The sequence below is a fragment of the Hahella sp. NBU794 genome (assembly GCF_050749805.1).
Classification (GTDB): domain Bacteria; phylum Pseudomonadota; class Gammaproteobacteria; order Pseudomonadales; family Oleiphilaceae; genus Hahella.
On record NZ_CP192738.1, the window covers coordinates 6271131 to 6386473 of the forward strand.

109 protein-coding genes, 1 tRNA gene and 1 pseudogene (2 of these 111 cut by a window edge) are annotated in these 115343 nt (G+C 54.1%); 58 read left to right on the plus strand and 53 right to left on the minus strand.

The window, feature by feature from the left end; all coding sequences use genetic code 11:
- The 4 genes from ACQYWX_RS27505 to ACQYWX_RS27520 form a co-directional block, all read left to right on the plus strand.
- Positions 1-173: the end of an AAA family ATPase gene (locus ACQYWX_RS27505; protein WP_431687035.1), read on the plus strand. The gene continues 1402 nt to the left of window position 1, outside the view; 173 of the gene's 1575 nt are visible here — the last part of the coding sequence; its start codon lies beyond the left edge, outside the window; its stop codon occupies positions 171-173.
- Between the two features lie 198 nt (positions 174-371).
- A complete protein-coding gene (locus tag ACQYWX_RS27510) occupies positions 372-713 on the plus strand; it encodes a pentapeptide repeat-containing protein (RefSeq protein ID WP_216740041.1) in 342 nt (113 codons plus the stop codon).
- 15 nt (positions 714-728) lie between these two features.
- Positions 729-1520, plus strand: a complete 792-nt coding sequence (locus ACQYWX_RS27515; protein ID WP_279501735.1) for a cyclic nucleotide-binding domain-containing protein — start codon at positions 729-731, stop codon at positions 1518-1520.
- Between the two features lie 8 nt (positions 1521-1528).
- Complete coding sequence (locus tag ACQYWX_RS27520; protein ID WP_431687036.1) at positions 1529-1876, plus strand: Rieske (2Fe-2S) protein; 348 nt, start codon at positions 1529-1531, stop codon at positions 1874-1876.
- Positions 1877-1883: 7 nt separating this feature from the next.
- Here the strand turns inward: ACQYWX_RS27520 and sfsA are convergent, their stop codons facing one another.
- Positions 1884-2609, minus strand: a complete 726-nt coding sequence (sfsA, locus tag ACQYWX_RS27525; protein WP_431687037.1) for a DNA/RNA nuclease SfsA — start codon at positions 2607-2609, stop codon at positions 1884-1886.
- Between the two features lie 216 nt (positions 2610-2825).
- Between sfsA and dksA the strand changes: the two genes are divergently transcribed.
- The 9 genes from dksA (at position 2826) to pgi (ending at position 15151) form a co-directional block, all read left to right on the plus strand.
- Positions 2826-3266 (plus strand): RNA polymerase-binding protein DksA, encoded by a 441-nt coding sequence (gene dksA, locus ACQYWX_RS27530; RefSeq protein WP_127973692.1) that lies wholly within the window; start codon positions 2826-2828, stop codon positions 3264-3266.
- Positions 3267-3287: 21 nt separating this feature from the next.
- Entirely contained in the window at positions 3288-4202 is a 915-nt protein-coding gene (gluQRS, locus tag ACQYWX_RS27535; RefSeq protein ID WP_431687038.1) for a tRNA glutamyl-Q(34) synthetase GluQRS, read from the plus strand.
- A gap of 312 nt (positions 4203-4514) precedes the next feature.
- Positions 4515-7481 (plus strand): ATP-binding protein, encoded by a 2967-nt coding sequence (locus ACQYWX_RS27540; RefSeq protein ID WP_431687039.1) that lies wholly within the window; start codon positions 4515-4517, stop codon positions 7479-7481.
- A gap of 3 nt (positions 7482-7484) precedes the next feature.
- On the plus strand, positions 7485-8873 hold the full coding sequence (locus ACQYWX_RS27545) for a sigma-54-dependent transcriptional regulator (protein WP_216740034.1): 1389 nt from the start codon (positions 7485-7487) through the stop codon (positions 8871-8873).
- 988 nt (positions 8874-9861) lie between these two features.
- Positions 9862-11235: a polynucleotide adenylyltransferase PcnB gene (pcnB, locus tag ACQYWX_RS27550; protein WP_279501728.1), complete on the plus strand. Its 1374-nt coding sequence runs from the start codon at positions 9862-9864 to the stop codon at positions 11233-11235.
- Positions 11232-11714 (plus strand): 2-amino-4-hydroxy-6-hydroxymethyldihydropteridine diphosphokinase, encoded by a 483-nt coding sequence (gene folK, locus ACQYWX_RS27555; protein ID WP_431687040.1) that lies wholly within the window; start codon positions 11232-11234, stop codon positions 11712-11714. The genes pcnB and folK (ACQYWX_RS27555) overlap by 4 nt, the downstream gene beginning before the upstream one ends.
- 87 nt (positions 11715-11801) lie before the next feature.
- Positions 11802-12596: a 3-methyl-2-oxobutanoate hydroxymethyltransferase gene (gene panB / locus ACQYWX_RS27560; protein ID WP_216740031.1), complete on the plus strand. Its 795-nt coding sequence runs from the start codon at positions 11802-11804 to the stop codon at positions 12594-12596.
- Positions 12593-13444 (plus strand): pantoate--beta-alanine ligase, encoded by an 852-nt coding sequence (gene panC / locus ACQYWX_RS27565; protein WP_431687041.1) that lies wholly within the window; start codon positions 12593-12595, stop codon positions 13442-13444. The genes panB and panC overlap by 4 nt, the downstream gene beginning before the upstream one ends.
- A 33-nt stretch (positions 13445-13477) precedes the next feature.
- Positions 13478-15151, plus strand: a complete 1674-nt coding sequence (gene pgi, locus ACQYWX_RS27570) for a glucose-6-phosphate isomerase (protein ID WP_431687042.1) — start codon at positions 13478-13480, stop codon at positions 15149-15151.
- A 15-nt stretch (positions 15152-15166) separates the two neighbouring features.
- Here pgi and folK (ACQYWX_RS27575) read toward each other — a convergent pair whose 3' ends face one another.
- Together folK (ACQYWX_RS27575) and folB are read right to left on the minus strand one after the other, a co-directional pair.
- Positions 15167-15667, minus strand: a complete 501-nt coding sequence (folK, locus tag ACQYWX_RS27575) for a 2-amino-4-hydroxy-6-hydroxymethyldihydropteridine diphosphokinase (RefSeq protein ID WP_431687043.1) — start codon at positions 15665-15667, stop codon at positions 15167-15169.
- A complete protein-coding gene (gene folB / locus ACQYWX_RS27580; RefSeq protein ID WP_164887393.1) occupies positions 15660-16022 on the minus strand; it encodes a dihydroneopterin aldolase in 363 nt (120 codons plus the stop codon). Before folB ends, folK (ACQYWX_RS27575) begins: the two co-directional genes overlap by 8 nt.
- Before the next feature lie 134 nt (positions 16023-16156).
- Here folB and plsY point away from each other — a divergent pair, with 134 nt between their 5' ends.
- Positions 16157-16741: a glycerol-3-phosphate 1-O-acyltransferase PlsY gene (gene plsY, locus ACQYWX_RS27585; RefSeq protein WP_431687044.1), complete on the plus strand. Its 585-nt coding sequence runs from the start codon at positions 16157-16159 to the stop codon at positions 16739-16741.
- A gap of 13 nt (positions 16742-16754) precedes the next feature.
- Here the strand turns inward: plsY and tsaD are convergent, their stop codons facing one another.
- Positions 16755-17786, minus strand: a complete 1032-nt coding sequence (gene tsaD / locus ACQYWX_RS27590; protein WP_431689539.1) for a tRNA (adenosine(37)-N6)-threonylcarbamoyltransferase complex transferase subunit TsaD — start codon at positions 17784-17786, stop codon at positions 16755-16757.
- A 348-nt stretch (positions 17787-18134) separates the two neighbouring features.
- Between tsaD and rpsU the strand changes: the two genes are divergently transcribed.
- From rpsU to ACQYWX_RS27615, 5 genes are all read left to right on the plus strand, one after another.
- Complete coding sequence (rpsU, locus tag ACQYWX_RS27595) at positions 18135-18350, plus strand: 30S ribosomal protein S21 (protein WP_011399974.1); 216 nt, start codon at positions 18135-18137, stop codon at positions 18348-18350.
- A gap of 136 nt (positions 18351-18486) precedes the next feature.
- Positions 18487-18930, plus strand: a complete 444-nt coding sequence (locus ACQYWX_RS27600; RefSeq protein WP_127973703.1) for a GatB/YqeY domain-containing protein — start codon at positions 18487-18489, stop codon at positions 18928-18930.
- Between the two features lie 132 nt (positions 18931-19062).
- A complete protein-coding gene (dnaG, locus tag ACQYWX_RS27605; RefSeq protein WP_431687045.1) occupies positions 19063-20865 on the plus strand; it encodes a DNA primase in 1803 nt (600 codons plus the stop codon).
- A gap of 123 nt (positions 20866-20988) precedes the next feature.
- A complete protein-coding gene (gene rpoD, locus ACQYWX_RS27610; protein WP_431687046.1) occupies positions 20989-22908 on the plus strand; it encodes an RNA polymerase sigma factor RpoD in 1920 nt (639 codons plus the stop codon).
- Positions 22909-23018: 110 nt separating this feature from the next.
- Positions 23019-23095 (plus strand) — tRNA-Ile (locus ACQYWX_RS27615).
- Positions 23096-24122: 1027 nt separating this feature from the next.
- Here the strand turns inward: ACQYWX_RS27615 and ACQYWX_RS27620 are convergent.
- The 8 genes from ACQYWX_RS27620 to ACQYWX_RS27655 form a co-directional block, all read right to left on the minus strand.
- Positions 24123-25052, minus strand: coding sequence for a hypothetical protein (locus ACQYWX_RS27620; protein WP_431687047.1), 930 nt, complete (start codon positions 25050-25052; stop codon positions 24123-24125).
- Positions 25053-25070: 18 nt separating this feature from the next.
- Positions 25071-25943 (minus strand): hypothetical protein, encoded by an 873-nt coding sequence (locus tag ACQYWX_RS27625; RefSeq protein ID WP_431687048.1) that lies wholly within the window; start codon positions 25941-25943, stop codon positions 25071-25073.
- Between the two features lie 763 nt (positions 25944-26706).
- Positions 26707-27468 (minus strand): DUF3800 domain-containing protein, encoded by a 762-nt coding sequence (locus ACQYWX_RS27630; RefSeq protein WP_431687049.1) that lies wholly within the window; start codon positions 27466-27468, stop codon positions 26707-26709.
- Between the two features lie 283 nt (positions 27469-27751).
- Positions 27752-28294: a hypothetical protein gene (locus tag ACQYWX_RS27635; protein WP_431687050.1), complete on the minus strand. Its 543-nt coding sequence runs from the start codon at positions 28292-28294 to the stop codon at positions 27752-27754.
- Positions 28263-28562, minus strand: a complete 300-nt coding sequence (locus tag ACQYWX_RS27640) for a DUF1778 domain-containing protein (protein WP_127973709.1) — start codon at positions 28560-28562, stop codon at positions 28263-28265. Before ACQYWX_RS27640 ends, ACQYWX_RS27635 begins: the two co-directional genes overlap by 32 nt.
- 241 nt (positions 28563-28803) lie before the next feature.
- Entirely contained in the window at positions 28804-29628 is an 825-nt protein-coding gene (locus tag ACQYWX_RS27645) for a hypothetical protein (RefSeq protein ID WP_431687051.1), read from the minus strand.
- Entirely contained in the window at positions 29604-30020 is a 417-nt protein-coding gene (locus ACQYWX_RS27650) for a hypothetical protein (RefSeq protein WP_431687052.1), read from the minus strand. Before ACQYWX_RS27650 ends, ACQYWX_RS27645 begins: the two co-directional genes overlap by 25 nt.
- A 34-nt stretch (positions 30021-30054) precedes the next feature.
- Positions 30055-30720 (minus strand): glutathione S-transferase family protein, encoded by a 666-nt coding sequence (locus tag ACQYWX_RS27655; protein WP_431687053.1) that lies wholly within the window; start codon positions 30718-30720, stop codon positions 30055-30057.
- A 165-nt stretch (positions 30721-30885) separates the two neighbouring features.
- Here ACQYWX_RS27655 and ACQYWX_RS27660 point away from each other — a divergent pair, with 165 nt between their 5' ends.
- Complete coding sequence (locus ACQYWX_RS27660; protein ID WP_431687054.1) at positions 30886-31731, plus strand: helix-turn-helix transcriptional regulator; 846 nt, start codon at positions 30886-30888, stop codon at positions 31729-31731.
- Positions 31732-31751: 20 nt separating this feature from the next.
- Here the strand turns inward: ACQYWX_RS27660 and ACQYWX_RS27665 are convergent, their stop codons facing one another.
- A complete protein-coding gene (locus ACQYWX_RS27665; protein ID WP_431687055.1) occupies positions 31752-33188 on the minus strand; it encodes a DUF1565 domain-containing protein in 1437 nt (478 codons plus the stop codon).
- Between the two features lie 211 nt (positions 33189-33399).
- On the opposite strand from ACQYWX_RS27665, the gene ACQYWX_RS27670 reads away from it, so the two are divergent.
- The 3 genes from ACQYWX_RS27670 to ACQYWX_RS27680 all read left to right on the plus strand — a co-directional run bounded on the left by ACQYWX_RS27670 (position 33400) and on the right by ACQYWX_RS27680 (position 37626).
- Complete coding sequence (locus tag ACQYWX_RS27670; RefSeq protein WP_431687056.1) at positions 33400-34674, plus strand: M24 family metallopeptidase; 1275 nt, start codon at positions 33400-33402, stop codon at positions 34672-34674.
- Between the two features lie 187 nt (positions 34675-34861).
- Complete coding sequence (locus tag ACQYWX_RS27675; RefSeq protein ID WP_431687057.1) at positions 34862-36289, plus strand: aldehyde dehydrogenase family protein; 1428 nt, start codon at positions 34862-34864, stop codon at positions 36287-36289.
- Between the two features lie 35 nt (positions 36290-36324).
- Positions 36325-37626: an amidohydrolase gene (locus ACQYWX_RS27680; protein ID WP_431687058.1), complete on the plus strand. Its 1302-nt coding sequence runs from the start codon at positions 36325-36327 to the stop codon at positions 37624-37626.
- A 26-nt stretch (positions 37627-37652) separates the two neighbouring features.
- Here the strand turns inward: ACQYWX_RS27680 and ACQYWX_RS27685 are convergent, their stop codons facing one another.
- Positions 37653-39626 carry a BCCT family transporter gene (locus ACQYWX_RS27685; RefSeq protein WP_431687059.1) on the minus strand — a complete coding sequence of 658 codons (1974 nt, stop codon included), beginning with the start codon at positions 39624-39626 and terminating at the stop codon, positions 37653-37655.
- Positions 39627-39833: 207 nt separating this feature from the next.
- Positions 39834-40733 (minus strand): LysR family transcriptional regulator, encoded by a 900-nt coding sequence (locus tag ACQYWX_RS27690; RefSeq protein ID WP_431687060.1) that lies wholly within the window; start codon positions 40731-40733, stop codon positions 39834-39836.
- 133 nt (positions 40734-40866) lie between these two features.
- Here ACQYWX_RS27690 and ACQYWX_RS27695 point away from each other — a divergent pair, with 133 nt between their 5' ends.
- The 6 genes from ACQYWX_RS27695 (at position 40867) to ACQYWX_RS27720 (ending at position 47951) form a co-directional block, all read left to right on the plus strand.
- The gene (locus ACQYWX_RS27695; protein ID WP_431687061.1) at positions 40867-41655 is read left to right on the plus strand and encodes an SDR family oxidoreductase; all 789 of its coding nucleotides are present in this window, start codon (positions 40867-40869) and stop codon (positions 41653-41655) included.
- A gap of 98 nt (positions 41656-41753) precedes the next feature.
- A complete protein-coding gene (locus ACQYWX_RS27700; RefSeq protein ID WP_431687062.1) occupies positions 41754-42011 on the plus strand; it encodes a hypothetical protein in 258 nt (85 codons plus the stop codon).
- Complete coding sequence (locus ACQYWX_RS27705; RefSeq protein ID WP_431687063.1) at positions 42004-42573, plus strand: DUF924 family protein; 570 nt, start codon at positions 42004-42006, stop codon at positions 42571-42573. The genes ACQYWX_RS27700 and ACQYWX_RS27705 overlap by 8 nt, the downstream gene beginning before the upstream one ends.
- A gap of 119 nt (positions 42574-42692) precedes the next feature.
- Positions 42693-43163, plus strand: coding sequence for a hypothetical protein (locus tag ACQYWX_RS27710; protein WP_431687064.1), 471 nt, complete (start codon positions 42693-42695; stop codon positions 43161-43163).
- Between the two features lie 327 nt (positions 43164-43490).
- Positions 43491-46163 (plus strand): response regulator, encoded by a 2673-nt coding sequence (locus ACQYWX_RS27715; protein WP_431687065.1) that lies wholly within the window; start codon positions 43491-43493, stop codon positions 46161-46163.
- A 162-nt stretch (positions 46164-46325) separates the two neighbouring features.
- On the plus strand, positions 46326-47951 hold the full coding sequence (locus ACQYWX_RS27720; protein ID WP_431687066.1) for a methyl-accepting chemotaxis protein: 1626 nt from the start codon (positions 46326-46328) through the stop codon (positions 47949-47951).
- A gap of 116 nt (positions 47952-48067) precedes the next feature.
- On the opposite strand, the gene ACQYWX_RS27725 is transcribed toward ACQYWX_RS27720, so the two are convergent.
- Positions 48068-48175: a PEP-CTERM sorting domain-containing protein gene (locus ACQYWX_RS27725; RefSeq protein WP_127973780.1), complete on the minus strand. Its 108-nt coding sequence runs from the start codon at positions 48173-48175 to the stop codon at positions 48068-48070.
- Positions 48176-48592: 417 nt separating this feature from the next.
- On the minus strand, positions 48593-49486 hold the full coding sequence (locus ACQYWX_RS27730; protein WP_279501653.1) for a M23 family metallopeptidase: 894 nt from the start codon (positions 49484-49486) through the stop codon (positions 48593-48595).
- 203 nt (positions 49487-49689) lie between these two features.
- Between ACQYWX_RS27730 and ACQYWX_RS27735 the strand changes: the two genes are divergently transcribed.
- Positions 49690-50481, plus strand: a complete 792-nt coding sequence (locus ACQYWX_RS27735) for an RMD1 family protein (RefSeq protein ID WP_164887397.1) — start codon at positions 49690-49692, stop codon at positions 50479-50481.
- 34 nt (positions 50482-50515) lie between these two features.
- Here ACQYWX_RS27735 and egtD read toward each other — a convergent pair whose 3' ends face one another.
- Both egtD and egtB read right to left on the minus strand, forming a co-directional pair.
- Entirely contained in the window at positions 50516-51496 is a 981-nt protein-coding gene (gene egtD, locus ACQYWX_RS27740; protein WP_431687067.1) for an L-histidine N(alpha)-methyltransferase, read from the minus strand.
- Positions 51489-52784, minus strand: a complete 1296-nt coding sequence (gene egtB / locus ACQYWX_RS27745) for an ergothioneine biosynthesis protein EgtB (RefSeq protein WP_431687068.1) — start codon at positions 52782-52784, stop codon at positions 51489-51491. Before egtB ends, egtD begins: the two co-directional genes overlap by 8 nt.
- A gap of 420 nt (positions 52785-53204) precedes the next feature.
- On the opposite strand from egtB, the gene ACQYWX_RS27750 reads away from it, so the two are divergent.
- Together ACQYWX_RS27750 and ACQYWX_RS27755 are read left to right on the plus strand one after the other, a co-directional pair.
- Positions 53205-53399: a DUF6316 family protein gene (locus ACQYWX_RS27750; RefSeq protein ID WP_216737502.1), complete on the plus strand. Its 195-nt coding sequence runs from the start codon at positions 53205-53207 to the stop codon at positions 53397-53399.
- Between the two features lie 181 nt (positions 53400-53580).
- Positions 53581-54036 carry a DUF2489 domain-containing protein gene (locus ACQYWX_RS27755; protein WP_279501649.1) on the plus strand — a complete coding sequence of 152 codons (456 nt, stop codon included), beginning with the start codon at positions 53581-53583 and terminating at the stop codon, positions 54034-54036.
- 74 nt (positions 54037-54110) lie between these two features.
- On the opposite strand, the gene ACQYWX_RS27760 is transcribed toward ACQYWX_RS27755, so the two are convergent.
- From ACQYWX_RS27760 to ACQYWX_RS27775, 4 genes are all read right to left on the minus strand, one after another.
- The gene (locus ACQYWX_RS27760) at positions 54111-54362 is read right to left on the minus strand and encodes a hypothetical protein (RefSeq protein ID WP_011400010.1); all 252 of its coding nucleotides are present in this window, start codon (positions 54360-54362) and stop codon (positions 54111-54113) included.
- A gap of 229 nt (positions 54363-54591) precedes the next feature.
- Entirely contained in the window at positions 54592-55998 is a 1407-nt protein-coding gene (locus ACQYWX_RS27765; protein WP_216737504.1) for an HDOD domain-containing protein, read from the minus strand.
- Between the two features lie 160 nt (positions 55999-56158).
- Positions 56159-58225, minus strand: coding sequence for an ATP-dependent DNA helicase RecG (recG, locus tag ACQYWX_RS27770; RefSeq protein ID WP_431687069.1), 2067 nt, complete (start codon positions 58223-58225; stop codon positions 56159-56161).
- A gap of 27 nt (positions 58226-58252) precedes the next feature.
- On the minus strand, positions 58253-59191 hold the full coding sequence (locus ACQYWX_RS27775; RefSeq protein ID WP_216737506.1) for a hydrogen peroxide-inducible genes activator: 939 nt from the start codon (positions 59189-59191) through the stop codon (positions 58253-58255).
- 314 nt (positions 59192-59505) lie between these two features.
- On the opposite strand from ACQYWX_RS27775, the gene ACQYWX_RS27780 reads away from it, so the two are divergent.
- The gene (locus tag ACQYWX_RS27780) at positions 59506-60387 is read left to right on the plus strand and encodes a sugar nucleotide-binding protein (RefSeq protein WP_431687070.1); all 882 of its coding nucleotides are present in this window, start codon (positions 59506-59508) and stop codon (positions 60385-60387) included.
- A gap of 65 nt (positions 60388-60452) precedes the next feature.
- Here the strand turns inward: ACQYWX_RS27780 and ACQYWX_RS27785 are convergent, their stop codons facing one another.
- From ACQYWX_RS27785 to gmk, 4 genes are all read right to left on the minus strand, one after another.
- The gene (locus ACQYWX_RS27785) at positions 60453-60839 is read right to left on the minus strand and encodes a RidA family protein (RefSeq protein ID WP_216737508.1); all 387 of its coding nucleotides are present in this window, start codon (positions 60837-60839) and stop codon (positions 60453-60455) included.
- A 184-nt stretch (positions 60840-61023) separates the two neighbouring features.
- Complete coding sequence (locus ACQYWX_RS27790) at positions 61024-63153, minus strand: RelA/SpoT family protein (protein WP_216737509.1); 2130 nt, start codon at positions 63151-63153, stop codon at positions 61024-61026.
- 161 nt (positions 63154-63314) lie between these two features.
- Positions 63315-63524 carry a DNA-directed RNA polymerase subunit omega gene (gene rpoZ / locus ACQYWX_RS27795; RefSeq protein WP_011400017.1) on the minus strand — a complete coding sequence of 70 codons (210 nt, stop codon included), beginning with the start codon at positions 63522-63524 and terminating at the stop codon, positions 63315-63317.
- A 49-nt stretch (positions 63525-63573) separates the two neighbouring features.
- Complete coding sequence (gene gmk, locus ACQYWX_RS27800) at positions 63574-64200, minus strand: guanylate kinase (protein WP_431687071.1); 627 nt, start codon at positions 64198-64200, stop codon at positions 63574-63576.
- A 228-nt stretch (positions 64201-64428) separates the two neighbouring features.
- Here gmk and ACQYWX_RS27805 point away from each other — a divergent pair, with 228 nt between their 5' ends.
- On the plus strand, positions 64429-65388 hold the full coding sequence (locus ACQYWX_RS27805) for a LysR family transcriptional regulator (protein ID WP_431687072.1): 960 nt from the start codon (positions 64429-64431) through the stop codon (positions 65386-65388).
- Positions 65389-65547: 159 nt separating this feature from the next.
- Here ACQYWX_RS27805 and ACQYWX_RS27810 read toward each other — a convergent pair whose 3' ends face one another.
- The 5 genes from ACQYWX_RS27810 to eat form a co-directional block, all read right to left on the minus strand.
- A complete protein-coding gene (locus ACQYWX_RS27810) occupies positions 65548-66264 on the minus strand; it encodes a glutamine amidotransferase-related protein (protein WP_431687073.1) in 717 nt (238 codons plus the stop codon).
- A gap of 16 nt (positions 66265-66280) precedes the next feature.
- Positions 66281-67444, minus strand: a complete 1164-nt coding sequence (locus tag ACQYWX_RS27815) for an iron-containing alcohol dehydrogenase (protein ID WP_216737513.1) — start codon at positions 67442-67444, stop codon at positions 66281-66283.
- A gap of 59 nt (positions 67445-67503) precedes the next feature.
- Positions 67504-68892 carry an aldehyde dehydrogenase family protein gene (locus tag ACQYWX_RS27820; protein WP_431687074.1) on the minus strand — a complete coding sequence of 463 codons (1389 nt, stop codon included), beginning with the start codon at positions 68890-68892 and terminating at the stop codon, positions 67504-67506.
- A gap of 64 nt (positions 68893-68956) precedes the next feature.
- A complete protein-coding gene (locus ACQYWX_RS27825) occupies positions 68957-70336 on the minus strand; it encodes a glutamine synthetase family protein (RefSeq protein WP_127973798.1) in 1380 nt (459 codons plus the stop codon).
- A 92-nt stretch (positions 70337-70428) separates the two neighbouring features.
- Complete coding sequence (eat, locus tag ACQYWX_RS27830; protein ID WP_253938396.1) at positions 70429-71907, minus strand: ethanolamine permease; 1479 nt, start codon at positions 71905-71907, stop codon at positions 70429-70431.
- A gap of 266 nt (positions 71908-72173) precedes the next feature.
- On the opposite strand from eat, the gene ACQYWX_RS27835 reads away from it, so the two are divergent.
- A complete protein-coding gene (locus ACQYWX_RS27835; RefSeq protein WP_431687075.1) occupies positions 72174-72647 on the plus strand; it encodes a hypothetical protein in 474 nt (157 codons plus the stop codon).
- 12 nt (positions 72648-72659) lie between these two features.
- On the opposite strand, the gene zapE is transcribed toward ACQYWX_RS27835, so the two are convergent.
- The 6 genes and pseudogenes from zapE to ACQYWX_RS27865 form a co-directional block, all read right to left on the minus strand.
- Positions 72660-73847, minus strand: a complete 1188-nt coding sequence (gene zapE / locus ACQYWX_RS27840) for a cell division protein ZapE (RefSeq protein WP_431687076.1) — start codon at positions 73845-73847, stop codon at positions 72660-72662.
- A gap of 71 nt (positions 73848-73918) precedes the next feature.
- Positions 73919-74023: a DUF4357 domain-containing protein gene (locus ACQYWX_RS27845; RefSeq protein WP_431689543.1), complete on the minus strand. Its 105-nt coding sequence runs from the start codon at positions 74021-74023 to the stop codon at positions 73919-73921.
- 3 nt (positions 74024-74026) lie between these two features.
- A pseudogene (locus tag ACQYWX_RS27850) lies at positions 74027-74119 on the minus strand (DUF4357 domain-containing protein); the annotation flags it as partial.
- A 174-nt stretch (positions 74120-74293) separates the two neighbouring features.
- On the minus strand, positions 74294-75034 hold the full coding sequence (locus ACQYWX_RS27855) for a GIY-YIG nuclease family protein (protein ID WP_431687077.1): 741 nt from the start codon (positions 75032-75034) through the stop codon (positions 74294-74296).
- A 154-nt stretch (positions 75035-75188) separates the two neighbouring features.
- Complete coding sequence (locus tag ACQYWX_RS27860; protein ID WP_431687078.1) at positions 75189-76055, minus strand: YicC/YloC family endoribonuclease; 867 nt, start codon at positions 76053-76055, stop codon at positions 75189-75191.
- A 260-nt stretch (positions 76056-76315) separates the two neighbouring features.
- A complete protein-coding gene (locus ACQYWX_RS27865; protein WP_216737520.1) occupies positions 76316-76696 on the minus strand; it encodes a hypothetical protein in 381 nt (126 codons plus the stop codon).
- Positions 76697-76977: 281 nt separating this feature from the next.
- On the opposite strand from ACQYWX_RS27865, the gene rph reads away from it, so the two are divergent.
- Positions 76978-77694: a ribonuclease PH gene (gene rph, locus ACQYWX_RS27870; RefSeq protein ID WP_279501620.1), complete on the plus strand. Its 717-nt coding sequence runs from the start codon at positions 76978-76980 to the stop codon at positions 77692-77694.
- A gap of 88 nt (positions 77695-77782) precedes the next feature.
- Here the strand turns inward: rph and ACQYWX_RS27875 are convergent, their stop codons facing one another.
- Positions 77783-78556, minus strand: a complete 774-nt coding sequence (locus ACQYWX_RS27875; RefSeq protein WP_216737522.1) for an exodeoxyribonuclease III — start codon at positions 78554-78556, stop codon at positions 77783-77785.
- An 81-nt stretch (positions 78557-78637) separates the two neighbouring features.
- Here ACQYWX_RS27875 and pyrE point away from each other — a divergent pair, with 81 nt between their 5' ends.
- Complete coding sequence (gene pyrE, locus ACQYWX_RS27880) at positions 78638-79285, plus strand: orotate phosphoribosyltransferase (RefSeq protein WP_011400040.1); 648 nt, start codon at positions 78638-78640, stop codon at positions 79283-79285.
- On the opposite strand, the gene ACQYWX_RS27885 is transcribed toward pyrE, so the two are convergent.
- Positions 79282-80061, minus strand: coding sequence for a sulfite exporter TauE/SafE family protein (locus tag ACQYWX_RS27885; protein ID WP_431687079.1), 780 nt, complete (start codon positions 80059-80061; stop codon positions 79282-79284). The genes pyrE and ACQYWX_RS27885 overlap by 4 nt on opposite strands.
- Positions 80062-80204: 143 nt before the next feature.
- Between ACQYWX_RS27885 and ACQYWX_RS27890 the strand changes: the two genes are divergently transcribed.
- Positions 80205-80789, plus strand: a complete 585-nt coding sequence (locus ACQYWX_RS27890; RefSeq protein WP_279501616.1) for an ABC transporter ATPase — start codon at positions 80205-80207, stop codon at positions 80787-80789.
- A gap of 67 nt (positions 80790-80856) precedes the next feature.
- Here the strand turns inward: ACQYWX_RS27890 and ACQYWX_RS27895 are convergent, their stop codons facing one another.
- Positions 80857-81231: a hypothetical protein gene (locus ACQYWX_RS27895; RefSeq protein WP_216737525.1), complete on the minus strand. Its 375-nt coding sequence runs from the start codon at positions 81229-81231 to the stop codon at positions 80857-80859.
- A 366-nt stretch (positions 81232-81597) separates the two neighbouring features.
- Here ACQYWX_RS27895 and ACQYWX_RS27900 point away from each other — a divergent pair, with 366 nt between their 5' ends.
- From ACQYWX_RS27900 to ACQYWX_RS27910, 3 genes are all read left to right on the plus strand, one after another.
- The gene (locus ACQYWX_RS27900) at positions 81598-82884 is read left to right on the plus strand and encodes an MgtC/SapB family protein (protein WP_431687080.1); all 1287 of its coding nucleotides are present in this window, start codon (positions 81598-81600) and stop codon (positions 82882-82884) included.
- Between the two features lie 31 nt (positions 82885-82915).
- Positions 82916-84256, plus strand: coding sequence for a tRNA 5-hydroxyuridine modification protein YegQ (gene yegQ / locus ACQYWX_RS27905; RefSeq protein WP_431687081.1), 1341 nt, complete (start codon positions 82916-82918; stop codon positions 84254-84256).
- A gap of 231 nt (positions 84257-84487) precedes the next feature.
- Positions 84488-84973: a fibronectin type III domain-containing protein gene (locus ACQYWX_RS27910; RefSeq protein ID WP_216737528.1), complete on the plus strand. Its 486-nt coding sequence runs from the start codon at positions 84488-84490 to the stop codon at positions 84971-84973.
- 42 nt (positions 84974-85015) lie between these two features.
- On the opposite strand, the gene ACQYWX_RS27915 is transcribed toward ACQYWX_RS27910, so the two are convergent.
- On the minus strand, positions 85016-85981 hold the full coding sequence (locus tag ACQYWX_RS27915) for a homoserine kinase (RefSeq protein ID WP_431687082.1): 966 nt from the start codon (positions 85979-85981) through the stop codon (positions 85016-85018).
- A gap of 84 nt (positions 85982-86065) precedes the next feature.
- On the minus strand, positions 86066-86344 hold the full coding sequence (locus tag ACQYWX_RS27920; RefSeq protein WP_216737530.1) for a DUF2782 domain-containing protein: 279 nt from the start codon (positions 86342-86344) through the stop codon (positions 86066-86068).
- Between the two features lie 186 nt (positions 86345-86530).
- Between ACQYWX_RS27920 and polA the strand changes: the two genes are divergently transcribed.
- Positions 86531-89266: a DNA polymerase I gene (gene polA, locus ACQYWX_RS27925; protein WP_431687083.1), complete on the plus strand. Its 2736-nt coding sequence runs from the start codon at positions 86531-86533 to the stop codon at positions 89264-89266.
- 80 nt (positions 89267-89346) lie between these two features.
- Here polA and ACQYWX_RS27930 read toward each other — a convergent pair whose 3' ends face one another.
- Positions 89347-90474 carry a PilT/PilU family type 4a pilus ATPase gene (locus ACQYWX_RS27930; protein WP_216737532.1) on the minus strand — a complete coding sequence of 376 codons (1128 nt, stop codon included), beginning with the start codon at positions 90472-90474 and terminating at the stop codon, positions 89347-89349.
- A 62-nt stretch (positions 90475-90536) separates the two neighbouring features.
- Positions 90537-91571, minus strand: coding sequence for a type IV pilus twitching motility protein PilT (locus ACQYWX_RS27935; protein ID WP_011400052.1), 1035 nt, complete (start codon positions 91569-91571; stop codon positions 90537-90539).
- Between the two features lie 157 nt (positions 91572-91728).
- Here ACQYWX_RS27935 and ACQYWX_RS27940 point away from each other — a divergent pair, with 157 nt between their 5' ends.
- The 11 genes from ACQYWX_RS27940 (at position 91729) to ACQYWX_RS27990 (ending at position 101185) form a co-directional block, all read left to right on the plus strand.
- Entirely contained in the window at positions 91729-92415 is a 687-nt protein-coding gene (locus ACQYWX_RS27940; RefSeq protein WP_216737533.1) for a YggS family pyridoxal phosphate-dependent enzyme, read from the plus strand.
- 102 nt (positions 92416-92517) lie between these two features.
- Complete coding sequence (gene proC / locus ACQYWX_RS27945) at positions 92518-93348, plus strand: pyrroline-5-carboxylate reductase (RefSeq protein WP_431687084.1); 831 nt, start codon at positions 92518-92520, stop codon at positions 93346-93348.
- A 74-nt stretch (positions 93349-93422) separates the two neighbouring features.
- Complete coding sequence (locus ACQYWX_RS27950; RefSeq protein WP_216737535.1) at positions 93423-93962, plus strand: YggT family protein; 540 nt, start codon at positions 93423-93425, stop codon at positions 93960-93962.
- Positions 93955-94263 carry a DUF167 domain-containing protein gene (locus ACQYWX_RS27955; RefSeq protein ID WP_279501598.1) on the plus strand — a complete coding sequence of 103 codons (309 nt, stop codon included), beginning with the start codon at positions 93955-93957 and terminating at the stop codon, positions 94261-94263. The genes ACQYWX_RS27950 and ACQYWX_RS27955 overlap by 8 nt, the downstream gene beginning before the upstream one ends.
- 185 nt (positions 94264-94448) lie before the next feature.
- Positions 94449-96407: a dynamin family protein gene (locus ACQYWX_RS27960; protein WP_216737537.1), complete on the plus strand. Its 1959-nt coding sequence runs from the start codon at positions 94449-94451 to the stop codon at positions 96405-96407.
- A 172-nt stretch (positions 96408-96579) separates the two neighbouring features.
- Positions 96580-97737, plus strand: coding sequence for a homoserine O-succinyltransferase MetX (gene metX / locus ACQYWX_RS27965; protein WP_216737538.1), 1158 nt, complete (start codon positions 96580-96582; stop codon positions 97735-97737).
- Positions 97727-98320 carry a methionine biosynthesis protein MetW gene (metW, locus tag ACQYWX_RS27970; RefSeq protein ID WP_216737539.1) on the plus strand — a complete coding sequence of 198 codons (594 nt, stop codon included), beginning with the start codon at positions 97727-97729 and terminating at the stop codon, positions 98318-98320. Before metX ends, metW begins: the two co-directional genes overlap by 11 nt.
- A gap of 7 nt (positions 98321-98327) precedes the next feature.
- A complete protein-coding gene (locus ACQYWX_RS27975; protein WP_216737540.1) occupies positions 98328-98795 on the plus strand; it encodes a DUF4426 domain-containing protein in 468 nt (155 codons plus the stop codon).
- Between the two features lie 44 nt (positions 98796-98839).
- The gene (locus ACQYWX_RS27980) at positions 98840-99439 is read left to right on the plus strand and encodes an XTP/dITP diphosphatase (RefSeq protein ID WP_216737541.1); all 600 of its coding nucleotides are present in this window, start codon (positions 98840-98842) and stop codon (positions 99437-99439) included.
- A complete protein-coding gene (gene hemW, locus ACQYWX_RS27985) occupies positions 99432-100598 on the plus strand; it encodes a radical SAM family heme chaperone HemW (protein WP_216737542.1) in 1167 nt (388 codons plus the stop codon). Before ACQYWX_RS27980 ends, hemW begins: the two co-directional genes overlap by 8 nt.
- Before the next feature lie 59 nt (positions 100599-100657).
- On the plus strand, positions 100658-101185 hold the full coding sequence (locus ACQYWX_RS27990) for a hypothetical protein (protein WP_431687085.1): 528 nt from the start codon (positions 100658-100660) through the stop codon (positions 101183-101185).
- Between the two features lie 34 nt (positions 101186-101219).
- On the opposite strand, the gene trmB is transcribed toward ACQYWX_RS27990, so the two are convergent.
- Positions 101220-101906 carry a tRNA (guanosine(46)-N7)-methyltransferase TrmB gene (gene trmB, locus ACQYWX_RS27995; protein ID WP_431687086.1) on the minus strand — a complete coding sequence of 229 codons (687 nt, stop codon included), beginning with the start codon at positions 101904-101906 and terminating at the stop codon, positions 101220-101222.
- A 532-nt stretch (positions 101907-102438) separates the two neighbouring features.
- Between trmB and ACQYWX_RS28000 the strand changes: the two genes are divergently transcribed.
- A complete protein-coding gene (locus ACQYWX_RS28000; protein WP_431687087.1) occupies positions 102439-103290 on the plus strand; it encodes a hypothetical protein in 852 nt (283 codons plus the stop codon).
- A 309-nt stretch (positions 103291-103599) separates the two neighbouring features.
- Here the strand turns inward: ACQYWX_RS28000 and ACQYWX_RS28005 are convergent, their stop codons facing one another.
- Positions 103600-105132, minus strand: a complete 1533-nt coding sequence (locus tag ACQYWX_RS28005) for a YifB family Mg chelatase-like AAA ATPase (protein ID WP_431687088.1) — start codon at positions 105130-105132, stop codon at positions 103600-103602.
- A gap of 107 nt (positions 105133-105239) precedes the next feature.
- Positions 105240-105518, minus strand: a complete 279-nt coding sequence (locus tag ACQYWX_RS28010) for an accessory factor UbiK family protein (protein WP_216737547.1) — start codon at positions 105516-105518, stop codon at positions 105240-105242.
- 411 nt (positions 105519-105929) lie between these two features.
- Here ACQYWX_RS28010 and glnK point away from each other — a divergent pair, with 411 nt between their 5' ends.
- The 3 genes from glnK to ACQYWX_RS28025 all read left to right on the plus strand — a co-directional run bounded on the left by glnK (position 105930) and on the right by ACQYWX_RS28025 (position 108020).
- Positions 105930-106268, plus strand: a complete 339-nt coding sequence (gene glnK, locus ACQYWX_RS28015; RefSeq protein WP_011400096.1) for a P-II family nitrogen regulator — start codon at positions 105930-105932, stop codon at positions 106266-106268.
- A 51-nt stretch (positions 106269-106319) separates the two neighbouring features.
- Entirely contained in the window at positions 106320-107591 is a 1272-nt protein-coding gene (locus ACQYWX_RS28020; protein ID WP_216737548.1) for an ammonium transporter, read from the plus strand.
- Positions 107592-107768: 177 nt separating this feature from the next.
- Positions 107769-108020, plus strand: a complete 252-nt coding sequence (locus ACQYWX_RS28025) for a SemiSWEET transporter (protein ID WP_127973844.1) — start codon at positions 107769-107771, stop codon at positions 108018-108020.
- Positions 108021-108035: 15 nt separating this feature from the next.
- Here the strand turns inward: ACQYWX_RS28025 and ACQYWX_RS28030 are convergent, their stop codons facing one another.
- From ACQYWX_RS28030 to speE, 4 genes are all read right to left on the minus strand, one after another.
- Positions 108036-108572, minus strand: a complete 537-nt coding sequence (locus ACQYWX_RS28030) for a L,D-transpeptidase family protein (RefSeq protein ID WP_279501526.1) — start codon at positions 108570-108572, stop codon at positions 108036-108038.
- 278 nt (positions 108573-108850) lie between these two features.
- Positions 108851-110065 (minus strand): beta-ketoacyl-ACP synthase I, encoded by a 1215-nt coding sequence (fabB, locus tag ACQYWX_RS28035; RefSeq protein WP_127973846.1) that lies wholly within the window; start codon positions 110063-110065, stop codon positions 108851-108853.
- 31 nt (positions 110066-110096) lie between these two features.
- Positions 110097-110648, minus strand: coding sequence for a bifunctional 3-hydroxydecanoyl-ACP dehydratase/trans-2-decenoyl-ACP isomerase (gene fabA / locus ACQYWX_RS28040; RefSeq protein WP_011400101.1), 552 nt, complete (start codon positions 110646-110648; stop codon positions 110097-110099).
- Positions 110649-110869: 221 nt separating this feature from the next.
- Positions 110870-111733: a polyamine aminopropyltransferase gene (speE, locus tag ACQYWX_RS28045; protein WP_216737549.1), complete on the minus strand. Its 864-nt coding sequence runs from the start codon at positions 111731-111733 to the stop codon at positions 110870-110872.
- 255 nt (positions 111734-111988) lie between these two features.
- Between speE and speA the strand changes: the two genes are divergently transcribed.
- Positions 111989-113899 (plus strand): biosynthetic arginine decarboxylase, encoded by a 1911-nt coding sequence (gene speA, locus ACQYWX_RS28050; protein ID WP_431687089.1) that lies wholly within the window; start codon positions 111989-111991, stop codon positions 113897-113899.
- Between the two features lie 77 nt (positions 113900-113976).
- On the opposite strand, the gene ACQYWX_RS28055 is transcribed toward speA, so the two are convergent.
- Positions 113977-115343: the 3' portion of an alpha-amylase family glycosyl hydrolase gene (locus tag ACQYWX_RS28055; protein ID WP_431687090.1), read on the minus strand. 304 nt of this gene lie beyond the right edge of the window; 1367 of the gene's 1671 nt are visible here — the last part of the coding sequence; the start codon falls outside the window, past its right edge — the gene reads right to left on this strand; its stop codon occupies positions 113977-113979.

Genomic DNA, 115343 nt, shown 5'->3' on the forward strand with positions numbered 1-115343 from the left:
AAAAGAACGACGATCCTGCGGAAGCCGATGTGGAAGTTATGCACAAACAACTCACCCGGGATGAGCCATTCCAGGAGGACGAGCTGCCTCACGTGCTAGTGGTCTCCACGGATAGCTCAGAGGACATCCACACTCTGACTGAAAAGTTAGTACAACGTCTTGGCGCAGCATAAGCTGCGCCGCCTCCCTCCTTATCCATTGCAATTGCGCCGTTTTATCGTTCCGTTTTGTTACGGAACACTACATGACTTGACTTAAACCTCTGTCTATACTGCGATTATGCGTCGTTACAATAACGGCGTACCGAATAGCGTTTACTCAGGGCGGCGTTATCCGCCCAATCGCAGAATTGTTTCCGGAGGTGCAGCTCAATGGAACGGGTCAAGATAATAGATCACCCTCTTTATCAACTGCTTCGTTCTGAGAAGGTCGAGGAGTTCAATAAGCAGAAACAGTCATCCCCTGTTCCCAGCTTTGAGCTCTGTGATTTTCGTGGCCTGGATTTACGCGGGCTTGATGCATCGGGCCTGGATCTTAAAGGCGCGTACTTTCGTGGAGCGGATCTGCGTGGCATCGATTTCCGCAAAGCGGATCTGGAAGGCGCCAGTATCGCCAGCACCAAAATCTCAGGCTGTTATTTCCCTGAAGAGCTGTCTCCAGATGAGATTGTAATGTCAGTCACCCATGGCACGCGCCTACGCTACCGTCGTTGAACCGGAACCGGACCTATGTTTTTACTTGGTGAACACGTGGCCTCCGTCGAAGGCCTACTCGAATACGTAAACAGCTCCGCGCGCAGCCTGCAAAGATTGCTTCCTCCCAGCCCTAACAATCTAGAGCTGTACCCCGGCACAGACCTGTTCAGGCGTGTCCCCCGCGGCCATTTGTGCCTGGTGAGGCGAGGCATGCTCTCAGCCGTCATGGATAACCGCGTGGCTTATATTCTTCAACCTGGAGATGTCGCTGGCATTGAAGGCGGCATTAAAGCGGCGACTGTCAGCTATGTGTGTGAAGACCCGGTAGAGCTGGATTGCTTTTCTCCCGTCGCTTTTCAGGAGCTGATGAAAGAAAACCAGCAACTCTCCAACACATGGCAAAGCTATGTCGTTGGTCTGATGACCCTTTTCAGCCACTCCTACGGCGATATCAGCAAAGAACAACACCGCCCCCAGGCCGGTTTTACTCGCTACAAGCCGGGGGATGTCATCATTCGCCAGGGCGAAGAAGCAGACAACGTCTACACCATGATGATGGGCGACGCGAAAGTCTTTATCGATGATCAGGAAGTCGGAGAAGTGCACGAAGGGGAAATATTCGGCGCTATCGCCGCGCTGACCAATGCCCCTCGCAACGCCACTGTTGTAGCGGGGGACTCATGCACGGTCATGGCGGTGCCCAAATCCCAGTTCGTCAGTCTGATTCACGCCCATCCGGAAACCTGCTTCCATTTACTGGAAAATATGGCTCGGACCATCAACGACCTGAACCGCCGCCTGACTGGCGATTCCGCTGCGCTCTAGCCTTATTCATGGCGTCACGAAAACTGCTGGGCGCAGTGCCGGCGTGTGAGCTGGATCAATTAGACGACAGCGCCTGCCGAGGCCTTCAGTTAGCTGGACACAGCGTTTTTGTCGTCAAGCAACGAAACGCCCTTTTCGCCTACATAAATAGCTGCCCACATTTAGGCATAGAGCTTGAGTGGATGCCTGACCAGTTTCTTGACCGAGCCCGGCAATTTATTCACTGCGCTACACACGGCGCGCTGTTTCTGATCCATTCAGGAGAATGCATCAGCGGCCCATGCCAAGGGCAATCCCTTCAGCGGCTGGACATGGAGCGCAGTGATGATGAGTGGCGCTTTTACCTGCATAACTGACGCCGTATTAAAACGCCGCTGGATCGAACGGAATCACCTCTAGTTTCTGGAAAAGCCTTACTTCACCGGGCTTAATCTCTGACTTATACGCCAACACTTCCACGCCAGCCTCAATGGCTTCCGTCAGCAAAACCCCATAGCGGGCGTCGATGTGTGACGCGGGACTCACCACGGTAATACCGCTATGGTTGACGCAAAAGACCAACGCAGCGCGCTTTCCGCTTCTCACCACGGACATCAGCTCTTCCAGATGCTTTTGCCCCCGCGTGCTGACGGCATCGGGAAAGTAGCCGCGCCCATTTATGCAAAGGGTGACGTTTTTCACTTCTACATAGCAGTCGGGAAGCTCCGAAGAACCGGAAAGCATCCAATCAGCCCGGCTGTTTTGATCGCCGAATTTCACTTCCGCCTTCTTCAAAGGATATCCCTGCAACTCCTTGATCACTCCAGCGTCAATGGCCTCGCCCACAAGCTGATTTGGACGCGCCGTGTTCACGCATGCGAACTCTCCGGCTGGGGTCTCCACCAGCTCCCAAGTATGCCGATATTTACGGGCGGGATTGCCGGAATCGCTGTAGTACACAAGGCTTCCCGGCTCAGCGCACCCCGTCATCGCCCCCGTATTAGGGCAGTGGATGGTCAGCTCGCCGCCATCGTGAAGCTGGATATCCGCCAGAAATCGCTTGTATCGTTTTAGCAGCCGTCCAGGCGTTGAAACTGTATCTATTTTCAAAAAAATGACTCCTTATTCGCACTGATAAACACCGAAAATAGCAATCGCATTAAATTGGGCTACTTTGAAATAAATAAGGGTTGGCGATCAGTTCAGTTATCTGCTATGTTTCGCTCGCTTAAATCCTGACAAATCGCGAATATTAGCAAATATAAGTCCAGTGCGGGCGCTGGAGCCTACACTACTTTTGAGAAGTGACTAGACGAGGCAGAAGATATGCCAAATGAAAAAGCGGGTAGCGCTGGTAAATTCACGAATTTTACTCCGTATGAAATTGGTGAAAACGAAGAATACATGAGCCCTCCTCAGCTGGAGCATTTCAAACAGATCCTGCTGGACTGGAAACAAGAGCTCATGGAAGAAGTAGACCGCACCATGCACCATATGCAGGAAGACGCGGCTAACTACGCAGACCCAAGCGATAGAGCAACTCAGGAAGAAGAATTCAGCTTGGAACTACGCACTCGCGACAGAGAGCGTAAGCTGATCAAGAAAATTGACCAGACTATCGATCAGATTGATCGGGAAGATTACGGTTTTTGTGAATCCTGCGGCGTGGAAATCGGTATTCGCCGTTTGGAAGCCCGCCCAACCGCCACACTGTGCATTGATTGCAAAACACTGGCGGAAATTCGGGAAAAGCAAACCGGCATCTAATCCGGTCTCGCCCGCGCCTCCATGCAGGCAGTCTCTTCGGATATCTATCGAGGGCGTTTCGCGCCCTCTCCCACTGGCCCTCTTCACTTCGGCTCATTGGTCGGCGCACTGGCCAGCTATCTTGATGCGCGCAGCAGACAAGGCGTCTGGCTCGTTCGCATCGAAGACATCGATCCACTACGGGAAGTCACCGGCGCCGCTGACAGCATTCTGCGAACACTTGAAGCTCACGGCCTGCAGTGGGACGAAAGCGTTATTTATCAATCTCAACGCCTATCTTCCTACACTGAGCTACTCGCGCAATTGCTTGCGAGCGGCCACGCTTATCCCTGCCCTTGCAGCCGCAAAGAGCTGTCTGAACGACAGGGTCGCCACCTGGACGCCTGCCGCTTACGCCAAACGCCCCCAGACGCCGAATACGCCTACCGATTTGCCGTAACTGACGCGGAGTACAGTTTTCACGACCTGATACAGGGCATCGTTCCCTACCATCTACATGGAGAACTGGATGATTTCGTCATTCGGCGTAAAGAAGGCTTTTTCTCTTACCAACTGGCGGTGGTATGCGATGACTTGGCCCAGGATATCAGTCACATCATTCGCGGTTCCGACTTACTTGACTCCACGCCATTGCAATATCAAATGTATAAAGCATTGGGCAAAGAGCCGCCGCAAGTCGGACATTTCCCAGTCGTCGTCGATGCTTCCGGCGCCAAGCTCAGTAAGCAGAACCTGGCCCCCGGGCTGGATAACCGGCAAATCATGAGCAACCTCAGAGCGGCGGCAGCGGCGCTGTTGATCGATAACGCAGAGCTGGCGCAAGCTGAAACGCCTCAGGAGCTCCTGCCACAACTAACGCTAAACTGGTCCCGCGACAAGATCCATAGACTACGCAGCGTTCCCCTGCCTGAGATAACCGGCGCATCAAGCGCTTAAAACCTGTTACCCTGCTTTTGCCCACTTATATTTAATAAGTACGCGAAAACAACCAATTGGGAAGCCAAAAAGGTATTTTGCATGCTCCCGTTTCCTCCAGTAACATGGACAAACCTAGTCTTCCGGGTATTTTGGTAACGCGGTCTATGTATATTTATCGCTTGGTGTTTCTGCTGATTTTAGGCGTCTACATTTTTTCACCAGTGATCATGGACTGGTGGATCGCGCCGGGTAGCGCCTGGTACAGGCCATATATTATCTGGTCTCTGCTGATCGTCGTCGCATACTGGTTAGAGCGAAAGCGGGGACCGAATGAATTTTAGCGCCTGGAGCCTGCTCGCCTACGGAGCCTTGTACCTCAGCGCATTGTTTGGCCTGGCTTATATCACCGAGCGCGGCTGGATACCTTTGCGCTGGGTCCGGCACCCCGCCACCTATGTTTTATCTCTCGGCGTCTACGCCAGCGCCTGGGCGTTTTACGGCTCCGTCGGCCTGGCTTACGAATTCGGCTACGGCTTTCTGGCTTTCTATCTGGGGGTTTGCGGCGCTTTTCTTCTTGCGCCAGTGTTGTTGATTCCGGTGCTGAGGGTCACCAAATCCTATCAACTTTCTTCAGTGGCAGACTTGTTCACCTTCCGCTACAGGAGTCAGGCGGCAGGCACCATCAGCACACTCTTCATCAGCTTCGCTTCACTCGCGCTGCTGGCGTTGCAGTTTCAGGCACTCGACAACTCCCTGCATGTTCTGGCGCCGTCTCAGGACACACGGATAGTCAGCCTGCTGTTCTGCGCCATGATCATTTTCTTCGCCATCTTTTTCGGCGCCCGCGGACAAACTCGCGCGGAAAGACACCCCAGCCTGATCGTGGCGATTGCGCTAGAAGGCGGCCTCAAGCTGGTGATCATACTGGCGCTGGCCATATTGATCGCCTATCAGGTGTTCGGCGGCTTCGGCGAAGTGAACAGCTGGCTGCAAGAGAACGCGCAACGCATCAGCGCCATGGAGCGCCACTTAGAGGAAGGCCCCTGGCGGGCGATGCTGCTGATATTCTTCGCTTCCGCCTTGGTGATGCCGCACATGTTTCATGTCACCTTTACGGAAAACCTGAATCCCACTGCACTTTACAAAGCGAGCTGGGGACTACCGGTGTACCTGCTCCTGATGAGTCTGCCCATCCCTATTTTCATGTGGGCGGGCATCAAGCTGTCCGTTCCCACAACGCCGGAATTTTTTATTCTCGGCCTAGGTCAGGTGCTCAACGCCCCCTGGATCAGTATTGTCGCCTTTCTTGGCGGACTGACCGCCGCCAGCGGCTTACTGATCGTGACCTGTCTGGCGCTGGCTTCAATGATGCTCAATCATGTCATCCTTCCCGTATATCAGCCTTTGTCCCGCGGCAATATCTATTCCTGGCTGACCTGGGTAAGACGCGGCTTGATCTTGTTTATCCTCGGCTCCGGCTACCTGTTCTCTCTATTCCTGGACAACCGCTTTTCCCTTTCCGAGCTGGGCATACTGGCTTTTTCCGCTGGTCTGCAATTACTGCCGGGGGTGATGGCGGTCATCTATTGGCCCCTGGGTAATCGCAACGGATTCATCAGTGGCTTATGCGCCGGCGTAAGCTTGTGGTTCGTCACCATGCCATTGCCCATCCTGTTCGGTGTAGACGTGTTCTCGGTCAATCCATGGCGCGACAGCTACAGCTTCAATCCTGACGATTGGCACTACTATGTCATGGCGTCCCTGACGCTGAATATTTTCATTTTCGTCATGGTCAGCCTGTTTACCGACGCCTCTCAGGCAGAAGCGCGCTCCGCCCAGGCCTGCTCCGTCGACACACTGATGCGTCCATCACGACGCGAATTGGTCGCCACCAGCTCCGAGCAGTTTAAGGACTTCCTGACAGAGTCTCTCGGCCGCCAAGCCGCCGAAAGAGAAGTGAATCACGCCCTCGCGCAGTTGCAGTTGCATGAGGTCGAGTACCGCCCCTATGCGCTACGCAGGCTGCGCGATCAGATCGAAGCCAATTTGTCAGGGCTATTAGGTCCGGCTCTGGCGCAGGACATCGTCAAACAGAATCTCAGCTTCAAGCCCGCCACCAGCGTTGCGCCCGCTCAGGACATTTACTTCGTTGAGAGCAAGCTGGAGGAATACCATAACCGCCTCAGCGGACTTGCCGGCGAATTAGATACGCTGCGCCGTTACCATCGGCAAACATTACAAAATCTGCCTATCGCCACCTGTTCTTTAGGCGCTGATCTTGAAGTGTTGATGTGGAATCACGCGATGGAGCAGCTGACGGGAATTCCCGCTCCGCAGGTCATCGGTTCACACATCAGCGCCATCGCCAAGCCCTGGTCCACGCTGCTCTTTAGCTTCGCTAATGCGGAAGAGCGCCATGTCTCCAAGAAGCGCCTGGACATTAACGGCGCACCACACTGGTTCAATCTGCACAAAGCCGCGATTGAAAGCGATGGCGCATCGGGCGCCGGGCAAGTGCTGCTTTTGGAAGATTATACGGAGACCCAGTTACTGGAAGACGAGCTGGTTCACAGTGAGCGCCTCGCTTCCGTGGGGCGTCTTGCAGCGGGGGTCGCCCACGAAATTGGCAACCCGGTAACGGGCATCGCCTGTCTTGCCCAAAACCTCAAACTCATGACCAGCAACGAAGAAGTGCTGGAGACGTCGGGACATATTCTTGTGCAGACCCAGCGGGTCTCTAGAATTTTACAAACCCTGATGAATTTCGCCCGCTCCGGCAATTACACCCAATCCGCCCAGCATGGGCCGACAGAGTTAAAACGTTGCGTCGACGAAGCGATACACTTACTCTCCTTATCCACTAAAGAGCCACAGGTGCTCTACGTCAACGAAGTGGAAGAAACGGTAAAGGTAATGGGCGACGGACAACGTCTGGTGCAGGTTTTCGTCAACTTGCTCAGCAACGCCCGCGACGCTTCGGAGGCTTCAGCCAATATCTGGGTGAGAGCGTCGCTGCAACAATATTCCATCCATGTTGAAGTGGAGGACGAAGGCAGCGGCATCAGCGGCGACCAGATAGATCACCTGTTCGAGCCCTTCTATACCACCAAAGGCCCCGATAAAGGCACTGGTTTGGGGCTGTCTCTGGTGTACAGCATTATAGAAGAGCACTACGGCCACATTCGGATAGAAAGTCCGGCGGATAAAGAATCCGGCAAAGGAACCCGGGTCATTATCGAACTACCGGCTTATCAGTCCGACTCAGAAAGTATCTCTGCAGAGTTAACGGAAACTTAAGCTATGGCTTTAATCTTGATTGTAGAAGACGAGAGCATTATCCGCTCCGCCCTGACGCGACTCTTACAGCATAACGGTTACGCCGTCGCCGAAGCGGACTCCGTTGATCGCGCTCTGGAAGTTGCGGAGCAAAGCAAACCGGATTTGATCATTTCCGATCTGCGTCTTCCCGGTCGACCCGGCACCGATCTGATTCAGGCGACCGAGACTCCCGTCCTGATCATGACCAGTTACGCCAGCCTGCGCTCCGCCGTGGATTCTATGAAACTCGGCGCGGTGGACTATATCGCCAAGCCTTTCGATCACGACGAGATGCTGGCGTCGATCAAATCCATCCTGGATCGGCGCCCCGCCAAGCCCTCGCCTCCCAAACTCGAAGCGGAAAACGCCTCTGCGCGCGCAGACATCAACGACCTGATGTTCGGCGAATGCACGGAAATGCTGAAGCTGTTCGATTTGATCGGCAAAGTCTCCCCGACCGACACCACCGTGCTAATTCAAGGCGAGTCAGGCACAGGTAAAGAACTGGCCGCACGCGCCCTGCACATGTTGAGCCGACGTCGGGAGGGCGCTCTCATCTGCGTCAACTGCGCAGCGATTCCAGAAACACTGATTGAATCCGAGCTATTCGGCCATGAGAAAGGCGCGTTTACGGGCGCTGTGGGCGCGCGTAGCGGCCTGATAGAGGCGGCTGACGGCGGCACCTTATTTCTCGACGAAATAGGCGAACTGCCACTGGAAGCCCAGGCGCGTTTGTTACGGGTTCTCCAGGAGGGCGAGATTCGTCGGGTCGGCTCCACCCAGTCCAAACGCGTGGACGTGCGCCTCATCGCCGCAACGCACCGTAACCTCAAGGCAATGACCAAAGTGGGCGAGTTCCGGGAAGACTTGTTTTACCGACTGAACGTCATGCAGCTCCGCATCCCCCCATTGCGGGACCGGGAGGATGATGTCATCGGTCTGGCTAAAATGCTGCTGGCTAAAATGGGCGAACGTATGGATAAGCCCAACCTCAAGTTCGATAAGGACGCCCTCACCCTTATTCGTCGCTATCAGTGGCCAGGCAACGTGCGAGAGATGGAGAACGCCGTCGAGCGCGCCGTCATCCTCTCGGACAGCGACCACATCGGCAAAGACCTGCTGGCGATTGATCTAGAGGGAGAGCTGGATATCCCCGAAGGTATGCTGAGTATGGATAACCCCGCCAACTCCAAAGGAGCGGATAAAGGCACGGATTTGTCATTGGAGGACTATTTCCAGCACTTTGTACTGGAAAATCAGGACACCATGAGCGAAACCGAGTTGGCCCGCAAATTGGGCATCAGCCGCAAAAGTTTATGGGAGCGTCGACAGCGTTTGGGCATACCGCGCACCAAAAAAAGCGCTAAGTAACACTTTTTGCAGCCAGCCCGGTTCATCCGGGCTGCAATCCCCCCACACTTTCCTTTCTCACGCCCCAAATCGTTTCTTTTTGATCAATATTTAGTCTGTCGCGCGCATTTATTGCTCACAACCTAAAATTGTTACGCTAAGTTGACTTGCATATTCACTAATGTGGGCCATAATTTTGATTAAAAAACAGTCTAAATGCGCCTCGCGCCCCTCTTTGTGACACCAACTGCGGTTGAGTTGTTACCCAGCGTTACTTTGGGGAACACCAGGATGCCCTTTCAGTGGGCATTGGTAACACTCAGGTAAGCAAAAACACGTATGACTTTTGAACACTTACAGCTACATTGCTGTTTTACAATGTTTTTTTAATTTTCTGGCACGCCCCATGCTCTCTTACAGTGCAAAATAAAAATAAAAATGCACCGAACTGCACAAATAAAAATAAAAAAGCAGAGTGAACAAAAAGAACAACCCAGAACAAAAATAAAAATACGGGTGGCGAACTGATTGTTTTGGATGCCGAGCTTTTTAGTGGTATTTCAAGGTATGGGTAGGGTGTCTAGTATTAAAAAGAACCACGACAGTGGACATTCTAGACTTAAACAACACTATCCAAATCCCTATTATCACTCGAAGTATTCAAAGCGTTCCGTTTGTAACTAATCCTCTAGGCTCTAATTGTGGAGCGACCAATCGTTTGGGACCAAGACAAAAATAAAAACAAAAAATCGTCTAACCTTCTTCTCAGTGGGGGAAAGCAACATTGCTTTCCCCTTAGTTATTCTCCCCTCTCCTCATTTTTTCCTTAAATTTCCGTCTTTTGTCGACTAATGCCCCATCAAAGCTATGCTTAAAGCATATTGGGTCTGAGCACCTTTCAGCCGCATTCCACCACGTATGAGGCACGGCTTTTGCTGTCGCAATATCCGTTACAAAAGAGTACACTCCGGCCCTCGAAATCATTGGTATTGATAGACACAAGATCGTCATGCTGAAAAAGTTAATGGGCCTGATAAAACCGGGACGCAAAGAAGCCGGCGCAAAACCTTTGAAACTGCGAATCATCCCCCGCGACAGCCATACAGTCTCACGCAAGCAGATCAGCCCTGCGGCGTTGAAAGTTCTCTACCGCCTGAACAGCGCCAACTATGACGCCTTTCTAGTCGGCGGCGGCGTGCGCGATTTATTACTGGGCGAACAGCCCAAAGACTTCGACGTCGCCACCAGCGCAACCCCAGAACAAGTGCGCGAGCAGTTCAACAACTGTCGCCTGATCGGACGTCGTTTCCGCCTCGCTCATGTGCGCTTCGGTCGTGAGATCATTGAAGTCGCTACATTCCGCGCCGGTCATCAAAATGCTGGCGAAGACGACGGCGACGCGGTCACCAGCGACTCAGGCCAGATACTGCGCGACAATGTCTACGGCAACCAGGAAGAAGACGCGCTGCGCCGTGACTTCACCGTTAACGCGCTTTATTACTGCGTCAGAGATTTCAGCATTTATGACTACGCAGGCGGCATCGAAGACATTGAACACCGGGTTCTGCGCCTGATCGGCGACCCTGAAACCCGTTACCGGGAAGATCCCGTGCGCATGCTGCGCGCAGCCCGATTCGCCGCAAAACTGGATTTTTCAATCGAAGAACGCACCGCCAGCCCCATCCTGGATCTAGGCCCCTTGCTTCTCAACATACCCTCTGCGCGTTTGTTTGAAGAAGTTCTGAAGCTGTTCTTATCCGGTAAAGCCGTACGTACATTCGAAATTCTGCGCCAGTTCGACTTATTCAAATTCCTGTTCCCAGAAACTGACCGCCTGCTGGAAAATGAGCACCCCCATGCGGAGAAACTGATCCTGCAAGCGCTGCGCAACACGGATAAGCGAATCGCCCAGGACAAGCCGGTAACTCCTGCGTTTTTATACGCGGCCATGTTGTGGTCGCCAATGCAAAGACTGCAGCAGCGCTACCAAGACGACGGCTTGCCTCCCATGCAGGCTATGCACAAGGCTATCGACAAAGTGCTGGCGCAGCAGGTCAAGCACACTGCGCTGCCCAAGCGCTTCAGTCAGCCCATGCGTGAAATCTGGGAATTGCAGCTTCGTCTGCCCCGCAAACAAAGCAAACGTCTGCAGAGCCTGGTGGAACATCCCCGCTTCCGCGCCGCCTACGACTTCCTGGTCTTGCGTGAACAAAGCGGTGAAGACCTGCAAGGACTTGGCGAGTGGTGGACGCGCTATCAGGAAGCCGATGACCAGGGGCGTAATAAATTGCAGCAGCAAGGCCCTAAACGGGACGGCTCAGGTGGACGCAGACGTCCGCGCAGACGCCCACGCCGCACCAACAACAGTGCGCCATCGCAATGACACTCTGCTATGTCGGCTTGGGTAGTAACCTAAGCCAGCCTGAGCAACAGCTGCGCCAAGCCCTAAAGGCATTGGAAGATATATCCGGCGTCCAGTTGCTGCAGGCGTCCAGCCTGTATCGCAGTGCGCCGCTAGGCGCGCCAGACCAGCCCTGGTATGTCAACGCTGTTGCGCAACTGGAAACCAGCCTGGAACCTCTCGACCTGTTGCGAGAGCTGCAAACCATCGAGAACAATCAAGGCCGCGTACGCCAGGGCGAACGCTGGACTCCCAGAACCCTGGATCTGGATTTGCTGTTATTTGGCGATGAAACCCTGAACAGCGAAGTACTGACCGTACCTCATTACGCTATGCACGAGCGTAACTTTGTTATATTTCCCTTGGCTGAAATTGCGCCGAATTGCGTTATTCCGGGCATTGGGTCGATATCCTCTCTGCTTGCGGCATTGCCGCAGGAAGGCATTGAGCGTATTCAGTAGGACGAAACGTCTCCTCAACGCATCCGGGACTTTATTCACACCAGGTTTCCATTTAGTCTATTGCCTCCAACAGTACAGGATGATTGCATGTCCATCACTCTGAGCACCCTCCTGGACCTCAAGAAGAAATCCGAAAAATTCGCGGTAATGACCGCCTATGACGCCACCTTCGCCTACGAAATGGATCAGGCTGGCGTTGAGGTGATATTGGTCGGCGATTCACTCGGCATGGTTTTACAGGGTCACGACAGCACGGTTCCAGTTCGCCTGGAAGACATGGTTTACCACACAGCGTCAGTCAAACGCGGCGCGCGCAACGCGTTCATCATCGCAGATATGCCTTTTATGAGTTACGGCACGCCGGAACAGGCGATGGCCGGAGCCAGGCAGCTCATGCAAGCAGGCGCGCACATGGTGAAACTGGAAGGCGGAGCCTGGCTTTGTGACGCCATTGCACATCTTTCCCGCCAGGGCGTCCCGGTATGCGCTCATTTAGGGCTAACGCCACAGTCCGTCAACAAGTTCGGCGGCTATAAAGTGCAAGGTAAAGAAGCAAGTCAGGCGCAGATGATGCTGGACGACGCCAAGGCATTGGAACAAGCCGGCGCTGACATAATATTGCTGGAATGCGTCCCCACCAAACTCGCCAAGCAATTGACGGAAGAAGTCAGCGCGCCGGTCGTCGGCATTGGCGCAGGGCCTTACACTGACGGGCAAGTGTTGGTGATGCACGATCTTTTAGGAGTCGGCGCAGGCAAGAAACCGAAGTTCGTCAAAAACTTCCTCGCCGGTTCCGATTCCATTCAAGCAGCGTTTAAAGGTTACGTGGAAGCCGTTAAGAGCGGCGCATTTCCGGCGGAGGAGCACAGCTTCAACATATGATCACCATCCACAGGGTTAAAGATCTGCGCGCCGCAATCCGGCAGCAGCGTACGCAAGGGAAACGCATTGGACTGGTGCCCACCATGGGCAACTTGCACGCAGGGCATGTCAGCCTTGTCAAACAAGCCAAGGAATTGTGCGACTATGTGGTAACGTCCATTTTCGTTAACCCGTTACAGTTTGGGGCAAACGAGGATCTGGACAAGTATCCGAGAACCTTGGACGCAGACAAAGAAAAGCTGGTCGCCGCTGGTAATCACCTTTTATTCACCCCGGAAGTCAGTCAGCTGTACCCAGAGGGACTGGAGCGCCATACCAAGGTTATTACACCCGCGCTGAGCGAGCTCCACTGCGGAGCCAGCCGGCCCGGACACTTTACTGGCGTAACAACCGTCGTATCCATGCTGTTCAACATGGTGCAGCCTGATGTCGCCATATTTGGTGAAAAAGACTTTCAGCAATTGGCGGTCATTCGCAAAATGACCCGCGACCTCTATCTCCCTATCGTCATTGAGAGCGGTTCCACCCTCAGGGAAACAGACGGTCTGGCGATGAGTTCCCGCAATGGCTACCTTTCCGCCGAACAACGCCAAACGGCGCCATTGCTGTACAAGCTCCTGCAAGAAAGCGCGGAGCAGATTGAAAATGGCGACAAGGACTTCGCCGCAATAAGCGCAGAAGCCAACAATAAACTGACGCAAGCCGGCTTCGTTCCTGACTACTTCAATATCGTGAACAGCGACACTCTGTCTCCGGCGGTCGCCAGCGACAGCGACATCACGATACTTGCGGCGGCCTATCTGGGAACGACAAGGCTTATCGACAACATCAGCGTACACCTAGGTTGATATCCTTCATCAATCCCAAGGAAACTCAAAACAATGCAAGACACGCCTCAAACGCTTAACGATAAGGCTAAAGAAAGCTGGCGGGCGTTGCAGCAACATGCTGCAGATACCGCCAACGACCATATTCTGGATTACTTTCATCGCGATCCCGCCAGAGTCCAAAGCTACTCTCTCAGTGCTGCGGGACTCACTCTGGACTACTCCAAGAACAGAGCAAACTCCGCTACGTTGGAAAAGCTGGTAAAACTGGCTGAAGACGCAGGAATGAGAAAGTCCATCGACGCCATGTTCGCTGGCGAGCCGATCAATCACACGGAAGGCCGCGCGGTACTTCATACCGCACTGCGCAGCAGTTCCGATACGCCAGTGCTGGTGGATGGCCAGGATATCAAACCCGAAATCCGCAGCGCCCTGGCGCAAATGGAGCAGTTCGTCAGCAAGGTTCACCGTGGCGAATGGTTAGGTTACAGCGGCAAGCCGATCAATGATGTCGTCAGCATCGGTATCGGCGGCTCCTATCTGGGGCCTCGCGTTGCGGTAGAAGCACTGCGTCCTTACTGGCAGGAAAACATCCGCTGCCATTTCGTCTCCAATGTAGACGGCTCTGATATTGCCTACACCCTGGAGAACCTGAATCCAGAGACCACGCTGTTCATCGTCCAGTCCAAGTCTTTCACGACTCAAGAAACACTAGCGAACTCCATGACCGCTCGCGAATGGTATTTGCGCGAAGGCGGTTCTGAGACGGGACTGAGCAAGCATTTTGTCGCAGTCTCCAGCAACGTGCAGCGCGCCCGTGATTTCGGTATCGATGCGGAAAATGTATTCCCGATGTGGGATTGGGTCGGGGGACGCTACTCTTTGTGGTCCGCCATTGGCTTGCCCATTGCGCTGCAAGTTGGCATGAAGGCCTTCAGAGAGTTGCTCGCCGGCGCAGAAGCCATGGACCAGCACTTCAAAACTGCGCCGCTCGAGCAAAATATGCCCGTATTGATGGGCATGCTAGGCATCTGGTATCACAATTTCCTGGGCGCGGACAGCTACGTTATCCTGCCCTATGACCAGACGCTTGAGAATCTGCCTGCGCACCTGCAACAGGTTGATATGGAAAGCAACGGCAAAGGCGTCAACCGTTCAGGCGTTGGCGTCGACTACGCCACAGGTCCTATTATCTGGGGCGGCGCCGGCACTAACGGCCAACATGCCTATCACCAGTTACTGCACCAGGGCACACGCTGGACCCCAGCGGACTTCATTCTGCCGCTGAAATCCCACAAGCCCGCCGGACGTCATCACGCCATGCTTGCCTCCAACTGCTTCGCGCAGAGCCAAGCATTGATGTGCGGCAAGTCTCTGGAGAAGGCCCGTCAGGAGCTGCTCGATGCCGGCATGTCATCAGAGCGCGCAGAGGAACTGGCGCCTCATAAAGTGATTCCCGGCAACCGTCCCAGCAACACGCTGGTGATGGACGAAATCAATCCGCATACGCTCGGCGCGCTGATCGCCCTGTATGAGCAGAAAGTTTTCGTGCAGGGAGTTATCTGGAATTTGAATTCTTTTGATCAGTGGGGCGTAGAGTTGGGCAAACAACTCAGCGACAGCATATTACCTATGCTGCTGGACACCGGCGCGTCGACGGATGCGTTAGATCCTTCCAGCGCGGCGCTGGTGGAGAAATTCCGCAGAGCCAACGGTTCCGGGAGCTAACTCTCCCGGATTCCGCTAGAAAGTCTGGTCGCGCCAGCTAAAGGCGACTCTATGTAGTTGCTGGGCGCGATCATACTTTTCCCACAACTCCGCGTAGGAGACGTTCAAGGCCGGGTGGCGCTCATTGGGCTCAAGCTCCGCCAGGGGCAGCAAAACATAAGCGTTCTCTGTTATTTCACCCCGCGGAAGCGCAATCCCCTCCACTTCTCCCACAACATCTCCATAGGTAAGGATATCGATATCCAGCGTGCGCCCAGAGTGCTTGGACTCCAATCCAGTACGCCCGCTGCTCGCCTCAATCTGCTTCAAAGTGCGCTGCACTGCGCCAACCGGCTCCTCAGTGTGAAACGCCGCCACCAAATTGATGAAGGCGTCGCCGGCGAACCCAATCGCTTCCGACTCATATACAGGCGATAAACGCAAATCCTGAAAATGCGCATCCAACGCGTCTAGCGCCAGAGCAATATTCTTATCCGGGTCGATATTGCTGCCAATACCAACAACCACTTTAACCACTCTTGCGAGCTCCTCTTTCAATTCTTACTCCCACGCTACGCGCTTCCGCGACAGCGCCGGGCTTTCGGATCGTCAGACGCAACCAGGGCGCACCAAACTCTTTCTGCAGCAATTCAGCAAACCGCTCAGCCAGAGTCTCAATGAGCTGAAAGCGACTGGCTGCGGCATATTCACGCAAACGCTCGCTGACGGCTGCATAGTTCAGGGTGAGATCAAGGTTATCCTCACGCGCCGCACCGGAAATATCGCATCCCAGCTCGATATCAACAAAAAGCCGTTGTTGATATCCCTTCTCAAATTCGTAAACGCCGATTATGGCGTCTACCTGTAAACCTTCAATAAGTACTGTATCCATGACACCTAACATACGCCCGTCATCTATACGCAGGGAAAGAAGCGTTCCCTAGCGACCAAAGGGGTGTAGACAAGCAACCTCTATTATGGCTCATAATCTACGCAGTCTGATCTATTTTAAGCCGCAGGGGCCCCATGGAGCATCCTTTTCAACTTCTCATGGCGACATCTATCGCCTACCTGCTCGGCTCCATCATGGGCGCCTATTGGGTATGCCGTTACTTCCAGCTCCCCGATCCCACCGAAGCAGGCTCCGGCAATCCTGGCGCGACCAATATTTACCGCCTCGGCGGCCTTATTCCCGCCACGCTCACTTTATTCTGGGACGCCGCCAAAGGCGCCGCCGCCGTCTGTATCGCAGCCATGCTTGGGCTTTCACCCTATGAACAAGGCGTCACGGCCGTAGCGGCGATTGTCGGCCATATGCTGCCGGCATTCCATCACTTCAAGGGGGGGAAAGGCGTCGCCACAGTGTTGGGAGCGGGGCTGGCGCTGGCCTGGCAAACCACTCTCGCTTTGACGCTGGTGTGGGCGGCCGTCGTATATTGGAAACGGATCTCATCCCTTGCCTCGCTGACCGCCGCAGTAATGGCGCCCTGGGTGGCATGGCGACTTAATCCGGAGCATCTCGCCCTATTCCTCATATTGGCGCTGTTCATTCTGATTCGACATAGAGAGAACATCATCAATCTGGCCAAAGGCAAAGAGCGCTCGCTTTGATCTCCCGCCGCCCTTAACCCTTAATTGAAGGCAACTCCACCAGAGGCCAGCGTGGTGTGGCGACAACGCTAAGATCTCCTCGTTGTCCGGCAGCCAGGCGCTGATAGCCAGCATAGGCGATCATTGCACCGTTATCGGTACAAAATTCCGGCCGGGCATAATAGACCTGAGCTCTTTCGCCTTTGACCATTTGTTGTAACTTTTCCCGCAGTCGGCGATTCGCGCTGACCCCGCCAGCCATGATCAATCGTTTCAATCCAGTCTGCTTGAGCGCCCGACGACACTTGATCACCATAGTCTCCACCACCGCTTCCTGAAAGCAGGCGGCGACATCTGCGCGCAAATTATCATCAACGCCGTCACTGGCTTCCGCCTCTTGGAGAGTATTCAGCGTAAACGTCTTAAGCCCGCTGAAACTGAAGTCCAACCCGGGGCGGTCCGTCATCGGACGCGGAAATTTGAATCGTTGCAGATTCCCCTGCTCCGCCAACTTGGCGACTTGAGGGCCACCGGGGTAATCCAGGCCAAGCATTTTGGCCACTTTATCGAAAGCCTCCCCTGCGGCGTCGTCCACAGACTCCCCTAAAAGCTCATATTCGCCGACGCCATCGACCCGCACCAACTGCGTATGGCCGCCCGAGACCAAAAGGGCGACAAAAGGAAATTCCGGTGGATCTTCTTCTAACATGGGAGCCAGCAAGTGCCCTTCCATATGATGGACGCCAATAGTAGGGATATCCAAAGCGTAAGCCAGCGCCGAGGCGATAGCGCCTCCCACCATTAAAGCGCCAACCAGCCCTGGACCCGCCGTATAAGCGATAGCATCGACATCGCTTTTGCCGACGCCCCCCTGACTTAATACCTCTTCGATCAAAGGAATCACTTTTCGCACGTGATCGCGAGAAGCCAGCTCCGGCACTACGCCGCCATAATCCGCATGCAACTTGATCTGACTGTACAGCGTGTGAGCCAACAGTCCGCGCGCTCCGTCATACAACGCAATTCCGGTTTCGTCGCAGGATGTTTCTATGCCCAGTACTAACATGTTACTTTCCGCCATCATCAAATCGCCGCACAGGTCGGCCACCATAATTATCGGGACGCCCTTATTTCTCACCTATGTCAGGACAGTACAATAAAAGCCAGCTAAGCGCCCAAACGTCTGACAGCAGCGACCAGCAGGGCCGCACGCCCAAGCCGGGCATCTTATAGCCATCGTGACAACTATTCCATTCCAAATCGCCTTTAAATTGGGCGCCGCTCGCGCAGATTTGTTAGAATTTATACAGGCCAACACCTTTACAAGTGCAACCTAACGGGATTACAATGCGCGCCCTATTTGTGTTGACACAATTTTAACCAATTCGGTTTTTACAGATCATAGAGAGGGGATATGCCTTCCGTAAAAATTAAAGAGAACGAGCCATTTGACGTTGCCCTTCGCCGCTTTAAGCGTTCATGCGAAAAGGCGGGGATCCTTTCAGAAGTACGTCGTCGCGAGTTCTACGAGAAGCCGACTTCAGAAAGAAAGCGCAAGTTGGCTGCAGCTGTAAAACGTCACGCGAAGAAAGTTCAGCGCGAACAAAGACGTTTCGAGCGCCTGTACTAATCGAATTACGCCCGCGTTGACCTGGTCTTAATACTGTTGAGACCGGGTTGTTGGCGTTAATACGACTTTTACAAGTCTCGCATTTTCCAGTTCTAGTACGCTTATATATCCAAATACGGACAGAGACAATTCGATCATGTCATTGAAAGACAGTTTAACCGAAGCCATGAAATCGGCCATGCGCAGCAAGGAAAAAGACCGCCTTGGAGCCATTCGTTTGATTCTGGCGGACATTAAACGAATCGAAGTGGACGAACGCATTGAAGTTGATGATGCTCGAGTTCTCGAAGTACTGGATAAAATGGCGAAACAACGCAAAGACTCCATCTCTCAATTTTCCGCCGCTGGCCGGGACGACCTGGTCGCTAAAGAACAGCTTGAGCTGGACGTAATTCAGGGCTTTCTACCTGAAGCGCTCAGCGAAGAAGAACTTGATCAACTTATCCAGACTGCGGTAAGCGAATCAGGCGCGGAGTCGATACGCGATATGGGCAAGGTAATGGCGGTCCTGAAGCCACAAGTTCAGGGACGTGCGGATATGGCGGTCATCGGACAAAAAGTTAAAAAAGCTTTGTCCTGATCCCTTCTGCGACTATCTTAATCACCCAAACGCTTTTCTATATTACGGCGACCTGTTTCAGGACTTCGCCAGGTCAGAGTGGTTGCAGGCATAGCCCTGCAACTAGACTTTCTTACTTGATAGAGTAAAGTCATGGCCGGTCTAATCCCTCAAGTATTTGTCGACGACTTACTTTCTCGGGTTGATCTTGCCAGCCTCATCGCTGAGCGGGTGAGCCTCAAGAAATCCGGCGCAACCTATCAGGGTCGCTGCCCGTTTCATGACGAAAAGTCTCCTTCCTTTCACGTATACAACGAAAATCACCCTGCGCATTACCACTGCTATGGCTGTGGAGCCCACGGCGACGCTATCAACTTCATCAAGGAAACTGAGCATCTCTCCTTTAATGAAGCTGTAGAGCAACTGGCGAAACGTTGTGGCGTAGAAGTGCCTCGCGATAGAGCGGCGGAGCAGAAAGTAAGTCAAAACAAATCGCTGTATGACGCATCCTCTCATGCGGATGCAGCGTTTCGTCAGGCGCTGGGAAGCCATCCGCAACGCGGAATCGCTCAGGAGTACCTGAAACGCCGAGGTATTTCTACCGAAATGGCGGATTTATACGGCATAGGCTTCGCGCCAGCGCAGCGACAATTTCTTAGCGGCTCTAGCGACCGCAGCCTGATCAAAGCGCTCAGCACGCTCCGCTTGGTGATAGAAAAGGAACAGGATCGTTTCGATATGTTCCAAAACCGCCTCATGTTCCCTATTCGGGATACCCGGGGTAGAACTATCGCCTTCGGCGGCCGCACTCTTGGCAATGACCGCAGTAAATACATCAACAGCCCAGAGTCGCCCATATTCCATAAAAGCAATGTGCTGTATGGGTTGTGGGAAGCTCGTAAGCAGTCACGCAAGCTTGAACAGCTGATTGTGGTCGAAGGCTATCTTGACGTTATTTCTCTGGCTCAATTTGGTGTGGTTAATGCTGTCGCCGCTATGGGAACCGCCACCAATGAAGACAATTTAAGTCACCTGCTGAATACCAGCCAGGATATTGTCTTCTGCTTCGATGGCGACAAAGCTGGTTTGGCGGCTGCCGATAAGGCGCTTAATAACTTGCTTCCCATGTTTCAGGATGGCTACAAGGTCAGCTTCTTGATTCTCCCGGAGGGCGAGGACCCTGATACATTTGTCAGGAACGAAGGCGCGGATGCATTTCGCGAGCGCGTCGCCAGCGCCACGCCCCTTTCAGAATATTTTTTCCAGGCCATGAGTCGGGGTCTGGACCTGTCCATTGCGGAAAACAAAGGCATACTGTCCACTCAGGCCCGCACAGCACTAAAAGTCATTAATGCGCCGGTTCTAAAGGATGCTCTTTACCAGCGCCTGAATGAACTGACGCGCTCTTCCCGCTGGGGAGACCGCCAAGGCAAAAATAGCGGGGAGTGGAAAAAAGGCGACTGGAAAGGCAAAAAAGGATTTTCGTTTCAGAACCGGGACGAGCCTCGTGAAGAGCCCATCCCTGTACCCAATCGCATTGCCGCCCGCGCCTGCCTTGGCTTGTACGTCAATCCATCCTGGGCGAAGGAAATCTCAAACACGCTGAATTATGAGATTACTCAGGACGACGAAAGGGCTCTGACTTACTTTCTGGAGTGGCTGCTTAAGGAAAATATCGAGACAGCGGAAGATCTGCTGTACCGGTTGGCGGTTGATCCACACCAACAAAGACGCTTCAAAAACCTGTTCAATTCCTTGGAGCATATCTTCGGTGCTGAGGAAATTGAGGCGGGAGCCCAAGAAAGTTTATTAGTGCTCAAAAGAAAATATTTCGACAGGTCTTTTGACAAAATTCATCAGGATCTTTCAAGAGACCCTAAAAACAAGGAGTTACACGAAAAATTCAGAACAATGTCGAGCGAAAAAATGGCGATGATCGCCACACCGAAATCTTAATCTTGTGTGGACTTGAAAATTTTTAAGTCGTCTCCACATAGGGTTTCTAGCGCGCAAACAGTATACAGGCTATAATAGCTGTTTGTTTTTCTCCCATTAAGCCACCGAATTCGTAGGGTGACTATGTCAGGCAATTCCCGAAAATCTCGATTGAAAGAACTCATCGCCCGCGGCAAAGAACAAGGTTACCTAACATACGCAGAAGTTAACGACCATCTGCCAGAGGATATAGCAGATCCGGATCAGGTGGAAGACATTATACGCATGATTAACGACATGGGTATCATGGTCTGCGAAGAAGCTCCAGATGCGGATACCTTGTTGATCACCGATGGTGATTCCACTGATGAGTCTGTAGCAGCGGAAGCTGCGGCGGCGCTTGCTTCCGTCGAAAACGATGTAGGTCGCACGACTGACCCGGTGCGTATGTACATGCGTGAGATGGGTACGGTTGAGCTGCTGACTCGTGAGGGTGAGATCCAGATCGCCAAGCGCATCGAAGAAGGTTTGCGCGATGTTATGGCCACGCTGGTTTACTATCCTGGCACGGTTTCCAACATTCTTGCCGCTTTTGACGCCACACAAGGCGAAGATGGCGGTCGCGTCTCCGACGTCATCACAGGGTTCCTTGACCCCGTTGAGGACGGCGTCATTCCTGAAGCTAACGAAGAAGTAGAGTCCGACGACATCGACGAAGATGAGGATGAGGACGAAGAAGCAGAAGAAAGCTCAGGCAAGGACGACGCTAAAGCCAAAAAAGACCTCGACGATGAAGAGGACGAAGAAAGCGAGGGCGACGACAACAGCGATAGCGACGACGACAATGACAGTGGCCCCGACCCTGAAATTGCGCGCGGCCGTTTTGCTGAATTGCGCGAAGCCTTTAACACTCTGAACGTCGCCATCGACAAACATGGCCGCGCCAGCCGTGAAGCACAGGAGTGCTTTGACGAGGTCAGCCGTATTTTTGCTCCTTTCAAGCTGGCGCAAAAGCAGTTCGACGAAATTATCAATACGATCCGCATCACTAACGACAGTGTCCGTAAGTACGAGCGCGAGATCCTGAATATCTGTACCCGCGACTGCAAAATGCCGCGCAAGAACTTCATCAAGATGTTCCCCGGCAATGAGACCAACCTTGAATGGGTCAAGGGTCTGGCTGCAAGAAGCGAGGAATGGGCTAAAACAGCGCAAACCAAGGAAGAGGAAATCACTCGCCTGCAACGTCGCATCGTCAGCATTCAGAATGACGTTGATCTGCCTGTTGCGGACATCAAGGAAATCCACCGTCGTATCTCCATTGGCGAAGCGAAAGCACGTCGCGCCAAGAAAGAAATGGTGGAAGCCAACTTGCGTCTGGTTATCTCCATCGCCAAGAAGTACACCAACCGTGGTCTGCAGTTCCTGGACCTGATTCAGGAAGGCAACATTGGTTTGATGAAAGCGGTAGACAAGTTTGAATACCGTCGCGGATACAAGTTCTCCACTTATGCGACTTGGTGGATTCGTCAGGCGATCACGCGTTCTATCGCTGACCAGGCCCGCACTATCCGTATTCCGGTGCACATGATTGAGACCATCAATAAGCTGAACCGCATTTCCCGTCACATGTTGCAGGAAATGGGCCGTGAAGCGACGCCGGAAGAACTGGCGAAGAAAATGGACATGCCGGAAGACAAAGTGCGTAAGGTCCTGAAAATCGCCAAAGAGCCCATCTCCATGGAGACGCCAATCGGTGACGACGAAGATTCGCATTTGGGCGATTTCATCGAAGATTCTCATGCAGAATCTCCGATTGATTCAGCAACCACTGAAGGCCTGAAAGAATCCACTCGCCGCGTACTGGCTGGTTTGACCGCAAGAGAAGCCAAAGTACTGCGTATGCGTTTCGGTATTGAGATGAATACGGACCACACTCTGGAAGAAGTCGGCAAGCAGTTCGACGTTACCCGTGAGCGTATCCGTCAGATCGAAGCCAAAGCCCTTCGCAAGCTGAGACACCCAAGCCGCTCAGACCATCTGCGTAGCTTCATCGACGATTAATCGAAAGCTAGCAAAATACTGGCGCCAACTATATCTGAAAGGTATAATTGGCGCCCTCTCTTCCCCGGACCACTTAATTCGGGACTTCTGAGAAATCAGAAACACTATTAGGGCCTATAGCTCAGTTGGTTAGAGCAGCGGACTCATAATCCGTTGGTCCCAGGTTCAAGTCCTGGTGGGCCCACCAACTTTTCCTTTGTAATTCAATAAATTACAGATTCGAATTCCACTCACATTTCCTTCCTCTTAGGCTGAGTGTCCACATAGTGTCCACACAGATTGAGAACGTGGACTCTCAACCTGAGATATTCACTAAATCACTCATGCGTTTGTGTCGTAAGGAGCAAACCCTTAATTCTGGAAACATGCTTAAATCGCAGGGATTGCTATTCCGGCACTTCAACATTCATATAAAATATCATCCTAATCTTTTCCTTTAATTTTCAATGACTTAAAAATCACAAAAATATCAAAAATTCAAAAACTGGACGTACCTGTCCACATAACGTTCACGCAGGTCACCAAAGTGGTCATCTAGTCAGATTTCGGAACTGAAGCCGATATGGCTGGATAGGGAGAATTGCTCAATCTGCCCTTGTGATATTAACGCCCAAGCACACTAGTGCGTCCGAGTGACGCGATTTGTTAGCCATGATTTTGGTCAAGTTGTGAAGTGAGTCCATCGTTTGTTTAGGTCAAATACATTGAAGTTTCCTGCCCCCGAGGAAACCCAAAACGCTAACCAATTTTTGTTGATATCGAACTGATTGTAACCACCGTGGTTATTAGAGACTGCAAATCCCGTCCAATTCCGGTTCGTGTCGAACAAGAGCATAACCCTCTCATTCGCAGACACCGTGAAGCCGACAGGGTTGTGCTTCAGATCAAAAATATATTTTCCTGGAATTTGCAACGAACGAATCGGGTCGATGCTGATGGATCGGTTGGGATCAATCGATATAGTCCGTCTTGGGTCAATCGAAATTGTTCTATGAGGATCTATTGATATCGTCCTATTAGGATCAATGGATATAGTTCGCCTTGGATCGATTGACATTGTCCTGAAAGGATCTATAGAAATAGTGCGATTTGGGTCTTTCGATATAGATCGAGTCGGGTCAATATATATCCTTCTATGCGGATCTACAGATATTGATCGCACTGGGTCGCGAGATATTGGAATATGCATGACTCTCCTCTGGCTAACACCAAATTCAGCTGCGTGATTTTAGCGTCTGCTGCAATTTCTTGTTAGCCTTCTTATGTTTACGGTTTATAAAATAGAGCCGGATATTACTTCGCTTGGTTAATAGCTTTCCAATAACAAAATAAGTAAGCCAGCTATAACTTTTTGCTTCTATAGATTTTTGAAATCCAGAGCCATAGGATTTACTACGTAGTTCTTTACCATCAATAACCTCGATACCCACACAACTGAGATTTCCATTAATAGCCTGCTCTGTCAGAAAATCCTCTAGCTTCTCTTTCGTTAAAAGACATTCCTCAGTAAGTCGAAACTTTTCAAACCTTGGATAGTTAAAGTCGCCTGAATATATAGCCGTAGTTTGCTTGTATCCGTCTTCTGTGGTCAACCTAACTAAGTATGCAAAATCAGCTCCATAGAACCCATTTTGATCATTTGGTCGCATAGGTTGAATTGGAGCAGTCAAATGATTGCTGAAGAAATCAAAAACAGGATCCCATCTTTTGATCCACTCCTTTACCACATATTTCCCTTGGGAAGTTGATAAAACTAGGCTGGTCTTTACCTTTCGTGAACTTAGAAGCTTATTAAGCTTAATGCGATTCATGTTTACGCTGTAGTAATCGACAGGTTTTAAAACTTGTGAAAATGACTCGTAAGGTTTTAATATTTTTGGTTCGTATTCAAAATCAGTCAGTTCAATGTAGTAGTTTGGTCCCACTCGTAAGAATATTTTAAAGATTATTACGGACCTGTCCTTAAAGTTCTCCAGAGTAAAGCTGCTGACATACTGGTCTTCTGCATATGCGCTTGAACTGATGCAAAATTGACCCTTCACATATATTCCAGACTTTCGTAAATAATTGCGAATGACAAAAGATAATGCGATTAAGGATACGCCTAGCGCTATGTATGGAGTATAGTTCAAGATTTCCTCCATGAATCCTAACGCCTATAGTTAGGGGTTGGTAGGCCGCGCAGCGGACTTTGAGTCCCTTGCAGCGTCTTGTTGGGCACTACCTGCCTGGCTAAGTAATACGTTGGATAGCTTGACGATCTCAGCAGCTCGTTCCACGTTCTCTTTATCAGCACTGGTTCCAGATAACATGGACTGCAATTCGCTTAACAGTTTTTTCTCAATTTCCTCAAGCAAGTAATGGTAGCCCTCAGGCCCATACTTATCGATATATGCTTCTTGGCGCGGCAATACGGTCTTAAGTAGTTTGTTGATTGATTCAGTATTAGCAAAGTCGTCCTTACCAAGCCCACCCTTTAAAACTTGCCAGCGCATTATTGCATGCACAGATACTGTGAGTAGCGCTGAATACGTTGCCCATGCCATTGGGGAAACGAAAGGCCGTGCCTTCTGCGCTTCTACGGCATTGAGGGAGTTGGGGTCGAAATTGCTTCCGAACATCTCAAAAAGACGTCGTACATTAGGGTCGTTTTCCGCAGCTTTAGCAGCACTTTCAAAATTTAATACTGACAGCCAATTGGATATCGCTCGTGCTGGATTTAGAGCCATAGTGGCAGTCCAAAGCTGGTCAACTGCTTCTAGGCGCCTTTTGTCTACTGCAATTTGGCGACTAGCCAGCGCACTGAGGGCCCCACTTCTAAGTGTTTCGATTTCATTTTCCTTGGCGCGTAGGTCAGCACGCAGACGTTCAATCTTTTGATTGAATTCATATTCGACACTCCGAGTTAGTCTGTTACTTATTAAGTTTCGACAAAGCCAAACTACAACCGCGAGCAAGCCAGTTGATGAGAGCGCCGGTATCCAGTCTATGTATGTCATTACTGTAGTGGTGCCCAACATTTGTATATCGCGCATGCGCGTGTTTCCATTCCAATATTTTGAAGATAGTTCCTCCGGCCCACCGATTCCAGTGTAAAACCCCAGAAAGCCAAACTACCTCACTTACAAGAAACCGTGCGTGCGCATATACACTTTCTTGGGTGTCTCGTTATCACAACAGGCTAGCTCGCAAATTATTGAATCAAAGCATTTTTCAGGACAACATCATCAGAAAACCAAGCCATTCGCTACGAAAAAGCGTGCGACTTTTCAGTCACGTGAGAAATAAACTGTATTTATATACATGTTGGCGTAAAAAAGTACCTGTCCCCATCACAACGTCTTACACCAGATTAACTGTTACAACTTAGTTCCAAATTATTCAGTAATTGAAACCCTGATATTTCCAAAGCCTGTTCCCCTTTGGGGCTTCGGGCCTACCCCAATTTCACGAATTCGGCATTTACTCAAAGCCCGCAGGCGTGGGGAGGAGTGAGTTTCATTTAATAGCTCTTTGAAAGCCTATCAAGCGAAACAGCTTTCTTAAGGCTCCACTTGAAGATTCCCCATTACACCATCTCTATGGGCATTCAGAGTTATTTTTGCTTTTAACACATAGGCAGGTATCTACGGCTTGATGGCTATTAGTCTGAACAGCCTGACTTTGCTCTCAATATAGATATATTTTAGGTTAATAATTGACTTGTTAGATTGTAACTACTAGCCTAGGTTACAGATCTGACCTGAAGCTAGACTTCACAGTAGGATCTACCGGGCTCGGAAACGAGCCCTTACCTTTCTATCTCTCAACAATTCCCTCTGGATGCTTATTGCAGGCTACAGTGCAGAGCGCCGGCCCAAGGCGACTGAAATAGTTTTTAGCCCCCTTCTTTTTTACATACTTACAAGCGTCGTAGCGTTGCTTTAGGAAGTAAGCATTTACATCGGCCAACTGAATAAAGTAGGAATGTGCTGAGTCTCTATGAACAGAGTCCTCTACTAGGGTTGAGATTGGAATAGCAAAAGCTCCAGTTCCAAACGCTTTTGGCACTGGGTTGTATCGACGCATACGACGGCTAAGTGCCCGCAATTTGACCTCTTCAGTACGATCCACAACCAGTAGTCCATAGTCTGTAGAGTTTTTAGGGCCTGGAAAGTTCTTTTTTGACAATGTGTTATGAAACCTTTGAATAAGAGTAGTCCAGGCTATTCCAAATATGTCTTCATCCGCTTTTCTTTTTGATTTATCAACCAAAACGTTGATGATGCTTACACCGTTGAGGCCTGCCTGGAAATCAATGGTGTCGCGCAATATTCTTAATCGCATTGACTTTGGAATTCGGGAAAGATTGCCAGGCTTGTGCATGAATTCCGCTGCATGTATTTCTTCACGCAGCTTCAGTCCATATTGACTTCTGAGCCTCCCTCTGAAATTTATAATATTCTCTAGGGTATCATGCCAACTCAGCTCATGAATTACGAAGCCACTGAGACAAAAATAGCGGCATGGACTCCCGCTCATACCGACATCACCACTTTCATCTGCATATAGAAAATACATTTCAGAAGTCCCTTCCTCTCATTAGCGTTGAGAAAATTTTTGAATGGCAATAGCTTAAACCACACATTCACTGATACGCCCTTGAAATCTACTGCACCAAAATGCCTTGAGCTCTTTTCTTTCACCATAAAAGAATATAGCAGACCTTGAAGTTCTTGGTTCGGGCCAACTATTCCTCTTAGGTCTCGGCAAGTCATGTCAGAAGATGGCTGAATTATCAGTCTTGAGCTGTAGAGGAGGACGGCGAGGCTAACAGCGGGCCATAAGCCCGCTTAATAAGCGATTAGATTTGAAGCATATCTTTCACAGTAGTCATGCGGATATAGAGAGACTTAAGATTTCCAAAATCTCTTTCCATTTCTTGAAATCCATACTTCTTAAAAAAGCTATCGCTCTGCTTAGTTAATGGATCAACGATGACAGCTACACCTAAACCAGAGTTGCTAACAATTCTATATGCTTCTCCCAAGGCCAAAAGTAGGACTGCTGCCCCAATACGATCTTTAGTATTCTGATATTGACTGTCAACTCCGAGCCAAGCTAAACGAATTGCGGGAAGAGGGAACCTCGGAAATTTCTTCATTTCTTCATCACTTGGTGTTTCTTCCCTTCTAATTTCAGAGTAAGTGAGTGTGAAGAATCCTACTATAGGCTGTAGGCCAGCCGTTTGCTCCTCTTTAACAAGTACATACGTTTGACTGGCCTGTTGAATTTGAAGTTTATTAGCTGATTTGCGTAAAAAGTTGTTGACCTCGTCGTTCCCGCAATCAAAGCCTGTTCGTTCATGACGTGATCTATTCAGCTGTTCTAATACTAATTTCACCATTTTCAACCTGTTTATTGAGGCGTCGTTTAGCTGCTACAAGTGCATCATTTGGTGGTACTGTTTGCTGGCACGCTGCCCAAAAATCATCAAATGCTCTATTGCTCAGCTTCAGAGACTCTACTTCTTCAATAGTTCGCAGAGACTTTTCACGGATTGCCTGTATAACAAACTCGGATAGGCTCTTTGAACCTGATAAGGCCGAGGCCCTAGACGCAAGCTTCTTAATTTCAGGATCTAAACGTAGATCCATGCGTGATAGTGATTGCATTCGCTTCTCCTCATCCTAGTTTTGCTAACCCTTCTGTGGGGGTCAGTTAATAGTTGTACGCCCTACGAATTAAAGCATTAGCGGGCTGAGTGATGCCTGTTAGCCAACACTCATTATGTACGGATATTTACCGTACAATTTAGCGATTATCTGGTAACCAGTCAACAGATTATTGACAACTATCTGTGCACAAAACGAAGCATAAATGATCTTAGCTGAGAACGGCTTAGTACAGAACTAGTCACATAAGCCTTGATATTTGCCCCTTCAAAGTTTCTGCGCGGCTCGCTTGGCTGCTATGGCTCCCACTGCTTGATGGCGTCCCGCTTCCTCCGCCTCCGTGCGTGTGGCTCGCCGTCGTGGCCGCCAACTCCTGAACCACTCCGATCAGATCTGCAATCACCTGCAACACATCCACGCCACCGCCGCCCATAGCGATGGCTGGCGCTTGGATGGTCACGGCGGCGCTGGCCGTTAACTGAATAACTTGCGCTTGAATCTGCCTAGCCGCGCTGGCGATGTCGGTATGGTTGCCCTGAACATTTATGGTTTTGTTGGCGCTGGTTTGCGTGTCGCTGCCGCTGATCGTTGCCGAGCGCGAGCCGCCCACGGTGGCGCTGTCATCGCCTTGGATAAACGCTTGTCGGTCTCGCGCGACTGCTTGGTTAAGGTCGGATTGCTGCCACACCAGGTCACCGGGCTGGACGCCTGGCGCGCCTAAGCCCTGTCCCAATACTGTGCGGATAAAGGGCTGATCCGGGAGGCCGTAGGCGAACGCCACCTCTACGATGGTCCCGGATTCTGGGAAACCGTATTGCCCGCGCTCGATGCCGCCATAGGACGCCGGCAATGGCACGCAGCGATAAAGCGGTAACTCCGGGTCTTCCTCGCCCTGGGGCGTCAATACGCGCACATCCACGGCGTAGCGCGGGCGGAAGCGGTCGCAGAGTTCTGGTTTCTCCAGTGGGTCGCTGATCGCCACTATCTTGGCCAGGCGTGGTAAGTGGTGGTTTCCGCTCAGTTCTGGAAACATCCGTAACACTATCTTTTTAATCTCTTCGTCCACGGCGCAGCGCTCCAGGTCAGATTCATGTGATTGTCGGCCAGGCGCACCTGGGTGACGTAATGGGTTTGGTTCAGCCAGACGCCTGGTCGGAGTTTTGGCGTCGCTGGTAGGCGGGCGCGGTGAGCCACGCCGAAGCCGTTTAATAAGTTCGTCGGGATCTCCACGGACCGGGTCGCCCAGTAGCTATGCGCCCAGCTTCCTACGTAGACCGCGCCGTCACCTTGCTGTTGCCAGATCAGCTGCGGGATGGTGTACACCTCCGCCAAGGCGTCCATGCAGTGATAACCGCCGCCCCATGAATAAAACGCCGGCGCTTTGGTGGTGGCGTAAGACTCCGGCGGCGTCACGAAGGTCAGCCCGGTGTCCTGGCCCGCCGTCAAGGCGGTGCTCAATGCGATTTATCTCAGCCCCATCACCCGCTACTACTTAAAATGCTATTACTGACGGCTTGGCTCCTAGTACTGGAGTTAAATCCGGCTCTGCTTTTTGCATAGCTCGCCGGTATGCTGGCCGTGCGCCGATGCGTTGCAGGTAGGCCAAGATATCCGGGCATTGTGAGAGGTTGTAGGGTTTAAACAGTCTCATCGTGGTGAGTGAGAAGATGACCATGATATCTGCGGCGGTCAGTGTGTCTCCGGCAAGATAGTCTGATTCGCCCAGTTTCTTTTCCATCATGGATAGCATCAGTTGGAGGCGTTCTTTCGCCATCGTCAGAGGGGCGTTGTTGTCCGAGGCGTCGACGCGCTCCAGTGAAAGCATTCTTAGTAGCAACGCCTGAAATGTCCCATTGGCGAAGTGGAGCCAATACAGGTAGTCGGTGTAACCGGGTGCTTCTGGCTTGATCGTCATGCGGCCACAGCCGTATACCGCAACCAAATATTCTATGATGGCGCCAGACTCGCCGAGCACGAGGTCGCCGTCAGTAATGACCGGCGCGGCGCCTAGAGGGTGCAGTTTTTTATATTCCGGCGGAGCCATTTTGTTGTCCGTCCGGCGCTTATAGCATCTGAGGTCGTAGTCGATTCCAAGTTCTTCGCAAAGCCAGACGATTCTCTCAGACTGAGAGCGCCCCAAGTGATGAACGGTCAGCATAATGACTCCTTTGTTTCCCTTTCTGTCAGTTGAGATAAACCTAATCCAATGATACATAAGAGTATTTGCGCGACCTGCGCCGAGGCGTTCATAAGCTGTGCTGATGCGATCAATGCGTCTTAACGCTTGGGCGCAGATTTATAAAGACTCACCCTGAAACGACGAATGAACTCAGAGACTTCTATCAAACGGACAGTTATCTCCAGAGAAGGCGTTGGAACCACCGCGTCTATACTGACGCGCAATGATTTGTTCATAGGCAAATTCGTCACCGACTACCCAACGCTGATCTTGGTTAGACGCGGGAAAAAGACTTTGCTCATGGGTGAGCGACGCGTCGTTCTGCTTCCCGGCGACGCTGTCGCCATCGGGGCGGGCGCGGCCTGCGATGTCGAAAATGAAACCGATGACGGTCAGTTTGAGGCTGACTGGATAGTTTGCCCTCAGGCGCTCATTCGCAAAGTGGAACCCGATTTTCCAGGACGCAGAGGCGTACAAGGCATCGTTTCCATGCAAGGGCTGGGAACAGAGTTCAACCTCGCCTTCGAACGCGGCCTTCAAGCCATCAGAGAGCCAAAGGCAATCCCGCAGCTGGTCGCAGAACATCGTGTCTGCGAACTTTTACACTGGCTGGCGAGCACAGGATATGTCTTCAGGTCTGATGAGCGAGCGGACCTTCAACGAAAAGTGCGTCTGCTCATCGGCGCGGAGCCGGACAGGAAGTGGAGCTCGCAAGATATTGCCGGATCGCTGGCTATGAGCGAGGCGACGTTTCGACGCAAGCTCGCCAAAGAGGGGCAAACATTCAGTGAGATTCTTGTGGATGTCAGGATGTCCTTAGCCTTGGCTTTGCTACAGTCAACAGACGCAGCTATCGCCAGTGTCGCCTATCAGGTTGGATATGAGTCGGCTTCGCGTTTCTCGGTGAGATTCAAGCAGCGCTTCGGCTTTTCACCCACGGCTATCCGGGGTGCGGCGGGACAACGGCCTGACACGGAAGTTATTAAATAACTCCCCTGTCTCAAGCCTGATCACCAATCGGGTCCAATCTGGTCAGTATTTTTGATGTAAGCGCCGATATTTCCGTCTGGATGCAAAGCAGGAGACTCTGGTTTGAGTCGATAGTCATGGCCGCCTGCATTCTGGAATTTCGGGTCACTGGTGGTTGCGCTGTTGATATCCGGCGTTCCATTGGGAACGTTCAGGGAAAACTTATCAAAAGTCGCCCCCGCCACTTGCCATTCCGCCAGCGAAGCATAGTTGATCGTTTCCGAGCTATAGCGTCCCAACGTGGCGGTGAAGTCCTCCGAATACAGGTTGTAATCGACGGTTTTCAGACCCGGGGGAAACTTCTGGTCGTTGGTGAAAACATCTTCCTGATAGGTCGTAGTGATGTTGGCTCCGCCGAACAGAATGTTGTGGTGAAACTCAAACTCAGTGAAGCCGCGAACATTCAGATTGGCGCCGATAACCGTATTGTTATACACCTTCAGCCCTTTATTCTGGGTGTTGGAGCCAAACGTCCAGTCGTAAATGAAGGTCTCGACGCCATACACCACATTCTGCCTGATTTCCGTATTCACGTGAGCCCCGGGGGCGGGAACACTGGTATTAGTGTTGAAATAAAACGCCTTGGAAACATCATGAATCAGATTATTTCTGAATACGCCGCCTTTACGTCCGCCGTAGTCCGGGGCTTTATGAAACACACCTGAGTGAGCGTCGTAAAACTCATTGTTATTGATGGTGGTTTCATACATGCGGTAACTCAGCACGCCGGCGGCGTTGCCGTTGTCCACGCCATCGACGCGTATATGGTGAATGCGGTTATTGGCGATGACGCCGTAGCCGACCGTATCCATCCGCACGCCAGCCACATTCGTTCCTGCACCGCCGTCGATGTGATGAATATAATTATTCGCAATGGAGAGATAGAGATTATCCCGGCCGCTGCCGCTCATCACCCAGACGCCTGCGCCGCGACACTCACGCATCTCAAAGCCTTTGATGACGACATGCTGACGGCCATACAGAGTAAAACAAGGTGCTTCATAATCCATGTCCACGGCAGGCTTCGCGTCGTCTTTTGGGTAACCGGCGAACACGATAGGTTTCCCTTCTTCGCCATCGTTTAGCACTCTCACGCCCCAGAGCTTATCGCTGCCGGCTATCGGCCCCGGTTCTTTGTACTCACCAGAGCGTACATAAACCACCTCTCCCGCAACCGCTGTGGAAGCCGCTTTTTGCAGCGTTTTCCAGGGGCCTGTTCCGCCCTCCGATGTTAAGTGGCCATCGTTAGCGTCATCGCCATCTGGACTGACATACAGCGCTCCAGCAATGATCTCCACCTCGTTGTCGCCAGTATCGCTCCCACCGTTCGAGGCGTCGCCAGTCGCGTCGCTTCCTCCGCCGCAGCCGCTCAATGTGAGGCATGCCAGGGCCGTTATGCATAGCGTTTTATTCTTCATCAGACTTTCCCATTCGTACTCCATTAGAGGGCCAGTCTACTGAATCCCCTACCCCCTTCGAATAGTAGATAGGATCTAGGCTGATCGTCCGGTAAGTCTCGGTCCTTAAATTGAATTCTCACCCATTGGCTTCTACAGTGGGGGTAAGAGGTATGCCGGAGGAAAGGCTAAGCAGGCGCGAACCTGAGTCATAGATTTGGGAGGAGGAACGATGATGGATAACGTCAGTGGTCGCTATTTTAAGGACGCCGAGTACCAGCGTCGCCGAACGCAGGTGAGAGCCGGGATGTCGACGCGGGGGCTGGACGCCTGCCTGATCGCCAGTCCTGAAAATATTTACTACCTCACCGGCCTGGACCATCAGGGTTACTTCGCCAGCCAACTACTGATTTTACCTTCCAGCGGCCAGCCAATTCTCATCACTCGCGCGATGGAAAAAGCCACCGTTCGGGATCAGGCGCCGGATGTCGTGCACATCGGTTACAGCGACGGCAGCGAGCCGCCGCCTGGCGAGGACGATGTCGCCATCTCTGAAGACACCTGGTCGATGACCATGGGCGCGCCGACCCGAGACGCTACCCGCAAACGTCCAAGCCTCACGCCTACCGCCGCTGCGCGTGAAACAGTAAAAGCCTTGCATGACGCCGGGTTGGGCAAAGGCGTTATCGGCATCGATATGAACAGCACCTTTCTCCCCTACTCCGTCGCCGAAGGGATCATGAATGGCGTTCCAGACGCGGAGTGGCGCCAACTGGACAACCTGGTGGACGATGTCCGCATCGTTCAATCCCCTGCGGAACTGGAGCTCACGCGGGAAGCCGCCGCCATCTCCGACTCCATGATGCTCTCCGCCATCGCCGCCGCAGGACCGGGAGTGAACGCCCGGGAAATCATGGCCGCTATTTACGACGCTATGTTCCGACGCGGCGGCACCTACCCCGGTTTCGTGCCTTTGGTGCGATCCACCCGCACCCTCGCCCACGAACACGGCACCTGGGAGGACATGGCGCTGGAGCGGGGCGACCTGTTGTTTCTGGAAATGGCGGGCTGCGTGCGTCGCTATCATGCGCCTATCGGCCGCTTTGTGTTTGTTGGCGAAGCGCCCTCGGAAGCGCAGCGGGTCAATACGATATGCAAGGAAGCCATGCAGGCCGCCGCCGACGCCATCAAACCCGGCGTAAGGGCGGGCGATGTGTACGAGACCTGGCAGGCGGTGCTGGACCGCAATAATCTGGCCCACTATTCCCGTCACCATTGCGGTTACTCCATCGGTATCGGCTATCCTCCCAGCTGGTCCGGCAGTGGCGTTCCCGTGGGACTGCGCCGCAATTCTGATTTGCAGTTACGCGAAGGCATGACGTTTCACTTGATGAGCTGGCTGCTCAATTCCGGCATTGGCGACGCCTTCTTATCCGATACAGTGGAAGTCACCGCCAATGGCTGCGAGTTTTTAACCACCGTGAACCGGGAAGTGCTGTATCGTTAGCCTGGTAACACAAAGCCCTGTAGCGTACGCCAACATAGACGCCGCGCCCGGCGTCTCATAAAAGATCTTTTTCTACCATTCCAAACACGTCAGGAGCTTAGCGCACTCTCACTTTAAAAATCACCCACACAGCTATCCACCGCGTCATCGAAGACCGCGGTCGACCCACACAGCAGGAGGCCTCACTATGAGTCAAATCGACGTCTACAATCCTTTCACCCGCGAGCTGGAATTCTCCCAGCCCTCTCAGACATTCGAGTCCGTCAACTTGCGAATCAATGACGCCCAGGACGCCTCCTATTACTGGCGCAGATTGAAGCCCGAAGAGCGCGCCGAGCATGTCATGAAAGCATTGGATTATTTCCGCCATCATCGCCCGGATATCGCACAGGGCGTCACCCGGGAGGTAGGTAAACCTCTGAAAGCGGCCGGAGAAGAGCTGGATTTCATGCTTGAACGCGCCGAATATCTGTGTCGCTTCGCCAAAGACGGCGCCCTGCGCCCAAGCCGTCACCCCGAGTACGACGATCCCAGTTTCGAAGGTCGCATCGAATGCCGCGCCAAGGGCGTCGTCTATATCATTACCCCTTGGAACTATCCCCTGTTCTGCGCCATCAATGGCACGATCTGCGCGTTGTTGAGCGGCAGCGCCGTCGTGCTCAAGCACACCACGACGCCTTCTGTCGGCGCGCATTTCGAAAACGCCTTCGGCGTCATGGCCGACATCGAAAATCTGCTCATCAATGTGACCGTGGACTTCGATGTCTCCGCGCGCATCATTGAAGAAGCCGACATCAATCATGTGGTGTTCACCGGTTCAGTGAAAGGCGGCCGAGCCATTCAGCAAAGTGTGGCCAAGCGCACCTTCAACGATGTAGCGGACCCGTTTATCGCCAGTTCTCTGGAGCTGGGCGGCAGCGACGCCGCCTATATCGCCGAAGACGCGGATCTTGATGACGCCGCCTTCTGGGCGGTGAGGATCGGGCGACTGCACAATTCGGGACAGTCCTGCTGCGCCGTCAAACGCATTTATGCCCACGCCAGCATCTACGACGCCTTTCTGGATAAGGCGCAGGCTATCATGGAAGAACAGAAAAACGGCGACCCCATGGAAGAGTCAACCACCCTGGGCCCTCTGCATGGCGGCGATCCAGCGGTGAACAATTTGCTGGCGATAACTCAGGAGGCGCAGCGAGACGGCGCCCGCCTGCTGTGCGGCGGAACTACGGAGCGTGTCGGCGTGGTCGACTTCCTAAGACCCACCTTGCTAGCCGACGTAAAACCCGGCATGCGCGTCTTACAGGAAGAAACCTTTGGCCCGGTATTACCGGTGATGTCTGTCAGCAATGATGATGAAGCCATTGAACAAGCGCTGAATAGCGCCTATGGTCTGACCTCTTCTATCTTCACGGCGTCCCGACAGCGCGCCGAGCAGTATATCGCCGCCATGGAATCCGGCACGGTTTTCGTCAATCGCTGTAATTTCGTGGACGCGCGACTGGGCTGGATTGGTCAGCGCAGTTCCGGCAACGGCTCTCTGGCGCTGGCGCCGGAGGGATTGCAGGCGTTTAGCGCGCGCAAATCCGTTAACCTGGACCCGAGTAAATTGCGCTGACGCCACCGACTTTATCTATCGCTAATGAGGACCCTATGAGCGGCTTTCCCGATTTTCCCGATGCGGCGCAGCAGTCAACGTTAAGCGCAATAAGACAGAGTTTTCATCGCGAACCCGAGCTGTCCTGGACCGAGTTTCGCACCAGCGCGCGGCTGTGCGCCGAGCTGTCTGAACTTGGTTTCGACGTGCTTTACGGCAAAGCGCTCTATGGCGAACGCAAACCATCCAACCCGCCTGAAGCAGAGGTCACTCGGCAGGCTTACGCCCGGGCGGAGGCCGCTCTGGGCAGGAACGATCCGCACCTCGCCGCCATGGCGGGCAATCTTACCGGGCTTTGCGCGACACTGGACAGTGGGCGCCCTGGTCCGGTGTGGGGATTCCGTTTTGATATCGACGCCCTGCCCATTCAGGAAAGCCGCGAACCCTCGCATCCTCCCGCCGCGAAGGGGTTCGCTTCGGACAACCCCGGCGTCATGCACGCCTGTGGCCACGACGGACACCTCACCATCGGACTGGGACTCGCACAGCGCCTTGCCGCCACGCGAGAACAATGGTGCGGACGCGTGCATCTGTTTTTCCAGCCCGCGGAGGAAGTCGGAGGAGGCGGAGTCGTCTTTGCGGACCTGCCGCAGTTGCATGAAGTCGAACGCTTCATGACCCTGCACCTGGGCATCGTAGACGCCTACCAGATCATCTGCGACGCCACCTGGATTTGCGCCAAAATCTATGACGTCCGGTTTCGGGGACGCGCCAGCCACGCTGGCAACGCGCCGCAGGATGGACGCAACGCCTTGCTGGCCGCCTGTCAGGCGGTACAGGGGTTGTACTCCCTACCCCGGCATAGCGGAGGTTTATCACGCATCAACGTCGGGCGCTTCCATTCCGCCAACGCCCACAATGTCATCGCTGACGATGTGTGTTTCCGATATGAAGTGCGCGGCGCCAACAATGATGTGGCCGATTACATGGCGCAGCAGGCGGAGCAAGTCTTGGCCGGCGCGGCGATGATGAATGGCGTGGAGTATGAGAAAACCACCTTCGCCGAATTCTCGGGCTGGCCTAACAGTCCTGAACTGGCGGCGAAAGCGGAGACAATCGCCCGCGATTTGGGACTGCCGGAGGAATTGCTGCAACGGCCTTATCTGGTTCCGGCCAGCGAAGACGCCGGCTATATGGTGCGGCAAGTGCGGGATCAGGGGGGACTGGCCACCCACCTGATATTGGGATGTCCAGTCGGAGACGGCCACCACAGCTGCGCGTTCGATTTTGACGAACGCTTATTGCCCTGGGGCGTAGAGATGTTCTATCGCATGGTGGCCGACGGCGAAGTGAAGTAACCTCGCCGTCGGCGCAGAGCCGGCGATTAGCGCAGCAAATGCAGGAAGTGCATGTGCTTGTGGTACTGGTCGATGATGTCGTTGATCACCGCGACTTTGCTCCAGCCCATCACATCATAGTCCTGCCCGCCTTCGCGCAAATGCACTTCGGCGCGGTAGTAGCGCTCCTCTTCAGGGGCGTCCTCAATGGATTCCTCCGGGTGAATGAAGTTCGGCTTCACATGAGAACGACTGCGCACCTCGTAAACGAAGTCCACTTCATTGCCCAGCATCACCGTCAGTCGCACTCGATGGCGCTCCCGGTCCTCTTCCACCTGCGCATCCAGCTCATGTTCCCGCAACTCTTTACAAACCGACTCACAGGCGGGTTTGGCGATAGTTCCCAGGAAACGGCTGACGTTATCTTTGTCCGGGTAATCGACAATGTTGGATAAGCGATCGCGCCAGTTTTCGTCATGCACCATGGGCGCAGCCGGCTGCACATTGAGCTGCAGACTGTCCCGCTTAAAGGCGTCGATGCGCAGGGCTTTAATCAAGCCATAAGTGGCGATCAGCAATACGACGGCGAACGGCAGCGCGCTGGCGATAGTCATGGTCTGTAGCGCCCCAAGACCGCCTGCGGCCAGCAAGACGGCGGCGACAATGCCTTCGCCGCCAGCCCAGTAAACCCGCTGCCACATGGGGGTGTCGTCACGGCCGTTGGAACAGAGCATATCCACCACCATGGAGCCGGAGTCAGAAGAGGTCACGAAAAACACGATCACCATCACCGTCGCCAGCAGCGACAACACGCCGGAGAACGGGAATTGCTCCAGGAAGGCGAACAAAGCGATAGTGACGTCGCTGGAAACGGTGTCTCCCAACGAAGTCAGGCCATCATTCAGAATCATGTTAATAGCGGTGTTGCCGAAAAAGGTCATCCACATCAGGGTAAAGCCAGTCGGCACGAACAACACGCCCATGGCGAATTCGCGAATCGTCCGCCCTCGCGACACCCGCGCAATGAACAGCCCCACGAAAGGCGCCCAGGACATCCACCAGCCCCAGTACAGAATGGTCCAACCGCCTATCCAATCCGTTTTCTCATAGGCGAACAAATTAAAGGTGTTGCGCACGATATCCGATGCATATGAGCCCAGGTTCTGTACGAACGCCTGCAACAGGAACACCGTCGGACCCGCCAGTAACACAAAGACCAGCAGAAGCACCGCCAGCGCCATGTTCAATTCGGACAGGCGGCGGATACCTTTATCAAGTCCGGTGGTGACGGAAAGTATCGCCAGAAACGTCACAAAGACGATCAAGATAACCTGGGTCGTCAGTCCCACAGGAATATCAAAGAGGTGATTCAAGCCAGAGTTCACCTGCAATACGCCATAGCCTAAAGAGGTGGCGACGCCGAAAAGGGTGCCGATGACGGCGAAAATATCCACCGCATGACCGATAGGGCCGTAAATCTTCTCGCCGATCAACGGATACAGCGCGGAACGCAGCGTCAGCGGCAAACCGTGTCGATAACTGAAAAACGCCAGGATCAGCGCCACGATGGCGTAGATCGCCCAGGCGTGCAGGCCCCAGTGGAAAAAGGTGATTTTCATGGCTTCACGCGCCGCCTGCACCGTACCGCCATCGCCAACCGGCGGCGACAGGAAGTGCATCACCGGCTCCGCCACGCCAAAGAACATCAGGCCGATGCCCATACCGGCGGAGAACAACATGGCGAACCAGGTGATGTAGGAATAATCCGGCGTGGAATGATCCGGGCCCAGTTTGATCTCGCCATAACGAGACAACCCAAGAAAGCAGACAGTGATCAAAATGATCGCCACTGTCAGCACGTAAAACCAACTGGCGTTGGCGACAATGGCCGCCTGCAGCTCAGTGAACAACTCGCTGGCTTTCTCAGGAAAGAGCGCCGCAAAGGCCACCAGCAATACAATCAGTCCAGAGGAGGTAAAAAAGACAGGGGGATTTAAACGCGCTTTCGGGCTCCCATTCATAATGTGTCCTTAAGTCGTCGTGCATTTGATTCGATAAGGTCGCAGGATGCGCATCCGGCGTGCCTTAGAGTTACCTAGCAATCGCAGTGCGTCAGAGTATTCCCAACGACTCCCGCGATCATGTAGACAGGTTGATCAACAACCAATTACGCGTGCCTAAACAGGCGCTTTAGCCTGCCTAGTATACCTCATCGGGCGCGTCGATGCTCAGACGCAGACTACCTTGACCAGTTCGCCCACCCAATCGATGAAGACGCGCACCCGGCGAGACAGTTGTCGCCGATGGGGATACATCGCATAAATCTGCATGGCTTCCGCTTTGGCGTCCGGCAGCACTTCCACCAGTTCCCCGGACTTCAGCAGATGCCTCACGTCATACGCCGGCGCCTGTAACAGCCCCATTCCCGCCAGGGCGCAGGCCACGTAGGTCTCCGCGTTGTTCACCGTCACCCAGCTGCGCATCTCCACATAATGCAGCTCCCCATCCTGCACATATTCCCAGGGCTCAGCACGCCCTGTATTAGGTGACGCGAATCTGACCGCCCGATGCGCGCTCAACTCATCCGGGGTCTGCGGCGCGCCGTAACGCGCTATATAGGCAGGGCTGGCGCAGTTTACGAATTCCATTTTCCCAAACGGTTTGGCCACCAGACTGGCGGAGCCGGGATCGCCCACTCGCACCACGCAGTCGACGCCTTCCTGAATCAGATCGATAGTGCGATCCGTCGCTCCCAGCTCCAGCTCAATATCCGGATAGCGCTCAAAGAAGTCCGGCAACGCCGGCGCAATCACCCGGGAACCGAAGCGACTGGGAACATCCACTTTCAGTTTCCCGCTCACCTTCGCCCCGGGCTCGCGGAACATGCTTTCAATCTCTTCGATCTCCGTCAGTAAATGACGGCAGCGCTCCAACAGAGCGGCCCCATCATGCGTCAGGCTGACGCGACGAGTGGTGCGATGCAGCAGACGCGCGCCCAAGCTGGCCTCCAGCTTCTGCACTACGGAAGAAACGGTGGAGCGAGGCAGTTCGCACAAGTCCGCCGCCCGGGTAAAGCTGCCGGTTTCCGCCACCCGGGCGAACACCTGCAATGCGTCGATCCTATCCATATCCGCCTCTCTATTATTCGCAATTCATGGACAGATTATGCAACGGCGCGGCCATTATGCGAAACAGCCGCACAGATAGAATGCAATCAGGTCAGGCGTTCGTCTGATCCATTCATCTACAGAGGAGCATGACATGAGTACGCAATCCCTTACCTCGCACACTCTCAAAGATAAAGTCGTCCTCATCGGCGGCGGAGCCAAAAACCTGGGCGGCCTGTTGTCTCGCCACTTTGCCGAGGCTGGCGCCAGCGCTGTCGTTATTCATTACAACAGCGACGCCACCCGCCAGGCGGCGGAAGAAACGCTCGCGGCGGTTAAAGCCGCCGGCGCTCAGGCGCTGATGATTCAGGGAGATCTGACCCAAGTATCTGAAGTCGCCCGCCTGTTCGACGCCGCCGTCGAAGCCTTTGGCCGCGTCGACGTGGCGGTGAACACCACTGGCATGGTCATCAAAATACCGCTACCGGAAATCAGCGAGTCTGACTATGACAAGATCTTCGCCATCAATTCCAAAGCCGCATTTTTCTTCATGCAGGAAGCCGGCAAAAAGCTCAGTGACGGCGGCAAGTTGTGCACGATCGTCACGTCTCTGCTGGGAGCATTCACAGGCTATTACTCTATTTACGCCGGCAGTAAAGCGCCCGTGGAGCACTTCACCCGGGCAGCGGCCAAAGAGCTGGGCGAACGCGGCATTTCCGTCACAGCGGTAGCGCCGGGTCCCATGGAAACACCGTTCTTCTATGGCCAGGAAACGCAAGAGTCCGCTCACTATCATCAGACGGCGGCAGCCTTGAGTCCCTTTACCCGCACCGGACTGACCGATCCTCAGGATATTGTCACTCTGGTGCGCTATCTGGTGACGGAAGGCTGGTGGATTACCGGACAAACCATTCTGGCTAATGGCGGCTACACCACTAAGTAGCCCAGCTTTTTGCAGATCCCGGCGGCGGCGCGATTTCGCAACCGGGACTGAAGCCGTCCTGATTACGTTTTTAATCAACGAATAGCGGAGCCATAACCATGCACACACTCCTTATGATCTTCGGCGGATTCACCCTGCTGGCGATCTGTCTGATGCTTGGGCGCTATTTCGGCGCGCTGGCGTTGGCGGCGTTGATCTTCATTCCTGTCTGGGCAGTCGCGGCCGGCGTCAATATGTGGATTGGCGTCTCCCGCGCCGGCTATTCGGTTATGGAAGAAGCCCCTATATTCCTGCTCATCTTCGCCATCCCCTCTGCTGTCGCCCTGTTTTGTTGGTGGAGACTTTCCCGTGACTAGTCTTAATGCGCCGCCAACACATTCCGCGCAGGCAATCGCTGACGTTATCACGTTTTGGTCAGACGCCGGTCCGCAACGCTGGTTCGCGAAAGACCCTGCTTTTGACGACGTTTTTCGCGACCGATTTCTTGCGTTGCATATGCGCGCCGCCAAAAGAGAACTGGACCATTGGACGCAATCGCCGGATGGCGCGCTGGCGTTGTTGATCCTGTTGGACCAGTTTCCACGTAACGCCTTTCGCGGCAGCGCGCACATGTACGCCACCGACGCGCTGGCGCTGATGTTCGCGAAGACGGCGCTGGCGCAGGGCTTCGATAAACGGGTCGATCCGGCGTTGCGACTGTTCCTCTATCTTCCTTTCGCGCACTCCGAACAAGAGGAAGATCAGCATCTGTCAGTGCGTCTGAATGCGCGATTAGGGGCCGACTACAGCGCTCACGCCCGCGGTCACCGCAGCATCATCCAGCGCTTCGGCCGCTTTCCTCATCGCAACGCCATGCTGGGGCGCATCACCACCCAAACGGAGCAATCTTTTCTGGACGCCGGCGGATTCGCCGGCTGACAGCCCCCCACGCGAGTTGCAAACCGTTACCGACCGCTAAGAAAGAACAACTGAAATTGACGGAAGCATTAATTAGCATCACGGGTTATCACTACAACACTGCAGAGGGTCGGTACACAATGCGTCTTTCCCCCGCCAAGCTGTTGCTCATCATTCAGTGCTCAACCATTTTTCTATCCGCTTCGATCATGATCGAAGGCAGCCGCGTCGTGCACAGCGACCTGGTGAAAGGCGGACTGATGATCGCCATCTGCCCCCTGCTGCTGATGTTCCTGGGCCACCGTCTGGGACGCGAGTGGGTGTTTGAATCATTGCGCGCACTGGACGACGAACTCAGCCCGCAAGAGTGTGAGCGTAACGCCGCGGCTTCATTGTTGCGCCTGAGCACCATCTGCGTCAGTCGCACCCTGCTCAAGCTGGTGGGTATCCTGCTGGCGGTGATCGTCACTCCCGCCCTGTTGTTGCCGGAAATCCTGCAAACGCCGGACCTGTGGCAACAAGCCCTTACTGGCGCAATCGCAGTCATTCTGCTGCTGACCGCCGCCCAAGTTACTCACAACAGCCTGGCTTCGCGCCTCTCCATGAAGTAGACGCGTCGCCGTTGCGTAACCGCTGCCGCGATTAGCAACGAAGGCGCCGCGGAGAGTCCGTACTTTCCGCAGTGCCAGATGGACAATATCCATAGGCCCTCCGGTCGACTAGACTAACCAGCACAGTCGTGTATGGAAATGCTGTAGCGAATAAAGCGTCAGGCTTATCCGCCCGTTGGGGCGTTAGAGGTTTGCTGCTGATCGCCAGCGCCGATGGGGGCCGAGCGCAGGACAGCCTTTGCTATACTTAGGGCTGTCAGCATTTCGGCGTCGCCACTGCTGCGCCTGAACCGGCGTGGCGAAAAACAACAACCGCGCGTGTGAGTAGTGAAAAGGAAAGCCGAGTTACCGTCCGCACAGAAATCGACCCAGGTGCGCAATGGTTATGTGTTGCGCGTTATCGCCTGCATGATCGTTTTGTGCCTGCACATCGCGATATTCAAATTTTCCGGCCACCCGCTCATGTGGGGGCTGATTGTCCTGCACACGCTGATTTACCCTCACCTGGCGTATTTCTTCTCCGAATCCAAGCAGCATGAGCTGGATAACATACTGGTCGACTCCTTCGCCTATGGCGCCTGTGTAGCGCTGTGGGGATTCAATCCCCTGATCACGCTGGCTTTTATCTGCGGCGCCTGGATGACCAATCTGGCCGCCGACGGCGCCATATTCTTCTTTAAAGGCATTGTCGCCAATATCACCGGCGCTCTGCTGACAGGCTTGATCACTGACTTTTATTTCCGTCCCAGCCTGGAGCTGACGCCGACCCTGATCGCCTCCGGCGGCCTGTTCGGCTACACCATGAGCCTGGGCATGCTGCTGCATCGCATCAACCTCAAACTGAATCAAACCAAGCTGCGCCTGCTGGAGCAGAAAGAGTCGTTGATCGACATCAGCTCACTGGCTCATGCGGTCAACACTCACCTCGAGCTGGACCTGATCATGGGCCGGGTCATGCAGTCCCTGCGCCGTATCCAGCCGTTCGAACAGGTTTACATCACACTGTTCGAAGACAATCTGGAGCGTCTGGTGCTGGTGAAAAGCTATGGCGACGCGCTGACGGCGCAAGAGGTCAAGCAGTCGGAGGGGTTCACGTTTTTCCTCCCCGAAGATGAGAACAGCATCTTTGTCCGCCCCTTGGTGAAAGACGAGCCGCTGTTCATTCCCCGGGTGCCTCCCCCTGACGCCACAACCTCAAAAGTGGACAAACGTCTCTACGATTTTCGCGCGCCTATTTCCATCGCCTATTTTCCCCTGCATGTAGATAACAAAGTCATTGGCGGCTTCGGCTTCGTCAATTACGTCCAACCTCTGGATCTGGACGCCGCCGCCATCGAATCCATCGCCGAGTATCTGGTGCAGGTCGGCACTGCAGTGCGTAACGCCCAGCTTTTCGAACAAGCCCGGCAGGCCAAAGAGCAGGCGCTCAACGCCCAACGCGCCGCGGAAGTATCGGAAGCCGCCAAAAGTCGTTTTCTCGCCAACATGAGCCACGAGATACGCACGCCCATGACGGCGATTCTCGGCTACTCGGAATCGCTGCGGGAGAGCAACTTAAGTCGCGAGGAGCGTAACCAGTTTATCGACATTATCGTGCGCAGCGGTCGTCACTTGCTCACCATCATCAACGATATTCTCGACCTGTCGAAAATCGAGGCGGAAAAGATCGAAATCGAGCACATGCAGATCTCGTTGCCTAACCTGATTGAAGATCTGCGCTCCCACATCGGCATGCGCGCGCACGAAAAAGGTCTGACCCTGGACATCACGCCGAAATTGCCGCTGCCCGCGCATTTCGAGTCAGACCCCACACGTCTCAAACAGATCCTGTTCAATCTGGGCGCCAACGCCACCAAGTTCACTCACAAGGGAAGCATTCACTTTGGCGTCAGTTATGAGAAGGACGCCAACCTGCTGCGCTTCACCGTCACTGACACAGGTATCGGGCTGGGACCGGGCGAGCTGAAAAAGATCTTCGAACCCTTCGTGCAGGCGGACAGCTCCACCACTCGCCAGTACGGCGGCACCGGACTGGGACTCTACATTTCCAGGCAACTAGCCCACATGCTCGGCGGCGAACTGACGGTGGATAGCTCCCAAGGCGAAGGCAGTCGCTTCAGCGTCACCATCAACGCCGGCGACCTGAGCCAGACGCTATGGATAAACAGCCTGGAAGAATTCGAGAAAGCACGTCAGCGGCTGGAGCTGAACGGCGCCGCCTGGAGCGCTCCCCGTTTGCGCGGCAAAGTGCTGCTGGCGGAAGACAACCTCGACAACCAGACGCTGTTTCATCGCTTCCTGGTGGAAGCCGGCCTCAGCGTGACTTTGGCGAGCAACGGCAAACAAGCAGTGGAAGCGGCGTCCGCGTCTCGCTTCGACCTGATTCTTTTGGATATCCAGATGCCGGAAATGGGCGGGGATGAAGCCATCCAGCATTTACGGGAATTCAGCCAGACGCCGCCAGTGATTGCACTGACCGCGAATGTGATGCGCCATCAGTTAGATGAATACCGCCAATTGGGCTTTATCGACTTCATCGCCAAACCGGTCGACCGCCTGCATTTCTATCAAAAGTTGCGGCTTTACCTGCCAACAGTGCCGGAAGACCTCACCGGACGCATCCTGGTGGCGGAGGACAACGACGTCAACCGCTTGCTGTTCAAACGTCAGATCGAGCGCATCGGTCCCGCCCTGACCGTGGTAACCGTCGAGAATGGGCAGGAAGCGCTGGAGGCGGCGCTGGCGGACAGTTTCGATCTGATCCTGATGGACATCCAAATGCCGGTCATGGATGGTCTGGAGGCGCTACGCGCCTTGCGCGCCCAGGGATACACGCAACCGGTTTACATTATTTCCGGCAACACCGAGCCCGCCGATATCGCCACTTATATGGAGTCCGGCGCGCAAGGTTATCTCGGCAAACCTCTGGACCGGAATCAACTCGATCAGCTCCTGCAGGAGTTGCTCGGACACTGCACAGTCACCGCACCCCAAGCCTGAGCTCAGCTCAAAAAACACTCGCTCTCCCACCAACGTTCAGCGTTCTGTCATAAAACTGCAACAAACGTGCGACATCCCGCCATAAATAGCAAAAATCCTCTTATATGCTATTACTTTATAGATACATACCACTCTTCGTTCCGATCCGTTCCGGAGTCAATCATGCAATGGTTATCCAGAAGTTTGTTTAATCAACTGTTAGCTGTCGTCGTGTTAAGCGGACTGCTGACGCTGGCCGCAGGCATTTTCAGCGCCGTCTCCAACGAGCGCCGCATCAGCGAGCTGGAAATGTCCCTGGCCAGAAATGGAGATCTTCTGCAGGAAGCGAATGAGTCCGTCGCGTTGTTTAAAATTCAAGTACAGGAATGGAAAAACGTACTGCTGCGCGGAGGTAAACCGGACAACCTGAAAAAGTACTGGGATCGCTTCGTAGAGACGGAAGCCAAGGTGCAGGAAAAGGTCACCGCCATCCGCCCGCTGCTGCCGGAAGAGTCCATGAAGTCGACGCTGGATCAGTTTATCAATCGCCATAAAATTATGGGGCAGGCCTATCGCGAGGGTTTGGCGGAGTTCAAACAGGCGAACTTCGATCCGCAGGCTGGCGACAATGCAGTCTCCGGCATCGACAGAGAGCCCACCAAACTATTGCAGGATCTGGCGGACAGTCTTAAAGCGCATGTCACCGAGTCTTACACCCGCGCCCACCACGAATTCAGCAGCAGCTTCACTTTCTGGAGCATCGTTCTCGCCGCCGTCACCCTGGCGTCGGCCATCATCGTGTTATCGCTGATCAATGTGCGTATCGTGCGCCCTACCCGCAATATCATTGATAAGATCAGCAAGCTCAGCCACGGGGAGATGGGACATGACTTCTCCTCCAACCGCGAGGATGAACTGGGCCGACTGTCGAATTCCGCCGCCGAACTACAGAAGTTTCTCGACGATTTTGCCGCCGCCATGGACAAAACGGCGGAAGATCTAGGTGAAAACATCACGATCATTACCCGCGCCGCTGACGATATCGTTAACTGTTCGCAGGATTCCAACGGCCGCACTATTCATGTCGCCACCGCCATGCAGGAGATGACCGCCGCCTCTCAGCAGGTCGCCCAGAACGCCAGCAACGCTGCGGAAGTGGCCCATGAAACCGATATTGCCGCCAAAGACGGCATGGAGGCGATGAAGCGCGCCAACGACGCCATCAAACGCCTGTCACAGCAAGTGTCGAGCAGCTCGGACACCGTGAAGAAGCTGGCTGAAGACACCAAAAATGTGGGCACCGTGTTAAATGTGATTCGCGGCATCGCCGAACAAACCAACCTGCTCGCATTGAACGCCGCCATTGAAGCGGCCCGGGCGGGCGAACAGGGGCGCGGCTTCGCGGTAGTGGCGGATGAAGTACGCTCCCTGGCGCAGAAAACCCAGAACTCCACCGCAGAAATCGAGTCCATCATCGACAGCGTGCAAAACGGCGCCAAAAACACGGTGTCTGTGATGGAGGCCAGTAATCGCATCACTGACGAATGCAGCGGCTATTTCGCCAGCGCGTCAGAAAAGCTCTCTTCCATCAGCGAAGCCATCGCCAAAGTGAACGCCTTGAATACAGAAGTGGCTACCGCGTCCGACGAGCAATTGTCGGTATCTGAGGATATCGCCAAGAATCTGGAGGAAGTGTCGGAATTGACTGACGAATCCGCACGTAATGCAACATCCGCCAAAGATAAGATTGGTCGCCTTACCCATCTCGCCGATCGCGCGTCAGAGCTTTCTTCTCGTCTGCGCCGCTAGTCCGATCTCTCTTGAATTGAATGCATAAACCAGGGAAGGTTTGTGGCGTACTTTCTTCAGGGCAAAAAAAAACCCTCTTAACATAACGCTAAGAGGGGTATTCACCGCCAATGAATTTAACCGTGTTTCTTGGATTTCATGCCTCGGTAGAGGATGATCGCCAAGAGCGCTATACCATAGAGAGCCAACGTCGCAGGCTCGGGAACAGTTACTATCGGAGGCATACTTCATTCTCCCAACTGTCGTATAACACTATTGCCCCTTATACTGCACACCCGAGGCCACAAAACAAAAACATATTAAATATCAAAAACTTATTTAGACAAAAAAGAAAGGTGAACTACGTCACATGAGAATTTCGAGAAAAAAAGTCGCGGATGAGCCATTAACTGTAAAAATTGCTGACTAGAGGTAGCCGATTGGTCAGCTTTAAATCACTTTTCCACTTGAATTTGTCTTCTCCCCCTCCTCTGCGCCAGACAACAGCGTAAGCCTATCGGCCTAGCCCCATAGACAAAGCCAGCTTGTTGACAGCCTTTTGTCCTATGCCCGAAATACGCGTAAAAAAAATGGACGCTTGGCGTCCACTCTCAGGTTGTATCTATGTCGGGACGTCATTTATCTCGACAGGGCGTAGGCCTCTACCAGCCAACCATGCGAGTCCTCTCCCTAATGGGATAGTCATTTCCCGCAGAGTCCTGCATGTGAAAGCGTAGCGACTGCAGATCCAGTCCGACATTTCTGCGCACGACAAAATGCAAATGCGGCCCAGTGGAAAAGCCAGTGCTGCCGGAACGCGCCAGCGCCTGACCGCGCTCCACCCGGTCACCGGGACGCACCTGTAAACTCCCCTGTAAAATATGCGCATACATGCCTGTAGTGCCGTCGTCATGCAGAATCATGACGAAGTTGGCTTTATCCAGGAAATAGGCGAATGCCGCGCTGCCAATGCTGTAATTCTCCTCCACCGCCATCACCACACCGCCCCGGGCGGCGTGAATATAGCTGCCGACCGGCATGGCGATATCCACGGCATAGGTGTTGGGTTCTTCCGTATGCGAAAACTGACCGTTAAAGCCCTGGGAAATAACGTAGGATTCGCCCCCTGCGAACGGCGGCGAGTACACCGCGTTGTAATCAGGTTTGGCCTCGGGATCGCCGGGGATGTAGTAATACTGGTAGTCCACCTGGCCCTGAATCTTGAAATAGCGGGTGGCCTCAGCCTCCACCAGGATACTGTCCCGCTTATACTCACCCTTGTCCCGCACCTGCAACAAAAACTGCACAGGACCTCGCCACGGATTCGTAGCTGTCAGAATCGTGACGTTATCCTCTACTTTGGAAGTAATAACAGGCTTGTCCTGAGAGTCGCGGGAAGAGGTCAGTTTCACTTGTTCATGCTTGCCCTGCTGCGGCGCCTTATCGGTGAAATGCCAGCGACCGCTGGCGTCCTGATACTTATAGACGGTCTGCGCCGCACTGGAAAAAGCGCACAGACAGGCTGCCGCCAGGGAAAAGTAACGAAGGAATTTCAAAGGCGCGGGACTCCGGGTAGATAACTGCTTCTGAACGCATGACAGCCTGAGCTGAACATCCTTAGGAAATATACCAATCCTGGGCTTTTCCGTCCTCTACCTTGTTCACTTTCGTGCTAAGCTCATTGAAGACGGCGCCGCTTTGCGCCCGTTATTCAGCGGGAGTTCGGGAACCGTCATTTTTTGTTAAATCAGGACCTTCGATGTTTCAGGATATCAGTTCATTGCTTATCCGGGCGCTTTATATTGGCGACCAGATAGATGTTCGACAGTTGGAAAAAGTAAAAGCCTGCGCACGTAATCCACTTACGTTGATGGTGGAGCAGGAAGCCGCCTACGTGACCATCTTCCGCTACGGCGTAGTAGTGATGTTCAACGTCAAACCTCAGGACGAGGCGGCGCTGATGCGGGAAATTATGCTGCATACCAAACGCCCGCTGGATAAACCCGTGGTGGAAGAGTCGGAACTCTCCATCACCACCACGCCGTCCGACACCGTCGCCGACAACATCATCAGCGTGTTTGCGCCCACTGTGGAGAAGCTACAGATCATCGCCGACGCGATGGCGAAATCCGTGATCCTGGAATTCTATGAGCTGGAGGAGAGCCGCAACCTGGAGCGCATCAGTCCCCTTGCGGAATTCCTGCACTCTCAGGGGCGCACCGGCGCCAAGACGCAGGAGCTACTTAAGCAAATCGGTAAAGTGCTGCTGAATCAGCAGATCATGGTGGGCCGCGTCGAAGTGGGCGAAAAGCCGGATCTGCTGTGGGACTTTCCAGAGCTGGAGCGCTTCTACCTGCGTCTGTCCGATGAATTTGAAATACGGGAGCGAGACAAGGCGCTGGAGCGCAAGATGGAAATCATTTCCCGCACCTCGCAAACCGTACTCGACATCATTACCGCCAAACGCAGTCTGCGGGTGGAGTGGTATATCGTCATTCTGATCGTGTTTGAGATACTGCTGACGCTCTACGAGCTGTTCTTCACTCACTGATTCCGTCGAAAGCGGGGCCTCTTGGCCCCGTTTTTCAATCCGTCATTCTGACGCCGCCCTCATATTGCAGCAGATGCATGCTGTACATGTCATCCTCCGCCAGCCATACCCGACGCGACTGCCAACCCGCCGACGCCGCCAGATCCTGGAACCGCTCCACGGTGTACTTGTGAGAGTTTTCCGTATGGATGGTTTCGTCTTTCGACAGATGGAAGTACTTGCCGCCCACCGCGATGAATTGGTCGCACAGGCTGCGTAAATGCATCTCTATGCGACTCTTCGTTTCATTGAAGCGGGCTTCATGGGCGAACTGCTCCAGCGTCAGCTCAGCTCCCAGCTCCTGCTGCATGCGGCGCAACAGATTGAGATTAAACTCTCGCGTCACGCCACTGGCGTCATCGTAGGCGCGCAGCAGAATGCGGCGGTCTTTCAAGGTGTCCACGCCAACCAGCAGATACCCGCCTTCCCCTAGCGTACGCCCGACCCGGTAGAGAAAACGTCTTGCGTCCTTCGCCTCCAGATTGCCGATCGTGGAGCCGGGGAAGAAGCCCATGCGAGGCCCTGTGGCGTCCGGCAGCGGTTGCGCCTCCATAAAGTCGCCCACGACCGGCGTCACCGTTAAAGCAGGATAACGCTGGCTCAGGTTTTTAACGCTCTCCAACAGAAAGGTTTCTGAAACATCAATGGCGACGAATCCATCGACCTGGGGATGCGCATCCAGTAGTCGCTGTATCTTTTCGCAGTTTCCACAACCAAACTCCACGATCTGTCCGATATGCGGGAGTCTCTGCGCCATTTCCCGGGCCACGTAATCAATCATGCCCATTTCCGTACGAGTCAGATAATACTCGTCCACGTCACATATCTGCTCGAACAGCTCCGAACCGCGCTGGTCGTAAAAGTATTTACACGGCAGCGTTTTCGGCCAGCCGGACAGGCCCTGCACCACGTCCGCTAAAAACGCCTCATCAATAACTTCGTGTTCACATAGATCCTTAATGACTGGTTCAATCATCTCGCGCCAACCTCACTCCTGTCGCCTGCCAACGTTGATGGGGATAAAAGAAATTGCGATAGCTGGCCCGCAACAACCGCCGCGGAGAGGTAAAAGCGCCCCCGCGCAACACAAACTGACCACACATGAACTTGCCGTTATATTCTCCCAGGGCTCCCGCCAATGGTTTGAAGCCTGGGTAGGAGGAATAGGCGCTCTGCGTCCACTCCCACACGTTGCCGAACATATCCGCCAGCGCCTGCCCCTGCTGAGGCCGGCTGACAGAGGGGGTCCAGCGCCCCTGTTCCATAAAGCGACCAGGCGCCACGCCGCCTGAGTCCCCGTCTTTGGCTATGCCCGCCAGGTAGCTGCGAGCGGCGATTTCCCATTCGGCTTCACTGGGTAAACGCGCCTGAGCCCAGCGGGCGTAGGCGTCCGCCTCGAAATAGTTCACATGGCACACGGGCTCGTCCGGATTGAGAGGCGTCAGACCGTGAGGAGTGAATCGCAGCCAGCCGCCATCACGTTTGATCCAGTACAAGGGAGCGCGCCAGTCTTCCTGCAACCGCGCCGCCCAACCGTCGGAAAGCCAAAGTTGTGGGTCGTCATAGCCGCCTGCGTCCATAAACGCCAGCCATTCGCCATTGGTCACAGGCCGGGAAGCGAGACGAAAGGGCTCCTGGAATACCTTGTGACGGGGACCTTCGCAGTCGTAGCTGAAGCCTTTGCTGAGCGCGCCAATTTCAAATAAACCGCCGTCGCTGTCGAACCATTCCAGAGGAGCGGCGGACTTGGATTCTGTATCAGGAGGAAGCGGCGGCTTCCAGGCGGGATAGGCGGGGTTGAAGCTGAGAGCATGCAGCATATCGGTGATCATGAGTTCCTGATGCTGCATTTCGTGATGCAACCCCAGTTCCACTCGCTGCAGTAATTGCGGGTCCGGGTCAGGCTTACTCAACAGAGCGAGGATATGGCGATCGACATGCTCGCGGTACGCCAGCGCCTCTTCCAAAGAAGGCCGGCTCAGCATGCCTCGTCGCGCCCGGGGATGCCTCTCCCCCAATGCTTCATAATAAGAATTGAAGTAATAGCGAAAGCCATCGTTCATGCGCTCATAACCGCTCATGAACGGGGCGAGAATCAGTTCTTCGAAAAACCAGCTTGTGTGGGCGAGATGCCACTTGATAGGGCTGGCGTCGTTCATGGACTGCAGCAGCATGTCCTCAACGCTTAATCCCTGGATCAGCTCATGGGAGGCGCCTCTGACGGCCGAAAAAAATTCGGCCAGAGTCTCCTTCGTCACCGCCATAGGTTCTATTCCTTGTTCTTGATGGGGTTTGACGTAGGCTGCCCGAACGGCGGATCAGAAGACGGCTGGCGCCGCCCGGTTCACAGCGGAAGTTCGGGTACTGCGAGCTCTCACATCACCATAGCAGACAAATTTCACAAATGCCTGATCAATTAATGCTCTCCCGTACGGCGGCTGAATTACCCGCCAAAGCCCATGGGGCCGGGCTTACAGACTCTGACGCCTTTAAATTTCAATGCGTCCAGAAGGAAGCAAAGCGTTCCCTCTACTGACCCTGATCACGCGTTTATACTCGCGAAATCTGACTGACAGGCTTTTTTATAGCCAATCAGTCTAATAATAGATCAAAAAACAACCTAAGCTTAAAATAGGTTCTTATGGCCATCCCCTCGTAGTCCAAGCAGTAAGAGGTAGCAGGCTATGAAAGTACGCGCAGGCGAATCTGATCGCTCCTGGTTCCGTAGTGAGCGATTCATCCATACTTCCGACGGGTGGTATTTCATGACCCGGGAAAACACCCAGGAAGGCCCATACCAATCCATCACCGAAGCTGAAAACGAACTGGCCATGTATATCCGCATGACGATTCAGGCAGACCAGTTCTCCAACGCCTGAGCCAGCTTCCGGGCGACTTTCCCCTCAATCCTGCCGCGCCAGTGTGACAGAATCATGTCCCCGGCCCGGGCATTGCGGCGCGGGTATCATTTTGCCGCCGGATCGCCAATAATCTGCACCATGATCATGTCGGCGCGAGGCCGGCGTCCGCGCGAATTGAATACCTACCGGAAATGCCCCAATGCCTGCTTACTTACAATGGATTCTTATTTTGGTCGGTTTGGCCGTCTGTCTGTTTCTGGGATTTTTTATCCGTCGCCAACTCCGCACTTTGCAAGAACACCGACGACTGGAGGCGGAGCAGCAAAACCGCACAGAAGCGAATCGCGCCCACGCCATTGAGAGCATCACGGTGCTGGCCCGCTGTATCCTGTCTGATCAGGTAGAATTGTCTGAAGGAAGCATTCGCATCAAAGTGTTGCTCGACGCCGTCGACCCCAGCCTGCATGAGCGCGAGCCCTACGCCATCTTCAGTAAGATCTACAAAGAAACTGAGCACATGCCTACACATGGCGCCCGCAAGGAAGTGGACAAGCGCTTTCTATTCAAGCTGGACAAGCAGCGCTGGGACCTGGAAGAAAAATATCGGGAGCAGATTATTGATGCTTCCAAGGCGATTCTGGAGCATTCATTCTAAGGACTGGCGTCCGTCAATAAAGGCCCCGCAGAACGGGGCAAAAGGACTAAAGTCTCTGGGGTTTACACAAAAAATCAATTCCAGAGCTTCGGAGGAACCACTCCTCGGGACACAAGTTCTTTGATCAGTTCCGGCTCCAGTTCATGTGCGAACTTCCGGAAATATTTCTGGATGATGATGTCAGACGATTGCGATGACTTGGTTATAAGCTCCATGCGCGAACTTTCTTCGGAAAGCCGGTAACGTTCGCCGAATCGACGGCGGAACTGATACTCCAACTGCTGCAAGTGATAAATGCTGGCTTGATTGAAAATAAGCGCGCCCATGACAGCCCTCCTGTCGGTAAAGTTTGTTAAGCGCCTTCGGTGATGATTATGTCCGTCTGCAGGCCTTATATGGCAGGCGTTGCGAGTGGATCGGTTGGTTGATGGTTCTTAAAGAGCTTACAACTTAACTATAGACACAGTTTTGAAATAATGTGAAACCTGTCACATTATTTTTTAATTCCCGCTTACATAAAGTAACCACGAAGAGGAGCTTAATCCTTGGCACGGATCAGCTGCGTGTGGCGTCCGCCAGATTGTCCGCCAGACTCTTCATATCTTCGGACATACTGAGCAATTCCTGCAGCACTTCCTCGGCGCGCTCGCGGGTCAAGCCGAGATCGTCCCATATGGACTGAGGCGCAGGTTGCGCCGGGCCTTCGCCGATGCCATGTTTGCGCAACAGCTGGGTGGCGACGAACAGCAAGGCGCTGTATACCGCATAATCACCGTTGAAGTAGGGGTTTTTCTGATAACGCAGCGCCACGCAGACTTCTTCCGGCATGTTCCACATTTCCATCAACTTGCCGCCCATCTGCTCCCGGGTGATGCCTAACAGAAACTGTTCGCAGTTCTCGGAGTCGACATGCCGATTGGCTTCGTTGTAACGGCCAATCAGCGAGAAGTGCGGCGGAAACACATGAGCCAACACCAGATAGCCGAAGTTGTGCAACAGCCCAACCAGATACGCCAATCCAAATTCGGGACGACGCTCCTTCGGTATCGCCGTGGTGAGCGCGCCGCACAACGTGGCGGTCCATACCGCCTGCTCCCAGTAGGGAGTAAAACCGTCGCCGCGTTCCTCAGGCACTTCCAACGTCCTTCCCAACGCCAACCCCATAGACAGGTTCATAACCAGATCAAACCCCAGCACCCGCACGATGGCGTCATGCACGGAGCGAATCTTGCCTGGAGCGGCGTAAAACGAAGAGCTGGCCCAACTGACCACCTGAGCCGACAGGCTGGGGTCGGTTTCCACAATATCCGCCAGTTCGGAAATGCCCGCTTCCGGATCGACGCGCAGTTTGATGATGCGTTGGGCGGTTTCCGGCAATGGCGGCATTTCCAGCGTATCTTCCAGGCGGCGCTGAATACGCAGACTGGTGAAACTGGAAATCGCCTTGTTGATCTGATCCATGTCTTTCGCCGGTTGATTATGGTTAACGGCGATTTCAGGCAGGCGCACGCTGATCTGCATGCTCTTGACCGTCCCCATGGCGGCCTCGAACAGGCGTCGGCTCATGCACAGATATTTGTCTTCTTCCGAGGAGGGCAGGAAAATCTCATCCAGAGCGCTCAAGCGGGCGTCAATCACCGCTTCGCAGCCGGTCAGATCCGGCAGCGCCGGCACTTCATACCATTGCAGGCGCTTGCGCAGTTCATCCAGTTCCGCCAGAGGCAAAGCCCGCAAGTTGCGGCCAACGCCCTCATTAAGCCGGTCCAGATCAAGGATAGTGCTTTCAGGTATCACCGCCTGCAGAACGCCGGCCTCGTCGTGCAGCATAATCGCCCGCACTCTCGCTTCCGTCGGCGCGTCTTTGCCCGTTACCTCCCGCACCTTGGCGGCGTCTTCCGCCAAGTCGCTCCTTTGAGTGCTGTAGTCCTCTAATAAACGCGCAACGGCTGCTGGAACGGCCATATCTCTTATCGCCTCGTATGGGAGAAATAAAATAAACCGGCTTCTAATATCAGGGGGATTTTTCATCATTACTTAAATTGTAGCTTAGCAGGTTTCGGGGGTTCTGCTGGCTTAGGGTATCTTTTGTAATGATTGGTAAGGGATTGCTAAGCGCGCCCACTCAGACCTTGCCGTATAACGCGCGCTGGCCGATCCAGCGGCGGATGAGGGCTTCCGTCACGTCCACCTGATCGATGACGCTCAGGGCCATTTCTTTCACTACCGGCAACCACTGACGGTCCCGCTGCAGATCGGCGATGCGGAATTGAATCAAACCGGTTTGCCGGGTGCCGAGCACTTCTCCCGGGCCACGGATCTCCAGATCCTTCTCTGCAATGACAAAGCCGTCGTTGCTGTCCCGCATGACCTGCATGCGCGCCTTGCCGGCCAGAGACAACGGCGGGTGATACATCAGCACGCAATAACTTTCGTGGCTGCCGCGCCCGACCCGGCCGCGTAGCTGATGCAGTTGCGCCAGCCCCAGGCGCTCAGGGTTTTCGATAATCATCAGGCTCGCGTTGGGCACGTCCACGCCGACTTCGATAACCGTGGTGGCCACTAACAAGTGCAGACGATTGTTCTTGAAGTCTTCCATGACGGCGGTTTTCTCCGCCGCTTTCATCCGCCCATGCACCAAGCCAACGCGCAAATCCGGCAGGGCTTCCGCCAAGTTCGCCGCCGTCGCTTCCGCAGCCTGACACTGCAGCACTTCGGACTCTTCAATCAGGGTGCATACCCAATAAGCCTGACGCCCTTCCAGACACACTTTGCGCACGCGCTCCACCACATCGTCCCGTTTGATATCGGGTATGACCGCCGTCACCACTGGCGTGCGTCCCGGCGGTAATTCGTCGATCACCGAGGTGTCCAGATCCGCGTAAGCGCTCATCGCCAGGGTGCGGGGAATCGGTGTCGCGGTCATAATCAACTGATGAGGAGCCTGCCCGGAACGGGCGCCTTTCTCCCGCAGCGATAGCCGCTGATGCACGCCAAAGCGGTGTTGTTCGTCGATAATAGCGAGGCCAAGTCGGGCGAACTCAACTTGGTCCTGAAACAACGCATGGGTGCCGATAGCCAGTTGCGCTGCGCCGGATGAAATCGCATCCAGCACTTTTTGCCGCTCACTGGCCTTAAGTTTGCCGTTAAGCCACACCACGCTGACGCCCAGAGGCTCCAGCCACTGACTCAGTGTTTTGAAGTGCTGTTCTGACAATATTTCCGTCGGCGCCATCAACGCCGCCTGATGACCGGCTTCAATGGCGAACAACGCTGACGCCGCAGCCACGACGGTCTTGCCGGAGCCGACGTCTCCCTGCACCAGACGCAACATGGGAACCATGGCGCGTACATCCTGCTCCACTTCCCCGATAACGCGTTTCTGCGCGCCAGTCAGAGCAAACGGCAGTTGTTCGATAAAACGCTGCTGCAAGGGGCCGGCCTGCAAAGCCGGGGCCGGTTGCGACTGTACTTCCTGCCGCAATTGCAAGAGGCTGAGATGGTGCGCCAGCAGCTCTTCCGCCACCAGTCGCTGTTGATTGGGGTGGCGACTTTCCGCCAGCGCCGTCACATTGGCGCCCACAGGCGGATGATGCAGGTAATCCAGCGCTGTATTCAGCTCCGGCATCTGATAATGACTGCGTAATTCCTGAGGCAGCCAGTCTTTGATGGGGTAACGACGCATCAGCGTCAGCGCCTGTTGGCACAGATCGCGCAAACGTTTCTGCATCAGACCTTCTGTCGTCGGGTAAATGGGCGTGAGACGCTGCTCCATTTCCGCCGGCTTTAACTCGTCCACCTGCGTGGTTTCGGGGTGATACATTTCCAGCCCGCTACGACCGAGGCGCGCCTCGCCGTAACACAGAAACTTGCGACCGGGGCTGAAGCGATTCTTCTGCTGCGCAGTGAAGTAGTAAAAACGCAGGCCGATCTCACCGCTATCATCGCGCACCCGCACCAGCAGACTGCGTTTGCGTCCCAGCTCGACCCGAGAGTCCACCACCGTCGCTTCGACTTGCGCTGGCATGCCCACTCGCACCTGAGCAACCGGCGTCACACGGGTGCGATCCTCATAACGGAGGGGTAAGTGAAACAGCAGGTCCTGCACCGTGTGCAGGCCCAGCTTCGCCAGCTTTTCCGCCAGGGCCGGTCCGACGCCTTTCAGTTCGGTCAACGGCTGTTCAATAGACACGCTAAGGCGATCCTTTTCCGTCTTGCTTTAACTGGCGCGCTTCTCAACCACCCTGCACTGTCCCGCCGCCAGCGCCACCATATCGATCGCTTTCGGGCGTGGGAAGGTGACGCGCCAGGCCAGGCCTACTGTGCGATAGGGCGCTGGAGATTTGAATGGCCGCGTCGTTAGCAAACCGCTGGCGTAGCGGTCTTCCCGCACGGCGGATAGCGGCAGAACGGTGATGCCAAGGCCGGAGGCGACCATGTGGCGAATGGTTTCCAGCGAGCTGCCTTCCGTGATGATATGCGCAGGCCGGTCGCTGCGGGGCGGCTCTTTACCCATTCGGTTGAACAGTTCCGGGCAGGCGTCCAGCACCTGGTCGCGGAAGCAGTGTCCCGGTCCCAGCAACAGCAGGTCGTGGGCGGGCAGCATTTCACTGTCGATTTCGTCGTATTGAGACAGCGGATGGTCCTCCGGCATCAACACAACGAAAGGTTCGTCATACAGCGGCAGAGTCACGACTTCCGGCTCATTAAACGGCAGCGCCACAATAATGGCGTCCAGCTCGGAGTGACGCAGCTTCTCCCGCAATACGGCGGTGTAGTTCTCTTCTATATATAGCGGCATTTGCGGCGCCGCCCGGTGCAACTCAGGCATCAGATGGGGAAACAGGTAAGGCCCGATCGTATAAATCGCGCCAACGCGCAGCGGCTGAGACAGCTGGTCTTTACCCGCCTGGGCGATATCCTTGATAACGCTGACCTGATCCAGCACGCGCAACGCCTGATCTACGACACGCTTGCCGGTGTCGGTGACAGTGATATGGCTCTTGCTGCGCTCGAACAGGGTGACCCCCAGTTCATCCTCCAGCTTTTTCACCGCCACGCTCAAGGTGGGCTGACTGACGAAACAGCGCTCAGCGGCGCGGCCGAAATGCTTCTCTTCAGCCAGAGTGACAATGTAACGCAATTCAGTCAGAGTCATGTGTTTCTCACTATGTTGTTTTCCATCCGTTAAGCGCCAGTCATCTTTCCGGACGACTACTTATCGGCTCAAATCTTTTTATGGACAGTCTCTGGGACCAGGAGTTCCTGCTTTCCCCTGGAAAAACATTTCAGAACGCCAGGGAATACTCTACCCTGCATCACTGGTTTTCAAGGGTTCCGAATGCGCCAATTTATACGCCCGGCGCGCCGGTTAAGAAACCGCTTCGCAGACTTGGCTTAATAGTCTGACCATATTGAACTTTTCGACTTAATAGCCAAGAGCTAGCATAAGCCTGATTGGAGATAGACGCAATGCATCAACCACGCCTGCTGCTACTCGGTTTTGGGGCGCTGAATCGCCAAGTGGCGGCGCGCCTGCAAGACCGTTTTGACATCCTCGCAGTATCGCGCACGCCACAACAACCGGAAGGCGTCGCTCACTATGCACTGGATCTGGAGCAGGATGCTTTGGACGCCCTGCCCGTCGATATCGACGTCGCCATTTATTGTCTCACGCCCTCCGCCTTTACGCCGGAAGGCTATGAAGCCATCTACGTGAAAAGCCTGCAACGCGTTCTGAACCGCCTGCGCAGCGGCTCAATCAAGCGATTGTTGTTTGTATCCTCCACCAGTGTGTATGGCCAGGAAAACGACGAATGGGTCGATGAAGACAGCGCCACGGAGCCTGCCAGTTTCTCCGGCGCCACACTACTGCAGGCGGAAGTCTTGCTGGCGGACGCCGATATCGCAACGACCGTGGTGCGCTTTTCTGGCATCTATGGCGCTGGCCGCACGCGCTTGTTACAGCAGGCGCTGGATGGGCAGGTCGCCCTCTCAGGCCCGAGCGGCTACACCAATCGCATCCATGAACAGGACGCAGTAGGCGTGTTATGTCATTTAGCGGAACTCACTATGGCCAAGCCGCTGCAACCCTACTATCTGGCCAGCGACTGCGAGCCCGTGCGAATGCACGAAGTAGCGCAATGGATTCGAGAGCAAGCCTGCTCTCGCGTGGAGTGCGCGCCGGAAGCCGCGCCAGCCCAGCAAAAACGTCGCGCAGGCAGTAAACGCTGCGCCAACCAACGGCTACTGGCCAGTGGTTTTCAGTTCAGCTATCCCACATTTCGAGAAGGTTATGGGGAAATGATTGAGGCTTATATCGCCCAAAACAGTCAGGCGAATACAAAAGCGTGAAGACCAGAAGCTGGCGGGGAAAGCTTCCCGGTCCGGAGCCGGACCGGGGAGAAGAAATCAGCGGATCAGGAAGTCACCATGATGCCGTCCATTTCCACCAGTGAGCCTTTCGGCAACTGGGAAATGCCAATCGCGGCGCGAGCGGGATAAGGTTCTTTGAAGTAAGTCGCCATGATTTCGTTGACGGTAGCGAAGTTGCTCAGGTCGGTCAGATAGATATTCAGTTTGACGATATCGCCCAGGTCGCCGCCGGCAGCGCGGCATACAGCGCGCAGGTTATCGAATACTTGCTTGGTCTGTTCAGCGAAATCGCCGCTCACCAGTTCCATCGTCTCGGGATTCAACGGAATCTGGCCGGACAGGTATACGGTTTGACCGGCTTTAACCGCCTGGGAGTAGGTGCCGATCGCCTTGGGCGCATTTTCAGTCTGGATAACGGATTTATTAGTCATATCTGTTGCCTCATTATTCTCGTTCCGCCGCGGACAACGCCGCCTTGGATATAGTTACCGCCGATACTGTGTTGAAAGAACGGCATCTTACCGGATTTCTCCGGTTTGCGAATACTGTCAGACAGTACTCAGGAAACGGATCAGTTAGCAGGATGGATAAGGTTGGCGCGGCGTTCCCGGCCGCTTAGTGTTTCACCCTGGAAATGGAAGTCACCGCCAGCAGATGACGCAGGCGTCGCATGACCCGCGCCAGGTGGATACGGCCCTGAACTTTAATGATCAGGCTCACCACGCTGAGACGGGCGTTTTGCTCTTCCACATTGATTTTCTCGATATTGCCGTCGGCCATGGTGACCGCGCTGGCGATTTCGGCGATGACGCCCCGCTGGCGCTCCACTTCGACCCGCAAGGCGACAGAGAACTCATCAGTGATGTTCTTGGCCCAGGTCAGATGGATGCAGTGCTCGGGGTCGTGGAGGAATTTCTTGATCTTGTCGCAGGTTTCAGAGTGAATCATCAATCCTGCGCCGCGATTGATGACACCGACGATAGGATCGCCGGGAATCGGCTTACAACAGTGCGCCAGATTCAACACCTGGCCATCAGCGCCTTCAACCATCAAGGACGGCTTGTTGTCGTCCTCGCGGTATTCCATGTCATGGCTTTCCGTCGGCTCGCCGTCAGACACCAGTTGGCGGGCCACGATATACGCCATGCGGCTGCCCAGTCCGATTTCCTCAAGCAGGCGGTCGAAGCTGCTGGCCTGATTGTGCTTGAGCACTTTTTCTTTGTGCTGCTCGCTGATGTCGTCAAGTCGTTTGCCGAACGCCTGCAGGTTTTTCTTCAGCAGGCGACGCCCCAGTTCGCGGGATTCGCTCTGACGCTGCTGCTTCAGATAGTGCCGGATGTTGCTCTTCGCCTTGCCTGTGACGACAAAGTTGAGCCACGCCGGGTTCGGCTTGGCGCCGGGCGCGGTAATAATTTCCACGGTTTGCCCGCTCTTCAGCGGCATACTGAGTGACGCCAAGTGCTTGTTAATGCGGCAGGCTACCGTGGAGTTGCCGATATCCGTGTGTATCGCATAGGCGAAGTCCACCGGAGTCGCCCCGCCAGGCAGCTCCATGATGCGGCCCTTGGGCGTAAAGATGTAGATTTCGTCCGGGAACAGGTCGATTTTGACGTGCTCGATGAATTCCAGGGAGTCGTCCGCCCGCTCGCGCAGCTCCATCAAATCCTTCACCCACTTCTGCGCCCGCATCTGCTGGTTATCCGCCAAGTCGGAAGTGGCGCTCTTGTAAACCCAATGCGCCGCAATGCCGCTGTTGGCGACTTTGTCCATTTCTTCGGTGCGGATCTGGATTTCGATATTGACGTGGGAGCCGAACAGCGTGGTGTGAATGGATTGATAACCGTTGGCCTTGGGCAGGGCGATATAGTCTTTGAAGCGGCCCGGCACCGGTTTGTACATGCCGTGGACCACCCCGAGCGTTCGGTAACAGCTGTCCACGGAGTCGGTAATAATTCGGAAGGCATATACGTCCATAATGTCATGGAATGAGCGTCGTTTAGCCTTCATCTTTTGGTAAATGCTGTGCAGGTGTTTCTCCCTGCCCTGAATGCGCACGGACAGACCGCGCTCCTTCAGTTTGCTTTCCAGCTTGTGCTTGATCTCTTCGATGATCTCGTAATGGGTGCCGCGCAGTTTGCGCACCGCTTCCTGGATATACTTGGCGCGCATCGGGAACATGGCCTGAAACCCGAGGTCTTCAAGCTCCACGCACATGGTGTGGATGCCAAGACGATTGGCGATCGGCGCGTAGATATCCAGCGTCTCCGTCGCAATACGACGACGTTTCTCCGGCTTCAGCGGCCCCAGCGTACGCATGTTGTGCAGACGGTCCGCCAGCTTCACCAGGATAACGCGAATGTCCTTGGCCATGGCCAAAGTCATCTTTTGAAAGTTTTCCGCCTGGGCTTCCGCTTTGGATTTAAATTCAATCTGGGTCAGTTTGCTGACGCCATCCACCAATTCGGCGATGCTCTCTCCAAACTGGCCGCTGAGCGCGTCTTTGGGAATCCCAGTGTCTTCAATGACGTCATGCAGCATAGCCGCCGCCAGACACTGATGGTCCAATTGCAAATCGGCCAGGAGATTGGCCACCGCCAGCGGATGAGTGATGTAAGGCTCCCCGCTTTGCCGGTATTGCCCTTCATGCGCCTGCTCGGCGTAGTAAAACGCTCGCCGCACCACATTGATATGGTGGTTATCCAAATAGGTTTTTAAACGTTCAGCAAGCGCATCAATCGTCGGCACAAGGGACCTTCACAACATAAGCGGTACACAAAATAAAAATGGCGGAGATGAAAAAACCGGACAATCAGCCCAGATTTTTAACAGCTGTATAAATCAATATAAAGATAAAGAGGGGAATTTCAAGAGAGGGTGAAGTCAGGCCCCTTTGCGGGGCCCGGACGTTAGTCTTCGTCTTGCTCAAGCATCTCAGATGTGATGAGGCCTGCGGCGATTTCGCGCAGTGCGACGACAGTGGGCTTATCATTTTCCCACTCGACCTTAGGGTCTTTGCCATACTGGCTGATCTGACGAGCGCGCTTCGAAGCCAGCATGACTAGCTCAAAACGGTTATCTACATGATCCAGACAGTCTTCAACGGTTACTCGCGCCATAACACACCCTTTACCAGTGCCAGTTCAGAAAATGACCGCGTAGTTTAGGCTAACTCGACTGGGATGACAACATCCCGCGCAGCTCGGCTTCGAAGCGCACTTGCTGTACGGATAAACGCAGTCGCTCAGCCCGGAAAACGGACTTCAAATCCGCCAGTGCGTGATCGAAGTCATCGTTGAATACAAGATAGTCGTATTCCGGATAATGGGAAATTTCGTTCGCCGCTTCCTGCAAGCGACGCTGAATTACTTCAGCGCTGTCCTGGCCGCGAGACTCCAGACGCTGCTGCAAGGCTTCCAGAGAAGGAGGCAGGATGAAGATGGATTTGGCTTCCGGGCGCAGTTTGCGCACCTGTTGCGCGCCCTGCCAGTCAATTTCCAGGATAACGTCAACGCCTTTAGCCAGGGTCGACTCCACCCAGGCCTGAGACGTGCCGTAGAAATTGCCGAACACTTCCGCGTGCTCCAGGAAATCTCCCGCCTGCGCCTGCGCCAGAAACTCTTCGCGGGAGATGAAAAAGTAATTCACCCCATCCTGTTCGCCCGGACGCACCTGACGGGTCGTGTGGGAGATGGAGACTTGCGCCAGTTTATCTTCTTTGAGTAAAGCCGACACCAAACTGGTCTTACCCGCCCCGGAGGGCGCTGAAATAATATATAACTGACCTCTGGCCATGAGATATCCTTCGTTATTCTGGGTGCTGGCGAAAAATGATTAAGTAATCCGGACAGTTAACAAATCAAGTTAACCAACGAATTCCAGTTAACCAACACGCTCTAGTTAATCAACAATAGTACCAGAGTTGTGATGGGTTGTAGCGGACCTTTGCATTCAGAGGCCGCTCCGTGCAATCCTGCAACAGGCGATAAACGCCCATGCATACAACCCTGATTCGTAGAAGTTATGGCAACACGTTTCGGTTTCGACCTCCGCGCTCTGAGTATTTTCGCCCACGTCGCCAAGACCGGGAATATGAGCCACTCCGCTGAGCAGCTGGGAATGACGCAAAGCTCGATCTCGCAGGCTTTGTCCAAGCTGGAGGAGTCGCTGCAGACCCGGCTGTTCGATCGCACAGTCCGCCCCATGGAGCTGACCAGCGCCGGGCGCTTCCTGTACGACCGCAGCACCGCCCTGTTGCAGGAAGCGGAGCAGACCAGTCAGGCCATTCTGCAATCGGATTTCGCGCAATTGCGCCTCATAAAGATCGCGTTAACCGATTCCATCGTCACCTCGGTGGGACGGTCGCTGCTGGATGCGGTGAAAAAACGCGCCCATGACTGGTCGATCAGCACAGGGCTATCGCATCTGCACGGCCATTCCCTGCTATCGCGCAACACCGATATTATTATTTCTGATGATGCCTTAGAGGATTACGCCGACCTGTCCCGTTACCGCATCCTGCGGGAACCGTTCATTCTGGCCCTTCCCAACGACTACAATGGCCCCGCCGACGACCTCAACAAACTGGCGGCGGAGTTGGACTTTGTCCGTTACGGCGCTCACTCCCTCATCGCTCGAGGTATCGAGCGGCATTTGCGCGCGGTGCGGGTGGAGGCCCCAGACAGACTGCAGTTGGATAACTCCTACGCCATTGTCTCCGCTGTGTCGGCGGGTATGGGCTGGACGATCACCACGCCTCTGTGTTTATTCCAAAGCGGCATCAAGCAACATCACGTACAAATCCGACGTTTGCCCGGCGAACAGCTGTTCCGCTCGATTACTCTGACTGCCCGTAAGGGAGAACTGGGGGACCTGCCCCGGGAAATCGCCCAGGACTGTATCGCTATATTGAAGCAGGATTTCCTGTCGTTGATGGCGACGGAACATCCCTGGATGATGGAATATCTGACTTTAGGGGATTAAAAAAACGGCCGCGTCTGGCGTCGCCCCATGGGACGCTAGCGCAGCCAAAGAGGGTTGAGGGGGAACGCGCAGAGCCCGACTCTGCGTGTGTCCGATACAATATGTCCGATACAGTGCACCGATATAAACAGTGCGCCCGATAAAAAGAGCAGAGAGGGCTTAACGGGTCAGCCGTCCTCCTGCGAAAAAGTTGATGATCCACTGCATCATCAAACGATCATCCACCGGCGCCGATAGAGACGTCTTGCCTTCGCGAATGCGCGGCGCTGGAATGCGATCCGTGCGTTTGTCCATCAAGGCGCTGGAGTACGCCTTGCTGAATTCAGGATGCCCCTGCACCGTCATCAGATCAGCGCCGTACTGCAACAGGTAGAAGGGACAGAAGGTACTGCTCGCCAGCACCTCCGCGCCTTCCGGCAACTGCGTGATCTGATCTTGATGGCTGACCACCAGGTCCAGGGAAGGCTGATAAGGCTCCATCCAGTTTTTGCGCACGCCAATCTGATTGAAGGACATGCCCACGCCCCAGCCGCGATTGGACTTCTCCACCTGGCCTCCCAGCGCTTTGGCCAATAATTGATGGCCAAAGCAGATGCCCACAAACTTTTTCTCCGCCGTAGCGACCGCCAGCACAAAACTCTCCAGCTTTTCGATCCACTGCGCGCCGTCATTCACGCCATGGCGACTGCCGGTGGTGATGTAGCCGTCGCAGGCGTCGACGGAGTCCGGCAGTTCGCCGTCCATCGCCCGATAGGTGACGAAAGTCCATTGCGGCGCCAGCTCTCCCAACGCCGCTTCAAACATCGCCGGATAATTCCCGAATTCCGGCTGTAATTCCTCCATAACGTCGTCACACTGCAAAATGCCAATTCTCATCCGCCTCTCCCTGCCTTCAAAGACGTCCATGTACAGCGTTTCTGAAGAGTTCGGCGTACTGGCCGGCATCGAATGCTACCGGGTTGCCGCCGGCGGAGGGATCTTCCACCGCCATGGCGCCGACTCGCTCCGCGTCGCTGTCGTCAATGCCGATCGCTGACAAAGCATGTGGAATACCCAGACTTTCACGCAGCGCCAGCACCCAGTTCAGGAAGCCGTCGAACCCTTGCTCCGACAAGTCCAGATAACGCACCAGACGAGTAATGCGCTCTTCAATCGCCTCGCGGTTCGCCTTGAGCACGTATGGCATGAGAATCGCGTTGAGCAGACCATGATGCGCGTTGTACAAAGCGCCCAGCGGATGCGCCAGGGCGTGCATGCCGCCAAGGCCTTTCTGGAACGCTGTAGCGCCCATGCTGGAGGCGACCAGCATCTGCGTACGCGCTTCGATATCAGCGCCGTCCGCGACAGCGCGGGGCAGATAGTCTTTCACCAGACGAATGCCTTCCACCGCAATGCCTTCCGCCAAAGGGTGATAAAAAGGCGAACACAAGGCTTCCAGATTATGGGAAAGCGCGTCCATCCCCGTCGCAGCGGTGATAGGCGGCGGCAGGCCGACAGTCAGCTCTGGGTCCAGAATCACCAGCGCCGGCAGCATACGCGGATGGAAGATAATCTTTTTGACGTGCTTGGCGGCGTCCGTGATCACCGAGGCCCGCCCTACTTCCGAACCTGTTCCCGCCGTCGTGGGCACGGCGACCACTGGGGCCATGCCAGCTTCGTTGACACGCGTCCAGTTGTCGCCGACATCTTCAAAATCCCATAACGGACGATCCTGTCCAACCATCAACGCCACCGCCTTGGCGGCGTCCAGCGCAGAACCGCCGCCAAAGGCGATGACGCCATCATGGCCGCCAGCGCGATAGGCAGCGACACCCGCTTCCACATTTTCCCCCGTGGGATTGCCTTGAATGTCCGCGAACAGCCCACATTGCAGCCCGGCGTCACGGCAGAGAGCGACGGTGTCCTGCACCATCGGCAAGGATTTCAGACCTGGGTCGGTTATCAGCAGAGGCGACCGCATGCCGAGATTACGACAGAGTTCCGGGAGTTCCCGGATACGTCCGGCGCCGGTGCGGATGGCGGTCGGATAATTCCAATTGGCTTGTAGTGCGCTCATGTACAGTCTCTTTAATACGCTCGTTAAAGTTTTTGTTTCGCCATTGTCTATGACTGGCGTTACAGCATCTTGATATGGAAAGACTTGGGCCGGGTCAGGGATTCATAGCCCAGCTTGGACAAGGTGCAGCCGCGCCCGGAGTTCTTCACGCCGGTCCAGGCCAACGCAGGGTCCAGATAATCGCAGCGGTTGATAAAGAAAGTGCCGGTCTCGACCTGCTCGCCCAGCGCCACGCCTGCATCCAGATCCCGCGTAAAAATAGACGCGGTCAGGCCGAATTCGCTGTCGTTCATCAGCGCCACGGCTTCCTCATCGGACGCCACTTTCTGGATGCCGACAACCGGACCGAAAGATTCTTCGGTCATCACCCGCATGTTGTGATCAACATTGGTCAGCACCTGCGGGGCCAGATAAGGCGTTCCCTCTTTATCCATCTCAAAGTCCGCGGGATTGATATGGGCGACAGCCCCCTGCTCCACGGCTTCGCGCACTTGTCCTCGAACGAATTCCGCCGCAGAAGCCCGCACCAGCGGCCCCAAGGTAGTGTTGGGATCATCGGAGCGCCCCAAACGATAACTTCTGACCAGGGCGACGGCCTTCTCCACAAAAGCGTCGTAAACGGATTCATGCACATAGATGCGCTCAATGCCGCAGCAGGACTGCCCCGAGTTGAAGAAAGCGCCATCAATAGTGGTTTCCACAGCGTGGTCAATATCCGCGTCCGCGCGTACATAGGCGGGGTCTTTGCCGCCCAATTCCAGACCTACGCCGATAAAACGGCCTGCGGCGGCGCGCTCGACCATGGCTCCGCCTGGGACGGAACCGGTAAACGCGACGTAGTGAATGTCCGGCGAGCCGATCAGCGCTTCCGTATCCGCATGATTCAAATGCAGGTATTGGAATACGCCGTCAGGCAAGCCTGCTTCACGGAAAGCTTCGTCAATGCGCTCCGCGCACAAAGGCGTTTGCGCTGAATGCTTGAGCAGCACGGCGTTGCCGGCCAGGATCGCCGGCACAATGGCGTTAACCGCCGTCAAATAAGGATAGTTCCAGGGCGCAATGACAAAGGCCACGCCCACGGGCTCACGTTTGATATAGCGGCGAAAGCCTGGTTTCTCATCCAGCTCTATCGGCGCCAGCGCTTCTTCCGCGACATCGATCATAAAACGGGCGCGCTCTTCAAATCCGCCCACCTCTCCCGCCGCGTAGCGAATGGGCCGCCCCATTTGCCAACACAACTCTGTCGCGATCTCGTCGCGCTTGGCGACAAAGGCGTCCACCATCTTGCGACAGATATCCCGCCGCTGCGCTAACGTGGCGCCCTTCCACTCGCGCTGGGCTTGCGCCGCTTTAGCCGTAGCGGCGGCGATGGCCGCTTGATCAGCGTAGGGACGCTCAACATAGAGAGATCCGTCCACAGGGGACCAAGTCTTCTGCATAGTGCTCATCTTCGATTCTCTTACCTTTACTTAAAGGATAGTCATGGGACTGAAGGTCATTCTGATCGTCGCGCTAGATAATCTCGAAATAGCGCTCCAGCTCCCAATCCGTAATATGGCGACGGAATTCGCGGCCTTCCCAATCACGAGTGGCGGCGTAATGTTCAACAAACTCATTACCAAACAGCTCTCGCGCCGCTTCCGAGCGACGCAAGGCCGCCGCGGCGTCCACCAACGTGGACGGCAACGCCAGCTGCCTGGGATGCTCCTGATCGTAGGCGTTACCAGACACCATCTCCTCCGGCTCCAGTTCGTGTTCAATACCGTAAAGACCCGAGCCGAGAGACGCCGCCAGAGCGATATAGGGATTAGCGTCGGCGGAGCCCAGTCGATATTCGACCCGCTGCGACTTGTCCGATCCGGGAATGACCCGCAGCGCGGTGGTGCGGTTTTCGCAGCCCCAGGTCGCATCGGTCGGAGCCCAGAAGCCCGGCACCAAGCGGGAATAGGCGTTCACGGTTTGCGCCATCATCGCCAGCATTTCCGGCATCAGCTTTTGCTGACCGGCGATAAAGTGACGCTGCATCTTGCTCATGTTCATGGGCTGACCGGCTTCATAGAAGGCCGACTTGCCGCTTTCTTTATGGCGCAACGACATATGGATGTGCCCGGACTGTCCGGGATAGTCGTTGGACCACTTGGCCATGAATGTGGCCATCATGTTCTTGCGCTGCGCCCATACTTTGGTGAAGGTCTTGAATAAAGCCGCCTTATCCGCCGCTGCGCAGGCCGAATCCACCGTCAATGCCGCTTCCAGGACGCCAGGTCCAGTTTCGGTGTGCAGTCCTTCCAAAGGGAAGTCCATTTTCTCGCACAGATCCAACAGCTCGTGATAAAGCTCCGCGTGTACGGAGTTACGCAGCATGGAATAGCCAAAGAAGCCCGGCGTGATCGGCTCCAGGTTACGATATCCCTTGGCGCGGGCGGAATGCGGCGTTTCGTTGAACATGAAGAACTCATATTCAAAGGCGGCGTAGGCGTCCAGCCCCATGTCTTCCGCACGACGCAGTACCCGCGACAACACATTGCGTGGACAGATACGCGCAGCGGGCCCATCAAAATCACACAAAAACAGCAGCATGCCCGGCTCAAAGGGGATGTCGCGGCAGCTCTCGGGCAGAATTTTCACCGGAGCGTCCGGGTAGCCTGTATGCCAGCCGGTATATTTAACGCCAACATTTTCATAAAGCTGGTCTTGTGAGTCCCAGCCCAACACCACGTCACAGAAGGCGAAGCCGCTTTCCAGTGAGGAAAAGAACTTCTCCTTACTCATGTACTTGCCGCGCATAACGCCATCGTTATCAAACAACCCGACCTTCACATGGGTCAGATTGCGCTCTTCCACAATCCGTTTGGCGTCGGCGATAGTTTTTACGTCTCTTGTCTTTATCATTTCTAATCCGCCTTGTTGTGATTCTTGTTCAGTCCTGTTGCAGATAATGATCCTGGAGCCGGCGCGCCGGCCCCGCAATCCCTTTAAGCCAATTAACTCAATTCAGCCTCGGCCTTGGCGATGGCCTCAAACTCTTCCTCAGGGGCTTTCGCCACCAGGTGATGTCGACTATAGAAGGCGAAATACGCCACCATCACCGCATAGAACACGGCTGACCACATCGCCGCCTCCTGGCTGACCAGGAACGTGCTGATGAACGCGGCGACGGACAAGAGCAGCGCGATCCCAGTCGTCAATATGCCCCCTGGCGTGCGGTAGGGACGATGCATATTGGGCTCTTTGACTCGCAAAATGATGTGCGACAGCATCATCATGGCGTAGGAGATCGTGGCGCCAAACACCGCCATGGTGATCATCAAGTCTCCCTCTCCGGTCAATGACAGCAGAAACCCAATCACGCCCGGCACGACCAACGCCATTGTCGGCACTTTGCGATTGCCGGTTAAGGACAGCCAGCGCGGCAGGTAACCTGCGCGGGACAAGGCGAACACCTGACGGGAGTACGCGAAGATAATGGAGAAGAAGCTGGCGATCAGACCCGCCAGACCCACCAGATTCACAAAGGTGGCCATCGCTGAGCTTTCACCGTATGCATGCTGCAGAGCGCCCACTAACGGCGCGCTGTGGTCTTTCATCAACTCAGCGCTGGAGCCGCCCGGAGCGAGGAATAGCACCAATCCGCCAAAAATCAGCAGAATCACCATGGCGGTGATAATGCCCTTAGGCATGTCCTGAGCAGGGTTCTTGGTTTCCTCCGCAGCTAAAGGCACCCCTTCCACCGCCAGGAACAGCCACATGGCGAAAGGAATCGCCGCCCATATCCCAAAGTAGCCCTGCGGCAGGAAAGCGCTGGCGCCCACGGCGGATTCGTTAACGGCGATATCCGTCAAGTTGGCCAGTTCAAATTCAGGCAGCATCCCCAGGATAAACACCAGCAACGCCGCCGCGGCAATGGCGGTGATGACCAGCATGATCTTCAACGCTTCGCCGGCGCCCCACAGGTGAATGCCGACAAAAATGATATAGAAAGCGGCGTAGACCAAAGGACCGTTCAGACCGAACATTTCCCCCACATAGCCGCCAATGAAGATGGCGATGGCCGCAGGCGCGATAGCGTACTCAAGAAGAATGGCGGTGCCGGTCAGAAAGCCTCCAAGCGGGCCCATGGCGCGGCGCGCGAAGCCATAACCGCCGCCGGCGGTGGGAATAGCGGAAGAGAGCTCCGCCAGGCCGAACACCATGAAGGTGTACATCGCGGCCATCAGAATCGTGGCGATAAACATGCCGCCGAAACCGCCCTGCTCCAGGCCAAAGTTCCAGCCGGCGAAATCACCGGAGATAACATAAGAGACGCCAAGACTGGCCAGCAGAATCCATCCCGCCGCTCCCTTTTTTAATTGACGTTTTTCCAGATAATCATTGGATACATTCTCATAATCCACCGTTCCGACATGAGCAACTGAAGGCGCAATGCTGTTGTCAGACGCTGTGGCAGCGGACGTTTCGGCCATGGGTTTATCCCCCTGTTTATTGTTGTTTACTAGGACGACGCCCTATCTCAGCAGAGATGGGCGCGCAGGCTTCAAACACCAACCGATTCTAGGAGGCCCCAAAAAACCCAGCAAATACAATCACTTTCGTCGAAAAGCTAGTATTAGGGAAACTTATAGTGCGCTGAAATGACGCGCCGGGCGCGTTATCCGCATGCCCTGAAAGGGGAATTGAAATAAACTGCCGGGAGAAGATTTACAGTAAAACGGGGCCAAAAGGAGGCATTGTGCTGGAAAAGATAAACGCCTGGATCGACGACACCAACCGTAAGAACTACGATCGCCGCCACGCCTGCACGGAGTTCGCCCAGGCATTCGCCGGCTTTTACTCATCGGAGTTCCTGGCCAGCGCCTATTTCGTGGTGACTGACGACATTCCCAGACCTGACTTTCCAGAACTGCGCCAAATGGGATTCGGCGCATTTATCGATATGCCCGTCAACGGCACGACCTATAAAGACACTTACTACATAAGGTCTTCAGCAGTTTCCGAGTTGCGAGTGCATTTTCATGAATTGGTGCACGTAGTGCAGTGGCGTGAGCTGGGCGCGTTGAACTTTATCCAGCGTTATATGAAGGAAATTCTGACCTGCGGTTATGCAAACGCCCCTTTGGAGATCATGGCCTATGATCTGGATAAGCGCTACGGCGCGAAAGTCGACGCCTTTGATATTCCTGAATATGTCATCAGGAACCTGTAGCCCGACATCAAGTCAGGCCAGCTCCGACGGCTCGCGCAGATGCTGATACGCCAACGACCCCATTTCCATCAACCGGCTGCGCGCCCGCTCAAATTCGAAGGTCAGCGCACCGCGAGTATAGAGTTCCGCCAGAGGCGCTAAGGCGGTCATATAAAGTCGCACTTTGCGCTCGTACAACTCGTCCACCAGCGCAATAAATCGCCGCGCCGCGTCATCACTTCGCGACAACACCACGACCCTTTCCCCGGTTGCGCCGGAACCGACGCTGCCGTCTTCCGTTCCCCGCGCCTTGATCCTCTCATACGCCTCGCCGCTTAACGGCGGGATATTGAGAAGAATAATCAGATCGAAGCGTTCAGCAAGATCAACGTAATCCAGATGACTGCGCGGTCCTTCGCAAAGAGCCGCAAAATCGAAAGCAATCCTCCGCCCGGCGCGAGCCACGTAAGCGATATCGCGGGACAGCACCGTCAACGTACGCGGCTTGTCTCTCTCCGCCACTAACTCAAAACGCTGCAGCAAGTCGCCCTCAACATCAGACAACTCAGACTGGTCACGCTCGACAAAATAAATAGCTTCCGGCTGCAATGCGCGTTCACGGTGGTCCAGTCCGCCATCCATATGTAAGGTTTGCGTATGCGCCTGAATCGCTGCGATAGCAGGCAGAAAGCGAGAACGCTGCAAGCCATCCCAATACAGTCTTTCCGGCGGCGTATTACTCGTCGCCACCAGCGTCACATTGAACTCAAACAGCGACTGCAACAGCCCGCCCAGCAGCATGGCGTCGCCAATATCCGAGACGAAAAACTCATCAAAGCAAAGTACGGAGTAGCGACGGCTGAAGTCTCTGGCGATGCGTCGCAAAGGCTCAGGGGTTCCACTCAACGCCAGCAACTGTCGATGCACAGACGCCATAAAATGATGAAAATGCTGGCGCAAAACCTGTTCTGGATTGAGGCTGGCGACGAAAAGATCCATCAAAAACGTCTTACCACGCCCCACTTTGCCCCACAGATACAACCCCGACACATACTCCGACCGCCCCATCAACCACCTGGGGCGACCGCCAGAGCCAGCCAACCGCTCATACAAATCCTGCAACGCATTCAAAGCCATCACCTGCGACGGATCAGCCTGAATCTCACCTGCGTTGAGCAAAGAATCGTAGCGTTGTTTGGGGCTTATGGGAGTTGTGTACATCTCAACGTAGTAGTGAATTCTAAAGTTAAAGGGTCATCAGAAGATGATCTATGCAATTGCAATGCTCGGGACTATCTCGCCTTTTCCGCTTTGGATATCTCTTGTTCTTCCGCCGACTTCAGATCCTTGCCTGTCTCATCCTTCCACTCGACAAGTCCATTGGCGCTTCGCCCCATGATGACAGCCGCCGCAGCCGAAGGACTACTAAAGAGATAGTCTGTGTTGAAAAGTAACTTTTCGCCCGATATGCCTAATACCCAGGGGAATCGCACTTCGTTTCTTGCTTGAAGTCTTATTAAAGTGGCAGGAAATTGCTAATAATACGATTTTAAGGAAATACTCTGCAGCAGAGAATCCCCGGAAACCATGGCATAGAGAGTAAAGTAGCGAATTTGAGATATTGAGTGCCATTTTCACCTCTCATGGGGAAAAATATGGTCAATTATTCACCATATAGTGCGATTTGCCTGGCCTAATACCCCGGCTTCCATAAGCTCTTCCCTAAGAGCGTTGAAGCCTTTAGGAAAGGACGGCACAGTACTTGTGGCGGCTTCAGAGCCAGCGAACACAACAAATCCATCATTCGTGCGCCGCCCCCGACCACTAGCTCCTCTGGCGCCTTTCACATAAAAAATATCTGGTGATTGCGCCGATGCGTCATTCACTTTCACTAAAGGCTCAAACACCCTAAATCCCATCGTGTTGACGAGGATTTTTATATACTCAATAAACTCTTCCATCTCCGCTTGGTCAGACTCTGAAATGGCGCTTCGAGTGGGCGTATTGCCATTTTGAATATCAAACCGGCCAGCTGTTTTGGCAATATCGCAGAGTCTGGATTCAAGGTACTTGATGTGCGCCTTATTTAAATTCTCGTCTTTGCTGGTGAATACCACCGACTCATTCCAGAACTCTTTGTCTGACACATGCTTTACGAGACGCTCATAGGCATTCTCAGTTTCTCCCACATAGGCTTTGGGTTTAGCGGTGGGAGAGTCTGCGCGACCGAAAAGTATATACACAGCGGTTCCTTTCAGGTCGCTACGGTCAGCACAATCTTTTACTTTGGCTCTCGGGATACGATAGGCCTTACCCGTCCAGTTGGATATTTCACACACCATCCTGCCTTCCGGATCAGCGTCCATCAAAAACAGCTTTATCGTCTTTCCATACTTCTTCGCGTACATGGCTTTCCTTAATCCTGAGCCTCTACAACCCACAGAAATGCAGCAATCCTAACTGAAAGGCGGCTCTTCGCCATAGGAATTTTCTACTCTATTCGGGCAATAAAAAACCCTGTATTCACAGGGTTTTCTGGCATTAGTCCTGTCCGACGTCGTTTTACTCGACGTTCTGCACCTGCTCTCGCATCTGCTCGATCAGCACCTTCAGCTCTACAGAGAACTGAGTGGTCTCAGTGACCAGGGATTTTGAGGAGAGGGTGTTGGCTTCGCGGTTGAGTTCCTGCATCAGGAAGTCCAGGCGGCGGCCCATCGGTTCTTTTTTGCCAAGGACTTCACGCACTTCATGGACGTGAGCGTCAAGGCGATCAAGCTCTTCCGCTACATCCGCTTTCTGGGAAACAATCACCAGTTCCTGCTCCAGACGGGCGCTATCCACCGCCAGCTCCAACTCTTCGAAGCGGGCCTTCAGGGCCTCGTTCTGGCGCTCCAGGATGATGGGCATTTTCTGACGCACGCGGCCAACAATGTCCGTGATGGCGGTTAAGCGGTCTTCCAACATGGGACGAATGCGATCGCCTTCTCTCTCGCGGGTCTTCACCAGGCTTTCCAGCGTCTGTTCGAACAGGCTCACGGCTTCTTCTCTCACCGGCTCTAGATCCGTCTCCTCAGAGACCAGCACGCCAGGCCAGTTGAGAAAGTCGAAAGCATTGATATGCGCCGGATTATCCAGGATGCGGTTGATCTGATTGACCGCCTGATTCAGCTCATTGGCGAGACCAAGGTTCACCTGATAAGAAGGGGTGGCCTGAGATTCCTGTTGGAATTTAAGCTGACACTCCAGTTTGCCTCTCTGCACATACTGACGCATCGCTTCCCGCAGAGCGGGCTCAATTTCCCGTAAGACTTCAGGGATTCGAAACATGGGCTCCAGATAACGGTGGTTTACTGAGCGCACCTCCCAAGTGAGCACGCCCCATTCTCCTCTGGATTCCTGCCGTGCATAAGCAGTCATACTACGAATCATAAAGTCTCCAATCGCGATTCCTGAATGTTGAAAAAGACGGCGCGCCGACTTTCCGTGATGAGCAATACAGCCGGCGGCAGGTATATTATTTTCGGCGGTTCAGGTTGCTGCAGCTATAGGTGAACGGCATGACGCCTTACGCCGTCGCGGAGCCTGAGCCGGCCTCATTGAATAATAGTCGTTTAAGTTAGATGCAGATAGTCAGAGATGGCGATCCTGCCGGACCGCAATGAATATGCGGCGTTTTAGCGCAAACCAGATTACCAGTTATCTACCTGCCCCCTGTCGAATACCTTACCGCTAGCCACCGACGAATGCCAAATAAATATATTTTCCCGATAAACGTGAGTGCGCTTGCTGATCGCTTCCGCCAGCGCTTCGAACATTTGGTGAACTTTACCTGTATCGATCATGTCCGCCGTCAGCAGCTGAACCTGAACTGGATGGCTGTGGGTTTCCTGTAGACCGGCCACCCTGCCTTGATGAGCGTAGTGTCCTGGCGAAAGATATTCCCAGGTAATGTACACATTATCGACGTTGATATTTACGCTTTCCGCAAACTCCTTACTAATTCCCTCCAGCACCCTCGGCAAATCAGTGTCATGAGCTAACGGTAGCGACTTAATTTTAACTACCGGCATATAACCTCCTGAAAGGTTAACTCAATGAATTTTTCGGAATGGAAAATCGCCATGGAATAGATGAAAAACTTGGCGCCTCCTCAATCACAATAGCACAAGATCCAGCCCCCATTCATGCGCTTATTGGCTCTGGCGCAACTATTTTTCAACGCGCCTCAGGGCTCGATTCCCAGCCAAAACAGGCGTTGTTTAATGGCTTGCTAACCATGTCGTTCACTTATTCATATAGGCCTATCGTGCTACAATCCGCCCCCACATGAATCAATGAGAGCCAATGCATTATGAGACCCAGCGGAAGACAGCCCGACCAGACTCGCGACATCAAGATCACCAAGAACTACACGAAACATGCGGAAGGCTCCGTGCTGGTCGAGTTCGGCGACACCAAAGTCATCTGCACCGCCACGGTAGAAAACGGCGTTCCCCGTTTCCTGCGCGGTGAAGACCAAGGCTGGGTGACCGCAGAATACGGCATGCTGCCCCGCGCCACAGGCACTCGAAACCAACGTGAAGCCGCCAGAGGCAAACAGGGCGGTCGCACCCTGGAAATCCAACGTTTGATAGGTCGCTCCCTGCGCGCAGCGGTAGACCTGAAGAAAATGCCGGAGATTTCCATCACTATCGACTGCGACGTCATACAAGCTGATGGCGGCACCCGCACTGCTTCCATTACTGGTGGATTCGTCGCGATGGCGGACGCCATCAACAGCCTGATCGCCAAAGGCCAGCTGAAAAACAATCCGATTCTGCACAAAGTCGCCGCTATTTCCGTAGGCGTTTACGAAGGCGTCCCCGTTGTGGATCTTGATTATGATGAAGATTCCAAGGCGGAAACGGACATGAACGTCGTCATGACGGATCAGGATGGATTTATTGAAGTGCAGGGAACTGCGGAAGCTGCGCCATTTTCAAGCGCGGAGCTGACGGCAATGCTGGATCTGGCTGGCAAGGGCATTCGCCAGTTGTTTGTAGCCCAGGAAGAAGTGCTACAAAGCTAAATAGAGAAAAGGGCGGACGGCGCCGCAACGCCGACTGCTTGACCGCGTCCCGCCAGATAGGCGGGGCAAGGCTCCGACAAAGCCCGCCCTAGAAGTCTACGTCGTAATCGACGATCAATGGCGCGTGATCAGAGAACCGGGTTTCGGTATCGATCCAGGCGCGTTTGATAGAGCTGCGCAGCCCTTGCGTGGCGATCTGATAGTCTACTCGCCAGCCTGAATGCTTACGCCAGCCTTCCGCTGATTCCGGCCACCACGTGTATTGGTTCTTTTCCCGGTTGATCTTGCGAAATGCGTCTACATACTGCATTTCATCAAACACCTGATCAAACCAGGCCCGTTCCTGCGGCAGAAAGCCGGACACTTCCAAGCGGTGGTAGCGGGGATTGGCGTCCGTCACCAGGTGAGCAGTCTGGAGATTACCGCAGAATATAAACTGCCGGCGCTTACGCAACGTTTTCTGCAGATGATTGCCGAAAGCTTCCAGATACTCTTCTTTAGCCTGTTGTTTTTCGTCGTCCATCAATGCGCAGGGAACCATCAAAGAAGCAATGCTGACAGCGTCAAAGTCGGCCTGAATAAAAGCGCCGTTCATATCCGCCGGAGCATAGGAAAAGCCCATCATGATGGCCTTGGGAATCTGTCGGGTATAAATGCCGACCCCACCGTCTTCAAGCTTTTCCGCATCCAGAAAATAGGGCTCATAGCCTTCAGGACGATATTTGTCTTCGTCCAACTCATAAACCCGCATCCTGTGGTCCTGCACGCAAACGACGTCAGCGTCCTGGCGCGCCATCCACTCGAAGAATCCCTCTCCGACTGCGCGCTTCAGTCCGTTTACGCTGATTGTTACTACCCTCATAGATGTTACCTATAAAAATTTGCGTGTATGATACCTAATTCATATTTACTGCAAAAGAATCCAAGGGCTAAAGAAACTCTTATGCACGACTATCAAAAAGCGTTTATTGAGTTCGCCATTCAGCGTGAAGTGCTGAAATTCGGCCAATTTACACTTAAATCCGGCCGCAGCAGCCCGTACTTTTTTAACGCCGGATTATTCAATACATCCACAACGTTAGCGCAAATCGGGCACTTTTATGCGGCGGCCTTAACTTCCAGCCCGTTGCAATACGACATGCTGTTCGGGCCGGCTTACAAGGGCATTCCCCTGGTTTCCGCTCTCGCCGTTACGTTGGCCAACGAAAAAAGCATGGACGTTCCCTACGCCTTTAACCGCAAAGAAGCCAAAGCCCATGGCGAAGGCGGCGTCATCGTTGGCGCTCCGCTGAAAGGCAAGGTGCTTATCGTGGACGATGTAATTACTGCAGGCACAGCCATCCGTGAAGTCATTTCGATCATCAAGGCGAATGGCGCGGAACCCGCTGGCGTGCTCATCGCTCTTGACAGGCAAGAGCGCGGACAGCATCAGTTGTCGGCGATTCAAGAGATAGAGCAAAACTACCAGATTCCCGTCACAGCTATTATCCAGCTAGATCAAATTCTCGAGTTTCTTAAGTCTGACCCGCACTTTTCCGACAACTATAAGCAGGTTGCCGAGTATCGTGCCGTTTACGGCGTGCAAAGTTAATTCGTAACTTCCACTAAACGTAAATCAGGCAGCCACCCGGCTGCCTTGAACATCAGACTGAACCCGACCAGTATCGTCAGCACTTCAAAAGCGCGCTTCACCATCGCACTGCCTTTGGCGATGGACCAGTGCGCGCCCAGATATCCTCCGGCCAGAGCACCCAATATAAGAGGGATAAGCCAGTCCCAGCGCACTTCCGCCTGTAGCGCCAGAGAAAGAGCGCCCGCTCCATTCCAGAAAACGCCAACCAAAACCAACGTATACGCCACCGCCCCTTGATAGCTTAGCCCGAACCACACAATCAGCCACAATGTGACGAACAAACCTGTCCCAGACGTAATGGAGCCATTCAATGCGCCAATCCCGAACAGCCCAATCGCTCCTGCCGCATAACCCAATGTAGAGCGGTTCTTGCTGTGCGCCTTCATGCCCAACTGCGGGGAACGCATTGAATAAAGGCCCAACCCTGTCGTCAAAAGTCCCAACGCCATTTGCGCCGCATTATCATCAACCCCCAGAATAACCTGAGCGCCCAGTAAAACCCCTGGGAGGCCCGCCGCCAGAATGAATAACGCAAAACGCCAATCCAGCCCTTTCTCCCGCAGATGGCGGAATGACGCGCCCACGCCCAAAGCGACGCTTGCTACTTTATGAGTAGCCAAAGCCACAGAGAAACTCAAGCCTAAAAACAACAACGCAGGAAGCTGCAGCAAACCAGAGCCGCCACCAGCCAAAGCGGATAGTCCGTTGGCAATTAATGAAATTATGAATAACATTATAAAAGTCATGCTAATTCCGATATGACCTTTAAACCCACTAATCAGGGGTTACCCAAGCGAAGTAACCATAATATAACTACATGATGCCATTAAAAAAAATCAGGGGAGCAAAGATTGCCGCAGGCGTACTGCTCTGCCTGATGTCGCTAACATTCGTACAGGCCGAAACCCTATTTTATCGATACAAGGACCAAAACGGCACATTAGTGTTAGGGAACTCCGTACCACCGGAGGCGGCTAAAAAGGGTTACCAGATTGTTGATGCATTCGGTCGCGTGATTAAGGACATCCCCGCCGCATTGACCCCGGAACAGATTATCGAACGTGATCGCAAGCTGGCGGAGAAAGCGCAAAAGGAAGAGGAAGCCCGCAAACAACGCGAAGCGGATGAACTCCTCCTGCGGCTTTTCAGCCACCCGGATGACGCCGCCCGCGCCCGCGATCGCAAACTGCAAGAGCTGGACGGGTTAATCAGCCTCAAGCGTAATAATATTGAGGTGCTGGAAAAGAAGGTGGCGAGCCAGGAATCTCGAGCGGCGGACGCGGAAAGAGCAGGACGCGCAGTACCACAGGATTTACTGGATGAAATTCAGCGAGACACCAGCCAAGTACAACGGCTACAGAGTGAGATCGCCGCGCATGAAAAGGATCGTGAAGAAACAACCGCTGACTACGCCCAGAAAATTGAGCGCCTGAAATTCCTGCTTGAAAAAATAAACAACTGATCCGCTTTTCCGCCCCACCTAACCAAAAGAGCGCCAATAGGCGCCCTTTTGTCAAGAGTGCGAACTCTTAGGCTGCAGCTTCTTCCTCAGTAGTCTTAGAGGCCGGCTTTTCTGCAGTTTTTGTCGTTTTCTTAGCCGCGGCTTTGGATTTTTTGGCCTCGTCGTCGCTGTCTTTTTCTGCGCCTTCGATCTTGGCCACCAGGTCCGCAGCAAAGTCGTTTACACGCTGATTCCATGCGCGGAACGAAGAGTAAACGTTATCCAGCATGTGGTCGTGCATTTCGCGCACGGACTTAACGGACAAATTCTTAGCTTCCTGCTCTATTTTCTCCGCGTATTCGAAAGGTTTCGCAGCAAGAGTGCGATGCTGCTCTTCTACTGTTTTGATTCCTTTTTCTACAGCGTCCTGAATTTGCTCCTGATATGACTTGAGCTTGCCCATCTTTGGTCTCCTACCGGTTTACTTTGAGATAAGGAACCCAGTTCCTTGCCTTGATTGCGCCCTCAAGATACGTGCAAAAATTAGAATAATCATACTAATCCAGGCCCCTTAAACAGGGGCTGAAAGGCAATTTGATCTACCTCAGAAAACGCTGGAAAAAATCCATTTACACTAGGATTGTCGCCGTTTCAGCACGGACGCGATCCCGTTAGCTATACTTTTTAAGACATTGCCGTTTATCAAAATCACAGCGCGCCCTTGATGAATATGACCGTTCGATTCCACCCTATTAATGGCGATAGCTCTAACCCGTTTCACGCTTTTTTGAAGCGGCGTTGAGCGGCTTTTCTCCACCCTTCCGCCAGTATGAACAGTCTGATTGATGCGCAATATCCGCTTCCCCATCTAGCCATGGCGCTGCTGCTTGGTCTGACCATCGGCATACAGCGCGGCTGGGTCAACCGCAACGAAGAGGCCGGCCATCGGGTAGCGGGGGTCAGAACGTTTGCTTTGATTGCGCTGCTGGGCGGTCTGACTACCTGGTTGGGCGAACAAATGGGCGAGTGGGTGCTGGCGGCGGGCATCATCGCCCTGGCGCTGATTCTTATCGCCGCTTATGTCACCAGCCAGAGACAACGTCTGGACATGAGCATCACCAGCCTGATCGCCTCAATGCTGACTTTTTTCTATGGTGCTTTGTGCGTCATGGGAGAGTTCTCCGTTGCGGCCACCATGACAGTCGTGACCGCCATATTGCTCGACCTCAAGCCGGAGCTGCACGGGTTTCTGAAAAAAATACGTGATGAAGAGCTGGACGCCGGGCTCAAGTTATTGGTGATGACCGTCGTCATGCTGCCAGTACTGCCCAACGAAGGGTTCGGTCCATGGGGCGCTATTAACCCCTATGAGGTTTGGTGGATGATTGTCTTAATCAGCGCCATTTCCTTTGTTGGCTATTTTGCAGTCAAGATAGGCGGCCCATCCAAAGGGATACTAATAACCAGCCTGTTCGCAGGTTTGAGTTCTTCTACCGCGCTGACACTGCATTTGTCGCGGGTCGCCAAAGACAATCAGGAGCATGCGCCACTTCTGGCGTCAGGCGTGTTGATCGCCTGCGGCACTATGTTCCCAAGGCTATTGCTGGTTATCTATATCGTCTACCCTCCGTTGGCTTACGCACTTGCCCCACCCTTTGCTCTCATGGCCCTCTGCGTATACGCCTCCGCGTTTTATTTCTGGCGCAGCCACTCGGGAATAAAAATCGAACAACCCGATCTCAAGCAGAATCCGCTGGAAATCTCCTCCGCTCTGTTCTTTGGCTTCCTGCTGCTGCTCATCATGTTGCTCTCCAATGCACTGCACGAATGGCTGGGAGCCAGCGGCGTCTACGCTCTCAGCGCCATATCCGGATTGAGTGATGTAGACGCGATCAGTTTATCTCTGGCCCGTCTCGCCAAAGAGCCAGAGAAAGTGGCTCTACTAGTCGCCGCCTGGGGCATTTTTATCGCCGCCTGCAGCAATAGCCTGGTTAAGGCGGGTCTCGCATGGACCATCGGCAACCGTCCATTGGGAGTTAAAGTCGCAACCGCACTCGCCGCTTCCGGCGTTGCGGGACTGGCGACTTTGCTCCTGAACCCTATCCAAATCTATTAATCACCGATCAACCGACAACGAAGTAGAAGCTATGAAAAAACCTGAACTCCTGGCGCCAGCCGGCTCACTCAAACACATGCGTTTTGCATTCGCCTATGGCGCCGATGCGGTTTATGCAGGACAGCCTCGCTACAGCCTGAGAGTGCGGGAGAATGATTTCAATCTCGCCACGCTGGCCGAAGGAATTGAAATAGCGCGGTCACAAGGCAAAAAGTTTTATGTCGCCGCCAACATCGCCCCTCACAACAGCAAAGTGAAAACCTTTCTGGACGATATGGCACCTGTGATTGAGATGCGGCCAGACGCACTGATCATGTCCGATCCTGGATTGATCATGATGGTTCGCGACAAATGGCCGGACATGCCCATTCATCTCTCCGTGCAGGCGAACGCAGTTAACTATGCCGCTGTTGAGTTCTGGCGCCGACAAGGACTGGAGCGGGTGATACTGTCGCGGGAGCTGTCTTTGGAGGAAGTCGCAGAGATCAAGGAAAAGTCGCCACAGATGGAGCTGGAAGTCTTCGTTCATGGCGCGCTGTGCATCGCTTACTCTGGGCGCTGCCTATTGTCCGGCTACATCAATAAGCGCGATCCCAATCAGGGTACTTGTACAAATGCCTGCCGCTGGAAATACAACGCCATTCCAGCCACCCAGGATGACGCAGGCAATATCACAGCGCAGACCTGGGAGCCAACGCAGCCTCAGTCTTGCAGCTCGACGCTGGGAGATGGCGGGGTCACCTCAGAAATGTTTCTGTTGCAGGAAGATGGTCGACCAGATCAGCTGATGCCCGCCTTTGAAGACGAGCATGGCACTTACATCATGAACTCCAAAGACCTTCGCGCTGTGCAGCATGTGGAGCGATTGTGTCGCATCGGCGTGCATTCTTTAAAAATCGAGGGACGCACCAAGTCTCATTACTACGTCGCCAGGACGACGCAAGCGTACCGCCAGGCCATTGATGACGCCGTGGCTGGCGTCCCGTTTAACATGTCGCTGATGGACGATCTGGAGAAGCTTGCGCATCGGGGCTATACCGAAGGCTTTTACCGACGCCATGTACATGACGAGTATCAGAATTACGCAAATGGAACCTCGCTGTCCGGCAAGCAACAATTCGTCGGCGAAGTGTTGGAATACTCTCCTGAGAATGGTCATGCCTTGATTGACGTAAAAAACAAAATATCTATTGGAGATACCGTCGAAATTATGACACCAAGCGGAAATATGAGTTTTATTGTCAAAAAAATGGAAAATAAAAACGGACAAAATATTGACGTCGCCCCCGGCTCTGGGCATCGCATTCGCCTGCCGTTACCGGAGAACGCACCGAGTTGCCTAGACTTCAGCTTACTCATGCGAAACCTCTAGCCGCTTACCTTTAACGTGATAGACCTTTAAGCCTAGCCACATGGAAGTATGGCTATCAAATCCAAGTCGAATTATATTTTTGTGGGTAGTTAGTCACGAATTGATCATAAAAAGATAGCGTCGCGTCCGAATGTCGACTTTACTGAGCAATCAGTTCCTTTCTAAAAACTAGAAAGTCAGATGTTTTGACAATTATTAAGCCGTTTATCCGAAAGACTTCTTAAAATCGCCATGAAGATAGAATTGCTTGGCAGCGAAACCTTGCTTCGCGCCCGGAAGCTTATTGCATTTTTGTTCTTGGGAACCGTTGTTGCGACGGGTTCCGGTTGCAACCTGTCCGACTCGATAAGCGGAGACTCCCCCAAAAGCGCCGCACATAGCGGTGACGCAACACAGGGAGACGACTCATCGTCTTCCAACCCCAGCGCAGGAGTGCAAGGGCCGATTACGCCTAAAACCCTTTCCTGGAACACGCCCTGGACCCGTGAAGACGGCTCCTCCCTCGCCCTTAGCGAAATTGCCGCGTACGAAGTGGCCTATCGCAACCTGTCCAAAGGCGATGATGGGCGTGTAGTGATAGACGACGTTGGCGTCACCTCATTGAAGTTGTCAGGGTTCGCTTCAGGCAAATACGGTTTTAAGGTAAGAGTGATTGATTATGATGGCGTGGCGAGCGACTACTCTCAGGAAGTCACCGCCACTCTGAATAACGGATAGCTTTTACTCACTCCCAGCGACTCTAAGAATTTCGATAGCCGCCTACAGGGCGGCTATTTTATGCGCGGATAGTAATTTAGCCTTCATCTCATCTGGATTTTTCAGCGTATTCCCTCTTTCAGCCTCATGCTGATAGCCTTTGCCGTATTGGCTGATCAGCCGGGAAATCCAGAATCGCAACGCACCGACCCGCAACGCATCGCTCCACAGGCTTTTCTCAAGATCAGTCAGAGGACGCTTGTTGTCGTATGCTTCAACAAAAGCGCGCAGCTTCTCCTGATCGTAATGCCCTTCTGCATCACAGCACCAGTCATTGCAAGCAACGGCGAGATCAAACAGCCAGCAATCGTGGCAGGCATGATAAAAATCGATAACGCCGCTCACTTTGTCCCCATCGAACATCACATTGTCGACAAACAGATCGCCGTGAATCCAGCCGTTTGGACATTGCGTCCAAATATCCGCCTGTTGCTGGAAATGCTCGATTTCCGCATTCAACAACGCCAGTTCATCTTGCTTGATGTGAGGAGCCAGATCATCCCGGTGAGACTGCATCCACCCTACTGTACGCACCACTTCACGACGACCGGGCGCGGACCGGGAGGCCAAATGCATTGCGCCAAGCAAATCGCCAGCGATGGCGCACTGATCACGAGTGGGAGTATCCAGGTGGCCGCCGGCAATTCTGGGCACCAGTACACACGGCTTGCCTTCTATATAGGCCAAGGATGAACCATCCAGCATGGGATGAGGCGCCGGCGCGGGAAAGCCCTGCTGCGCCAGTCCTTGCATCAGATCAATGAAAACCGGGAGCTCTTCGGCGGTCACCATCTCAAAGATTGTCAGCACCCAGCGTGTTTCTTCGCCGCCGCTTGTTACGCTGACAAAATAGTTGGTGTTTTCTATCCCCGCCGCAATGCCTTGAAATTCCGTCACTTCAGGCGCATCGAAATAAGATTCCAGCAACGTCTGCAATTGCTCTGGAGACACTCTCGTAAAAACCGCCATTAACCCGCCTTATTCACTACTTCTAAAACTTAATTTCAAACGCATCCTGCGCTTTGACCATCAAATAAATCGCCTATCGAAAACTTACCATTCCAAAAGCTTCCAGCTCGGAACCAGTATCCGCGGCTTTTCCGATTGCACCCATTCACCCGTATCGGAAGGCACCAGATAATATTCCGGTCCGACTTTGGGGACGACCTTGATCTGCACCAGTTCGCCGTTCACCCGATACTCGTAATGGGTTTCCTTTTCGCCATAACGAATCTGCACTTCTGGCTCCGCCGCAGAATCTTCCGCCAGCGTTGGCGCCGCCAAAGGAAGAATAATTAACGCGAGCAAAGCTTTACGTATCCAAAAACTCATTGGTAACCTACACGCTGTTTTTTGGTAACCTACACATTTGTTTAATCAGGCAGCGCCTGGGGCTAATTCGCCGGGTAGTCCCGGCAGCTCCGTCAGCCCTCTTTCGGGCCCATTTTCGGGGATTAGCCGATCCTGCGGGATACGCTTATTCCGAGCCCATACAACCATTTAAAACCAGTACCATCTATGAGTAAAGAAAACCGTTCAGCGCCTGTCGTCCTGGTAGACGGCTCCTCGTATCTGTTTCGCGCCTACCACGTTCCCAACCTGAAAGAGCTAAGAAACTCCAAGGGACAACCTACCGGCGCCATCAGAGGCGTCATCTCCATGCTTCGGAAGTTACAAAAAGATTATCCGGAGAGCCAGGTGGTCGCCGTTTTCGACGCCAAGGGCAAGAACTTTCGTCACGAAATGTACCCCGATTACAAGGCCAACCGGCCTCCCATGCCGGAAGACCTCGCCTGCCAGATTGCGCCTCTGTACGACATTGTCCGCGCTATGGGGCTGCCTTTACTGATTATAGAAGGCGTAGAGGCTGACGATGTTATAGGCACGCTGGCCCATGAAGCAACTACAAAAGGGCTGGATGCTGTAATTTCCACGGGCGATAAAGATATGGCCCAGTTAGTGAGCCCTCACGTCACCCTCGTCAACACCATGACAGAGACCACCATGGACAGAGAAGGCGTCGTCGAGAAGTTTGGCGTACCGCCGGAACTGATCGTGGATTACCTGGCGCTCATTGGCGATACCGTGGACAACATCCCCGGAGTGAACAAATGCGGTCCCAAAACTGCAGTCAAATGGCTTGGTGAGTTCGGCTCCCTGACGCAAGTGATGGAGCGGGCGGATGAGGTCAAAGGGAAAATCGGCGAAAGCCTGCGCAGCAGCCTGGAGCAGTTGCCGCTGTCAAAAGAGCTCGCCACTATCAAGACCGATGTCGAGCTGCCTTTCACCTTGGAAGAGGTTTGCCCCAATCCCGTCGATACAGAAGCGCTGCGCACCTGGTTTACTGAGTTGGAGTTCAGAACCTGGATCAAAGATCTTGACGCGACACCCTCTACACAGGCGACGACACCCGAAGCCAGCGCCTCCCCCGCGCAAAGCGTTGAGCAGGATTACCAGGTTGTGACAGAGCAGGATCAGTTTGACCACTGGATCAAAGTGCTGACTGACGCCAAAACATTCAGCTTCGACACAGAGACCACCAGCCTCAATTATATGGAGGCGGAGATCGTCGGCGTATCCTTCGCAGTCGAGCCCGGCAAAGCAGCTTACGTGCCTGTAGCCCATGACTATATGGGAGCGCCGGAACAGCTGGAGCGCGATAAAGTTCTGGCCGCGCTCAAGCCTCTTCTGGAGGACCCTGCATATCGCAAGATTGGTCAAAACCTGAAATACGACGCCCATGTATTGGCCAATCATGGCGTTCAGCTCAACAGCATCGCGGAAGACACCATGCTGGAGTCCTACGTGCTGAACTCCACCGCCAACCGTCACGATATGGATACCCTGGCCTCCAAACACCTGGGGCGGGAAACCATCCACTTTGAAGATATCGCCGGAAAAGGGGCGAAACAGCTGACCTTCAACCAGATTAGCCTGGAGCAAGCCGGCCCTTACGCCGCCGAAGATGCGGATATCACCCTGCAGTTGCATCACGCTCTGAACCCGAAACTAAAGAAAGAAGGACGTTTAGAGCAGGTTTATCGCGAAATCGAACTCCCGCTGATTCCTGTATTGATGCGGATGGAGCATCGCGGAGCCTTGGTGGACAGCCAGCGTTTGCGCACTCACAGCCAGGAATTGGCTGAGCGCATGCTGGAGTTGGAAGAAGAAGCTTATGAAAAAGCCGGCCAGAAGTTTAATCTCGGATCGCCCAAGCAGTTGCAGGAGATTTTCTACGAAAAGCTCGGCTTCGACATTATCAAGAAAACGCCGAAGGGACAGCCCTCCACCGCCGAGCCGGTGCTACAGGAACTGGCGGAGAAGTATGAGCTGCCTCGTGTCATTCTGGAGTATCGCGGCCTTTCCAAGCTGAAGTCGACCTACACTGACAAGCTGCCGGAAATGATCAACCCGCGCACCGGCCGCGTGCATACCTCCTACCAGCAGGCGGTCGCCGCCACCGGGCGTTTGTCGTCAAGCGATCCCAACCTGCAAAACATCCCCGTGCGTAATGAGCAGGGCCGTCGCATCCGGCAAGCCTTTATCGCCCCCAAAGGCTGTAAGCTGATCTCCGCCGACTACTCGCAGATCGAGCTGCGCATCATGGCTCACCTGTCCGGGGACGAAGGCTTGTTAAAGGCTTTCTCCGAAGGCCTGGACGTGCATCAGGCGACGGCGGCGGAAGTCTTCAACGTCGCATTCGACGAAGTCAGCTCCGAGCAGCGCCGCAAAGCCAAGGCCATCAACTTCGGTCTGATCTACGGTATGTCCGCCTTCGGTCTGGCCCGCCAGATACACGTTGAGCGCGGCGAAGCGCAGAGCTATATCGACAAATACTTCGAGCGTTACCCCGGCGTGTTGAACTACATGAACCGCATTCGCGCGGAAGCTCAGGATACCGGCTACGTGGAGACCTTGTTCGGGCGTCGTCTGTATTTGCCCGACATTCGCTCCAGCAATCGCAATCTGCAACAGGCGGCGGAGCGCACCGCCATCAACGCCCCCATGCAGGGTACGGCGGCTGACATCATCAAACGCGCCATGCTGGCGGTGGACGCCTGGCTGGAAGGTAAAGACGCGCCGCCGGCGAAGATGATCATGCAGGTGCACGATGAGTTGATCCTGGAAGTAGAGGAAAGCGCTGTCGAGGCAGTTAAAGAGAAGCTGACGCAGATTATGTCTTCCGCCGCGGAATTGAATGTGCCGCTATTAGTGGAAGCCGGCGCTGGCAATAACTGGGATGAGGCGCACTAGCGCTTCCTGAAACGCAAAACGGCGGGGCCTTTGAGGACCCCGCCGTTTTTTTATCCGCTTTCAGAAGCGATTTTCAGCGATCAATAATCCTGGTCGTCGCTCAATGACAGACTGCTGGCTGCGCCTTGCAGCTTGGAAATATTGCTGTCTGCACCCAGTTTGATCATCAGACGCAGGTCGTTCGCGGAGTCCGCATGAGACAACGCGTCTTCGTAGGTAATCTCTCCCGCAGCGTAAGCGCGGTACAGCGCCTGATCGAAAGTCTGCATGCCCAGTTCCGACGACTTGGTCATCAGCTCTTTCAACTTGTGCACTTCCCCTTTACGAATCAAGTCTGCGGCCAGCGGCGAGTTGATGAGGATCTCAACAATCGCCCGACGTCCCTTACCGTCCGGGGTCGGCACCAATTGCTGCGCCACGATAGCCTTTAAGTTCAAGGATAAATCCATCCACACCTGGTTATGCTGCTCAGGCGGGAAGAAGTTGATGATCCGGTCCAGCGCCTGGTTGGCGTTGTTGGCGTGCAATGTCGCCAAACACAAGTGACCGGTTTCCGCGAAGGTCACCGCATATTCCATGGTGTCGGCGGATCGCACCTCCCCGATCATGATAACGTCGGGAGCCTGCCGCAGCGTGTTCTTCAGAGCCACTTCGAACGACTCCGTATCCAGTCCCACTTCCCGCTGCGTAATAATGCAGCCGTGGTGCTGATGGATATATTCGATGGGGTCCTCGATGGAGATGATGTGACCTTTGCTGTTGCGGTTCCGGTGGCCGATCATCGCAGCCAGCGACGTGGACTTACCGGTGCCGGTGGCGCCGACAAAGATAATCAGGCCCCGCTTGGTCATCGACAGAGACTTGATAACCTCCGGCAGATGCAGGTCGTCCAGCTTGGGAATATTGGTCTCAATACGACGCAACACCATCCCGCACAGGTTGCGCTGATAAAAGGCGCTGACCCGGAAACGACCGATGCCGCGGGCGCTGATTGCAAAGTTGCACTCATGCGCAACCTCAAAATCCGCACGCTGCTTTTCCGACATTATGGAAAACACGGTTTCCCGCGTCTGCTCAGGAGACAGCGGCGATTTGGTGATTGGCACCATACGACCGTGGACTTTAATGCTGGGCGGCACCCCAGCTGTGATAAAGAGGTCCGAAGCCCCCTTTTCCACCATGATTTTTAACAGCTTGTCGAAATCCATCACAACACCCCAATGGTAATAACGCTACAGCGACCGGCATAAACCGGGATAAGGTCGCGGCGTCAGAAATTCTCCGGCATTTTGGCTTTTTCGCGCGCGGCTTCGCGGCTGATCAGCCCTTTAGAAATCAAATTGTGCAGACACTGGTCAAGGGTCTGCATACCCAACGCGGCGCCGGTCTGGATAGACGAGTACATCTGGGCGACTTTGTCTTCGCGTATCAGGTTACGAATCGCTGGCGTGCCGATCATGATTTCATGGGCCGCCACACGACCGCCGCCGACCTTCTTCAGAAGTGTCTGCGAGACGACCGCCTGTAACGATTCGGAGAGCATTGATCTTACCATGGCTTTTTCTTCCGCAGGAAACACGTCGACCACCCGGTCAATGGTTTTCGCAGCGGATGTGGTGTGCAGGGTGCCGAATACCAAGTGTCCGGTTTCCGCAGCAGTCAGCGCCAGACGGATGGTTTCCAAGTCCCGCATCTCACCAACCAGAATAATGTCCGGGTCTTCCCGCAGGGCTGAACGCAGCGCTTCGCTGAACCCTAACGTATCACGGTGCACTTCGCGCTGGTTCACCAGACACTTCTTACTTTCGTGCACGAACTCGATAGGGTCTTCGATAGTGAGGATGTGGTCGTAACGGGTATCGTTGATAAAGTCGATCATCGCCGCCAGCGTCGTACTCTTACCGGAACCGGTCGGTCCTGTAACCAGACAGAGCCCGCGAGGCTTGAGGGCGATATCCTTGAACACCTGCCCCATTCCCAAGTCTTCCATTGTCAGCACTTTGGAGGGGATGGTCCGGAATACGGCGCCGGCGCCGCGGTTCTGGTTGAAGGCGTTAACCCGGAAACGGGCGACTCCGGGAACTTCGAAGGAAAAGTCCGTCTCCAGAAACTCTTCGAAATCCTTACGCTGTTTATCGTTCATAATATCGTAAATCAGCGCGTGTACTTCTTTATGCTCCATTGCGGGCAGGTTAATTCGCCTGACATCCCCGTCGACGCGTATCATGGGAGGCAACCCGGCAGATAGGTGTAAGTCGGAAGCGCCCTGCTTAGCAGAGAACGCAAGCAACTCGGTAATGTCCATTAGGAATCCCCGTTTTGAACCTTATAATGACATGCAGCCTTCCGGCGGCCCTCAAACAGCGCCACCTCCCCACGACGACGGAAGGAACTGAATTTTGTCGGCGGGTTGGTTACAATCTGCGCGTTTCGACGCAGCCTAAGCTATTGATAGAAATAATATGTTCAGCATAGCAGACAACATCAAAACAGTAAGCCAAAGAATACAAAATGCAACAAAATCCGCGGCCCGGCCGGCGGATTCCGTGACGTTGCTCGCAGTCAGTAAAACCAAGCCGGCCGAGGCCATTCGGGTCGCGTATGACGCGGGACTGAGAGATTTTGGCGAAAATTACCTGCAGGAAGCCCAGGATAAAATCGCCCAGTTAAGCGACCTCTCCATCAATTGGCATTTCATCGGCCCATTGCAGTCCAATAAAACCCGCCCGGTGGCGGAGTTATTCCAATGGGTGCATACCGTGGACCGGGAAAAAATCGCCCGCCGTCTGTCAGAGCAGCGACCGGAGGGAGCCTCACCGCTGAATGTCTGCATTCAGGTCAATATTAATGATGAAAGCAGCAAGTCTGGCGTGTCGCCAGATGAAGTCGCGCCTCTGGCGGACATTATCAGCGCTCTGCCCGGCCTGCGCCTGAGAGGGCTGATGTGTATTCCCGACCCGACTCAGGGTGAAGCAGCACTGGCCGCCACCTTCAAGGAGTTGAGTCGCCATTTTGCTGCGCTGCAAAGCCGGTTCGATAGCGTAGACACCTTATCCATGGGCATGTCCGATGACATGGAGGCCGCCATTGCCGCTGGCTCCACCATTGTTCGCATCGGCTCCGCCATATTTGGCGCCAGAAACTACTAAAATGCAGCGAAATCAGCGGATTTTATCCGCCTGCACTTTAAATCCTCCGTCACAAACATTATTAAGACAGTTGGCGATAGTCGTATCCGCAAAGAGAACACTATGAAAGAACACCCACAGCTTACCTTCATCGGCGCCGGCAATATGGCCCGAGCGATACTTGGAGGCCTGATAGCCAATGGCTACCCGGCGAACAGACTGGCCGCGACCGCGCCTGCCGAGCATGAGTTAAAAGAAGCCGCAGACGCGTTCGGCATCCCGACCAGCACGGACAATCAGCAATTCATGGCGGACTGCGACGCGCTGATCCTGTGCGTAAAGCCACAGGTCATGCAGGTGGTCTGCGAGGGATTGGCGAAGGCCGTACAACAGCGTCGCCCTCTAATAGTCAGCATCGCCGCAGGCGTTTCCTGCGAGCAAATTGAAACCTGGTTGGGAGGCGACCTGCCAGTAGTACGCTGCATGCCAAATACGCCGGCTCAGGTGCACCTGGGCGCCAGCGGGCTATACGCTAATCCACATGTCAGCGACGCACAGCGTGAGATTGCAGACAACCTGTTCAGCGCCGTCGGCATCGTCGCCTGGACGTCAAAGCAAGAGGACATACACACCGTCACAGCTTTATCTGGAAGCGGTCCTGCTTACTGCTTCATGTTCATGGAAGCGATGGAAGAGGCTGCCGCCTCGCTAGGTCTGGACCCGGCCAGCGCCCGAACCCTGGCGATTCAAACCATGCGCGGCGCCGCCGAGCTGGCGACGCGTAGCGATGAAGGCCCCGCGCAACTGAAAAAGCGCGTCATGTCTCCCGGCGGCACGACGGAACAAGCGATCAAAAGCTTTGAGGAGCAGGATATGAAAGCGATGGTGAAAACCGCTATCCGCAAAGCTTGGGAGAGATCCTATGAATTAAGTGGAGAGCGCGCGCCGGAATAATCTTCTTGACGGTCGTGAGTGAATTGTTTTTTCTTGCAGGCGGCTAGAGCAACTTCCAGACGGATATAAAGCCTATGTTACAAATATTGTTAGAAGTCACATATTACATCGGGATGTTCTACATAAGCGTGGTGCTGATGCGGTTTATCCTCCAGGTTTCCCGGGCGGATTTCTACAACCCGATCAGCCAGTTCGTGGTTAAGGCCACCAACCCGTTGCTGTTGCCGCTCAGAAAAGTCATTCCCGGCTGGAAAGGCCTGGATTTCGCATCACTGGTGCTGGCGCTACTGCTTTCAATCATCCTGATTATCGTCGTCCACTTGATTCCCTTGTCTCTCATCGTCGCCAAGCTGGGACTCATTGTGACGAACGCCGTACTGATGATGATTAAATGCGTCATTAACATCTATCAGTTCGCCATCTTTATCATGGTCATTATCAGCTGGGTGTCTCCGGGCAGCTACCACCCAGGCGCACAGCTCGTCCATCAGATCACCGAACCATTGATGCGCCCTGTACGCAAAATCATGCCGCCCATTGGCGGACTGGACCTGTCGCCCATGGTCGTGTTGCTGCTGCTGTTCGTGATCAGCCGGGCGCTGTCCATTGCCTGATCCGGCCACACCCCGCTGCGTCAGCCTGCAGGATGAGCAAACGCTCATTCTGCAGTGTCATTTACAGCCGGGGGCCAAAAAAGATGAGATCGTCGGCCTTCATGGCGACGCGCTGAAAATCAAAATAAGCGCCCCGCCTATTGAAGGTCGCGCCAATCAGCAGCTTGTCCGTTTTCTCGCCAAACTCTGCGGCGTCAAGCAACAAGATGTACAAATCCTCGCCGGTGAAAGCAGCCGTCAAAAGCGTATTCGCGTGCAAAACTTGACGGACGTCCCAAAGCTACTAAAACCCTATATATGATAACAAACCGTTACATGACGGTTTGATGTCCTTTTAGCAATATAAACGCTTGATTTTCCAAAGCTACCCGATACAAAATCAAACCTGAACAAATTTTCATCATTCGCAGTCGCCAACACGGACACAGCAGCGCCAACGGAATCCCATATAATGGCAACCTTAGGGTCAGAGCGAGAAACAACAATATGAGCAGTGGACTAAGTTATCACGTCGAAGCCTACCACCAGTGGAAGAACACCCTGATCCGGGAGATCGCCCATTATCAAAGCTGGCTGCGCACCAATCAGCTGAACTCCGACGATCTGGAGCTGAAACTGCAGCGCTGCGCTCAGTTACTGCATGAGGACAACCTCACCATCGCTTTCGTCGGCGAGTTTTCCCGTGGTAAGACCGAACTGATCAACGCTCTGTTTTTCGCCGAGTTCGGCCAGCGCATGCTGCCTTCTCAGGCCGGGCGCACCACCATGTGCCCTACCGAGCTGTTCTATGATCGCGATGGCGGCTCTTACCTTAAGCTGCTTCCCATAGAGACCCGTAGCGAAGAGAAATCCCTGGCGGATTACAAACGCAGCCAGGAGCACTGGGTCTATTACCCTCTGGACATGACTACGCCGGAATCCATGCGCGAGTCGCTGGACCAAGTAGCGCGCACCCGTACAGTCAGTTTTGAAGAAGCCCGCCGTCTGGGCTTCGAGCTTGGCTCATTAGAGCGCGATCCCAGCCATCCAGGCATGGCGATCATTCCGGCCTGGCGTCATGCGCTGATCAGTTTGGAAAACCCCATGCTTCAGCAAGGGCTGCGCATACTGGACACCCCTGGACTCAACGCCTTGGGCTCCGAACCTGAGCTGACCGTCAGCATGATTCCCAACGCTCATGCCGTCATATTTATGCTCGGCGCGGACACCGGCGTTACCGCCAGCGATATGGAGATTTGGACCAACCACATCTTCACCGAACATTCCGATCACCGCGCCGGCCGTTTTGCGGTGCTCAACAAGATCGACGTACTCTGGGACGATATTCAGGGCGAAGAACACACCAACAAGGCCATCGCTAAGGTGCAGTCTAAAACCGCAGACCAGCTGGGCCTTAAGCCGGAAGAAGTGCTGCTTCTCTCCGCCAAACAGGCGCTGGTCGGACGCATCAAGGGTGATGAGCAGAAGTTGCGCAGCAGCCGCCTCGACGACTTGGAGGCCTTGCTTACCGATCGCATTCTGGGCCAGAAAGAACGGCTGATCACCCACAACGTGGTGAACGACGTGCTGGGTATGCTGCAAACCAGTCAGGCCATTTTGCAATCCCGTTACTCCACCTATCAGGAGAAGCTGGAAGAGTACGAAAGCAAAGGCGTCAGCGCGGATTTCCTGCGCGAACTGACTGACAAAACTCAGGACGACTACAACTTTTATTACAAAAAGCTGTTTACGCTGCGCTCTAGCCGCCGTCTGATGAAGTCGCAGGCGATGATTCTGAATAATCTGGTGAATCTGGAGCATTTCGAATCCCACGCCAAAAAGACGCGCGATGAGCTGATTAACAGCTGGACGACGATTGGCATGGGCCGCGCCATGGCCGGTTTCTTCCATGCGATTGAAAACGACATCAGCAACCTCAACCACGAAGCCAGGCTGGCTCAGAAAATGGTGGGCTCTATCTATCAGCGCTACGCCAATGATGCGCGCTCAAGTCATCTGCGCCCCGCGCCGTTTACCATTACCAAGCAAATCCGGGAAATTGAAGGGTTGAAGATGCGCGCGGATAAATTCCGCCGCAATCCGCGCACACTGGTTTCCGAGCAGACGGTGGTGGTGAAACGCTTCTTTACGGTTATCGTCAGCGAAGCTCGACGCCTGTATGACGAAATTCATAAAGAATCGGACCGTTGGCCTCAAGAGGCGTTATTGCCGATATTGCAGCACACCATTGAGCAAAAGCAGTTGCTGGAACACCAGATTCGTCGTCTGAAGGACTTGGCGAAAACCGCCAAAGACACGCGCAGTCAGGTGAAACGCATTGTGAGCATGATGGAGGAAATCAATCAGGAGATTCAGGAAGCGGAACAGATACAGCGCAAGCTGCGTCGCCCTGCTCCACAAATGCTCTCCCAGAAGGTGGTCAGCCTTCCTGGCATGCAACGCTGATAGCCCAGTCATCCGCCGCGTGAGTCCGGCTCGCGCGGCGCATCTCACTCCGCCTGCAGTCTCCCGTTTTCTTATTCTCCATCGCCATCCTGGGTTGGTTATTGCTATCCGCTGGATTGATTAATAGACTGCGCCACTTAGCATGTGTTTTTGAAAGGAATAGTACGCACTAATGCCAGAGGTCATCCCACCTGACTCTGTCGGGATCGTCACGCCGCAAGTCGCTCAATTCGATATTCCTCTCACCCTGGAATGCGGCAAGCAGTTGAACAGTTTTCAACTGATGTACGAAACCTACGGGGAGTTGAACGCAGACCGCTCCAATGCGGTGCTGATCTGTCACGCCCTCAGCGGCCATCATCACGCCGCGGGTTATCATTCCATGGAAGACAGCAAGCCCGGCTGGTGGGATTCCTGTATAGGTCCCGGCAAACCGATAGATACGAATAAATTCTTTGTCGTCAGCCTGAACAACCTGGGCGGCTGCGCCGGCTCCACTGGCCCCGCGTCAATTAATCCTGAAACCGGCAACGCCTATGGCCCCGACTTCCCGGTCGTCACCGTACAGGACTGGGTGCGCAGTCAGGCCATGCTGGCGGATCGCCTCAATATTCCGCACTGGGCGGCGGTGATCGGCGGCAGTTTGGGTGGCATGCAAGCGCTGCAATGGTCCATCGAATACCCCGAGCGCGTTCATAACGCCGCGGTAATCGCCTCCACGCCACGCTTGTCCGCACAAAACATCGCATTCAATGAAGTGGCCAGAAAGGCCATTACATCTGATCCTAATTTCCATGAAGGCCGTTATGGCGAGCACACCACCTATCCGGATAAAGGCTTGATGCTGGCGCGGATGGTTGGGCACATCACCTATCTTTCCAACGCCTCCATGGGTGAGAAGTTCGGCCGCGACCTGCGCGCTCAAACGCTGAAGTTCGGCTTGCTGGACGTACAGTTTGAAGTAGAAAGCTATCTGCACTACCAGGGCGAACGCTTTTCCAAGAATTTTGACGCCAACACTTATCTGCTCATGACCCGCGCTCTGGACTATTTCGATCCTGCGCGAGCGCACGAGGGCGACCTCAGTAAGGCGCTGGAGCCAGCCAAATGCAAATATCTGGTAGTGTCCTTCACCACCGATTGGCGCTTCCCTCCTGACCGTTCAGAAGAACTGGTCAACGCGATGGTGGAAGCCAAGAAGTCCGTCAGCTACGCAGAGGTGGACTCCCCGCACGGCCATGACGCATTTTTGATACCGACCCAGCGCTATATGGATGTTTTCCATGGCTTTATGGGTCGAGTGGCGAAGGAGATTCCCCATGCGCGCTGATCTATCCATTATCAAAGACTGGGTTCAGCCCGGCACGGAAGTGCTCGACCTTGGTTGTGGCGACGGGACACTTTTGGACTATCTGCAAACCCATAAGCAGGTGCGCGGCTATGGTCTGGAAATCAGTAGCGAGAATATCACTGAGTGCCTGCGCAAAGGCGTCAACGTCATTGAACAGGATCTGGACAGTAAAGGCCTGAGCAACTTCAAGGACAAAAGCTTCGACATGGTGGTGATGACTCAGGCGCTACAGGCGGTTAGACAACCGGACATATTGCTGGACGAAATGCTGCGCCTGGCCAAGGAATGCATCATCACCTTCCCTAATTTCGGTTACTGGCGACTGCGTTACTATCTGGCCCGCAAAGGTCAGATGCCGGTATCCAAAACCTTACCCTATACTTGGTACAACACGCCCAACATCCACTTGTGCACATTCAAGGATTTTGAGGAGCTGTGCTACCAAAAGAACATCCATATTCTGCACAGGACCGTAGTGGACGACGAGCATCGGACCAACTGGCTGAATCAGCTTTGGCCAAACTTATTGGGACAGATCGCTATCTACCACGTTACACGGTGAGGCTCGTATGAAAACATTCGCAAAACTCTTTCGCTCTATTTACGGCTGCGCTTTCGTTTTAATTATCCTGGCGTTGGTCAGTCGCTCGGCTCTGGCTGAGCAAAAAGAAGTTTTCGGCGATTATGAAATTCACTACATCGCCCTTCCCACTACCATTTTGGACCCTGACGTAGCGACTCGTTATGAGCTGCCTCGCAGTAAGTCCACCGGCTTTGTGAATATCTCCGTGCTGAAAAAGCAGGAAGATGGGTCCCTGCGCGCTGTCTCCGCGTTTATCCGCGGCAAAGTGAACAACCCCGTGCAGCAAAGCAGGGATCTGGAGTTCCGCCGAATCAATGAAGGCGAAGCGCTCTATCAAATCGCTGAATTCTGGTACAGCCAGGGAGAAGTATTGACCTTCCAACTGGAAATTCAGGCCGATCCCAATCAGGGCCCCTTCTCTCTGCGCTTTAATCAAGAGCTGTTCCCGGAGTAATGCCCGGGAACCGTTATCCGACGTACTTAGACTTATCTTAAATCATGCAAAAGATCGTACTAGCCAGCAATAACGCTGGCAAAATCAAGGAGCTGAACCGATTGCTCGGCTCCCTCGACATCACTGTCGTCTCCCAGAAAGAACTGAACATTCCCTCTATTGAGGAAACCGGACAGACTTTCATCGAAAACGCCATTCTCAAGGCCCGTCACGCAGCGGCCGTATCCGGCCTGCCGGCTCTGGCGGATGACTCCGGCCTGGAAGTGGACGCCTTACAGGGCGCGCCTGGCATCTATTCCGCACGCTTCGCGGGCGAAAGCGCCTCGGATCAGGACAACAATGCCAAGCTGCTGCAGTTGCTGGCGAATACGCCTACTGGCGCCAGAACCGCGCGCTTTCACTGCGTACTGGCCTTTATGCGTCACGAAGCCGACCCAGTTCCGATTATTTGTCACGGCGCCTGGGAGGGCTCTATTGCAGAGCAGGCTAGCGGCGGCGGCGGATTCGGCTACGACCCGCTGTTCTGGTTGTCTGATCGACAGTGCACCTCAGCGGAATTAACGCCGGAGCAGAAAAACGCCCTCAGCCATCGCGGTCAGGCGATGGCGCAACTGGTTGCGGAGTTAACCCGCCTATATGGCTGATATTTTGACGCCGGGGCTGCATAGGCCGCCCCTGGCGCTTTACGTTCACATCCCCTGGTGCGTGCGTAAATGCCCATATTGCGACTTTAATTCTCACACCGCCCGATCGGAGCTGCCTGAACGAGAGTATCTGCAGGCGCTGCTACGGGATCTGGATACTGAGATGTTCAGGCTGGAGCAGACCGGTGGACAAAGAGCCCTTGGCTCCATTTTCTTTGGCGGCGGTACTCCGAGCCTGCTCTCCCCCGACATTATCGCCTCGATTATTGATGGCGCGCGCCAGCGACTGGGCTTCCATGACGACATTGAGATCACGCTGGAAGCCAATCCTGGAACCGTTGACGAGGCTAAGTTCAAAGACCTGTTTCAAGGCGGCGTTAATCGTTTGTCTCTGGGCGTACAGAGCTTCCAGCCTGAACTACTGACGACGCTTGGCCGCATACATAACGGCGAGGACGCCATCCGAGCCGTGGACAAAGCCCGCCAGGCAGGGTTCGATAATTTTAATCTGGATCTGATGCACGGATTACCCGGACAATCTCTGCAGCATGCGATGGAAGATCTGGATACAGCGATCAGCCTGAGCCCTACGCATCTGTCCTGGTATCAACTGACCATTGAACCTAATACCGAGTTTTACCGCCATCCGCCCCAACTGCCGGAAGACGATACCCTCTGGGAAATTCATGAGAACGGCTGCGAACGTTTAGCTCAGGCTGGTTATAACCAGTATGAAATCTCCGCCTTCGCCCAAACGGGAAAAGAGTCGAGACACAATCTCAATTACTGGCGCTTTGGAGACTACCTGGCCATTGGCGCAGGCGCTCACGGCAAGCTGACGGGAACTTCCGGGGAGGTTATCCGCTATTGGAAAACCCGCTTGCCGCAGCACTATCTCAGCCGCATCGATAACTATACGGCGGGGGAAGAAATAACTCCGGCTCACGAGGCTGGCGTGGACTTTCTGATGAATGCGCTAAGATTACGGGAAGGCGTGGAGGAAGAACTGCTGCTACGCCGCACTAGCGTTGGCGTCTCTCTATTGGAGCCGCAACTGAGTGAAGCCCGCCAAAAAGGCTGGCTGCAGTCTGACCGACTGCAGTGCACAGAGTTAGGCTATCGTCACTTAAACGCTGTTTTAACTCATTTTATGGACTAGCCCAGCCCGACAGCTTTGTTTTACACTGGACACTTCCCGGATAATACAGGTTTCTACCTATGGACGACCCTCACCCGTCGCAGAAAAACCGCATTGCCTTCAGTCTCGCCGCCACCGTCCTTTTTGGCGGACTGATTTTCTGGATACATCCTCACCTGCAAAACGACGTAGCGCCTTGGGGCTTCGTCAGTTTCGAACTGGCCAAAAACCCATTCAGAGCAGAACTCATCCTCAACTCATGGGGTCGTGAGGGACAGTTCTGGGCGACTTGGAGCCTGATTCTGGATTTTCCGTTTTTGGTCGCCTACACCGTGCTGCTTTGCGCATTATCGCGAGGCGCGGACAGCGACCTGAAGCATTTGTTTACAGTGGGCTTTCTGATTGCGGGGATGTGCGATGCTGTTGAGAACTTCGCCCTGGGCTTTGTTCTGGGTGGTTGGCTGTATCCCCAGCTGACTGCCGCGGCCTATTATTTCGCCAGTCTGAAGTTTCTGCTACTGATCACGGGGGGTGGTTTTCTGCTGACTCGCCTGATGCACTTCCTGCGTATCAGAATCAACCGGGAAGCGACGGCGAAATCCAACTGAAACCAGGGGCGCTCGTCACGCCCCTTGCTCAATATCAGTCGACGCGACGGAACATGAGGTCCCAAACGCCGTGTCCCAGGCGCTCGCCACGTTTCTCAAATTTGGTGACGGGACGGGTGTCAGGGCGCGGTGAAAACTGCCCCACTCCCGCAATATTCTCCATTCCCGGCGCTTCGCTCATGATCTCCATCATGTGCTCGGCATAAGGCTCCCAATCCGTCGCCATATGGAATACGCCTCCGCTCTTCAGCTTGGCGCGAATTCGCTGCACGAACTCCAACTGCACAATCCTGCGCTTGTTGTGGCGTTTCTTGTGCCAGGGGTCAGGGAAAAACAGCTGTACGCGATCAAGCGAGGCGTCTGGCAGGCATTTATCAATCACCTCGTTGGCGTCATCCCAGAAAATACGGATATTCTCCAGGGACTGCTCTTCCATATGTCGCAATAAGGCGCCGACGCCCGGCTTGTGTACTTCTACGCCAATGAAATCGGCATCAGGCTCGTTGGCGGCCATTTCCGCCAGAGACTGTCCCATGCCGAAACCGATCTCCAGTACTACTGTCGAGCGGCGGCCGAATGCGCTTTCCAAGTCCAGCAGGCCGTTTTCCACAGCCAGACCTTTTTCCGGCCACAAGCGATCAAACGCTTTTTGCTGGGAGGCCGTCATACGCCCACCTCGAATAACAAAACTGCGAATGGGGCGTAAATGTTGATTATCCATAGCTACTCTAAATCGTTACTCTAACTGCTTCAGGAAAGTCTGGTCACACCAATGAGGGAAACGCTATCGCCATCATCGGAAAATAGGGGCTGGAATGATAGGCTCCGTATAAAAAACACGCAACGACTTATCGCCTCATTTTTCATGTGCATCCGCCTCACTTAAAAATAAAAAGTCCTGTAATCACGCACCGAAACCTCCCCTATTCTTGCGCCATCAGGGTACCTCAGCCTCGTCCCTCCAGTAGCACGCACCAAAATAAAGCAAAACTTGGGGGCACGCTATCTCCACAAAATGAGGAACGCACAACTTTGGTCAGGCGCCTCGATTAGGCCAAAACAAAAGCATTGGCCGGAGCCACCCGAAACCATGGGCTTTAAGCTAAGCTTTAAAGATAGATGATCTAACGCCCCGTGAACGGCGACCAGATCAACAGACTCCTTGGCCTTTATATTGCTTGGGCTGGAGATAGTAACCCCGGCTATTGCAGTACCGGAAACATCAACCATAGAGCTAATAATTAAAATGGAAGATGAACATATCTATTTCTAAAGTCCGCCAAGCCTATGAACGGCACCAAGCCCGGCAGCGTTGCCTGGAGCTATGCCAGCAATTGCTGGAGCTGATCACTCATATTCAGCAGCATCGCGGCGCCACGCTTGCGATACTCGGAGGCGACGATTTTTTCGAGATCCGCCTGGCCGCCATCAAACCCTATGTGCTCAAAGACTTACAGGAAGTGCAGCGGCTGCGCGGAGACCTAATCTCCGATGACAGCTGGCAGAGTCTATGCGCGGAATGGTTCACGGTGAATTATCATTGGCGTCAGGATAGCGCCTTCCATAACTTCGAGTTGCATACTCACCTGATTCAGCAGCTATTGAAGCTATACAAGGACTTCCTGAACGGCCCGCTGTTTGAGCACCTGGACCAGTCCCATCAACCCGTCGCGCGTCTGTCTTTGAATGAGTTGCCTGAGCTGATGGAAACCGCCGCCCAGATTCGTGGTATCGGCACTCACTGCCTGGCTTCGGGAGCGAAGGAGAAAGCCTTCGTCGACCGACTTGGTTTTTTATCACGCTACTTCACGCAATCCAGCCACCACATCAGCGGCCAGTATGACGTGGACGAGCTGCTGCAGGCGGGGCAGCCCTGGTACAAGCTCGGGGAAATCTGGCTGGGCATTGAACATCGCATTACTGAAGAGCTGACGCCAGGACGCACAGGGGAAGGACTACTTGCGGACCAGTTCTTCAGTGACAGCAGTCAGCTCGTGTTTCAAACCAAACAATATGTCAAAGCAGGCTTGAAACGCCTGAAAAGCGCCACCGACAGGGAGTTGGAGACATGGATAAACAGCAGTTCTTATCATACCGGCACCTGACCCGCTTCACTCCCACAGAATCCGCCGCGCGACGCCTTTTTACGCTCTCAATTCACAAGCGTTTACATTCCAGGCGCCGTTCCTTTATAGATAGATTAGAGCATTTTTTGTACAATTCAATTGACTGGGCCATGCCTATGCACCCAGTCAAGCAAATTCGATCTGAAGCGATCGAAATTGTCTTCCTAAACCCCATTTAGGAGCCCCCTTGGGCTCCTCTTTTTATTAGGCGCGCTTATTCTTCAGCGATTCAACCACTTGCACCCATTTCTACACGCAAAAGCATTAATCTCCCAGAAGCTCCGACACCTAATTTGTCTGTGACATCTCATGCTGAGGCTCCCTGCGCCGATCCAAAGCGCGAAAGCTGAGCGACTCTAATAGATGCGCCGCCTGGATGTTGGGCGAGCTGGACAAATCAGCGATGGTTCTCGCCACCCGCAGAACCCGGTGATAGGCCCTGGCGGATAAGCCAAGCCTTTGCAGGGCCCGCTCCAGCAACTGCCTCTCTTTTTCTCCCAGTTGACAGTGCTGCTCCAGGGACTCGCCCTGCAGATATTGGTTAGCGCAACCTGCTCGGACCAATTGCGCCTGTCTGGCGGCGTTCACCCGCGAAGCAATCTGAGCGCTGCTTTCCGACCTGGCGGCGCGTTGCAACTCGTTGATAGCGACAGCGGGCACCTCGACATGCAAGTCAAAACGATCCAACAAAGGACCTGAAATCTTTTGTCGATAACGACTTACCTGCATTTCGGTGCATTTGCAGGCCACTTCAGGGTGGCCGGAATAGCCGCAAGGGCAAGGATTCATCGCCGCAATGAGCTGAAAACGGGCAGGAAAGGTGGTTTGCTGTGCGGCTCTGGAAATCACGATCTCTCCAGACTCCATAGGTTCTCGCAATACTTCCAGCACTTTTCGGTCAAATTCCGGCAATTCGTCGAGAAATAGCACACTATTGTGCGCCAATGAGATCTCTCCAGGTTTGGGATTAGATCCGCCTCCGACCAGCGCAACCGCAGATGCCGTATGATGCGGCGCGCGGAAACGCCGCTGCCGCCACTGCGTCATATCCAGACTAACGCCCGCCACGGAGTTGACCGCCGCTGTTTCCAGCGCTTCCATTTCCGTCAGCTCAGGCAAGATGCCCACCAGACGCGACGCCAGCATAGTTTTCCCCGTTCCCGGCGGGCCGAACATCAACATATTGTGATTGCCCGCTGCGGCGATCTCCAACGCCCGCTTGGCTTGAAACTGGCCCTTAATGTCCGCCATGTCTGGAGCTTTGCGACTTGACGCTGGGCGCTCCTGCTGGCGTATCGGCGTCATGCGCTCATGTCCCAGCAGAAAGGCGGCCAGCTGTCCCAAAGTAGCGGGCGCATAAACTTCCAGCGCAGACACCAGACTGGCCTCTTGAGCGTTTTGTGGCGGCAGTATAATTTTAGCACCAGCCTGGGCGCAGCGAAGTGCGGCGGGCAGCATTCCAGCCACTGGCCGTAGCTCTCCAGAAAGCGCCAGCTCACCGTAAAATTCATATCCTGCGAGCGCTTCATCCGGTAATTGCCCTGACGCCGCCAGGACGCCAACGGCGATAGCAAGATCATAACGACCTCCCTCTTTGGGAAGATCAGCGGGGGCGAGATTAATGGTGATGCGGCGGGCGGGAAATTCAAAACCGCTGTTAAGTAAAGCGCTCCTGACCCGATCTTTGCTTTCTTTGACTGCGGCTTCAGGAAGCCCAACGATAGACAGGGCCGGCAAGCCGTTTGACAGGTGGGCTTCGACTTTTACCAGCGGGGCTTCCACGCCAAGTTTGGCGCGAGTGTTGACGATTGCGAGTGACATACTCCCTCCTTGGATAAATTCAGCCTCGTTCCTGAGGCGCTAATGTGTGTAGATATTAAAGCGAGACCGGCGACCTGATTCTCATCGCCGGTTAATAAAAAAGTCCGTTAGGCTTGTTCGCCTTGCTCACTCTTGGCTTGCAAAGCCGCCTCCAGTTCAACCACGCGTTTTTCCAGACTATCCAGTTTCTCGCGGGTGCGGCGCAATACTTCCAATTGCACATCGAACTCTTCCCGGGTCACCAAGTCCAGCTTGGAGATAATGCTGGAGAAAGCCGCCTTGGCTTGTTGCTGCACATCTTCATGCGCGGATTTAGCGACATCCGGCACAAACTGACCAAAATGCTGGTTGAACGCGTTAAGCAAATCTACTGGTGATACCGACATGGAAAGTCCTCCGTTTTTCGGAGCGGCGATTGTACCACGGCGTTCCTGGTTTGTTTATGGAATCCTCCCCGTTTCCCGCCATTGGCTGTAGAACCGGAGTTAATGTGACAACAAATCCTGTTTATAACGTTATCATTCCGCTTTTTTGCACAAATTCTGTGCATTTTTATAAATGCGCACCAGCCACGGGCGCCAATTAACCTCAAACAGGGGCGTGCTGCGCTATAATTGTGCCCTGGTTTTTCCACAAGGTAAGAATTATTCATCTAGTTAACTGTTTTAAATAAATTTTTTATCATTGGCACAGCAGATGCTACATCACGCACAAATTCCGCACATATTTTTGTGCGTGGTTGAGCTTGCTGATTGTGCGATTTCTATAACAGGCGGGTAGATACAAAGGAGAAAAAAATGAAACTGGTAACTGCCATTATCAAGCCATTCAAGCTGGATGATGTGCGTGAAGCACTCTCCGAGATTGGCGTTCAGGGCGTGACCGTGACCGAAGTAAAAGGGTTCGGTCGTCAGAAGGGCCACACCGAGCTGTATCGTGGCGCAGAGTATGTCGTCGACTTTCTCCCCAAGGTGAAAATCGAAGTCGCTATCGGCGATGACTTGCTCGACCAAGTCGTAGAAGCCATCACTAAAGCCGCAAACACCGGCAAGATCGGTGACGGCAAAATTTTTGTGGTGGATCTGCAACAAGCCATCCGCATAAGGACCGGCGAGACTGGTACAGACGCGATTTAACCAAAACTAACAACAACTGGTAACTGACAAGCCTAGTGCGGAGGGCTTTTCATGGAAAACAATGTTTTTCACTTACAATATGCATTAGATACCTTCTATTTTCTTGTGATGGGCGCATTGGTCATGTGGATGGCCGCGGGTTTCGCCATGTTGGAATCCGGCTTAGTGCGCGCCAAGAACACCACTGAAATTCTTACCAAAAACGTCGCTCTCTACGCCATCGCCTGCATCATGTACCTGATCTGCGGCTATGAAATCATGTATGGCAGCGGCGGATATTTCCTAAGCGCCATCATGCCTGGCGAGACCTATGTCGACGACACTTTGAAGTCATTCGCTGAGCGCGATGGCGGCTTCACTGGAGGCGCTATCTATTCCGGCGCATCTGACTTCTTCTTCCAGGTCGTATTTGTGGCGACCGCCATGTCCATCGTATCCGGCGCCGTCGCCGAACGTATGAAGCTGTGGGCGTTCCTGGCCTTCGCTGTGGTGATGACTGCATTTATCTATCCGATGGAAGGCTCTTGGACCTGGGGCGGTAATGCTGTATTCGGTCTATACAGCCTGGGCGATATGGGCTTCAAAGACTTCGCGGGTTCCGGCATTGTTCACTTGGCCGGTGCAGCGGCGGCTCTGGCAGGCGTATTGCTGCTTGGTCCACGTAAAGGCAAATACGGCCCTAACGGACAAGTTAACGCTATCCCTGGCGCTAACCTGCCTTTAGCGACACTGGGCACTTTCATTCTGTGGATGGGCTGGTTCGGCTTCAACGGCGGCTCAGTATTGAAACTGGGCGATATCGGCAACGCCAACTCCGTGGCGATTGTTTTCCTGAACACTAACGCAGCAGCGGCCACTGGCGCGATCGCAGCGCTGATCACCGCTCGCCTGCTGTTCGGCAAAGCTGACCTGACCATGCTACTTAACGGCGCCCTGGCAGGTCTGGTGGCGATCACTGCTAATCCTGACGCTCCCTCCCCCGTGGCCTCCTCTCTGATTGGCGTAGTGGCTGGCGTGCTGGTCGTATTCTCCATCGTGACCCTGGATAAACTTAAAATCGACGATCCTGTTGGCGCGATCTCTGTACACGGCGCTTGCGGTCTGCTGGGTCTTCTGGTGGTTCCCTTCACAACTGACGTTAGCTTCATGGCTCAGCTGGCTGGCGCGCTCACCATCTTCGTATGGGTATTCGCAACCAGCTTGGTGGTGTGGGGCCTGATTAAAGTGATCATGGGCATCCGCGTCAGCGAAGAAGAAGAGTACGAAGGCGTGGATCTGGCGGAATGCGGGATGGAAGCCTATCCTGAATTCACCCGCGACTGATCTCTCAAATCGACTTCAAAGAGGGCTGCCATTTGGCGGCCCTTTTTCGTGTGAGCAGGATACGGTGTTATTAGAAGTCTGCGCCCCCATCCATAACGACGGGGCGTACATATTTTCCCCTAGTTACGCTGCCGGACAGCGTGATTAAAATGCGCGCAATTCTATAGGGTTAATAAGATGTTAGCATCCATCATCGGCACATTGGCGGCGCTGCTCACCACACTGGCGTTCCTGCCTCAGGTCAGACAAACGTTGAAAACGAAAAACACATCCGGCATCTCGCTCGGCATGTATAGCATTTTCACGTTGGGCGTCTTTCTGTGGCTGCTTTATGGGATCATGATGGTCGCGTGGCCAATTATTATCGCTAATACTCTGACATTAGCGCTGGCGTCCACCGTGTTGGCGTTGAAGCTGAAGCACGGTTAATGGCCGTGCGCTGACCTACGGCAGAATTTCAATAGGCGTGCCGTCCGGCACCAAAGACCAGATCTCATCCATCGCCTGATTGTTGACGGCGATGCATCCATCCGTCCAGTCAAACTCGTAAAGCCAGATACTGTCACGGTCATGATTAAAACCATTGGGCCAGCCATGGATCATAATCATCCCGCCCGGCTCGCGTCCCTGGCTCTTCGCGAATTCAACGTCCTGATCATTAGGGTAAGAGACGTGAATGGACTTGTGAAAAGCGCTGTTAGGGTTACGCCAATCAAGTGAGTAAGTGCCTTCAGGCGTTCGCTCATCCCCTTCGAACTGTTTATGCCCCAGCGGCTTATCGCCCAAAGCGATCGGATACACCCGCAAAGGCTTCCCTTCTTTCAATAGAATCAAAAGTCTGGACGCTTTCTTTACCTGAACTTTATCCACCAGAGGAGCCATATATGCGGATTCAGACAACGCCAGCGAAGTTTGCGCCTGTTCCGCGCCGACACCGCAAGCAAAAAGAACACCCGCCAGAAATAGAAAACCTTTCCGCATGAGACCCTTTAGAAATTGAATGGATGACGCTTAACTAACAGCATAGCAAACATAAGAATCCTGCACAGATTCGAACTGTGACCAACATCTTCTATTTGTATCTCAGCTATGCGCGTGATGTTTTTACATCACAATCAATGAGATGCCAACCGGGTTAGATGAAAATACCAGAAAACAGGCATAAAAAAGCCTGCGCCAGGCGCAGGCTTTTTATTCTTTCGCTGTCCCGTCCTGAATATAGTTGACACCTATTTCAGGACTAGACACGCAGAACTGGATCAGCCTTTGTATTTGCTGAAAGCCAGACAGGCGTTAGTGCCACCGAAACCAAAGCTGTTGCTCAGAACAGTATTCAGTTCCGCATCGGTAGGCTCGGTGACGATCGGGAAGCCAGCGGCTCTCTCGTCCAGCGCCTCGATGTGACGAGATGGCGCGATGAAGCCGCCTTCCATCATCAACAAGCAGTAGATTGCTTCGTGTACGCCAGCAACGCCCAAAGAGTGGCCGGACAGTGATTTAGTAGAACTGATGCGCGGCAGATTGTCGCCAAAGGCTTCTTTTACTGCTTTCAGCTCAATAATATCGCCGACTGGCGTACTGGTGCCGTGAGTATTTACGTAATCTACCGGCGTGTTTACGGTAGACAGCGCCTGATGGATACAGCGTACAGCGCCTTCTCCAGATGGAGCCACCATGTCTTCGCCATCGGAAGTGGCGCCGTAGCCCACCAATTCAGCGTAGATCGGCGCGCCGCGACGCAGCGCATGCTCCAGCTCTTCTACGACGACAACCGCGCCGCCGCCAGCGATGACAAAGCCATCACGAGTGGAGCAGTATGGACGTGAAGCACGGGAAGGGTCGTCGTTGTACTTGCTGGACAACGCGCCCATAGCGTCGAATAGAACCGCCAGGCTCCAATGCTCTTCTTCACCGCCGCCAGCGAATACGACGTCTTGCTTGCCCAACTGAATTTGTTCCCAGGCGTGACCAATACAGTGAGCGGCGGTCGCGCAAGCGGAAGTAATGGAGTAGTTAACGCCGCGAATTTTGAACGCGGTGGACAAACAGGCGTTTACAGAACTGTTCATGGTGCGGGGTACGCGATAAGGTCCCACACGCTTGACGCCTTTCTCACGCAGAATATCGACGGATTCGACGACGTTACTGGTGGAGGCCCCGCCAGAGCCCATCACGATGCCGGTGCGAGTGCTGCTCAACAGCTCTTCGTCTATCTTGGCGTCTGTGATGGCCTGATTCATAGCGATATAGGCGTACGCTGCCGCGTCGCCCATGAAGCGTAGATGCTTGCGGTCGATGTGTTCAGCGAAATCGATCTGGACGCTGCCACTGACCTGACTTCTCAAGCCCGCTTCTTTGTAGCTTTCGTTAAACCGAATGCCTGAGCGGCCAGCTTTCAGTGACTCAGCCACCTCCTCTTTGGAGTTGCCCAAGCAGGATACGATTCCCATTCCGGTTATGACGGCGCGTTTCATTCAGAAACCTCTTACATTTGCAAAGGATAACTTATTTGATTTCCGCACCGCTCATAGCGGCGGGGTCAAACAAGCCCACTCGTAAATCCTTGGCAGTATAAATGGCTTTACCGTCGACATACACGGTTCCATCAGCCAAGGCCATAATTAACTTACGAGCGATTACTCTTTTGATATCGAGAACATACTCGACGGATTTTGCGGACGGCAACACCTGACCGGTGAACTTAACTTCGCCGACCCCCAGCGCCCGGCCCAATCCCTTGTGACCTTTCCACGCCAGGAAAAAGCCTACCAGCTGCCACATGGCGTCCAGTCCGAGGCAACCCGGCATGACCGGATCGCCAACGAAATGACACTTAAAAAACCACAGATCCGGATTGATATCCAACTGCGCACGCACGATCCCGTGACCGTAAGCTCCGCCTTCTGCGGAGATTTGAGACACCCGGTCGACCATCAACATCTGGTCTACAGGAAGTTTCGCAGCGCCTTCGCCAAATAACCGTCCCTGTCCGCAGGCTTGAAGTTCTTCTTTCGTATATGAAGCTTTCACTCCATGGTTTTCTGCTATTGCGTGCACGCAGTTAACTCCGATTTCTATATCACGTCCAATAGCCTGCCAACCATATACCGGCTGTATTGCCGTTTCTTGACAGGAGTTATGGTTTGCATGTTAGTGCGCCCGAAAAAAGAACGTCTATTGGACAAAGGTAGGTTCGCACCCTTTTCGGAAGGCCCGATTCCCTTATGGTACCTGGCCTTAAGCATTAAAATACAGATGTATAGAAATAAACGTTCCGACTAATCTAAGTCAAGTTCATTCTTCATGAATTCAGGCAGAGCCAAGGCTGCTTTATGCACTTCCGCATTGTAATAGCGAGTGACGAAAGGACGCTCAGCCGCATCTTCTTCACGGAAGAATTCCAGCTTCTTACCTTTGCCCGCCATGGTGCAGCTCCACCAGCCGGTAGGATACACAGGCTGCGGGAACGGCAGCGTTCTGACGCCGTCAAAACCAGCCTGACGCATATCTTCATGCACTTTCTTGATGATGCTGGACGTGTGCAACAAAGGGGATTCCGTCTGCTGCACGATCATGCCGCCCTCGCGCAACGCCATGAAACAGTTGCGGTAGAAGTCGACGGCGAACAGGCCTTCAGCTGGCCCGACCGGGTCGGTGGAGTCGACGATAATCAGGTCGATGGACTCCAGCGGCGCGTCAGCGATCCACTTGATGCCGTCGCCGAAGAAGAAGTTGGCGCGCGGGTCGTTGTTAGCGGTGCACAGATCAGGGAAATACTTCTCTGCAACGCGGGTGACGCGTTCGTCGATTTCAACCTGCCAGGCTTCTTCAACGCCAGGGTGTTTGAGCACTTCTTTCAATGTGCCGCAATCGCCGCCGCCAACAATTACGACTTTCTTCGGCGCCTGATGAGTGAACAGCGCGGGGTGGGTCATCATTTCGTGGTAGAGGAAATTGTCACGGTCAGTCAACATGACGCAACCGTCCAACACCATCAGATTACCGAAAGTTTCCGTCTCAAAGATTTCAATCTTTTGATACTGGCTCTGCTCTTCGTGCAGTTTACTTTTTACTTTGAGGGAAAACCCGGTGCCCTGGTCCTGAAAGATTTCGGTAAACCACCCGGGGATCTGCTCGCTCATTATGTTCTCCCAATGATTCGATTAATTATTGTCGGCGCGATGCGCCTGCGGCTAAAGCAGCATATTGTAGGCGTAAGGCGCGAAGATCACAGCATTATTTTGGGATTCGCCAGCGTTTCCAGGTAGCCAGGAAACATAGTGCAATACAAAGCCCATAACTTATTAACGCTAAGGATTCCGCTTGCTTTAAAATGCCGCCCCTTGACGATAACCTTAACACTTTATCCGGGGGCATATTGCCGAGGAGACGCATTGATGGAAGATTGGACCCGCGATCACGCACTGTCCACCTACAACATCCCTTTCTGGGGAGATGGTTATATAGATGTTGACGCCGATGGCGACGTTATCATCCGCCCCAAAGGTTCAGAACATAACGCCAGCGTCAGTCTGAAAGCGCTCGCCACACAAGTCCGCGCCGCCAATCTTGGGTTGCCGGTTCTGGTGCGTTTTGCGGATATTCTGCATCACAGGGTCAACCATTTATGCGAGGCGTTTAACCGCGCTGCCGAACAGCTGGCCTATTCAGGTCGCTATACCGCGGTCTATCCGGTCAAAGTGAACCAGCAACGCCGCGTCATTGAAGAAATCGTCGCCGCGCAACCCGCCGCCGCCAATGGCCAGATCGGCCTGGAAGCTGGCAGCAAGCCGGAGCTGATCGCCGTCCTGGCCATGAGCAACCCCGGCGCCACTATTGTCTGTAATGGCTACAAAGACCGTGAGTTCATTCGTCTCGCCTTGTTGGGCCAGCAGATGGGCTACAAGGTCTACATTGTCGTTGAGAAACTGAACGAACTGACTTACGTGCTGGAAGAAAGCCGTAACATGGGCGTGACGCCGCGCATTGGCGTACGCGCCCGTCTGGCCTCTATCGGCAAGGGCAATTGGCAGAATACCGGCGGCGAGAAGTCGAAATTCGGCCTGTCTTCCGTGCAGATTCTGCAGGTGCTGGACACGCTGAAACAAGCCAACGCACTGGAATCTCTCCAGCTGCTGCACTTCCACCTGGGTTCACAGATCGCCAATATCCGGGATATTCAGACAGGATTGCGCGAGTGCGCGCGTTTTTATGGCGAGCTCCGTCGCCAGGGCGCTGACGTAAAGATCGTCGACGTCGGTGGCGGTCTGGGTATCGACTACGAAGGCACCCGCTCCCGCAGCGCCTGTTCGGTTAACTACAGCGTGCATGAGTACGCCTTTCACGTTCTGCGTACGATCAAAGAAGAGTGCGATCGCGAAGGCATCCCCCATCCCAATGTGATTACCGAGTCTGGTCGCGCCATCACCGCTCATCACGCGGTGTTGATCACCGATGTTATCGACAGAGAAAGCGTAGCGCAGCCGGATGCGGTAAAACAGCCGACGGCGGACTCTCCGTCAGTGGTTCGCGACTTATGGCAAGACTTCGAGGCGCTTAAAGATCGCAATAATCGCCGCTCCGTCATCGAGATTTACCATGACGCGGCGCATGCCCTGCAGGAAGCGCAGACGCTGTTTATCCATGGCGTGCTGAGCCTGGACGACCGGGCGCAGGCCGAGACGATTTATCAGGCGTTGTGCCTGTATATTCGCGAACATTTACAGCCGGAAATCCGCGCACACCGGGAAATTTATGACGAGCTGAACGAGAAACTGGCGGACAAACTGTTCGTGAACTTCTCTCTGTTCCAGTCTCTGCCGGATATCTGGGGCATTGACCAGATATTCCCGATACTTCCGTTAAGCGGTCTGCATAAGCGCCCAACGCGACGTGGGGTCATTCAGGATATCACCTGCGACTCCGACGGGCGCATCGACCAATACGTGGACAGTCACGGCATTGAAACCACACTGCCGATCCCTGAGCCGGAAAAAGATCAGCCTTTCCTTCTTGGATTTTTCCTGGTGGGCGCTTATCAGGAAATTCTCGGCGACATGCACAATTTGTTCGGTGATACCGACTCCGTAGACGTTTGCCTGAATGAGCAGGGCGACCTGTCTCTGCAGCACCCCATCAGCGGAGACACGGTCGACAAAGTGCTGCGCTACGTTAACTTCGAGCCGGAGCAACTATTGCGCGCCTTCGAAGACAAGATGGCGGCGTCTGATTTGCAGGAGCAGCAAAAGCGGGACTACCTGCAAGAGCTGAAGGCGGGCCTGACCGGCTACACCTACCTGGAAGAGTAAAGTCTCTGCTGGGTAAACCGGATCGCAATGCGCGCCGGTTTACCCTTCCCCTCCTATAAAAATCAAGCCTTCATCGTTTAGAGCGTGGGCGCAGTCACCAGCATAAAGCGCGCACTGTAAGGCTCTACCGGGATACTGTGGTAACCGGACAAGAGTGCGATTTCCTCTGCGCTCATCAGATCTTTCAAGTTCCCATTACTGCCGACGTTCGTTCCTTCCAGCTCAACAGTGACGGGATCGCCAGTAATATTCAGTAGAAATAACACAACTTCATTTCCTGCCTGCTTGCGATCGACATAGACTTTGCCGGACTGACCATGATTAACCGATGCCCGCGTCCCCGCGTACAGAGCAGGATGGGCGGCGCGCATCGCCATCAGGTCACGAATGTAGTCGCGTATTGCCGTTTGTTTGGCGTCAGCCGCGAATAGAGCGCCATCTTCCCCGCTCGGCAAACCTTCCACCTTGGCGCTGGAGCGCGAAACATGATCATCGCACAAGCCTGTTTTTGCGCCTGCGCCATTATCGGACTCGCATGCGACGCGATCCGAGAAGCCGGCCACTTCATCACCGACTTCGTCTCCGTAGTACAACGTGATGGGACCCGTATATGCGGCGAGGAAGCTGTAGGCCGCTTTGTGTAGATCGGCATAACGATCCTCGCCCGGATTGGCGATTTTGCCCCGTTGCAGCAAGTCGCCAAAACGCACCAGATCATGATTGGTCAGAAAGCCGTTGGGGAGCGCGTGCGTCGGATAGGCCGCCTGGGTGGCATATCCTTCCTGGAGCGTCGAAACGGCGGCGGAACGATGTCCGCTTTCCTCCACTCCCAACGCCTGAACAAGTCGATAGCGCATAGGGAAATCAAAAGAGGAGCATAAGCCAGGCTGCGCTGCCGAGCCGTACGCCTGGGCAGCGATTTCCGCCTCGCCTTTCCAGACTTCGCCCACCATATAGCCCAACGGATTCACCTGCTCTCCGTTCATGGTGTAGGTCACGCTTTTGGAGGCGTCCTCCACCGACTTGCGGATCTCTCCCCAGGCGCCGATTGGAACCTGGTAGGCCTGATCCAAGCGCCATCCGTCTATCTTCAGTTCCTTCACCCAATAGGCGGCGACTTCCTTGAAGAAATCCAGATCATTGGGGTAAACCGCTTCTCTCCCCGTCCCCGCCTGGGCGACGCCATTAGTGCTGACCACACGTCCTTGCGGTGAAGGAAAGTCGCCGGCATTACTCTTAAAATGGCCAAAGACGCCGTCAAAGAAGACATAGATGCCGCGCGCGTGCGCTTGCTCCACCAGCTCCCGGGCTTGCGCCATCGTGCCGAAATTGGGATCTATGGAAAAGTAATCGCTGGTGAAATAGCCCGTCGCATCAAGGCGATCAGCCCATTCATCCTGCCCAGAGATGGGAGAGCTGTGAAACACCGGGGTCAACCAGATCG

Excerpts from the sequence above, each read along its gene's own strand:
- ACQYWX_RS27785 (WP_216737508.1), bottom strand. The coding sequence starts at position 60,839 with ATGACTAATAAATCCGTTATCCAGACTGAAAATGCGCCCAAGGCGATC.
- rpoD (WP_431687046.1), top strand. The coding sequence starts at position 20,989 with ATGTCAGGCAATTCCCGAAAATCTCGATTGAAAGAACTCATCGCCCGC.
- ACQYWX_RS28030 (WP_279501526.1), bottom strand. The coding sequence starts at position 108,572 with ATGCGGAAAGGTTTTCTATTTCTGGCGGGTGTTCTTTTTGCTTGCGGT.
- ACQYWX_RS27510 (WP_216740041.1), top strand. The coding sequence starts at position 372 with ATGGAACGGGTCAAGATAATAGATCACCCTCTTTATCAACTGCTTCGT.
- ACQYWX_RS28020 (WP_216737548.1), top strand. The coding sequence starts at position 106,320 with ATGGAAAACAATGTTTTTCACTTACAATATGCATTAGATACCTTCTAT.
- ACQYWX_RS27860 (WP_431687078.1), bottom strand. The coding sequence starts at position 76,055 with ATGATTCGTAGTATGACTGCTTATGCACGGCAGGAATCCAGAGGAGAA.
- ACQYWX_RS27765 (WP_216737504.1), bottom strand. The coding sequence starts at position 55,998 with ATGGCCGTTCCAGCAGCCGTTGCGCGTTTATTAGAGGACTACAGCACT.
- eat (WP_253938396.1), bottom strand. The coding sequence starts at position 71,907 with ATGGCCGAAACGTCCGCTGCCACAGCGTCTGACAACAGCATTGCGCCT.
- ACQYWX_RS27910 (WP_216737528.1), top strand. The coding sequence starts at position 84,488 with ATGAAGATAGAATTGCTTGGCAGCGAAACCTTGCTTCGCGCCCGGAAG.
- ACQYWX_RS27820 (WP_431687074.1), bottom strand. The coding sequence starts at position 68,892 with ATGAGCACTATGCAGAAGACTTGGTCCCCTGTGGACGGATCTCTCTAT.
- ACQYWX_RS27810 (WP_431687073.1), bottom strand. The coding sequence starts at position 66,264 with ATGAGAATTGGCATTTTGCAGTGTGACGACGTTATGGAGGAATTACAG.
- folB (WP_164887393.1), bottom strand. The coding sequence starts at position 16,022 with ATGGATACAGTACTTATTGAAGGTTTACAGGTAGACGCCATAATCGGC.
- ACQYWX_RS27855 (WP_431687077.1), bottom strand. The coding sequence starts at position 75,034 with ATGTACGCGAAGAAGTATGGAAAGACGATAAAGCTGTTTTTGATGGAC.
- ACQYWX_RS27625 (WP_431687048.1), bottom strand. The coding sequence starts at position 25,943 with ATGCGCGATATACAAATGTTGGGCACCACTACAGTAATGACATACATA.
- rph (WP_279501620.1), top strand. The coding sequence starts at position 76,978 with ATGAGACCCAGCGGAAGACAGCCCGACCAGACTCGCGACATCAAGATC.
- ACQYWX_RS27920 (WP_216737530.1), bottom strand. The coding sequence starts at position 86,344 with ATGAGTTTTTGGATACGTAAAGCTTTGCTCGCGTTAATTATTCTTCCT.
- panB (WP_216740031.1), top strand. The coding sequence starts at position 11,802 with ATGTCCATCACTCTGAGCACCCTCCTGGACCTCAAGAAGAAATCCGAA.
- ACQYWX_RS27805 (WP_431687072.1), top strand. The coding sequence starts at position 64,429 with ATGGCAACACGTTTCGGTTTCGACCTCCGCGCTCTGAGTATTTTCGCC.
- tsaD (WP_431689539.1), bottom strand. The coding sequence starts at position 17,786 with ATGTTAGTACTGGGCATAGAAACATCCTGCGACGAAACCGGAATTGCG.
- ACQYWX_RS27875 (WP_216737522.1), bottom strand. The coding sequence starts at position 78,556 with ATGAGGGTAGTAACAATCAGCGTAAACGGACTGAAGCGCGCAGTCGGA.
- ACQYWX_RS27750 (WP_216737502.1), top strand. The coding sequence starts at position 53,205 with ATGAAAGTACGCGCAGGCGAATCTGATCGCTCCTGGTTCCGTAGTGAG.
- proC (WP_431687084.1), top strand. The coding sequence starts at position 92,518 with ATGAAAGAACACCCACAGCTTACCTTCATCGGCGCCGGCAATATGGCC.
- ACQYWX_RS27975 (WP_216737540.1), top strand. The coding sequence starts at position 98,328 with ATGAAAACATTCGCAAAACTCTTTCGCTCTATTTACGGCTGCGCTTTC.
- ACQYWX_RS27980 (WP_216737541.1), top strand. The coding sequence starts at position 98,840 with ATGCAAAAGATCGTACTAGCCAGCAATAACGCTGGCAAAATCAAGGAG.
- ACQYWX_RS27845 (WP_431689543.1), bottom strand. The coding sequence starts at position 74,023 with ATGGGGCGAAGCGCCAATGGACTTGTCGAGTGGAAGGATGAGACAGGC.
- ACQYWX_RS28005 (WP_431687088.1), bottom strand. The coding sequence starts at position 105,132 with ATGTCACTCGCAATCGTCAACACTCGCGCCAAACTTGGCGTGGAAGCC.
- rpoZ (WP_011400017.1), bottom strand. The coding sequence starts at position 63,524 with ATGGCGCGAGTAACCGTTGAAGACTGTCTGGATCATGTAGATAACCGT.
- rpsU (WP_011399974.1), top strand. The coding sequence starts at position 18,135 with ATGCCTTCCGTAAAAATTAAAGAGAACGAGCCATTTGACGTTGCCCTT.
- speA (WP_431687089.1), top strand. The coding sequence starts at position 111,989 with ATGGAAGATTGGACCCGCGATCACGCACTGTCCACCTACAACATCCCT.
- ACQYWX_RS27780 (WP_431687070.1), top strand. The coding sequence starts at position 59,506 with ATGCATCAACCACGCCTGCTGCTACTCGGTTTTGGGGCGCTGAATCGC.
- pgi (WP_431687042.1), top strand. The coding sequence starts at position 13,478 with ATGCAAGACACGCCTCAAACGCTTAACGATAAGGCTAAAGAAAGCTGG.
- dksA (WP_127973692.1), top strand. The coding sequence starts at position 2,826 with ATGCCAAATGAAAAAGCGGGTAGCGCTGGTAAATTCACGAATTTTACT.
- trmB (WP_431687086.1), bottom strand. The coding sequence starts at position 101,906 with ATGGATAATCAACATTTACGCCCCATTCGCAGTTTTGTTATTCGAGGT.
- ACQYWX_RS27635 (WP_431687050.1), bottom strand. The coding sequence starts at position 28,294 with ATGGTGAAATTAGTATTAGAACAGCTGAATAGATCACGTCATGAACGA.
- egtD (WP_431687067.1), bottom strand. The coding sequence starts at position 51,496 with ATGATTGAACCAGTCATTAAGGATCTATGTGAACACGAAGTTATTGAT.
- zapE (WP_431687076.1), bottom strand. The coding sequence starts at position 73,847 with ATGTACACAACTCCCATAAGCCCCAAACAACGCTACGATTCTTTGCTC.
- ACQYWX_RS27545 (WP_216740034.1), top strand. The coding sequence starts at position 7,485 with ATGGCTTTAATCTTGATTGTAGAAGACGAGAGCATTATCCGCTCCGCC.
- ACQYWX_RS27600 (WP_127973703.1), top strand. The coding sequence starts at position 18,487 with ATGTCATTGAAAGACAGTTTAACCGAAGCCATGAAATCGGCCATGCGC.
- ACQYWX_RS27815 (WP_216737513.1), bottom strand. The coding sequence starts at position 67,444 with ATGAGCGCACTACAAGCCAATTGGAATTATCCGACCGCCATCCGCACC.
- ACQYWX_RS27620 (WP_431687047.1), bottom strand. The coding sequence starts at position 25,052 with ATGGAGGAAATCTTGAACTATACTCCATACATAGCGCTAGGCGTATCC.
- ACQYWX_RS27660 (WP_431687054.1), top strand. The coding sequence starts at position 30,886 with ATGAACTCAGAGACTTCTATCAAACGGACAGTTATCTCCAGAGAAGGC.
- ACQYWX_RS27960 (WP_216737537.1), top strand. The coding sequence starts at position 94,449 with ATGAGCAGTGGACTAAGTTATCACGTCGAAGCCTACCACCAGTGGAAG.
- ACQYWX_RS27520 (WP_431687036.1), top strand. The coding sequence starts at position 1,529 with ATGGCGTCACGAAAACTGCTGGGCGCAGTGCCGGCGTGTGAGCTGGAT.
- egtB (WP_431687068.1), bottom strand. The coding sequence starts at position 52,784 with ATGGCGGTGACGAAGGAGACTCTGGCCGAATTTTTTTCGGCCGTCAGA.
- ACQYWX_RS27665 (WP_431687055.1), bottom strand. The coding sequence starts at position 33,188 with ATGAAGAATAAAACGCTATGCATAACGGCCCTGGCATGCCTCACATTG.
- ACQYWX_RS27915 (WP_431687082.1), bottom strand. The coding sequence starts at position 85,981 with ATGGCGGTTTTTACGAGAGTGTCTCCAGAGCAATTGCAGACGTTGCTG.
- ACQYWX_RS27670 (WP_431687056.1), top strand. The coding sequence starts at position 33,400 with ATGATGGATAACGTCAGTGGTCGCTATTTTAAGGACGCCGAGTACCAG.
- ACQYWX_RS27950 (WP_216737535.1), top strand. The coding sequence starts at position 93,423 with ATGTTACAAATATTGTTAGAAGTCACATATTACATCGGGATGTTCTAC.
- dnaG (WP_431687045.1), top strand. The coding sequence starts at position 19,063 with ATGGCCGGTCTAATCCCTCAAGTATTTGTCGACGACTTACTTTCTCGG.
- ACQYWX_RS27825 (WP_127973798.1), bottom strand. The coding sequence starts at position 70,336 with ATGATAAAGACAAGAGACGTAAAAACTATCGCCGACGCCAAACGGATT.
- hemW (WP_216737542.1), top strand. The coding sequence starts at position 99,432 with ATGGCTGATATTTTGACGCCGGGGCTGCATAGGCCGCCCCTGGCGCTT.
- yegQ (WP_431687081.1), top strand. The coding sequence starts at position 82,916 with ATGAAAAAACCTGAACTCCTGGCGCCAGCCGGCTCACTCAAACACATG.
- ACQYWX_RS27775 (WP_216737506.1), bottom strand. The coding sequence starts at position 59,191 with ATGACTCTGACTGAATTGCGTTACATTGTCACTCTGGCTGAAGAGAAG.
- pcnB (WP_279501728.1), top strand. The coding sequence starts at position 9,862 with ATGCTGAAAAAGTTAATGGGCCTGATAAAACCGGGACGCAAAGAAGCC.
- metW (WP_216737539.1), top strand. The coding sequence starts at position 97,727 with ATGCGCGCTGATCTATCCATTATCAAAGACTGGGTTCAGCCCGGCACG.
- ACQYWX_RS27700 (WP_431687062.1), top strand. The coding sequence starts at position 41,754 with ATGCACACACTCCTTATGATCTTCGGCGGATTCACCCTGCTGGCGATC.
- polA (WP_431687083.1), top strand. The coding sequence starts at position 86,531 with ATGAGTAAAGAAAACCGTTCAGCGCCTGTCGTCCTGGTAGACGGCTCC.
- ACQYWX_RS27540 (WP_431687039.1), top strand. The coding sequence starts at position 4,515 with ATGAATTTTAGCGCCTGGAGCCTGCTCGCCTACGGAGCCTTGTACCTC.
- folK (WP_431687040.1), top strand. The coding sequence starts at position 11,232 with ATGACACTCTGCTATGTCGGCTTGGGTAGTAACCTAAGCCAGCCTGAG.
- pyrE (WP_011400040.1), top strand. The coding sequence starts at position 78,638 with ATGCACGACTATCAAAAAGCGTTTATTGAGTTCGCCATTCAGCGTGAA.
- ACQYWX_RS27865 (WP_216737520.1), bottom strand. The coding sequence starts at position 76,696 with ATGCCGGTAGTTAAAATTAAGTCGCTACCGTTAGCTCATGACACTGAT.
- ACQYWX_RS27710 (WP_431687064.1), top strand. The coding sequence starts at position 42,693 with ATGCGTCTTTCCCCCGCCAAGCTGTTGCTCATCATTCAGTGCTCAACC.
- ACQYWX_RS27935 (WP_011400052.1), bottom strand. The coding sequence starts at position 91,571 with ATGGACATTACCGAGTTGCTTGCGTTCTCTGCTAAGCAGGGCGCTTCC.
- ACQYWX_RS27685 (WP_431687059.1), bottom strand. The coding sequence starts at position 39,626 with ATGAATGGGAGCCCGAAAGCGCGTTTAAATCCCCCTGTCTTTTTTACC.
- fabB (WP_127973846.1), bottom strand. The coding sequence starts at position 110,065 with ATGAAACGCGCCGTCATAACCGGAATGGGAATCGTATCCTGCTTGGGC.
- plsY (WP_431687044.1), top strand. The coding sequence starts at position 16,157 with ATGGAGCATCCTTTTCAACTTCTCATGGCGACATCTATCGCCTACCTG.
- ACQYWX_RS27940 (WP_216737533.1), top strand. The coding sequence starts at position 91,729 with ATGTTCAGCATAGCAGACAACATCAAAACAGTAAGCCAAAGAATACAA.
- ACQYWX_RS27690 (WP_431687060.1), bottom strand. The coding sequence starts at position 40,733 with ATGGATAGGATCGACGCATTGCAGGTGTTCGCCCGGGTGGCGGAAACC.
- speE (WP_216737549.1), bottom strand. The coding sequence starts at position 111,733 with ATGAGCGAGCAGATCCCCGGGTGGTTTACCGAAATCTTTCAGGACCAG.
- ACQYWX_RS27755 (WP_279501649.1), top strand. The coding sequence starts at position 53,581 with ATGCCTGCTTACTTACAATGGATTCTTATTTTGGTCGGTTTGGCCGTC.
- glnK (WP_011400096.1), top strand. The coding sequence starts at position 105,930 with ATGAAACTGGTAACTGCCATTATCAAGCCATTCAAGCTGGATGATGTG.
- ACQYWX_RS27720 (WP_431687066.1), top strand. The coding sequence starts at position 46,326 with ATGCAATGGTTATCCAGAAGTTTGTTTAATCAACTGTTAGCTGTCGTC.
- ACQYWX_RS27695 (WP_431687061.1), top strand. The coding sequence starts at position 40,867 with ATGAGTACGCAATCCCTTACCTCGCACACTCTCAAAGATAAAGTCGTC.
- ACQYWX_RS27655 (WP_431687053.1), bottom strand. The coding sequence starts at position 30,720 with ATGCTGACCGTTCATCACTTGGGGCGCTCTCAGTCTGAGAGAATCGTC.
- ACQYWX_RS27680 (WP_431687058.1), top strand. The coding sequence starts at position 36,325 with ATGAGCGGCTTTCCCGATTTTCCCGATGCGGCGCAGCAGTCAACGTTA.
- ACQYWX_RS27885 (WP_431687079.1), bottom strand. The coding sequence starts at position 80,061 with ATGTTATTCATAATTTCATTAATTGCCAACGGACTATCCGCTTTGGCT.
- ACQYWX_RS27900 (WP_431687080.1), top strand. The coding sequence starts at position 81,598 with ATGAACAGTCTGATTGATGCGCAATATCCGCTTCCCCATCTAGCCATG.
- panC (WP_431687041.1), top strand. The coding sequence starts at position 12,593 with ATGATCACCATCCACAGGGTTAAAGATCTGCGCGCCGCAATCCGGCAG.
- ACQYWX_RS28025 (WP_127973844.1), top strand. The coding sequence starts at position 107,769 with ATGTTAGCATCCATCATCGGCACATTGGCGGCGCTGCTCACCACACTG.
- ACQYWX_RS27675 (WP_431687057.1), top strand. The coding sequence starts at position 34,862 with ATGAGTCAAATCGACGTCTACAATCCTTTCACCCGCGAGCTGGAATTC.
- ACQYWX_RS27895 (WP_216737525.1), bottom strand. The coding sequence starts at position 81,231 with ATGGGCAAGCTCAAGTCATATCAGGAGCAAATTCAGGACGCTGTAGAA.
- ACQYWX_RS27515 (WP_279501735.1), top strand. The coding sequence starts at position 729 with ATGTTTTTACTTGGTGAACACGTGGCCTCCGTCGAAGGCCTACTCGAA.
- gmk (WP_431687071.1), bottom strand. The coding sequence starts at position 64,200 with ATGGCCAGAGGTCAGTTATATATTATTTCAGCGCCCTCCGGGGCGGGT.
- metX (WP_216737538.1), top strand. The coding sequence starts at position 96,580 with ATGCCAGAGGTCATCCCACCTGACTCTGTCGGGATCGTCACGCCGCAA.
- gluQRS (WP_431687038.1), top strand. The coding sequence starts at position 3,288 with ATGCAGGCAGTCTCTTCGGATATCTATCGAGGGCGTTTCGCGCCCTCT.
- ACQYWX_RS28000 (WP_431687087.1), top strand. The coding sequence starts at position 102,439 with ATGAACATATCTATTTCTAAAGTCCGCCAAGCCTATGAACGGCACCAA.
- ACQYWX_RS27760 (WP_011400010.1), bottom strand. The coding sequence starts at position 54,362 with ATGGGCGCGCTTATTTTCAATCAAGCCAGCATTTATCACTTGCAGCAG.
- ACQYWX_RS27630 (WP_431687049.1), bottom strand. The coding sequence starts at position 27,468 with ATGTATTTTCTATATGCAGATGAAAGTGGTGATGTCGGTATGAGCGGG.
- ACQYWX_RS27725 (WP_127973780.1), bottom strand. The coding sequence starts at position 48,175 with ATGCCTCCGATAGTAACTGTTCCCGAGCCTGCGACGTTGGCTCTCTAT.
- ACQYWX_RS27735 (WP_164887397.1), top strand. The coding sequence starts at position 49,690 with ATGTTTCAGGATATCAGTTCATTGCTTATCCGGGCGCTTTATATTGGC.
- ACQYWX_RS27990 (WP_431687085.1), top strand. The coding sequence starts at position 100,658 with ATGGACGACCCTCACCCGTCGCAGAAAAACCGCATTGCCTTCAGTCTC.
- ACQYWX_RS27640 (WP_127973709.1), bottom strand. The coding sequence starts at position 28,562 with ATGCAATCACTATCACGCATGGATCTACGTTTAGATCCTGAAATTAAG.
- ACQYWX_RS27890 (WP_279501616.1), top strand. The coding sequence starts at position 80,205 with ATGTCGCTAACATTCGTACAGGCCGAAACCCTATTTTATCGATACAAG.
- ACQYWX_RS28010 (WP_216737547.1), bottom strand. The coding sequence starts at position 105,518 with ATGTCGGTATCACCAGTAGATTTGCTTAACGCGTTCAACCAGCATTTT.
- ACQYWX_RS27930 (WP_216737532.1), bottom strand. The coding sequence starts at position 90,474 with ATGGATTTCGACAAGCTGTTAAAAATCATGGTGGAAAAGGGGGCTTCG.